We start from the raw sequence: 115,343 nt of genomic DNA, 5'->3' as shown, positions 1-115,343 counted from the left end.
GGACTGCGATAATAATTTGGGAGTCGCGTACAGAAACTGTGCCAGCGGCATTAAACTTTTCGTGCATGAACTTTTTGATTGCCGTAACTTCTGGCGGCTCGTCGTAATTACGTTGCTTTAGTAAATCGCCAATATTATCGGACATGTTGACCATTATATATTGTCTTTCGCATTTCACACTTGTGTACAGTTTGGATTTTATTCTTGAAGCACCGCAATTAGCGGTACAATAGGTACCGTGACTGAGTACTGGAGAGAAAAGATGCAAAATGTGTCAAGAACACCAACAGGACAGGCTACTGGTTCGGTTGTATGCTGGTGTGGTGTGAGGGGCGAGTATGCCAGAGTTGCCTGAAGTTGAGACCGTCAGGCGTGGGTTATCAGAGCTAATTGTTGGAAAACGAGTGGCTGCGGTTTGGCATGATTGGGCTAAGTCGTTTCCGAACGCCGAGTCAGATGTTGAGCAGTTTTTAATTGGCGCTTGCGTGACGGCTGTGAAGCGTCGGGCTAAGGTCTTATTGATTGAGCTGGATAGCCAGTATTCACTAGTATGTCACTTGAAAATGACCGGCCAGATGGTGTACGTCAAGCGTCAAGCGTCAAGCGTCAAGCGTCAAGAGGAACGGTTTGGTGCCGGACACCCTAACAGTAGCTTAGTTGATAGACTGCCGGATAAATCAACAAGGGTAATACTCTGTCTGCAAGGAAGAGATGATGCACTTGAGTCTAATGTAAGGAAACTGCGAAGCACGGAAGAAGTCGTACATGACGTACGGCGCCTGAGTACTGGAGCAGTTGACACCGCAGTAGGTCAAGAACACTGGCAAGATTTTTGGCTTGGCCAAAAAGCACAGCAGTGTGGTGCGCATCTTTTCTTTAATGACCAACGCAAGTTTGGGTGGGTCAAACTTATCCCAACAATTGAAGTTCCTAACATTGATTTTATGAAAAAAGTTGGGCCAGAACCGCTAGAAACTAGTTTTACTGCCGATCAATTTATAGAACGTTTGCAGCGGCGTAAGAACACCAACATAAAAGCAGCAATATTAGACCAGACGGTTCTTGCCGGAGTAGGCAATATTTACGCCGACGAGTCGCTTTGGGGGGCAAAAATTAATCCAAAAACGCTGGTCAAGAATGTGCCTGCAGCCAAGCTGAACACATTATTTCAAGAACTGCGCTATGTGCTGGAGCTGGCTATAGAAAAAGGCGGCAGCACTGATAAAGATTATGTCAGCGCCGAGGGAAAGCGCGGTAGTTATCTCAGTTTTGCGCGAGTATTTAGGCGCGAAGGGCAACAATGCCCACGTCATCCGGGTATATTCATTCAGAAAATAAGAGTTGCTGGAAGAGGAACGCACATATGTACAAAATGCCAAAAAGAGTAGTTGCTGGGCGCTTGCCTCGTAGTAACTCAGGAGGAGTTTACTACTGGGGTGGAACCCACGTATGCCTAAAATGCCAACAGGAGCTAGCTGCATGATTACTACGTTAACTGGGTCGAATACTTTTTTGCTACAGCAAGAGCTTAGCCGGCAAACCGACGCCTTTTTGGCTAAGTATGGCGACATTGCTTTGGAGCGAGTTGACGGAGAAGAGGCTAGTTATCAGCGCATTGTGGAAGCGGTTCAAGCGCTGCCTTTTTTGGCCGACAAGAGACTGATTGTGCTACATAAGCCCAGTGCTCAGAAAGAGTTTACCGAAAAACTTGAGCAGTTGCTAGATATTATTCCAGACAGCAACGACGTACTTATTATTGAGCCTAAACTTGATAAGCGATCGAGCTACTTTAAAAACTTAAAGAAATTGACGAGCTATCAGGAGTATAACGAACTAGACACTTACCAACTTGCAGACTGGTTGGTTAAAACAGCTAAAGAACGTAAAGCTACGCTTAAGTCTTCAGACGCTAGATACTTAATTGACCGCGTTGGTGCAAATCAGCAGCTTCTTGATGCTGAGCTACGCAAGCTTATTACTTATGATACTAATGTAACTCGCCAGTCAATTGAGCTTTTATGTGAGAGGATGCCACAAAGCACTATTTTCCAATTACTTGACGCCGCATTCTCGGGCGATAAAAAGCGTGTGCAGCAACTGTATGAAGACCAACGATCACAAGGCGTTGATCCGATGGCAATTGTGCCGATGATTGCCTGGCAATTACATGTCTTGTCGGTTATTAAGGCTGCTGGTCAGAAGTCTCAATCAGAAATTGTTAAAGAGGCGAAAATCAGCCCTTTTGTTCTACAAAAAACCACTACAATTGCAAAAAAAATACCGTTTTCTCGGATAAAACAACTCGTTCACGAATTGCACATACTCGATATTCGGCTTAAGTCAACATCGATTGATGCTGATGAAGCGATTCAATACTACTTACTACAGGTTAGTACATAAAAACCCGCTCCGGTGAGCGGGTAAGCTGTTAATTGTAGACTATAAATTATCTACTTTTTTGTGGTTTTCTTGGTTGTAGTCTTTTTTGAGGCTGGTTTTTTAGCAGTAGATGTTTTCTTCGTAGATGATTTTGCTGCGCTGGCTGTTTTCTTGGCGCCTTTAGCATTTTTCGCTTGAGCTGCGAGCTGGCGTTGTTTACGAGCAGCTTTGTTCTTGTGCATAATGCCTTTTTTGGCAGCAGTATCGATAGTGCTTTGGGCAGTTTTTCGTGCCTCCTCAACTTTCTTACCGCTGGATAGGGCACCTTGAAAGTCTTTTATTGCGCTACGCATTGTTCGTTTAGTTTTGAAGTTCCGCACGGTTGCTTTGCGGGCGACTCGCACGCGCTTCTTGGCTGACTGAATAATCGGCATCTGGTTCCTCAGTTACGTATTTTATAATTAAATGTCGGAATTGAATGTACCACTTTTACCTCTGATTGTAAAGAGAGGATTCAAGAGATTGATAGGAGTTTTACGATATATGGCTAAATGATATGGACAACCATAAGCAATTGTGGTAGGATAATAACAGAGGTCAAATAAAATAAAAAATGGAAAATACAAAAACCTCAATTATTGAACGTGTCAAGGAATCGAACAATGTCCTCGTGACCGTGAGTTCCGACCCGTCGGTTGATCAGCTAGCGAGTGCTATCGGTATAACTTTGGCGTTAAATAAGCTTGGCAAGCACGCGACGGCTGTTTTTAGTGGTTCAATACCTTCTACTATCGAGTTTTTGAAGCCAGAAGACACCATTGAGAAAAACACCGACAGTTTACGTGATTTTATTATTGCGCTCGATAAGTCCAAAGCCGACAAGCTACGCTATAAAGTTCAAGACACTCAGGTCAAAATTTTTATTACTCCATATCACACATCTATAAGCGAGAAAGACCTTGTGTTTAGTCAAGGCGACTTTAACGTTGATGCAGTTTTGGCGCTCGGGGTACATGAACAAAAAGATTTAGATCAGGCAATTGTTTCCCATGGGCGCATATTGCATGATGCGACGGTTATCACAATTAATACAAAAGATGCCGGCCAGTTAGGTTCGGTTGATTGGGTGGATCAAAATGCGAGTAGTTTAAGTGAAATGCTCACCGACATTATAATGAATCTGAAAAAAGATGTTATTGATGCACAGATGGCAACGGCACTACTTACTGGTATTGTTGCTGAGACCGATCGGTTTAGTAATGATAAAACTTCCTCGGCAACTATGAACATTAGTGCTCAACTTATGAATGCTGGTGCCAACCAACAACTGGTTGCTAGTAAGTTGCAAAAATCAGAACCAAAACCAGAGTCGACTGATACAAAAACAAATACTGACACTTATGATAAATCAGAGCAGACCAAGCCGGCTACTGATGGCTCGCTGAGTATTGCTCATGATAAAGAGCCTAAAGAACAACCAGTGCAAAATATCCATATTGACGAAGAAGGTACATTAAAACACCACGACGAGCCTGCTGGTACGACTGAGCAAACCGCTCAGGAAACTCAACAATCGGAATCAAAGCCAACAAAACCAACAGAACAATCAAACCGGTTTGCAAATGAGCCTCCGTCGAGAGGCGGCACATTGACGGGCAGTACACAGCATGAGGATAAAGAACAAACAGTCGATCCTCTTAGCTTGCCACCAGTCGATGCGCCAATTTTAAGTCACGATAATAATAAACCACAATCAAGTGGTGATAAGGCTGAATCACCGGCACCCGAGACCGACAAACAGTCAATTCATAAAAATGGGGTAAATCCTGCAAGTAGCACGGATACTCCAGCTAAAAAAGCTACAGATCAAAAGTCTGATAATACTCCAAAGTTAAATTCGCCACAGGAGCCAAAACAAACGCTCGAGGAAATTGAGCAGTCTGTACATAGTCCACATGTAAAAAATAATGCACCACACGATAGTCCCAGCACACAGGATGCTTCTTCGTCAGAAGCGCCGCCAGCGACACCGGATCTTGATTCAGCACGCCAGGCGGTTGAAGCAGCAACGTCGGCTGCACCAGAGGGACCGGTTGCAACACCAAAAGAGGATATTGGAGCAACTGGCGAGCTTAATCTATCTCACGAAAAACAGAGCCCCGACAATAAACCACAAAAACAAGAGTATTTTGACGTTTCTAGCATTGATGAGAGCACGGGTTTACCAAATTCTAGCCAGCAACCAAACGCTAACTCGCAAGGTTCCACACCTTCGCCGCAAAAGCCACAGGTAAATGATCCAACAGCTCCACCAGCCGTGCCGCCGCCTATGATGCCACCATCTTTTGGCCAGTCTAAAAACCAGCCTAACCATAATCAGGATAAGCCGAACACACAGTTTGATGCGCCGTTATAGGTTATACTGCGCCTGATGAATGGAATTCTATTGGTTGATAAGCCCAAAGGTTGGACTAGTTTTGATGTGGTCGCCAAAGTACGTGGCATGCTGAGACAGCATGCGCTCGTAGAAAGGTATAAAGTAGAAAGTGAAAAGAGCTCAGAGCCCTTAGACTTTCAAACTTTTAAACCCTCAACTCGTTTACCGAAGACAAAAGTTGGTCATACTGGGACACTTGACCCTTTGGCAACAGGATTGTTGGTTTTGACAATCGGCACCTATTGCAAACGAGCCAGCGAGTTTTCTAAGCTTGATAAAACCTATCAGGTCACTGTAGAGCTAGGCAAAACTAGTACAACTGGCGACAAAGAGGGTCAACTCACCACAATATCCTCTACGCAACCAACAGAACTCACAATAAAAAATGCCATCGCACAGTTTATTGAGAGGCAGGGTTATGAGTATTGGCAGGTGCCACCGGCGTACTCGGCAATTAAGGTGGATGGTCAGCGAGCGTATAAATTGGCTCGAGCTGGTAAAAAGGTAGAGCTAGAGCCAAGGCGAGCAAAAGTCTATAGCGCACAAGTTACGGGCTACGATTACCCAGAGCTTACGTTTACGGCTGACGTTTCCTCTGGTACATACATTAGAAGTTTGGTAGATGACATAGGCAAAGAGCTTGGCACGGGGGCGTACATGGCAGATTTACGCCGCACCGCAGTGGGCGACTTTAACATTGATGACGCCGTTTCCTTGGACAACATAAACGCTGATGTTATCGAGGAACATCTAAAAGGATTACCAGAGGCCAGCGTATGATTGCCAACATTAATATAGCTGAAAAATCCTTTGGAGGTAATGTCCTGTACCAAGGGCTTTCATTGCAGCTACAATCTAAGGAAAAGGTTGGGCTGATTGGTCGTAATGGTACGGGAAAAACCACGTTGTTTAACATGATGACTGGACTAGATAAAGACTTTGACGGCACGATTGAATATAGAAAAAACCTTATCACGATTTCTTCCCGGCAAGAGCATCAGGGTCTTGAAGACACCCCTGTATTGGGATACATATTAGATGACCTACCTAAGTACGCTGAACTGAAGCATATAATTGACACATTTCCCGATGCGATGAGTCCAAACAATAAAAAAATCAGTCAATATAGCGATGCATTAGAGCAGTTCTCTACACTTGGTTATTTTATGGTTGAGGAGGAGATTATTCAGAGCCTAGAAGCGTATGGTTTGGATGAATTACAAATTCGCGGTCAGATTGGTCAGCTTTCTGGAGGGCAAAAGCGGTTCGTGGAGCTCGTTAAAGTGCAGCACGCTAAGGCCGACTTGGCGTTAATTGATGAGCCAACCAACCACATGGATTTTATAGCAAAAGAACGTTTCTTGAGCTGGTTTGGCAAGACTCCAGAGGCAGTGGTAGTGATTACGCATGATCGCGATGTATTGAGCAAGGTTGATAGGATTGTAGAAGTCCGAGACGGCCGAGCCATTAGCTCGCCGGGCAATTACGACGCGTATCTAAAAATAAATACATCTAAAATTACTTCCGAAGTTAACGAATACGAAGTTACTCAGCGACGCATTGCCAACCTGCAAGACGATGTCCTGCGATTTAAAAGGCTTAAAGAGCGAGCTCGCGACCCAGGTACAATTGCTCGTTTTAAATCACTAGAAGCTCGAGCTAAAAAAGAACTTGCTCAGCTGCAACAGATTGATAAGCCGTCGTTTTGGATAGATAAAGAATCAGCGCAGGGGCTTAATACTAAAATGAGCGCCTCCTACGAGGAGCACAAAACTCGAAACATTAGAATCAGGGCTCGTACTGCTGAAACAAAATCCAACCGTTTGCTCGTTGAGGCTAGTAAATTATCACTAGGCTATAATAAGATACCGTTATTTAATGATATGAACTTCCAGCTACGGGAAGGTGATAGGCTACGTTTGCATGGTCGTAATGGCGCAGGCAAAACCACGCTAGTAAAGTCAATTTTGGCTCATGCAGGTGACGAAAAGACAGAGAGCCAGATGCTGGCGGGCGATATACTAACCGAGAAAGAGCTGACCTTAGGTAATTACGAGCAAGAAATTGCTCCAAAGTTACTTGAAAAAACGCTGGAACAGGCTATTGAACAAGTATATCTTCAAAAAGATGTGAAAATTGGTGGTCAAAAAATCAAACAGCTTTTAAGCGACTATTTATTTAACCCACAAACCGACGGCGCAATGCCTCTCAAACTGCTTAGCGGAGGTCAAAAAGCTCGGTTTCAACTGATCAGCATGCTTGCGAATGACCCCCAGGTACTCATTTTAGATGAACCGACTAACCACCTTGATTTACCCAGTATTGAAGAATTGGAGAGTGCCTTAAACCAGTATCATGGCGCCATTTTATATATCAGCCATGACACCTATTTTGTGAACAATATTGGTGGCGAAACAGTTTACGTGGGCAGTTGAACACATAATTCAGGTTACTAGGCTTGCGTAACAGGGACAGGTATGGTAGAATCCTGAGTAACGCCATCAGTTCTCTTTATTATTAGTCTAAGAGTTTAAGGAAGTGAATGATCTCAACCGAGAAGAAAAGCAAAGTAGTTGCTAGTCTGCAAAAAGACAAGAAAGACACTGGTTCTGCTGCAGTTCAGGCCGGTATTTTAACCGAAAGAGTCAAGGAGCTCACTGAGCACCTAAAGACACATAAACATGATTTTATGGCTCGTCGCGGTTTGCTACAGGCTGTCGGGAAGCGCAAACGATTGCTAAAATACATCGCTAAACATGATAGTCAAGAGTATCTAGATCTAATCAAGAAACTCGGTATTAGAAGGTAATTTGCATAGATTAGTCCCTCACCACTTAAGGTGAGGGATGAACTTGTGCACATTAAATACTAAACAGTAGACGTCAACAGATACCAGATATACAGCACCCAGTTACGCACAAGGGGTAGTCAGTGTATATTTGCACCTTGTTGATGGCTACTTCGAAGAAAGAGAGACAAATGGGACGAACTATAAACCCTTTTGGTAAAGACATTATTAAAGTAGAAACGGAATTCTGCGGCCGCCAGCTATCGCTCGAAGTTGGGCGTGTTGGTTTTCGCTCATCTGCGTCAGTTATTGTGCGCTATGGTGATACAGTTGTTCTTGGTACAGCTATGGTCGGGGAAAAGCCGGTTTCTATGGACTACTTTCCGTTAAGCATTGATTACGAAGAAAAGATGTACGCTGCAGGAAAGATTAGCGGTAGCCGCTTTATTAAACGGGAAGGGCGACCAAGTGATGATGCAGTTTTGATTAGCCGCATTATTGATCGTCCGATTCGACCGCTGTGGCCAAAAGGCTACAGAAATGAAGTTCAGGGCATTGCCACGGTTTTGAGTATGGATCCGGATTTCCGCCCTGATATGGTTGCTATGATAGCCGTTAGCGCAGCCCTTTCGTTGACAGGTGCGCCATTTGAAGGACCAATTGCCGGAGTACGAGTTGGTATGCCTGCCCGTTCTGGCGATCAGACAGGCGGGGTTGACGGTAAATACCAGGCGTTTGCGACATCTCAGCAACTTGATGAGGGTAAGCTAGATTTGGTAGTTGCCGGCAACAAAGACGGCGTCATGATGGTTGAAGCAGGAGCTAACGAAGCGACCGAAGACGAAGTGGCAGAAGGTTTAGAGTTTGGCTACCAGGCAATCCAACCTGCCATTAAACTGCAACAGGAACTTATAAAAAAACTCAAGGTTGAGAAACAGGAATATGACCTTGTTAAGCCTAACGATGATGTACAAAAAGCAGTTGATAAATGGCTTGATGGGAAGCTAACCGAAGACCTGCGCGTGCCATATCCAGAGCGAAACGTAATGTTACAGAATTTGCGCGACGAAATGCATGCTGATTTTGTAAAACAAATCGGTGAAGAAGAATACGACTCACTCCACCCAGAGTACGATGAAGCATTTTCGATGGCGCTCCATAAAGATGTTCGCAAAGGAATCGTAGAGGATAAAATTCGTCCTGATGGACGTAAACTCGACGAAGTGCGTCCGTTATCTAGCGAGGTAGGATTCTTGCCACGAGCCCACGGATCAAGTCTCTTTACTAGAGGCGTCACTCAAGCTTTAAACATAGTTACGCTAGCGCCGCTTTCTTTTGCACAATTAGTAGATACTATGGAGCGCGAAGGCGAGCGACGTTACTTGCATCACTATAATGCCCCCGGTTGGACAGTTGGAGAAGTTAAGCGGCTCATGGGTCCTGGGCGACGCGAAATCGGTCACGGATATCTTGCCGAACGCGCACTTTTGCCGGTTATCCCAAGTGAAGCAGAGTTTCCGTATACCATCCGTTCAGTAACCGAAATTATGAGTCAAAACGGCTCAACCTCAATGGCTGCAACGTGCTCTAGTTGTCTTGCGCTTATGGATGCCGGTGTACCGCTCAAACGTCCAGTTAGCGGGATTGCCATGGGGCTTATGATGGATGGCGGTAAACCGTATGTTTTAAGTGATATTGCCGATGCCGAAGATTTTGGTGGAGATATGGATTTCAAAGTAACTGGTACCACTGAAGGTATCACCGCTCTGCAGATGGACATGAAAGTCCATGGATTGCCGGTCGAGGTTTTGAAACAAGCATTGAAACAAGCTAAGCAAGGTCGAGCCTTCATCTTGGAGCATATGTTGAGTGTGTTAGCTGAACCTCGAAATGAGCTGAGCCAATACGCTCCACAAGTTGAATCGATGCAGATAAATCCTGATAAGATTCGTGACGTTATTGGCAAGGGCGGCGAGACTATAAATAAAATTATTGCCGAAACCGGTGCAGAAATTGACATCAAGGAAGATGGCGCAGTGTTTATAGCCAGCCCAAATAAAAAGTCTATCGAGGCTGCCAAGCAATTCGTAGAACACCTGACGGCCGAACCGGAAGTTGGCAAAATTTACAAGAATTGTAAGGTTGTCTCAGTATTAGATTTTGGAGCCTTCGTAGAAATTATGCCCGGTAAAGACGGGCTGGTGCACGTGTCTGAAATGAAAGAAGAACGGGTCGAAAAACCAAGTGATGTTGTGAGCGAAGGCGATACGGTGTCAGTTAAACTAGTCGCAATTGACGAAAAAGGCCGACTGAACTTAAGCATGCGAGCAGCTGAACGTGAAAGGAACGGGGAAAAATAGTATGCGAAGCTCCGCGTCTTTTCAGTATGGAGTGGTCTGCAATAAGATTATGGAATACATCGAAAAGCCGCGGGGGGAAGCCGCTTCCCGTGAACTGGATAAATAAGAGGTTACAATGAGCAGCCATAGATCAATCGTCGCGCGTCTACACAAATGGCACAAAACACCGCAAGGACTTACTATATTTGCGGTCATGGAGTTTGCGCTGGCTTATGTGTTTAGCAGTTGGGCGATTGATTCTGGCTCTTATTGGCACTATATTCCGGCGGTGATATTGTTGCTGGGAGGTATCCAAAACACAGCTCGTCTTATAGGTGTATACATAAAATACGGAAGTAAATGAGCAAAGATACTACAACCCAGCTTGATCGGATTGAGGCAGATATTCTCAAACAGAATGTTTGCCCGGAACTGGCCAAGCAAGCAACACAACTGGTTTTTGGCGATGGGAGTCCGGACGCTGACGTCGTTTTTATCGGTGAAGCGCCTGGCAAAAAAGAGGATGAACAAGGTAAACCATTTGTCGGTGCTGCCGGTAAATTTCTTGATGAAATGCTAGCGATGATACAGCTTGATCGCAGTGAAGTGTACATTACCAATATTGTGAAATACCGTCCGCCGAACAACCGGGACCCATTACCGGGAGAGAAGCAGGCATTCTTGCCGTATTTACAGGCTCAGCTGGAAGCAATTGCGCCTAAAGTTGTGGTGACACTAGGTCGCCACAGCATGAACTGCTTCTTGCCGGACCTGCAAATAAGCAAGGTTCACGGACAACCTAAGCGCATTAAGCTTGCCTTCACCGACCTGGTAGGGGATCAGCGCGCGGATGGAGTGCAAGGCGATGATGAGAAACGGACCGAGCCGTATAGCAATACGGCGAAGGGAGTATCGCAGTCATCCACACAGCAATCCGCCGCGAAGCGCAGCAGTGTTTCCGGCTTTGCCGGAAAGCAGGATGCGCTGACGTTGGTCATCCTACCGCTGTATCACCCGGCGGCGGCGTTATATAACGGAGGAATGCGTCAAACACTTATAGATGACTTTCAGACAATACCAGCAATTTTAAAGAAAATTACATAATTTATCACATTTATAAAATTTAGAAAGGAAAAATTATGAAACAATCAAATCAACAAAATAAGAATCAGAAACCAGCCGCCAAGAGTAGTAAAAAGTCGCAACGAAGCAGTTCGGCTAGCCGAGGTGCGGCAATTCGTGCGCAACGCCGAAACCATGACGATGCTAATCGTGTCATCAACCAGTATGCGAGTGTTTCCCCGGAAGCAAGTACCAAGTCGAAAGGACGAGCTAACAAGCTTGATGACTCGCCAAAATTAAAAATTATTGGCCTTGGTGGTATGGATAGCGGTGGATCTAAAAACATGATCGTCATTGAGTATATGAATGATGCGATAGTCATTGACTGTGGTAATGACTTAGGCGTCGACTTGCCAGGTATTAACTATGGGATTGCCGATACAACCTATCTTGAAACAATCAAACACAAGCTAAGAGCTTACGTCGTGACTCACGGACACCTTGATCACATAGGTGCTTTGCCACACATCGTGCCACGATTTCCAGCACCAATTTATGGTTCCAAATTCAGCATTGGTCGCGTAGAAGAAATTTTCGAAAACTTCGGGTTGCCAATGCCGGAAGGGTTCGAACTAAAAACCGTCATGATGAACGAGAGCACGCATGAACGGCTCAAAATTGGTAATTTCTTTGTGGAGCTGGTTGGGGTAACGCACTCTATACCGGGTAGCACTATGGTGGTACTCGACACGCCAGTCGGTCGGATTGTTAATACTGGGGATTTTCGACTTGATCCCAACCCACTTGATCATGAGCGAACCGATACACAGCGGCTTGAGGAGCTAGGCAAAGAGGGTATTCTGGCGCTTTTATCTGAAAGTACCACGACAGAACGCCCGGGACGTACTCCGTCCGAAAGCACAATTGAGCCAAGCTTTATTGAGATTATGGAGCAAGCCCCAGGACGGTGCTTTATGGCTATGTTCTCTACCAACATTAACCGTATTCAGATGATTATTAACGCTGCAGTCCACCACAATAAAAAGATTGCGCTTGATGGCCGCAGCATGATGAGTACGCTAGAAATGGCTGTGCGTCACGGTTTTGTTCGGGTGCCCAAAGGTACATTTGTGCCGATTGCCAGCGTACCACAACTGAAAGACACTGACGTTGTGGTGGTTTGTACCGGTAGTCAAGGTGAACCAAGTTCGGCCTTGCAGCGTATGGCCAGTGGCGAACACCGTCACGTCAAACTCAAAGAACAAGATACGGTGGTGTTAAGTTCTACCCCAATTCCAGAAAGCGGCAATGATGCCAAGATCGGTGTCATGGTTGATGATTTAATGCGTCGTGGTGTGCATGTGTTTCGGCACGAAACGCACGAGATTGACGGTTGTGGACCATTGCATGTAAGTGGGCATGCCAGTATAGATGAATATAAAGATATGATTCGGATGACACAACCAAAATTCTTCATTCCAATCTATGGATCTTATAGGTCAAAACGCCGTCATATAGAAATAGCAGTCGAAGAAGGCATACAACGTAAAAACACCGTTAATGCTGAAAACGGAGAAGTCATTGATCTAGGTAAGGACACCATGGAGCTACACGGTAGAGTTCCTTACGGAACAGTGTTAGTAGATCAAACCGGTGCCATTGTTAATAACGTGGTAATTAAAGATCGACTGCTACTTTCTGAAGAAGGTCTTGTAGCCGTAGTGCTAACTATAGATAAAAAGAACGGCAACTTGCTTACCAGCCCAGACATCATTAGCCGTGGATTTATATACATGCGCGACAGTGAAGAATTAATGAACACGTTTAGAACTGAACTGAAACGTGCGGTAGCACAACGATACAAGCGAGTTGATCTGGATCGGTTTAAGCAAGAAATCAAAGAACACGTTACGCACTTTTTGTATGAACACACCCAAAGAAGCCCGATTGTAATACCGGTGGTTAATGTGATTGGTGGCAGGCCAGGTAATGTCGATAAACCAAAGCAACAGAATGGGCAGCAAGCGCAATCGGCTCCAACTCCGGAAGAGATTGCTGCCGAGCAACAGAAACGATTTGAGGAGATGCGGGCAAAACTGCTCGGCCAAGACGCCCGCACCGACTGAGAACGTTGTGCCAGGCTGGCCTGCTTCTGGCAAAGCCAGAACCGCGCCAGCCTTCTTGGCATATCGCGTTGTCAGAAGTTCCAGTACTCGTTAGACGTACCATATGTACGGCGAACTGCGTGCTTCACTTCTTCCGTGCGCTATGCTCAAGCACAACGCTCTCAGCTCAGTACAGAGGAGTTTTTGGTAAGCGCGAGCTTATTGACAAAAAGCGAACAAGTTGCTATAATCTGCCCATGAGTGAACAAGTACCTTATAACCCCGAAGAATCTGAAACAAACTGGCTGCTCGACAGAGAAGCGGGTAGCTGGCGTTTTGAGGGGATAAACCAAGAACTACGCGAGAAAATTGCACGTCGCGAGGAGCTAGTTGATAGGATGCTTCATGATAAATATTTATACGGTGTTCCATCAGATGAATTACTTAGCGATTACCAAGCTGCCGTAACAGATGTTTTGGATCTAAAAAAAGAACTTGGTATTGATGATCCGCCGCCCCTTTCAACTAAGGACGACTAGATATATAATGGAAGTCTGACTATGGCTAAAAAGAAGAAAAAACAAACAAGAAATAAAAAAACCAATCCTGTACCAAAGCAGCGATCAGTTTTTTGGCCGCAAGCAGGCGCAGTAATCATGCTAGTGATAGCGGTGTTTCTGCTTATCGGCGGTTTTGGCACCGGCGGCATACTACCCGAGTCATTATTTGGTGGTGCGTATTGGTTGTTTGGCTGGGGAGCTTACATAACGCCGGTTGCTTTGATATACATCGGTGTTCATAAGTTTCGCAGCGACGATCATCGTACACCGCTAGACAAACTTATGAGTATAACGGCCTTGTTGGTGAGTAGCTCCGCGCTACTGCACGTCTCTTTTGCAACTCGTTCTACACCCGTTTCTGAGTACGTTAACGGACGAGGCGGAGAAGTAGGTATGGTTATCGGTGGGATGATGCTTTCTGTACTGGATAAAATTCCCGCCATTATACTTTGGGTTGTCCTGACGGTGCTGGCTTTTTGCCTGACGTTTGGTATATCACTCAAGGTCTTTTTAAAGATCGGCGATTTGTTTAAACGTAAAGAAACTGACACCGACCTAGCCGAGCTAAAATCTAAGGCAACGGAGGAAAACAGTTTCAAGCTTAATGAAGGTGTTCCAGTTGAACGACAGGCTGACCGTGAAAAAGCCAGGCTGAGTACATTTAGAAACACCGCTCAGAAGCTCTCACCAAACGAAAGTCACGAAGCTTTGACTACTGAGAGTGATCCGAACTGGAAGTTCCCGGGCATGAACTTACTCAATCAGAAACAAGACAAGGCTGATGCTGGTGATGTTGAGGGGAGCGCAGAGAATATCAAAGAGACATTCAATAATTTTAATATTAATGTCGAGATGGAAGGAGCTAACATTGGACCACGTGTCACGCAATATACTCTAAAGCCACCTACAGGAGTTAAGCTTACAAAAATTACGGCTCTTGAGAACAATCTGTCACTTGATTTAGCAGCTCATTCTATACGAATGGAGGCGCCTATTCCGGGTAAACGGTTAGTCGGCATAGAAGTACCAAATCTTAAGTCGGCTACAGTTCGTATCAGCTCTCTTCTTCAATCTCGCGAGTGGCAAGATATGCAGGGGCCACTTAGTTTTGTTATAGGCAAAGATATTTCTGGTACACCAATGGTGGCCGATTTGGCAAAAATGCCGCACGTACTGATAGCTGGTCAGACCGGGTCAGGTAAGTCAGTTATGATTAACGCTGTTCTCACCAGTCTTTTGTACCGAAATAGCCCGTCCGATCTAAAGCTTATACTGGTCGACCCAAAGCAAGTCGAACTGAAACCATATGACGACCTCCCGCACCTACTTGCGCCCCTGATTACAGAGCCAGAAAAGTGCATTAGCGCGCTTAAGTGGACGGTTGCTGAGATGGAGCGTCGATATAAAGCTTTGGCAGATGCCAACCGTCGTAATATCGCAGAGTATAATAGTCTTAAAAAAGAGGAAGGTATGCCGTATATAGTTGTAGTTATCGATGAGCTAGCCGACCTTATGATGATGGCCGCAAGGGATGTAGAAAGCCTTATTGTACGGATCGCTCAAAAAGCGCGAGCCGTTGGCATACATCTTGTATTGGCTACGCAACGACCAAGTGTCGACGTAATAACCGGTCTTATAAAAGCTAACATACCTGCTCGGATTGCCTTTACGACCGCCAGTCAGGTGGATAGTCGAACAATCATCGACCAGATAGGTGCTGAAAAATTGTTAGGCCAGGGTGACATGCTGCTCTTGACTGCCGATATGCCAAAACCAAAACGCGTACAAGGCGCCTTTATATCTGATGAAGAGACCATTAAGGTCACAGACTTTATTCGCATGCAGCGTCCACCGGATTATGACGACGAGATTATTAGCCAACCTGTACAACTCAACGGTAAAGGTGGTGTGGTCATGGATGCTAGCGCTCAAGATAGCGATGACGATATGTGGAAGGATGCCATCAAGGTGGTAGTAGACGGCGGCAAAGCTAGTACCAGCCTACTCCAGCGACGCTTAAGGATTGGCTACGGCCGAGCTGCTCGCTTAATTGAAACCATGGAAGAGCAGGGCATTGTAGGCCCAGCCGATGGTTCGCGACCAAGAGAAGTGTTGATTAGCTCAGTCGATGACGTATTTGGTGGAGCGGATAGTTCTGCAAACGTTGATGATGAAGTCTACGACGAAAACTTCCCCGAAGAATAAAAGTATCTTACATAGAGAATTAAATAGCAGCGTAGTTGACCCAGTAGTGAGCCCTCGCGACTATACTGGCTTTGTCAGGATAATGACTCGCTTTTAGCGAGTCTACACGAAGATCTACTACTGGGTTGACTAACAGGGGTAGTTAAGGTACAATACACGCACTATTAACTCAGTTCACAGCCTTCGCCATCTAGCGGAATGAGCGTGTGGGCTATAACCAAAGGAGGAATACCTTGAACCAATACGAAATTGCAGTATTGTATCACCCTGATCTGGAGGTCGATTTGACCAAGGCAGAGGAGCGGGTGAAAAAAATCATCACCAATAACGGCGGCACTATAAAGTCTACCGATAACTGGGGTAAGCGTAAGTTGGCATATCCAATTGCCAAGCAAGAGCACGCCGTCTACGTTTTTTACACCGTAGAAATGCCCGGTGAGGGTGTACAAAAAGTTGAGAGCAATCTTAACATAACGGACGAAGTTATTCGTTATTTGATTGTCCGTCCAGATCTCAAGGCAATTGCTAAGGCCGAAGCTGCCAAAGCAGATAAAGCCAAGAAAGCTGCTGAGCGCGGCGATAAAAGTGACGACACAGACAATCAAAACGACGAGGCATAGGAGTAAGCTTACAAGCTTGCAACTAGTGCGCTATAGTGTAAACAGCGAAAACTAAAAACACCCACAACCTAATTCCAGTAAGGAGTGATAACAAATGGCAAAAGGATTTAACAAAGTAATCTTAATGGGCAATCTTACCCGTGATCCTGAAACGCGGACAACGCCTAACGGGCAAAGTGTCACAAACTTTGGCTTGGCAGTTAATCGCACCTGGCGCGGCCAGGATGGCAGCCAGCAAGAGAATGTAAGTTTTATTGACTGTGTTGCTTGGGCAAAAGCAGGCGAAATCATTGCTCAGTATTTACATAAGGGTCGTCCAGTTCTCGTCAGTGGTCGCTTAGAGCAGCGTAGCTGGGAACAGGACGGGCAAAAGCGTAGCAAGGTAGAAGTAATCGTAGAGGACTTCAACTTTGTTGATGGTGGCGGTGGCAGCAACAACAGTGGTGATGACAGTGGTCAACCACAATCTAGTGCACCAAAGCAGAGCAAGAGCACGAAGAAAGACGATGTTGTTATTGAGGATATTGGTGATGAGCCAATTAATCTTGACGACATCCCGTTCTAGCACAGCTAGAACAAGTAAAAAGTAAAAAAGTTTATAAAGTAACAAGTTTCTCACAGGAGTACTACTTTATACTTTCAACTTTATAACCTTAAACTTAATTCCGGAGGAATTTACATGGCTAAGATTTTCAAGAACAGAACAGACGTACCGTATTTTGACTACAAGGACTTTAAGACCTTGCAGCGATACGTAAACCAGTATGGTCAGATCGAGACTCGTAAGAAAACCGGTCTCAAAGAGCATGAACAGCGCCGATTAGCGGTTGCTATTAAGCGCGCTCGGCATCTAGCATTGCTACCGTTTGTAGCATCTAATTAGAGGATAGATATAAGATTGTAGATTCTAGCAATAAGGCAATGAGTACGATTACGTCTTTTACAGACCTAAAAGCATGGCATACGGGTCTTTGCTAGAGCTCCAAAACCAACTGCTCATTGTTAAGGATCTCCACTACATTACCCAAGAAGACTTTAAAGAAGTAGCAGATCTTTCGGTGGAATGCGCTAAAGTGCTATCAGGATTAAGGAAAGCTAATAAAGAAAGGGGTCGCTAGAATCTTAGATCTAGAATCTAGTTACTACTATGTTGAGACCAACCGATCTAAAAAAAGGACAGATATTCCAGATGGACGGTACACCGTATCGGGTGGTGGAGTATGCTCAAAAAGTTATGGGTCGTGGTGGTTCCATCGTTAACGTTAAGATAAAAAGCTTGATTGACGGCAGGGTGCTGGATAGAACTCTAAAAGGTAACGAGTCGATTGAGCCGGCAGACGTTATCAATAAGAGTGTCCAGTATCTTTATAATGACGCTGCCAAGTTTTATTTTATGGACGAAGACACGTACGACCAGTTTGAATTATTTGCTGAAGATGTGGCAGATAAAACCGGCTTCTTAAAAGAGGGCGATAAAGTACAAGCTCAGCTGTTTGATGGGCAAGTTATAAATATAGAGTTGCCCAAAAATGTCCCGCTAAAAGTTACTTACGCTGAAGATGTGGTCAAAGGCGACACTACTAGCAGCGTACAAAAAGATGCGACGCTTGAGACAGACATTACCGTAAAAGTACCGGCTTTTGTTAAAGTTGGTGACATCATTAGTGTGGATACTTCCACTGGCACTTACCGCGAACGTGTAAAATAACAGCATGGGACAGTACTTAATTGTTTATATGGTCGATCCTGTTAAAGTCGGACAGCGATTTACGTTATGGCCGTTGCATGTAACCTTATTGCCCTGGTTTGAGGCACCGGACGGGAAAGCAGTTGAAGCTTGCGTTCGTGTCGCAACAAACAGTACTAGACCCTGTTCTGTTTCAACTACAGAGCGTGGTTATTACGGCCTAAAAGGTAACTTACCGGTTATGAAACTAGAAATCACATCCCAACTGCAGACACTGCACAAAACCTTGCTTAGTGCTGTTGAGGAGCAAGGATGGGAAGTGAAGGGCAGGTATATCGGTAATAACTATACCCCTCACATAACCCAAAAAGCAGGTCGTGGTTTTGAAGGTGAACTGAATATAGACACGATTCATATAGCAGAGGCTCAATCGCAAGGTTACCGTCAGATTATTGCCGAGGTTAAGTTATGAAGCGACAGAGGCTTGATCAGGCAATTGTAGCCAAAGGTCTTATTGCAACTAGAAGCCAGGCTGAAAGCTACATTAAGCTTGGGCACGTTAGCGTTGACAAGCAGGTTGTACGAAAGCCAGGGCAGTTTGTGACCGATGGTCAGAAGATCGACTTAAAAATTGATCAGCAATATGTTTCGCGCGCTGGGCTAAAGCTAGCAGCAGTGGCTGATAAATTTCAGCTTAATTTTCATGACAAGGTAGTGCTGGATGTCGGATCTAGCACTGGTGGATTTACCGATTATGCACTTAGACATGGCGCTAAAAAAGTCATTGCTGTAGATGTTGGCACAAATCAGCTACACCCTAATTTACGTACTAACCCGAACGTTGAGTTACACGAACAAACCGACATTAGGAATGTCCGGCTGCGCCAAGCTGAGAATGAAGCAGTGGGTGATGAGAAGGGTGTACACATTGACATACCAGACATTATAGTCATCGACGTCAGCTTTATCTCACTGCGTGATGTACTGCCTCATGTCTCAATGCTCATGTCTCCTAACTCAATCCTTGTCGCCATGGCAAAACCACAGTTCGAAGCTCAGGCTGCAGGGCTCAAGCATAGGGGTGTTATTAAGAACGATAAAATGCGCCGAGAGACGCTCCAACACCTTGAGAGTTGGATAAAAAAGTTGTTCATTATTGCCGAAAAGGCCGATTCTGAGATTGCCGGTGCTAAGGGCAACCAAGAGCGGTTTTATCTATTAAAAAAGACGCAATAACGGACTCTATAAGAACTCACGTAGCTTAGTCTTATCGTGTATGGTGATAAAAAGAGCTTTGGTGCTTATGAGTTTTTGTTTTTCCAGTAGGGTTAGTTCTTTGCCGGTAGATTCCCGTGATGCACTAATAGAACTAGCAATATCTTGACGGCGAAGAGGTACTCTGATGACTATACCGCCGTCTGTTTTTTCGCCGAAACGATTGGACATAGTGAGCATAAATGAAATTAGTCGTTCTCGTACGGAACGATACTCTAAGTTTAAGATCCGTTCGGAATGTATACGGTACATTTCCATAGTCATATCTAGAATTATCCGTAATCCCTCTGGATAAGTTTCGAGGTGCTCCAGAAATTGTTTTCGGCTTAAGCGTCTTAGTACGGTCGGCACCAGTGCTTCATAAATAATGCGTCTTTCTTGGCCGGTTATCGCCCAGATAAGTGGGAATATCTCTTTTTCTTTTCTGACAATAAGAAGGTTTTCTTCGCCGTATTTGGTTATATCGTAGGCTTTGACCAGACCTGATTCTATATAAAAAACGCCCGGCGGTGTATCACCTGGGCGTATAATAAATTCACCTTTTTGAAACTCTAGTTTCGTGCCACGACCAAAAGTTTCCACAAGATCTTCAAATTGATGAGGTGTAGCCATCATGACACGCTTATTTTGTCATAAATCAAAGTTTCAAGCTAGTCAGTGAGACAAAATTCACATGCTGCATGTGACAAAAATAACCGACAACAGCACCTCCTAACGTTATGCTGTAAGTACAAGTAAACGGAGGGATTGGCATGGTTACTATGGAATCGGTACTCAGACAATTTCGCCGTTTGGGTATTAAGCCAAGTTTTTGGACAAAAGGTGAGGTGAACGAACTTCATAATATATTGGTTCCTGGGGAGGAACTGGCTCACGTTGTAAAGGGTTGGTATGAAGGCGGGTTTGCCCTGCTTTGTGCGACTAACCACCGAGTGTTGTTGGTTGATAAAAAACCATTTTTCCTGACGGTTGAAGATTTGCGTTACGATATGATTGTCGAAGTAAAATACCAGTACCAATTAATGGATGCATCGGTTTGCTTTACATATGCTCGTAAAAGCCTTGATTTTAAGAGTTGGGATAAAGAGCGGTTGCAGGATTTGGTCGCTTATGTGCGACAGTGTACTTTGGAAGTAAAGCTGCGGAGCGATGAGGATTATGCGCAGCGCACGCATCTAACACCAGCAGAGGCGCCCAGTTTAGCTGAAAATTTACCGCAACAAGTTGAAAGCGATAAGCCTCAAACGGCCGGTATACCGCCTGAACTACTTGCACCACCGGTTGAAACACAGACGCCTCAGGTGCCACCAGAGCCAAAGCAGCCAATTCGAAGCTGGACAAGGAACCCCTATCAGACCAGCCAACAATTATTACGACGTAATAAGGCATCGCGTTTTGTGACGCAAAGCCAGGTAAACCAACCGTAGATTGTTCGAGTTAAGCAGCAAGATTAAACCCCTTGTGTTAAACTTTTGATATGTATTTCAGGAGTCGAGCTGATGCTGGCCGGCAGTTGGCGGTCAAGTTAGAACAGTATAAAAACCAAAATATTTCCGTCGTGGCACTATCTGAAGGGGCGGTTATTGTTGCTGCCCAAATAGCCATGAAGCTTCATGGCAATTTGATGTTGCTACTGACAGAAAACATCTACCTGCCTGGAGAAAAAGACGCCATTGCGAGTATGAGTTCTACAGGGACATTCTCTTACAACAATATGTTTACCGCTGGACAACTTGAGGAGCTAACTGCTGATTATCATCAATATATCGATCAAAAACGCCGCGAAAAAATGCATGAATTAAATGTACTTATTGGGCATGAGGGCGAGATACATCCGGAGTATCTGCGTCATCACACGGTTATTTTAGTGTCGGACGGCTTGCCTAGTGGAGCTTCACTCGACGTTGCCGAAGCGTTTCTAAAAACCATCGCAATAAAAAAGCTTATTATTGCAACCCCAAACGCCAGTGTGCCAGCGGTAGATAAGATGCATTTAATCGGTGATGAGATTTGTTGTTTGAACGTGGTTGCTAATTATCTAGACATTAATCACTATTATGACGACAATACTGTACCTAAAACTCACGATCTGTTTAAGATGATGCAAAACATTTCGCTTCATTGGTCGAAAGAGGAGCAGATGTTAGAGGCTGGAGATTAGATTTTCGATGGCTTCGCAAGAGGCCGTCAATAAGTTTATGAGCATGCTGTCAAGTGAGTAAATCTGTAAAGCTTTTAATCATAAACTAAATTGTCTATGATCTATCGTCCAAAGTCCGCTTTTTACACGTTAAACTTGAACTCAACGACATCCCCGGGTTGCATAACGTAGGTTTTGCCTTCAGTGCGGATTTTCCCTTGTTGTTTAGCTGCAGCTTCTGAACCGGCAGCCACAAGGTCATCATAATCAATAATTTGTGCCGCGATGAAGCCACGTTCAAAATCACCATGAATCACGCCGGCTGCTTGGGGAGCTGTCGAACCTTTTTTGATAGTCCAGGCACGAACCTCTTTTTCGCCCGCCGTCAGGTAACTCTGCAATCCCAGTACATCGTAGGCAGCGTGTATAACTTTGTGTAATCCTGGCTCAGTCTGGCCGTAACTTTCCAACATTTCTTGCCGGTCAGATCTATCAAGACCGCGCAGTTCATCTTCTAGCTTGGCGCTGACAAAAATTGCTTGAGCAGGGGACACTAATTTACTTAGTTCTTGTTTTTTGGTCTCATTATTAAGCTGGTCCTCATCCATATTAAACAAATAAATAATTGGCTTGGCTGTCATGAGCTGCAGATCCTTGAGCTCCGTACTTAGTACTGAGTACTCAGTACTGTGAAAAAGTGGCTGACCGGAGTCGAGTATATCGTGTGCAGTTTTTAATGCTTCAAATTCGGGTTTAAGTTTTGGATTCGCTCGAGCCGCTTTTTCAGTTTGGGGTAGGCGTTTTTCTATGGTTTGCAAGTCTGCCAATATCAGCTCTGTGTTAACCACTTCTATATCGTGCAGCGGATCCTTACTGGACTCGTTGCGCAAAACGTTTAAATCATCAAACGCCCTAACCACTTGACAGATGGCGTTGCAGCTGCGGATATGGCTCAAGAATTGGTTACCTAAACCCTCGCCTTTGCTGGCGCCTGCGACTAGCCCGGCTATATCGACAAAAGTAACCGTCGCAGGCAGTATCTTCTGAGTCTTGTACATGTCTGCCAGTTTTTGCAGACGCTCATCTGGCACAGGCACAATACCAGTGTTCGGTTCAATAGTGGCAAACGGATAGTTAGCAGCCAAAATACTGCTATCCGTCAGCGCATTAAACAGGGTGCTCTTGCCAACATTCGGCAGCCCCACGATAGCGATATTAAGACTCATGTTCGGCTCCCGCTATCTGTACCAAAAACTCGTAGCTCCGCAACCTGATTACTTGCTGCTGTGCACGGGTTTTGGTACGGGGCAAACCCCACGATTCCTATTGATAAACTCATTAGTGATTATTATATAGGATAGGCGTTATAACAAAAATGGTAGAAGTAATAAACACGCCACTCGACTGGCGCGTTTATTTTTAACTTAAAAAACTAGGCCAAGAAAGGATTCTGACTAAATGGAACATATGCTCAAAAGACTAGTAAACATATTTCAGTAAAATTGATTAGTGCGAGGTTTTTCTACATGGTGTTTTTGAGTTTAGTTGGGGTATAATAGGCTCATATGCCACGAACAAAAAATCGAGCTTGGAGCATACAACGCAGCTTGCCGTTCATTCTGCTTATTGGTGGAGCAATTGGGCTTTTGGCATCTTTTGTACTTACTATAGAGACAATAAATCTGCTTAAAGATCCGAGCTATCAACCGTCATGCAGTATAAACCCGTTGTTTGACTGCGGTTCGGCTATGACGAAGGGCAGAGCGAGCTCGCTTGGTTTACCAGATCCAGTGGTGGGTATTGCAGCATTTAGTGTTGTTATTACGGTGGGGGTTGCAATGCTTGCTGGTGCGCGGTTAAAAAGGTGGTTTTGGCAAGCCTTTAATTTGGGTGCGCTAGGTGGAGTTATTTTTATGCACTGGATGTTTTTCCAGAGCCTTTATGTATTGGGCACTCTATGTCCGTTTTGCATGGTGGTATGGGGCGTTACCATCCCAATATTTTGGTACGTCACTCTGTACAGCCTGCGTGAGGGCAACTTAGTTGTACCAAAATCGCTTATTGGTCTAAAAAACTTTGTGCTTTTATATCACAAAGAGATTTTGGTGAGTTGGTTTGTACTGTTAGCGGCATTAGTACTGCATGAGTTTTGGTATTACTGGCAGACACTTTTACCTTAGTTTTTAATGCGCGTTAGAAAAACTAAGCTCCTAGCGCATATTGACATATCATATTGTTTATAAACACGTGTAATCACTTGATTTTCATAGATGCGGAATAGGACGCTTGTTCACTTTAACGATACTCGTATTTCACATCCTTTCTCGTGATGGATTAGCGGACAACGACGGCTGGCATCCAGCCTGCTACCAATCAGCAGTACCGTGCTATAAGCTAGTGCATGCACTATATCCGTATCAATCTTTGGCAAGCCGCCTAGTATACAAGCTTGTGCTTATCTAGCAGTCTGTTACAATTATTAGTATGCAAACATAAGGGTATTCGCCACTTGACGAATCTTAGGATTGTAAAGCCGTGAATCCATAATGAATTTTAAAAAAAACACACCAAAGCTCGGTGAAGACGAAGCACAAGTCGGCACGATACCGCGTCATAAATACATATTTTCTTTGAGGCGTTTGGCTGTCTTTTTGGGTGTAGCTATACTTGTACCTGCTGTTTTTGGCACCGCGCATGTGTTCTTGGGGCAACCTGAAGTAAGTGAAACAGAAGAGCAGTTAGAAGTATCGCCATACATAGAAGTTGACGGACAGTTATTAGAGTTTCCTGAACATTTACGCTATATGGGCAATCATCAGGAACAGCAAGTTGATCCTGAGGTGCTGCAAGAAGCCCTTGAAGACCATAAGGCTACAAAAAATGAACAGGATGAGTACGGATATTACGTCTTTCTTGCGCAAATTTATTCACGTATGGATGATAAAAATAAACAACTTGAAGCTTACAAAGGAGCGCTAGCTGTGGTTGAGAGGCAACCCATCATTTCGCATGAACAAGAACAAATCCATCAGGGGTTGCTAAGAGAAATTGCGGAGCTGGAGGTTGAACTGAATGAGTAGAAAAGCGAAGATAGGACTAGGGCTATCGTTCGGCTTGGCAGTTGTGTCTGTGTTTACTATTGGATTACTGAAGATAAGTGCTATGCATGGTGAAAACGGTGATGCTACTGTGGGGTGTAACTATGTACAGCGGGCTGTTCGTGCAACTCCGGGACAAGACATCTATCGCACCGTTTCCGTCATTGCATATCACGACTATAACACCGATTGGCCAGGTATGGAGGCCATAGATTCTTGGCTCAAAGGGTGGGAAATAACCGCAAACTGTATGCTCGACGAATCAAATCTGCTTAGCTATAACAACATTCGGGCAGACAGGGTGTGGTTTGGATTTGGTGCCGACGACGGCTCTGGGTTTTTACCTACTGGGCCAACAGGGAGCGGCTATCCTTGTGCGCTCGGTGCAGCGCCCGACTATCCTGGGGTAGACTATTGCGCTGGTCTGGGGCGCAGGTATAGTGTTAAGCAAGATGACGGCGCATACATAGCATTGCCGGATGCTGGGCGGATTTTGCACTGCCGTGGCTATGGTGATATCTATCCTGGTTGTGGACCGAGTGTGTATGATCGGGGCGTTGGTACGGGCGTCGGTGGTAACTGCGGTGCGTGCAATCCAGCTTATCCGGTGAGTAGTAATGCGTATCTAGGCTCCGGCTTTGCAACCTATCCGCTCGAAGACATGACTTCTTATTTCGGATTAAATGCACAGGGCAGATTACAAGATACTCCTATATCATTTAAAGTTCGAAACACTTGGCAAGGAGGATATAGAGCAGAGGCAGTTTTCACACTACGTTACCCGAACACTCCCCCGCAATTAAGTTGTGGTGCACTGACTACAAATCCGCAAAACCCAGGAGTAGGCCAAAGTTTTAGCTTGCGCGCTCGCTTTAGCAATGGCTCAAGCGGAGAAGTATCAAACGCCACACACCCAATGACTATAACCATACCGCCAGGAATAACACCCACGGGCTCTGCCAACGTCAACTACTCGCCTAGTCCACTTACCAGTTCCTCCTCAGGGGGCGGCGTTGCCGAAAGTGTCCGCAGCGGGCTTGTTGCGACTACTACTGGCAGATATACAGTCAATTGGTCTGTTTCAGGGTCGAATGCAAGCATTAGTTGTTCTGGTGAAGTAGAAATTGCCGACAGCCCCTACTTCCGTGTCTACGGCGGTGATGTATTCGTAGGCTCTGGCTTCCGAGACCAAACCAACACGTGTACTCCTAACCCCGATGCTGCCATTCTAGCTCGCAATCGTGGTTCGGCAACATATGGTGGTTCCGCCACCCAAATAGCTGCTTACGCACTACGCCCCATTGAAGGTTTTGCTACCGCTTCATTACGCGGGTCACCACCCACACGCCCAATCGGACTCACGTTTGCCAACCAACCAGCTACTGGTTATGGTGGTAACTGGAGCTCAGACAACGTACGCCACTGCATACCGGACTACTTTGCCCAACACACTAATCTGGCCGCCTACCAGACCGGCGCCACCGACGGAGCCTACCACAGCGTCGGCAACACAACACTTGGCGGGCGAACCCTTAACACTGGAGACAAGCTTTCTATATATGTCTCTGGTGATGTTCACATTACTGGTAACATTACGTACAATCAAACAGGATCGCCAAGTGCCATTAACGACATCCCGTACTTCCAACTCGTTGCTCAAGGCAATATCTACATACACCCGAGTGTCACCCAGATCGACGGTGTTCTGATTGCCCAACCAGACCCTGACAATGCAAATACTGGCACACTATATACCTGCTCCAATGGGTTTACTCCTGCCAATCGTAGTCTGGTTTCTGGATCATGCAACGACAACAGCCTAGCCATTTACGGCGCCGTAGTCGCACGACAACTCAAATTCTTACGCTCTACCGGCAGCCTACACACTGCTGCTAGCAACGAGCCACACACCAGCGCAAACATAGCCGAACGAATTATCTTTACACCCGAAGTCTGGCTCAGTAATCCAGCCATCACGCAACCCCCACGTGAACCGTACGAAGCATTCACCACCTTACCGCCGGTGTTGTGAGGTGGCTCTTACGGGGGTTTAATAATTTCATACAAACTGCTATATTGTAAGCAATAGCATTTTGGCAAGGTTAAAAAAATAAATAACATGTGTAACACTAGTAAATTAAACATGAGCACCATGCTATAATTGAGGAAATATGAGCATATTGAGTGGGGTATCTGAATTTATCGGCTTAGACATTGGCACTACCGCTGTGCGAGCGGTCGAGCTGCAAGGTAATAAGGTGCCGAAGTCTCTAATAAAGTACGCTCAAATTTCGGTTGATAGCAAAGTTTCAATGAGCGACTCAAAAGCCGATCAGCAGAAACTCATGCAAACAATTCGAGATTTATTGGCACAGGCAAAGATATCAACTAAAAATGTTGCGGTCGGATTACCTTCACAACGAGTTTTTACCACGGTAGTAGATATTGACCGGCTTGATCCGTCTGAACTAGACAAATCTATACGATACCAAGCAGATTCTTTAATACCGACTCCGCTCTCTGAATCAAAACTTGACTGGGCATTGCTTGGAGATTCTCCAAAGGACAAGACAAAGGTAGAAGTGTTGATCTCAAGTGTTACTAATGAGTTTGTAGAGAATCGTTTGGACATGCTGGAATCGATCGGTCTTAATGTTATTGCCTTTGAGCCGGATAACCTAGCATTAACTCGAGCCATGCTTCCGTCTAATGCCACGACACCGCACATGGTGCTTGATATTGGTAATAAAAGTACCGATTTGGTCATTGCTATGAACGGTGCGCCACGTTTAACCAGATCTATACCGACGGGTGCTGAAGCAATTATTAAATCAGCTACACAAAATCTTGGGGTTGATGAAAAACAAGCCGAACAGTTTGTATTCAAGTTTGGACTAGGTAAAGAAAAACTAGAGGGGCAGGTGTATCAAGCAATTATTGGCACCGTTGATGTGTTAGTAAATGAGATTGATAAGTCAATAAAATTTTTCCAGACCAGATACCCCAACGTGCCTATAGAACGTATTGTTGTTACAGGGGGCGCTTCAGCTTTGCCGGAGTTCCCACTGTACGTGGCAAACAAATTTGGTATCAGTGTAGAGATAGGTAATGCTTGGCAAAATGTCGTATTCCCGTCTGAGCGGCAAAATGAACTGCTTGCTGTGTCTAACCACTTCGGTGTGGCAGCCGGTTTAGCGGAGAGGATTGGCTAATGATACAGTTTAATCTTCTACCTGATGTAAAAATTGAATACATTAAGACAAAACGCACCAAGCGGGTTGTCATACTGCTCTCTTCGTTGGTTGGATGTTCTGCGTTTGCTATTTTGGTGCTACTGTTTTTGTATGTAAATGTTGTCCAGAGAACACACATAAATAATCTTGATGAAGATATTGCTCAGTCAAGCCAAGAACTCCAAGATATACCGGAGCTTGATAAAATTCTAACCGTACAAAACCAGCTATTTAGCTTAACTGATTTACACGAAGAAAAACCGGCAGCAAACAGGCTGTTTGAATATATTTCTAAAGTAACCCCGGTAGAGGCGACAATATCAAAATTTGATATAGATTTTAATCTTCAAACGGCTTCTATCTCTGGCAGCACAGTGGCAATCGACGAAAACAGCGCACTTAGTATAGTTAATGAGTATGTAGATTCTTTAAAGTTCTCTACATATAGCATTGTTTCTGAGGAAGATGATAATGAACCTGAGCTAAACAACGAAACAGCCTTCAGTCAAGTGGTACTCAGTCAGTTTAGCGTCACAGAAGAAGGTGCCAATTATCAAATTACGTTTACGTATGACCCCATAATCTTTGATGACCGGAATGATGTAACACTTACGGTGCCCCAGACCGTTACAACACGATCACAAATTCAGCGGCCGGTAGATCTATTTCAACCAGAGAGCGAGGAGACACAGTAATGGCTTTATCGCCCATCATATCAGGTAAGAGGGTTCAGATTAGCAAGGCTAATGCGGCAATGTTAACAGTTGTAATTGTTGCTTCGATTGTTACGGTATTCTCTATCGTTGGATCGTTTGCTTTGTTTGATCAGCAATCTTATCAGTCAGAGATTATAACCGAAAAAACCAAGGCTAGAGATCAGTTATTAAAAAATATCGAAGAAGTTGAGGAGTTGCTCGCCTCATATAAGGTGTTTGTTGAATCTCCCGAGAATATAATATCCGGTAGTTCTACAAGCAATACTGCACGGGGTGGTGATAATGCAAAAATCATACTTGATGCACTACCTAGTACGTACGATTTTCCGGCATTAACCGCAAGTGTGGAGAAAATGTTAAGGAACGGAGGTGTCGCGATAAACAGTATTTCCGGTGTTGATGATGAGCTTGCACATCAGGACGTGGAAGGGCAAACCAACCCTAGTCCAATTGAGATGCCTTTTGAGTTCAGTGTTTCGGCTAACTACGAAACTGTAAAACAGCTAATTGATGATATTGATAGATCCATACGACCTTTCCATATAACGCAGCTTACCATTAGTGGGGAGCAGAACGATATAGAGTTACTGCTAAAGGCTAAAACATACTATCAGCCAGGTAAAAGTCTAACCATCGACACAAGGGTAATCCGATGAAGCAGAAAGACATAGCACTCGTTATTATAATAATTTTCATAACCGGTATATTTTCGTTTATATTGTCTAACTTATTGATATCAACACCAGAGAATAGGCAACAGGAAGTTGAAGTGGTGCATCCAATAGTTTCTGAATTTCCAACTCCAGATGAAAGGTTTTTTAACGAGGATTCAATTAACCCAACACAAGAAATAAGAATTGGTACCGATGATCCGAACACTAGTCCGTTTGATGATTCTGAGCAGTAGAGAGGAGTCATACAGATGAGTGTCTTATCTTCTGCAACCCAGAAACAAGTTGAAGATAATCTCGTTAAAGACGGAGATATAACCGCTGATGCGTTGAAAGCTGCCAAAGCAAAGGCTGAGACAGCTAAAAAACCTCTATTTGGTCTACTCGTTGAAGACGGTTTGGTGGATAACGAGGTGCTTACTAAGGCTATGGCTCAAGCCAGCAAAATACCATACGTGAATCTTACCAACGCCAGAATAAATCCAGACATATTAATGTTATTGCCGCAAGACATAGCCGAGCGCTATATGGCTGTTCCGCTTGGAGAGATGCAGAATCGTCTCGTTGTTGCCATGCTTGACGCCGATAACGTACAGGCGGTTGATTTCTTGGCTAACAAAATCGGACGACCCCTTAAAGTGTATGCAGCCAGCGAAGAAGGTATTCGGAGGGTTTTAAAGCAGTATGATGCTCGTTTAGATACGCAGGTAACCGATGTCTTGGAAGGGAATCAGGCGGGTAAGAAACAGGCGGATCAAGATACTGACGGTGGCAAATCTGATAAGACTCAAGACAAAATTAAAACCATTGTTCAAGATTCTCCAATAAGTAAGGCTTTGTCAGCCATTATGGAATACGCTGCCAAAAACAGAGCCAGCGATATACACATTGAACCAACCGAGCATGAGCTGAAAATACGCTGCCGAATTGACGGAGTTTTGCGTGAGATTATGAAGTTACCGAAAAATACAGAGGCAGCCTTGGTTTCTCGTATAAAGATCCTAGCAAGTCTAAAAATCGATGAACACAGAACACCGCAAGACGGACAGTTCACCATTATGGTTGAAGACCGACCGATTGATCTACGTATTGCAATTTCGCCAGTTGTCTGGGGTGAACAAGTGGTTATTCGTCTGCTTGATAAATCCGGTACCAGTTTTAAGTTAGAGGATATGGGTTATCACGGACGAGCACTGCGAACAATTCGAAAGGGCCTAGAGCGCTCCAATGGTATGGTGCTGACAAGCGGTCCAACCGGATCAGGTAAGTCAACTTCACTTTATGCGTTAATTCAAGAAATCAAAAACGATGCCGTTAACATCGTGACACTGGAAGACCCGGTTGAATATAAGATGGAAGGTATTAATCAGATTCAAGTTAATCCGGAAGTCGGCTTAAACTTTGCGTCTGGCTTACGATCGATATTGCGTCAAGATCCTGACATAGTTATGGTCGGGGAAATTCGTGATAGCGAGACAGCTACGCTTGCGGTACAGGCGGCCTTGACAGGGCATCTTGTGTTCTCGACACTGCATACCAACTCAGCGGCCGGTATTCTTCCTCGATTGCTTGATATGGAAATAGAACCGTTCTTGATAGCCAGTACCGTACATACGGTGATTGGTCAGCGTCTGGTTCGTCGCTTAACTGAAGAAAAAGAAGAACGTCAAGCCACCAAAGCAGAAGTTGAGGCAATTAACTCAACTGTCGGGCATTTGCTGCCAAAAACAGAAGCCGACGTAAAGCAAGTTGCAGAGGATTTAGGTTACGAAAGCTTGCCTCTAAGCGGGCAAAACGCTTATACTTTATTTGAGGGCAAAGAAAGTCCCGAGACACCAGGAGGGTACAAGGGGCGAATGGGTCTGTATGAAGTATTCGATGTTTCTGAAGAGATCCAAGAGCACATTTTAAAACGGTCAACTAGTTCGGATATTCAAAGAACTGCGCAAAAACAAGGCATGATTACCATGCGCGAAGATGGATATTTGAAAGCTCTGGCAGGATATACCTCTATAAACGAAGTAAATCGCGTAGCCGCAGCAGATAGCGCTTAACATATACAACAACGGAAGGGTGGATATGGCAGCACAACCAAGAATCGAAGTATTACTAGAAGAAGTTATTAAAAAGAAAGCATCCGATCTTCATATTCAGGTTGGTTTGCCGCCGATGTTGAGGGTTGACGGTGCGCTAGTTGCGGTACAGAGCGCTGATGCACTAACAGAAGAAGCCGTCGAAACACTTATTTTTGCAATCTTGGACGACGATCAAAAGCAAATACTACTAAAAGACAAAGAGTTTGATTTTAGTTTTGCCTTTGGGGATCTTGGCCGTTTTCGTGTTAACGCGTTTCATGAGCGAGGCAACTTGGCTGCAGCACTTCGTTTGATTCCAAACGAAATTTTAAGCGTGGAACAACTTGGTTTACCGCAAACAGTGAGTAAATTTGCAGACTATCCTCGAGGATTAGTACTGGTTACTGGTCCAACCGGCTCCGGTAAATCAACTACACTTGCCGCTATTTTAGATAAAATTAACAGCGAACGCTCAGCGCATATTGTTACTATTGAGGATCCTGTCGAGTTTACTCATAAACCCAAAAAGTCTGTAGTTGTGCAGCGCGAAGTTCATTACGATACTTACTCCTTTTCAGCAGCATTACGCAGTAGCTTACGTCAAGATCCTGACGTTGTTTTGATCGGTGAAATGCGTGACCTTGAGACGATTGCCGCAGCTATCACTATTGCTGAGACCGGCCACCTAGTGCTTGCAACGTTGCATACTAACTCCGCGTCGCAGAGTATCGACCGTATGGTTGATGTGTTTCCGCCGCACCAACAGCCACAAATTCGTACCCAGTTATCAAATATCCTAATGGCAATTTGCTCACAAAGACTTGTGCCGGGAATTGGGGGTGGGCGCGTGGTTGCTGCAGAGGTTCTTATTGCGACGTCAGCAGTGCGCAATATTATCCGTGAAGGTAAAACACACCAGCTAGAAGCAGTTATTCAAACCGGGTCAGATCATGGCATGCAATCTATGGATAAAACGCTGGTTAATTTGATCCATAACGGTACCATAACGTATGAAGAAGCAAGAATGGTTGCAGTTGATATTGAAGAGCTTGATCGACTAATGAGAGGATAATGGAAGTATAATGTTAAAAGTTTATAAGATTAATAAAGCAAAAAACAGAGTACTTTCAACTTTCAACTTTCAACTTTCAACTCGTAAAACCGGAGATTCTGTATGCTAACGTTTACTTATACAGCCCGCAATCCCGCCACTGGCGAAAAGGTTAAAGCCGAGGTTCAAGCTGATAGCGAACAGGCAGCCGCAAAACTTATTCACCAAGAAGGCCTCGCACCGATTGATATAAAAGCCAAAGAGAGCACCCAAAAAGGTTTTGGCAAGATAAAAAATAGAATCCGTGCCAAGGATAAGGTGCTTTTCTCGCGACAATTGTCAACCCTGATTAACGCAGGCTTGCCGTTGATTCAAGCATTACGAAATGTGGCGAAACAAACACAAAATTCAGCCCTGGAAACAGTAGTTAGCCAATTGATTAACGATGTTGAAGCCGGAATGACCTTATCCAAAGCAATGGACAAACACTCAAATGTGTTTGATCAAGTATATGTAAATATGATTGCTGCCGGTGAAACCTCGGGCACCCTTGATAAATCGCTAGAGCGACTTGCAGATCAACAAGAGAAAGATGCTGAGTTGATGAGTAAGGTGCGCGGCGCGATGGTTTATCCAGTTATTGTTATTTTGGTTATGCTTGGAGTTGTCATATTTATGATTGTGAGCGTATTACCACAGGTGGAACAACTATATGCTGGCCTGCCAGGCGCCCAACTTCCGCTTGTTACGCGTGTTTTGTTGGCCATTTCCTCGTTTGTTATTAATTTTTGGTGGGTCGTCTTACTTTGTATCGGCTTAATCGCATTCTTTACGAGTAGATGGGTTAAAACACTTGGCGGAAAAAGCTTAGTAGACAGGCTAAAAATGAAAATATGGCCAATATCCCCGCTTTTTATGAAGATGTACATGGCGCGATTCGCGCGCACAGGAACAACTCTAATTGCTAGTGGAGTGCCACTTATCCAAATGTTGGAGATTACGGCCAAGAGTATCAATAATGTACACGTAGAGAAGAGTCTCCGGAATGCCATTGAGAAGGTTAGGGGAGGGAAATCGCTGTCTGATTCTCTTAAAGATGATGGGAATTTCTTACCGCTTGTTCCAGATATGCTTAGTATAGGTGAACAATCTGGTTCTATAGAAGAGATGATGAGTAAAGTAGCAGACTATTATGAAAAAGAAGTTGATAACCAAGTGAAGGCTATATCCACAATAATTGAACCAGTCTTGATGGTAATTCTCGGTATTTTTGCTTTCATAATCGTTGCTGCAATATTACTACCCATCTATGGGCTAGCCGGACAAGGAGTCATACGTTGATTTATACAGGGTTGCATTTCAATAGCATTAGCGTTAAGCTTGCTTCATATAGTAGCGTAAATTATAAAGTGCAAAGGGGGCGTTTGCATTATGAAAACTAAAACAGATAAAAACAAGAAAGGGTCGGTCTTAGGCAGCTCTAACGGTTTTACGATCATTGAAGTTTTGATTGTACTAGCAATTGCCGGATTGATTATGCTGGTGGTGTTTTTGGCTGTTCCGGCACTTCAACGAAACAGTCGAAATACTCAACGTCGCAACGACGTCGCCTCTTATCTGGGTGCTGTAAATGAGTTCGTTGCCAATAATAATGGCCAACTGCCCTCCGATAACGACGATGTTACAACAATTAATGATTTAGCCAACTTGGGTTTTCTTGAACCGCCGACCAGTGTGGATTCCGGTGCTCAATCCAGCGAAGTTGATATTGATGCAATGCAATTGGTTTCAGGTGCCAGATGTGACGAGTCAGAAATAGGGGACACGTTAGCTGGTTCTAGCCGCCAAATAGCAGTTCGATTTTCTGTTGAAGATTCAACTGGCGGAGCTGTTCCTCAATGTCAAGAGGGCTAAAGTATTACTGCAAGTAATAAAAAGGATGCGATGTGCAAAAAGCGGCCACAGATTGGCCGCTTTTTATGTGATAAGATTAAGCGTAAATGATTTATGTAATACTGTTTATTTACGGCCTAGCGCTGGGTAGTTTTGTAAATGCTCTAGTGTTTCGAATACACCAAAGCATTAAACACGCAAAAACTCGCAAATCAAAAAAAATAAAAAGTAAAAATAGTCTTTGGCAAGGCGATTATGGCTTATTTGGCCGATCGATGTGCCCACATTGTAAACATGCGCTTAACCCAAAGGATTTAATCCCACTTGTTAGCTGGCTTACCTTGAAGGGAAGGTGCCGCTATTGTCATAAATCAATAAATTGGCAATATCCGGCTGTAGAGCTGACGACTGGGTTGCTTTTCGTTATGTCGTACCTTGCATGGCCGTATGGTTTTGAGCTAGCCGGCTGGGTGCTATTTGTTAGCTGGTTGGTGTTGTTGACGGGCTTGGTTGCTCTGACTGTTTACGACATTAAGTGGATGTTACTACCCAACAAGCTGGTTTACCCGCTAGGAATATTTTGGGTGGTCGTTAGTATTGTGTGGGTATTATTTCAAGGTAATCTTTCTGACATTTTTTCACTAGTTTTAGCTACAATTGTTGGTGGCGGGTTTTTCTGGATTCTGTTTCAGGTATCGGATGGCAGATGGATTGGTGGCGGGGATGTAAAGCTTGGTTTTTTACTTGGCTTACTCGCTGGCAGCGCACTAAAAGCTGCTGGAGTAATCTTTCTATCGTCTATAATTGGGACGATCACAGTTTTGCCGTTCCTGCTTACCAAGCGATTGCAAGTTGCCAACAAAATACCGTTTGGTCCATTTCTTATCATCGCAGGTATCATTATGTTTTTGTGGGGTGATCTGTTGGTTCAGTGGTACAGCACTAATATCTTACTCATATAATGCCTCTTGCCCAAGAAGTGCTTATGCTATACTGACGCTATGAAACGTGGCAGAAAGCCGCAAGGTTATACCATTATTGAAACTATGATTTTTTTGACGGTTTCGTCAGTACTGTTCGTGAGTGCTGCAGGGATGATGGCTGGTCGTCAAGCTCGGGCAGAATTTCAGTATGGAATACAGGAATTCAATGTTCAACTACGCGACATCATGAATGATGTGTCTACTGGTTATTACGAGTATCGTGAAGGCGCACGGTGCGTAGTCGCTTCTGGGAGTTTACCGACGATTACCCAAACAGCAGAAGGCAGACAAGGACAGAATCCCGACTGCATATTTATTGGCAGGGTAATACAGTTTCACCCGAACGATACAGATTGGCCAGCAGCAGAAATGTACAGAACGTTTTCTGTTGCTGGACGACGGCAGATAGATGGCCGGGATGTACAGAATTTGTCGGAGGCAAGCACTATTCCGTTAACCCCATACAATAATGCCACATTGGCAGCACCAGATCTCACATCAGACACCCTGATTCCGAGCGGGGTAAGCGTAGTTTGGGTGCGCAGTGGAGGTGCAGGTGGCGATCCTATTGGAGCCGTTGGTTTTTTCACTGATTTCGCACAGCAAGGACAGTCCGGCTCGGGGGGGGCTGAAGGTGGTGCACGTAATGTTGACTTGTTGCCGATTGAAGGCTCACAGCTTGGACAAGATAAAATGGCCATGGCAAATGCGATTGTGCAAGACAGTGCTACGTCATCTGTTAATCCCGAAGGCGGTGTAGCGGTTTGTTTAGAGAGTGGTGGCGGGAATAATCATGCAATTATTACAATTGGCAGCAAGGGTTCGCCGTATACCGAGCTATCAATCCAGGGAGGAGATTGTCCATCATGAGCAGACTTCGTATATCCGAGCGTGGCGACACCATTGTTGAAGTCCTAATAGCGATAGCTATTGTATCGCTTGTGCTCGGGGGTGCGTATGTGTCTGCTCGTCGGTCGCTACAGATGAACCAACGGGCTGCCGAGCGTGTTGAGGCATCAAAAGTGGTTGAACAGCAACTCGAGAAGCTTAAAACAGTCGCTGCACAACCGGACAACGATTTATTCGCTTCTGACACAACCGAGCCTTACTGTATCGACGGGAGTTTAGTCCGACAGGATAATCTAAATGAGTGTCGGTTCGGTCCCGACGATGGAGGCAGTGGGAGGTATCAAGTACAAATTTTTCGTGATTCCTCCAGTGATGGGAGATATGTTTTTAATGTTCGTGCCCAGTGGGATCGTCTAGGCGGAGGTGATCCACAGATGCTAAATGCGTACTACAGGGTGTATCCATGAGCATGCATCGCAGCAACGATGGGTTTACTATTATCGAATTACTCGTTGCCACGGCTGTTTTTTCTACCATTTTGTTGCTCATAAGTGTCGGTATTATTCAGGTGGGCAAAATGTTTTACAAGGGTGTCACCATAACAGCAACCAGCGAGACAGCACGCGTGATACTAGAAGATGTGTCACAAGCTATACAGTTTAATGCCGATAGTGTAGAACCTGTTATAGCCGAGAATGGGAACTCGCAGGGTTTTTGTGTAGGTTCACGTCGGTATAGTTATGTACTCCATCGTCAACTAGCGAACACACCTGTGGATGAGCAGGTTAGCAATGCGCTTGTGGTGGATTCGGTCGCATCATGTAATAGTCTTACGCCAGCCCAGGATGTCATCGCCGATCCAGAAGGGAGGGAGCTGCTGGGATTACATATGCGTCTTGCAAACCTCGAAGTTCAACCTCTATCTACCGAAGGGCTGTACAGCATCAGTCTGACAGTCATTTATGGAGATGATGACTTATTGGTAGACAGAACAGGGGATGGCAATTTAGATAGTTGTGAGACTATAACAGGTTCGGAGTTTTGTTCGGTGGCCGAATTGGATACAATTGTGCAAAAGCGTATACAATAAGAGAAGTGCAAAAGTATGGATATGAAGAAACTCAAAAAATTACATAATAAACAAGAAGGACTCGTTTCTATATTGGTAACAATGGTGATGATTTTTATCCTCACTTTAATTGTGCTCAGTTTCTCGCGAATCACACACCGTGAGCAGCAGCAGGCACTTGACCGGCAGCTTAGCTCACAAGCTTTTTACGCTGCTGAGTCTGGAGTCAATGATGCTGTCGAGGCCCTTCGGGTTGGCGACTGGCAACCATATGACCAAAAAACTGACTGTGACCCCGTAGAGGGCTACGATAATGTGCTCGACGGAGTTGACGGAGCGATTTCTTATAGTTGTTTGTTGATTGATCCGACACCACACTCTTTGGAGTATGGCAATATCGGGGTCGGCGAAGCTCGTGTTGTGCCTGTTAACCCAGAAGGCGTCGGTAACGTCGGAGAGGCAACAATTTACTGGGGCTCTGCTGACGGTGATAATGCATTAACGGGCTGTCCTTCTGGTACTGAAAATCAGTTCCCGCAGGAATGGTTCGCAGATTGCGCCCCTGCTGTACTGAGATTCGATATTGTTCCAACTGGTGCTGCCAACCTACAAAGAAGTTCACTTGTGACAAACACGGCCACAGTTTTTGCCCTACCAATGAGTAGTGGTGGGACGAATAGCATCAATGTTTCACAAGCTTCAGGGGGCAATCAGGGTGCCACTGTGGGCGTTAACTGTGACCCTGAAGGCACACCACAGCATTGTAGGCTTACCATAGAAGGGCTGAACCAAGGATCCGAGTATCATTTACGTATCACCGCGCTATATAAGGCAGCTTCAATGACAATATGTTCACCAGATTGCGGTAGCGGGGCGCATAGATTGCTTAATGCACAAGCTCTCGTTGATGCTACTGGGCGCGCGAATGATGTGCTCCGTCGGATACAAGTTCGAGTTAACTCAAGCACCATTGAGGGTCCGGTGCCCTCTTACGCGATTGAGTCGAATCAGACCATCTGTAAACAGTTCTCTGTTATTCCTGGCGATAGTGTACTGAATATTGGCAGTGATCCTGCCTGCAATATCGACTAGAGTTAGATTACCGAAATCAGATTGCTCTACTATTTGCGGTGGAATTTTTCGTGGACGGATTTTAGGTGCGGGTCAGTGACGTGAGTATATATTTGTGTGGTGGATATGTTGCTGTGGCCTAGCATAGCCTGAACAGAGCGCAAGTCCGCGCCGTTCATGAGTAAATCAGTTGCGAAGGAGTGCCTAAGTGTATGCGGGCTAACATGTTTAGTAATGCCGGCGAGCAGGGCGTAGCGGGCGACCATGCGCTGAATACTGCGAGCCGTAAGCCGGTGGAAATTGCCACTGGTATCAACTTGCTTGCTGCCACTATAGCGTATAAATAAGGGTCTGGTTGTATCGGTTCGTTTGTCTAAATATTGTTGCACCCAGTGCGCTGCAGCTTCACTGATAAAAATCGGGCGGTCTTTCTGGCCTTTACCGCGTACCATAAACTCACGCCGTTTGAGGTTAACGTGATCTTTATCGAGTCCGACCAGCTCAGAAACACGTAACCCAGATGAAAACAACAGCTCTAGGATAGCTCGATCGCGGAGTCCTGGCAGTGTTTCAATCTTAGGCATCATGAACATTTGTTCAATTTCTTCGGCAGTTAAGAACGTAACTTGTTTGCGTTTGGTGCGTGCCAGCTCAATTTTATCGGCGGTGAGCGCTGGAATATTTCGTTTGGCGCAGTATTTCAAAAAGCTGCGCAAGGCAATCAGGTGGTAATTTTGGGTAGTTTTTTGCAGCTCATCGCTCGTATTGGTACCTAGTCGATTGAGCCATAGCCGCCATTTGCGAACAAGCTCTGGGTTAATGTCACTGACATTTATATCACCGGCAAAATCAACTAGACGAGTCAAATAATGGTCATAATTAGCAATGGTTTTTTGTGAGCGATTTTGTTCAATCTCCAGATATTCTAAAAAATCAGTTTTGGCTTTTTCAAATCGCATACCTAGTTGTAGCCTTTCTGTTGGCTTGAGTTGCCAGACGATAATAGTTGTTTGCGTATCATCCTTCTGAGCGCTTGTTTGCCGGAGCTGGTCTTGAGATATTTTTCTCGTCGTCTGGCATCTTCTTCACTCCTATGTGCTTCATAATACAGGATCTCCCAAGGACGGTAAGGTTTAGTGGAAGGACTCAAGCCAGCGTTGTGTTCTGTTATGCAACCCCTTAGGTTATGAGTGAAGCCTACGTAGTAACTGGCGTTCGAAAGCGAACGCAGCACGTAGACGTAACAGAACACGACAGAAAGCTCACTACTAGGCATACGCTTATTATAGAACAGACAGCTATATTTTGCGACGCATGCTGGGGTCACCACTTCTTATCTGTTATAATACGTAAAACAAACCAAGAAAGGACAAGTAAATTGGAACGGACACTCATAATACTCAAGCCTGACGCACTACAGCGCGGGTTAATCGGTGAAATTACCAGCCGTTTTGAAGATAAAGGGTTAAGGCTTATTGGAATGAAAATGATGCGCCTGGATGCCGCACTACTAAGGGCGCATTATGCACATCTAACCGACAAACCTTTTTATAAGGGTATAGAAAATTTCATGACCAGCTCACCAGTGGTTGCCATGGCCTGGGAAGGGTTTGAATGCGTTAATTCTGTAAGAATCTTAGTTGGGGCGACCAATCCGCGCCAGGCCGATGCCGGTACAATCCGCGGAGATTATGCTATTGGCCAGGGGCGTAACCTAATTCATGCTTCGGATAGTAAAGAAAACGGTGAAGAAGAAATCGAACGGTTTTTTGATAGCTACGAATTGTTCGATTACGAAAAGTCTGAATATGACCATTTGTACGAAGACTACGAGCGAGAATAATATGCTATAGTTCGCGGGAGTCCGTTTGGGCTGCTTGTCCCTGTAGTTTAATGGATAGAACAAATCCCTCCTAAGGATTAGATCCTGGTTCGATTCCAGGTGGGGACACCAAAAGGAATATATGAAAGAAATATACCTTGTTACCGGAAATCCCAAAAAACTCAGCCAGCACACTCTTCACTAACCACTATCCACTAATCACTAACCACTACTTTTACCACCTCTAGCTAAAAACCTAGTACAATATCCTTATGTCTAAAAAAAGCAAAACCGAGTCTGAAAAATATTTCGACGATCAACTAGATGACGAAGAAGTGTTATTTGTGTTCCGTAAACACCCCGTAGTTATGCGTAAAGGACTTATACTCGGAATGCTTATGCTGCTTGTTGGAACAATCCCGGCTTTCATTGAGCCAACGTATACCTATCTGTTTGGCGGGCTGGCGGCTGGTTTTGTGCTTGGCATTGTAGTTTTTATGCCGGCATGGATAGCCTGGTATTACAGCGTGTTTATCGTAACTGATCAAAGGTTTATCCAGATTACTCAGCGCGGGCTGTTTCATCACAGTACCGTAGACCTTAGCCTTAACCAGATTCAGAGCATAAATTACGAGGTCAGCGGCTTTCAAGCGACAGTACTTGGTTATGGTACAATACTCGTACAAACGTATATGGGTGATTTGGTGATTCACGATATTCATCACCCCAGTGAGATTTATAAAAAAATGTTGGTTATCTTGCGCGATCAGGGTATTTCAGCAGCATCACCGGCTAACGCGGGAGCCTCAATAAACGACAATGAAGAAGCTTAAAAAAGTTCTCAGCAAGACTCCGTTCGTAAAAAGTGAGCCTACAGAGGATATGCCGGCTGAGAATCCGCCACGCATAACCAACGAGACTGTAGCAGAACATCGTGAGGCAGTGCTCGGGCGGGCGCGCAAATATATTTTGCCACTCCAGCATTCTAAACACCGTATTATTGTTATCTCTTTGAGCTTACTCATCGCGACTTTGGTGGCCTTTTTTGCATATTGCACTTTGGCGCTATACCGGTTCCAGGATAATTCGGTGTTTATGTACAGAGTTACGCAAGTTATTCCGTTTCCGATTGCTCGTAGTGGTAGCAATTTTGTAGCATACGAAAACTACCTGTTCGAGCTGCGCCATTACATGCATTACTACGAACACCATCAAGAGTTAGATTTTAGCAGTGACGCTGGGCAACGGCAGTTAGCTGAATTTAAGCGCCGCGCACTAGAGAAAGTTATTAACGATTCATATATCAAACAATTGGCGCGTGAGCATAGTATTGCTGTTAGCAGCCAGGAGGTAGATGACCAGATTGCAATTGTGCGTAGCCAAAATCGGCTGGGAGGTAATGAGCAGGTACTAGAAGATGTGCTGCGTGAATTTTGGGGTTGGTCTCTCGATGACTTTAAGCGGTCACTTCATCAGCAGCTCTTATCAGAAAAGCTAGTAGCAGAACTAGACACAGAAACCCAAGAACGAGCTCAAGCGGCGTATGCTCAGCTTGAATCCGGCGTAGATTTTGCTGATGTTGCACAAGAATTCTCAGACGATCCGGCCACTAGAGATAATGGTGGTGCGTTTGGGTTTGATATTAGCCGTTCGGATCGGAACCTGACGGCACATACCACGGACGCCTTATTTAGATTAGATGAGGGTGAGTATTCTGAAGTCATAAATATCGGCTATGCCTTGCAAATCGTTAAATTGTCCGAACGGGAAGGTGAGCAAGTTAAGGGGGCGCATATATTGTTTAACTTAAAAGACGTTGAAGAATTTATTAACGACAAAAAAGCCGAGCAACCCGCTCGCTCCTACATAACCTTACCAGAACCTCCAGAGCAAGACCCAACCGAATTGCCACCAGAGTTGCAGGAGTAATCTACACAAGCTAGCCGAATACATAATGAAAAAGCCGCCACCATAAGGTGACGACTCTTTCATTGGCGGGCTCGACCGGATTTGAACCGGCGATCTCCTCCGTGACAGGGAGGCGTGATAACCCCTTCACTACGAGCCCTCGTCAGAACCGACGGTCGGTTTGCGGTAAAGCAAGGTGTTGCTTTACCTTCATCCTCTGGTCGCTTCTTCCTCTCAGTTTTTCAAACAGTCGAGCCGGCAAAGCCGACTCCTTGGTTTGAAAAACTGGTTCAGACAAACGATCACCGAGGCTCTGCATCCAAACGCAACGGTTGTGAGCGCTTGGTGGTCACTAAACCAAAATGACAAAAATGATGATAGCAGTTACAGAGGTAAAAAGCAAACAGCCATTTGTACGACGCATCACTAACTTACGAGCAGCAGCGATATTGACGCAGGTCGTTTTATCAATATAATTGTCTTCATGCCAATGCCAAGAAAACCAAGACTAGCTTGTATTGCGTGTAAACGTGAGACTGCACGCCCAAACTATAAATATTGTAGTAATCAGTGTCAGGCAGACTACAGATACACCCTCTACATAAGCAGATGGCTTAAAGGAAAGGTTTCTGGCATGCAAGCACACGGAGTGGTGTCTAGGTATGTTAAGCGGTATCTACGGATTAAGTTTAATAACCAGTGTTGTCTATGTGGTTGGGCGGAGTTGAATGTTAAAACAGGACAAACTCCTTTAGTTGCTGATCACATTGACGGTAACTGGAGGAATAATACAGAGGGTAATTTGCGGTTAATCTGTCCAAACTGTGATGCTATCTCTGCAACCTACGCAGCGTTGAACATGGGCAATGGCAGAAAACATAGGAAATTGAGTAGGAGGGTGATAGAAGGTCGGTTATTATCTTCTAGTGCGCCGGAGTAACTCAGCTGGTAGAGTAGCTGTTTCGTAAATAGCAAGTCGTGGGTTCGAGCCCCATCTCCGGCTCCAAGCGAGATTAGTATAATGGTAGTATATCTGCTTCCCAAGCAGGAGACACGGGTTCGATTCCCGTATCTCGCACCATTCGACAAGCTCATGGTGAACCATTCGACTCGCTACGCACGCCATGGTAAACCGATTCGACAGGCTCATGGTAAACCAGCCGGCGCACTAGGCACTAGTCGCTAAGCACTCGCCACTCAATTACTTCTAAGATAACTTTTAACTTTTCAAGTTTAGCTTTACACTTATACGAAATGGCTGCAAAAAAATACTTTCACGATCGACTAATCTTATTATTGCTCAGCGTTAATATATTCTTAGCGCTTTTGACGATTGTGCTCGTATTGCTGAGGCTAGACTTTGCCAGCAGCGGACAGATTATTCAGTACCGCTCAAACCTTGGGTTAAACGCATTTAAAACAGGCTCTGTCATCGGCATAATGAGTTTTATGGTTTTTTCCACTTTTGTGGCGGCATTTCACAGTTATTTAAGCTACAGGGCGTATCATATCCGTCGACATTTTGCTTTGGTGGTGCTGGGGCTTGGTACGTTACTGCTAATTCTGTCTCTCATCGTGAGTAACGCACTGCTAATTGTTTAATAAAGGATAAAACCGTGAAACATTTTGAGATTCCATATGTGCATGAGCGAGGTAAACGTTATCGTTTGCTTGAAATGCTGCCAGGGATACTAACTTGGTCTGTGCTGGCTCTTCCGTTTGTTTTGAGTCTTATAAATCCAACGATTACAGTGTTTTTCGTATTGGCTTATTTGTTGATGTGGTTAGCTAAGGCAATAGGATTAAATGTACGTTCCATACAGGGTTATAAAGCGTTAAAACGTCATCAGATTTTGCCGTGGACTCAGATGTTACAGGATCTACGTGGAGGCAGCGTAGACCAGCCAGATAAACAGATCCCGGCGTGGCACTACGAGAATGTTAAGCGTATTCAGGAACGGCCAAACCCAATTGATCCCAACGAGATTGTTCACGCCATTATCATCGCCACTTATAACGAAAGCCGTGACGTGCTGGAGCCAACCATCCAATCTGTGCTGGCTTCAGATTATGATGTAAGCCAAGTTATCCTTGTGCTGGCATACGAAGAGCGCGGCGGTTCTGAAGTAGAAGAACAGGCAGAATCACTTATGCGAGAGTACAAAAAGTATTTCAGGCATGCTTTTGCCGTAAAACATCCCAAGGATATACCCGGTGAAGTTATCGGGAAGGGAGGTAATATCACTTTTGCTGGACGTGAATTAGAGAAGTATATACGGCAAGAGAAGCTAGACCCACTTAATGTAATTGTGACAACGTTAGATGCAGATAACAGACCACATCCAAAGTATCTAAGCACTCTTAGCTATGTATATGCTGTGACACCCGATCCGCTATATATTTCGTTTCAACCAATTCCGATGTTTACTAATAATATTTGGGATGCACCGGCACCAATGCGTATTATCGCAACCGGAAATACGTTTTGGAATGTTGTACTGAGCTTGCGGCCGCACATGTTACGAAACTTCTCTAGCCATGCGCAAAGTCTGCAAACACTTATTGATACTGACTACTGGAGTGTCCGTACAATCGTAGAGGATGGCCACCAATTTTGGCGCACTTACTTCCGTTATGACGGCAATCACGAGGTGTATCCGATCTATCTGCCGGTATACCAAGACGCTGTTATGGCAAAGACTTATGTCAAAACACTCAAGGCACAGTTTATACAATTACGACGCTGGGCGTGGGGAGCCTCAGACATTGCTTATGTGCTAGAGATGGGTTTCTTCCGCAAGAACAAAATACCGCGCTGGAACTTGATCCAGAAATTTTTGCGCCTGTTAGAAGGGCATCTTAGCTGGGCCACCGCACCATTAATTTTGGCGTTTGCCGCCTTTATTCCGTTACTGCTTAACCCTGATAATTTCGCTGCCAACCAGCTACCGATGATTACCAGGCAAATACACACTATTGCGATGGTCGGAATTTTTATAGCTATGTTACTCAGCCTCAAGATATTGCCGCCAAAGCCCGAACGCTATAAACGGCACCGCTCGATTTTTATGGTAGCCCAGTGGGTTTTACTGCCGCTAACAACTATCGTTTATCATTCCATGGCGGCATTGTATTCACAGACCAGGTTGATGTTTGGTTGGTATATCGGCAAGTTTGACGTCACTGAAAAAACCACAATACGCGACGACAAACAAAAAATCACCTAGGTGAGTGCGGAGTACAAAGTACCTAGTACAGATAGGCTAGGTGTTAGTGATAAGTAAGCTCCTAAATCTAGCCCCTACACCCTATACCCTGCACCCTTCACCCTACACCCTCTTCTCTGGGTGGAAGGCAGCATAATGCGTGGCGGCTATCTTATCAAACCTTTGTAAAACCTTAAGACTAACCTCGACAATCACGTAAGTATCAACACAAGCCTCATGAGTATGGTTGTGTATCTGGTTAATAATAGTGCGCGTAAGGCTCTGAGCATCCTTCAGGGCGGTTTTGCGGTGCTTTAGGCTGTCATAGATACTCAGCATTAGTTTATCTCGTGAGAACGGCTCTAAATCGTTTGTTTTAGCTTCTGGTTTGCGTACAACGATACTGGCAGACAGGTCGGCCTCTTCAATTGAGGTAAAAACCGTACCGCATTGCTGGCAGTGGCGTCGACGCCAGACTGTGTTAGGCCGTTTTTGATGTCGCGAGTTAACAACTCTAGTTTCTCCTAAGCAATAGATGCAAATCATTTAACCCCCAGAGCTTTATTTAACATTGGGCATTTGGCACTTAACATCGGTCATTTACCATTTACCAATTAATTTCCATTTACCCTTTTAAAGACCTGAAAGATGGAAATTTTTAAATAGTTTATAGATGAAAATTGGTAATTGAGAATTATGCATAACATCGTAAACCATGTCAACATATTGACATATGGCAGTAAAAAATACCAGTGGAAAACTATATATTACTGTGGGCAACTTATTTTTTGGCATAAAAAAGCCCCTGACTCTCTCATGTGCCAGGGGCTTTGACGTCCTACGCAGCTTACTTGTTAGCAAGAGCAGGTCGGACGCGTCGTATACGACTTGTTGATTTCGCTGAGGTCAGTTCTTCGTAGAACAACTTAAACCCCTCGAGCGAACTCGAATTGGTACTCAAAGTATGAGTGCCTCCCGTTTAACGAACGGTAATATATGGCACAATTCACAACTTGTCAAGCATCTAGCTAAGTGTGCCGGTTACCGAGGTGCTACAATAACAGGGATGAATAATTCCAAAGACGGTTTTTTTACGAGCTCAATGCTCGGCACTTATGCACGTCGTGGCACTCTGAAAACACGCGCTGGTGATATATATACCCCTGTTTTTATGCCGGTCGGAACCCGTGGTGCTGTAAAAGGTTTATCGCCACAGCAAGTTCGTGAAACAGGGGCTCAAATCATTTTGGGCAATGCGTATCATCTACACCTGCAACCAGGCGAAAAAACTGTTAAGAAGCTTGGTGGGTTGCATGAGTTTACGCGGTGGGACGGTCCGATTTTGACTGATTCTGGTGGGTTTCAGGTGTTTTCACTGGCTCATATTACCAAGACTACCGAAGATGGCGTATCGTTTAAGGATCCTAAGTCCGGTGATAATGTTTTCCTGTCTCCAGAGAAGGCGATTCAGATACAACTTGAGCTAGGGGCAGATATTATCATGGCTTTTGATGATGTGACTGGGCTGGATGATACGGCTAGGCTACGTACTAAAGAGGCTTTTGATAGGACTCATCGCTGGCTGGAGCGATCGCTTGCAGAGTTCCAGAGGCAAACAAAAGACTTAAAACCCGGTGAGCGACCTCTGTTGTTTGGAATAGCACAAGGAGGGCTAGATAAGCAATTGCGCCAAAAAAGCCTGGAGTTTGTACAGTCACTGCCTGTAGACGGCATCGCAATTGGCGGCTTATCGGTTGGCGAGTCGCGCAAGGATATGCACGAGATGCTAGAATTTTTGGCGCCACTGTATGACAAATCACGACCTCACTATCTGATGGGGGTTGGTGATCCGACAGATTTTAGGTTTGCTATTGAGTGTGGGATTGACATGGTTGACTGCGTATTGGCTACACGGAATGCTCGTCATGGCACTGCCTGGGTCCACAACGGCTGCACCCCGGCTTCCTGCCAGACGGCGGAGCCGCCTGCGCCGAAGCCGGTTGCGGTACATCGCGGTGTCGAAACCCCCAGTACTCCTTCACCGTACCCTAAGTACGGCTCAGTCTGTGCTTCGGTTTCTCCTAGCGCTGTACTCGCATGCAGTCGTTGTGGCAAGGTTTTTGGGGCGAGGGATGAGAAGATGCATTTAACTAACGCGCAATTTATTGATGATAATAGGCCGATTGAGGAGGGTTGTGATTGTGCGACGTGCGCTTATGGTTATAGTCGTGGGTTCTTACGCCACCAGTTTAAGGTTAAGGAAAGTTTGGCCGGCAGCCTGGTGTCTATCCATAATATTCGGTACTTAAACCGGATTACAGAAACCTACCTAGGATAATAATTAATTGATCGATTTACTATACGAGCACTACACATAACAAAAAACCGGTCGCAAAGACCGGATTTTAATCTGGTGGGCGATATAGGATAGCGGACAAACGTCCTTTTCCGTTTGTTCGAATAGAAAATACCTTCGGTGCTTTCTATTCTTCGCTGCACTCCACCGAACCTCGGCTACGCCGAACGGTTCTCAGCTAGATAGCACTTACCAAATCAAAAACCGGTCGCAAAGACCGGATTTTAATCTGGTGGGCGATATAGGATTCGAACCTATCACCTCCACAACGTCAATGTGGCGCTCTAGCCAAATGAGCTAATCGCCCTCACCAAAACAATACCTTAAATGTACGCTCAACCCGTCTTTGAAAATAAATTAGCTGCTATTTGGCTAAGACGTCTGGCGGCATTTCTTCTTTACAGCTTTGCTGTGAGCCAAATGAGCTAATCGTCCGAGCTACCGTCGTTATAGGGAGGGGGTAACTTATAGATCTATTCCCTGTATAACAGGGTAAATCATACAGAAAAACAGATAAAAAGTAAATCCACAGGGTAGGTGTAATAATAACAATATAAAAGTACTAGTATCATAATGCTAGTATGGTATGCTTATCTCACGGTATTTAAATGACCGATGCCAGCAGGCGAAGTTTTAAGTAGGTGTTTTGAAACATCCTTTTAGTAGGAGTGGGCAGGGTCGAATAGAGTTGCGAGGCTATTCGACCCTTTTTTATTTTCCTCTGTTAATCAGTGGTGGTATTATACATACAATGAGCGAGAATACAGGCGACCAGGATAAATTACATGCCATGCGGCATTCTTTAGCACATATTATGGCCAGTGCTGTTCAAAAACTTTGGCCAGAGGCTAAATTTGGTGTTGGCCCAGTGGTAGAACATGGCTTTTATTACGATATTGACCTTGGTGACATCACTATCTCAGAGGATGATTTTGAGCGCATCGAAGCCGAAATGCGCGCAACTATTAAGGATAACCAGGTATTTGAACAGTTCACAAAACCTATTGATGAGGCTGTTGCATGGGCAAAAGAGGCCAAGCAACCGTATAAAGAAGAACTGCTCAACGATCTTAAGAGGTCTGGAACGACCGTAGCGAAAGACCTAGAAGTCGAAGAACTCGGTACTATTACAGATAGTGATAGCAAAGTAGACGAGGTGGGATTCTACCGTAACGGTGACTTTACCGATCTTTGCCGTGGCCCGCATGTCGAATCAACCGGCAAGGTAGGGGCATTTAAACTCATGCGCGTAGCCGGTGCTTATTGGCGCGGTAAAGAAGGTAACCCGCAAATGCAGAGGCTGTACGGCGTGGCGTTTGCAACCGAAAAGGAGCTCCGTCAGCACCTCAACATGTTAGAAGAGGCTAAAAAGCGCGATCATCGTAAGCTTGGCCAAGAACTCGACTTGTTTTCCTTTTCTGAGCTTGTCGGGCCGGGTTTGCCACTTTATTCACCGCGCGGCACGGTGTTAATTGAGGAGCTCAAGAGTGCGCTTAAAGACATTAGCCGCCAGTATGATATGCAGCAGGTGTCTATACCGCACCTTGCTAAGCTAGACCTATATAAATTATCTGGACATGCCGAGAAGTTTGAGGAAGAGCTGTTTAGGGTAGAGAGTCATTATCAGCAAGAATTTGTACTCAAGCCGGTTAATTGTCCGCATCATACGCAGATTTATGCTGCACGACCACGAAGTTACCGTGATTTACCAATCCGCTACATAGAACAGACCATGCAATATCGGGACGAAAAGCCCGGCCAGCTCGGTGGTTTGCAGCGTACACGCGGTTTTACGGTAGACGACGGTCATACGTTCTGTACTGTAGATCAAATTGAAGAAGAGGCGACTACGCTGGCAAACATTATTCAAGAGTTTTATGAACGGCTTGGATTGTGGGGTAAACATTGGGTTTCACTGTCAGTTCGTGACGGCATCGCTCCAGAAAAATACATCGGTGAGCCTGCTGATTGGGATAAGGCGGAGGACATGCTAGAGGCAGTTTCTGAAAAACTTGGCTTAAAGGCTAAACGAATGGAAGGTGAAGCGGCTATTTACGGGCCAAAACTAGATTTTATGTTTACCGACGCTTTGGGGCGTGAAACGCAGTTGGCCACCGTACAGCTAGACTTTGCGATGCCAAAACGCTTTGAGCTAACTTACGCAGATGCCGATGGCAGCGAGAAGCCGCCCGTGCTGATTCATAGGGCTATCCTGGGATCATTCGAACGGTTTATTATGCTGCTTATAGAACACTTTGCCGGTAAGTTCCCGGTTTGGCTTTCCCCAGAACAAGTTCGGGTTATTACAGTTAATCAAGAAGATGCGACTGTGGCGTATGCCGCTAAGCTGGCGGATGAGGCGCGTGAACTCGGCCTGCGACTAACGGTAGATAACAGCAACGAATCAGTTGGCAAAAAAATAAGAGACGCTGAAATGTGGAAAGTGCCGTATACCATTGTGGTTGGCGAGAAAGAGATTGAGTCTGACGAAGTAACTCCTCGAATACGTAAAGACCTTGCAGTTCACGAGAATCATGGTTCACACGGTAGCAACGAGTTCCTCAAGACCGTAGCTAACGAAGCCAAATCCCGCGTCACTAAGACATCGTTATGAGAGAAATCATCGCAGTAGATGCTGACGAAGTTTTATGTTCGGAGGTGGACGCTATTATTGCTTTCTCAAAGGAGAGGATTGGCTTAAACCTTACCTACGACGACTTCAAAAAGCCCGGTGATTATTGGGGATACTATGAAAGGCTGTGGGGGGACACGGGCGAAGATCCGTACACTCTGTTTAAGGAATTTTTGACCAGTAGCCATAAGGCGAACCAGTCGATCCTACGAGAAGATGTAGCCATACTCGAGAAGCTAAAAAGTCGATATCAACTTGAGATTGTTACTTCACGTACTGCTGAGTTCGTGGATATTACCAATCAGATGCTTGGGAAGTACGCTGCAGACATCTTTGCCGATGTTCACTTTGTAAGTTTATGGAGCGATTCCGACCGAAAGGTTACAAAAGCTCATATTTGCAAGGAGATAGGTGCCGGCTACCTTATAGACGATAGCCCTGAGCACTGTAACTTGGCAGCAGAAGTCGGTGTGAAAGCCTTGTTATTTGGTGACTGGGGTTGGAGCAGGGGTAAAGAACTTCATCCTGGCGTAGAGCGTGTTGCCGATTGGAAGGAAGTGGCGGAGTATTTCGGTGTCTGACTTCAAGGAGCGGGTGGAGGCGCTTGTTGCGGAGATTCCTAAAGGGCGGGTGATGACATACGGGCAGATTGCGGCACTGGCTGGGAATGCCCGGGCAGCTAGGATTGTCGGCGGTATTGCGCACTTTGGCAATCCGGATTTGCCATGGCAGCGGGTGGTCAACAAGAGTGGCGGTCTGGCCAATGGTTATCCGGGTGGCAAATCTGGGCATAAGCAGGTGCTTGAAGCTGAGGGTATTGCAGTTGATGAAAATTACCGGGTGGATGTAGAAAGGCTTTTATGGAGACCTAAGCAACAAGATAGCAAAAATCCATCCTCCATCCTCCAACCTCCAACCTCCAAATTACCACTTGTTGTAATTGTCGGGCCTACTGCCAGCGGTAAGTCGGCGCTGGCTATTGAACTCGCCAAGAAGTTTGGTGGCGAAATCATCGCAGCAGATTCCTGGACTGTGAGGCGAGAAGTGAACATTGGTACCGCCAAGCCAAGCCAAGAAGAGCAGTCACAAGTCAAACATCACTTACTAGATATTGTGAATCCGTGCGATGACTTTACTGCAGCAGTGTTTAAAGATTTAGCACTCGAGGCTATTGAAGACATAGGATCCAGGGGTAAACTGCCAATTATGGTAGGCGGTACAGGGCTATATGTAGATGGCGTTCTTTTTGACTACGGCTTTTTACCAGAAGGCGACAGGGAGGCTCGGCAAGAGCTCAATGCTCTTAGCCTTAAGGAATTGCTAAGACGCATAGAATCCAAAGGCTTAGACACTGATGGAATCGACACCCAAAATAAACGTCGCTTGATACGTCTGCTAGAGACCGGCGGTGCAAAACCAACAAGACACGACATACGATCGAACACGCTGATACTTGGCGTAAAATTGCCCCATGAAATGCTCCGAAAAAGAATAACAGCCCGCGTTGATGCGATGATTGAAGCAGGGCTTGAGCCAGAGGTGAGGGAGTTGTCCAAAAAATACGGCTGGGAGTGCGAGGCTCTGAAGGGAATTGGGTACCAGGAGTGGCGTGAGTACTTTTGCGACAACCAAAGTTTGGCGGATACCAAGATGAGAATCGTAAAAGATACCCTCCAACTAGCCAAGCGGCAGAACACATGGTTCAAGCGTAACAAAAGTATTCACTGGATACACGACCCCAGTTCTGGTGTAGATATTGTCACAACGTTTTTGAACAAAACACCTGCATAAGCCAATCATTGTCTGTTACAATGAACACATGATTGAGCAATTGTTTGGGTCAAAGACACGGGTAAAGCTGTTGCAGCTTTTTTATAGTAATCCAAATCGGTCATTCTATGTACGGGAAATTACTCGCAAAATCGACGAACAAATAAACTCTGTACGCCGCGAGCTTTCTAATCTGTTAAGCATCGGCATCATATCTTCGGATACTAACAACAATCGGCTTTATTATGAGGTAAACCAAGATTTCGAGCACCATAAGTCGTTGTCTAAAATTTTTGGTGGCAGTAATGATGGTGTAGTCAATGAAGACAAGCCTGAAGAAAGCGATGAGGCTCAGGCATATAAGACACTTGGGAACGTTGATTTGGTAATATACACAGGGCAATTTACGCGTGATCAGTTGAGTGGTGTGGATTTGCTATTAGTTGGTGATGTAAATCAAACGAAACTCAACAAGTTTATAGCCGAACTTGAAAACAAAGAAGGCAAGGAACTGAACTATACCGTTATGCCAAAAAGTGAATTCCAATACCGTCGGCAAATAAATGATAGATTTTTAACAACCCTACTAGGGTCAAAGCACCAGGTTGTACTAGATAGACACAACATGCTTACACCTAAAGAACCTAAAAGCAAAAAAAGTAAGGAGTAAATTAACATGGATATTCAATATTATGGTGCAAACTGTGTTCGCTTATCAACTAAAAAATCATCGGTCATCGTTGATGATAATCTCGCAGAGCTGGGCTTAAAAAGCGTTACCAAATCAGATGATATTGCATTGTTCACTACTGTTCATGCACCTAGTAAAGTGGCGAAGTTAGAGATTGATACCCCCGGTGAATACGAAGCATCAGGTGTCTCTATTCGGGGCATTGCTGCGCGAGCGCACATTGACGAAGAAGGTCAACGCAATGCAACCATATACAAAATAATCATCGGCGATATAAGAATTGCGGTTGTTGGGCATGTACACCCTGATTTGAGTGAAGATCAATTAGAAACGCTGGGTACGGTAGATGTTGCTATTGTGCCGGTCGGGGGTGCTGGCTATACACTTGATCCTATTGGTGCTGTTAAAGTTATTAAAAAAATTAGCCCTAAGCTTGTAATACCTACCCATTATGCTGATAAAGCAATAGACTACCCAGTACCTCAAGTTGAGCTTGAAGAAGCTATTAAAGGCCTTTCTATGGAGCCTAATGAGCCAGTCGACACTCTAAAGCTGAAAACCAGTGAGTTTACAGATACTGTGCAGCTTGCTGTATTAAATCGACGATAGTTACTCTATACAGTAAGCAATAATTTAAAAAGCCCTAGGTTTCTAGGGCTTTTACTATTTTGCTATGACACCTTGTTTCTTTAGTGTTCTGATAGCTTGAGTACTAAGCTTCATTTTGACTTTTTTGCCATCAACTTCAACAGTCTTAGTTTGGAGATTTGGTTTCCAGACTTTCTTGGTATGACGTTGCGAAAAGCTAACGTTATGACCAAACTGCTTACCTTTACCGGTTAATTCACATCGTTGCATGGGTTTATCCTTCTGTTCCTTTGTTGCCCGTTCGTTTCAATAACGGAATATTCGATTGGCAATTGTATCTGTTTTTCTCTTATAAGTCAACGGTTGGTATACTGTCATGGTATGGTTGAATTTATTAGCAGTCCGGCTGGCATAGCCGTTATTATTGGCACAATACTGGTTTCATTGACATTGCATGAAGCAATGCACGCATTTACAGCACATTGGCTGGGTGATGACACGGCTTATTTACAGGGTAGATTAACCCTAAATCCGCTCAAGCATATAGATCCGTTTTTAACAATTGGCATGCCAGTACTTTTAGCGTTGATGGGTGCGCCGGTTTTAGGTGCGGCTAAGCCAGTTCCATTTAACCCGTTTCGAGTACGATTTGAAGAGTATGGCGCAGCACTGGTTGCTATAGCAGGACCATTGACGAATCTGGTGCTTGCTATAGCTGCGGCGTTTATCTTTCGTGCTGTTGGGCCGATGCTGCCAGAGATATTATTGATGGGACTTCTGACATTTATTATCGTAAACATCGGTTTCTTTGTATTTAATATGATTCCGTTTCCACCACTTGATGGGTCGAGAGCATTGTACGCCGTTGCGCCAGAACCAGTGCAAAAATTTATGACTCAGATTGAGTCATTCGGGCTATTCGGATTTTTTATATTCTTTTTCCTGGGCTTTCCGTATATCGCGCCGCTTTTGGGTACGTGGATCGATACGATTTATAGGCTTTTACTCGGCGCGTAGGTAATTTATAATGGAGCTTACGGCTGAGAACGCCAGCGAAATGATAATCTGATTACTTATCATTAGGGAACTCAATATTCGTGTGTCACCGTGGTGGCATCGTGCGGGTACCCACCTGGGGATTACTACCAGGTTGTCATACTGGCCTCAGCTCATAAGAAAAACGTCCAAACAGCAAGATTTGGACGTTTTTCTATTACAGGCTGTTTATATGGTTGAGTGACAGGACAGAGCGCCAGGGCTTCCGCGCCTGACTAACCTGGCGACGCAGGTTCAAATCAGTCACCAATAGAAAAAGCCCAGGAAAAACCTGGATATGGTTTCCGCCCCGATTCACGAGAGGATTCGTGAATCGGAAGAGGAAGAAAAACAAAAATCTCGCCAAATTTTGGTCACTTGATTGCCAAAATTTCAGGCGAGGTTGTAGTTATTTCTGACGTGGTCGGGGTGACAGGACTTGAACCTGCGACCTCACGGCCCCCAGCCGTACGCGCTACCAACTGCGCCACACCCCGACAACAAATGCTAGTATAACTTAAACTATAAAAGGCCGTGAAACCCTTACGGTCGCCTCCAGCGACCCCGAAACTTCGTCTTTGGAAATAAATTTCCAAGAGAAGATTTACTTGCACACTGCCACTGGCAGTGCTCACCCCAGCCGTACGCGCTACCAACTACCCAGCCCGTCTTGTCAGACAGACAGGCGGGGCCACACCCCGATATAGATTACCCCTGTATTTTAGCAGACAGTTGTAACTAAATCGTCTTAAACGTAAGGACATGCTGCTTGTTGCAGAACGTAGCTTCTGTCAGTCAGTAATCTGTTAGAATGTAGGTAGATGAAATGGCAAGAAACAAACAACCAGCTATATAAAGAGTTTAAGTTTAAAGATTTTAACGAAGCTTTTAGTTTTATGCAGGCGGTAGCAGAAGAGGCAGAAAAACAGCAACACCATCCAAGATGGGAGAATGAGTGGAATAAGGTGAAAATTTGGCTTAGTACCCACGAGGCCGAAGGTAAGGTGACAGATAAAGATAAAAGTCTAGCCAAAGCCATTGACTTGGTGGCTGATGGGGGCAAAAAAAGTTCCAGTAAACCCAAGACGCATAAGCACATAAAAATGTATTCTGATGGTGGTTCTCGCGGGAATCCTGGCCCATCAGCATCCGGTTATGTACTACTTGATTTAGACGATACGGTCATAAAGAAAAGTGGTGAATATCTTGGCATAACTACCAACAATCAAGCGGAATATCAGTCTCTTAAACTGGGGCTTGAAGAAGCGCTAAAACTTGGGGCTCAAGAAATTGACGCCTATATGGACAGCATGCTTGTTGTTAATCAGATGAAGGGTATTTTTAAGGTTAAAAACCGGGACTTATGGCCAATTCACGAAGCGATAAAAAAGCTGGTTGAACAGTTTAAAAGCGTTACTTTTACACATGTACCTCGTAAGCTAAATAAGTTAGCAGATTCTGAAGTGAATGAGGTTCTCGACGCTGAATCTAAGAAGTAGATGATATAATAAAAAGGTCAGACTATCGGCCGATCGCCCCCTCACCACTTTCCAGGCAGAAGCAAGCCAAGGCTTGTTCTCCTGAAAGCTGGTGAGGGGGAGGAAAGTCCGGGCAGCGAAGGGGAAGACAGTCGCTAACGGCGACCGGGGGCAACCCTAGGGAAAGTGCCACAGAAACGAAACTACCCCGCACCACTTCAGGGCGATACAGTTTGCAACCAGATTGTTTAGCACCTTGAAGTGGTGCGGGGTAAAGGTGAAACGAGTGGGGTAAGAGCCCACAGTTCCTGTCGGTGACGATGGAAAATGGTAAACCCTGTCTGCTGCAAGGAGGTGTGTCTTCATACGGTTCCCCGCCGAAGATGCATCATAAGATCCGCTCGATTCTAGGAACAATCCTAGAGCTAGATAGATGATTGGCTCCCCCGCACCTTTTCTGGGCGAAACAGTCTGCAACCAGATTGATAAGTCGCCACGAAAAGGTGCGGGGTGAACAGAACCCGGCTTATAGATAATCTGACCCAGTAGTGAGCTTTTGAGAAGGATTTCAGCAAAACTGAAATCTAATAGGTTTGCATCGAAAGCGCGCTAACTCAAAAGTCTACTACTGGGCTGACACTTAAAAAACCGCTCCCTGTTGAGCGGTTTTTTAAATATTTTAAGGGCGGAAGATTACTTCTGTGCCGTTTTGACGACTTCAGTGAAAGCTTTAGGCTCGTTTACAGCAAGCTCAGCTAACATCTTGCGGTCGATGTTCACGTCAGCCTTTTTCATACCGGCGATTAACCGGCTGTAGGTTGTGCTGTTCTCTCGTGCAGCTGCGTTAATGCGTATATTCCATAATTGACGGAAAGTACGTTTGCGATTACGGCGATCTCGGTAAGCGTTATGCAATGAGCGGGTAATAGCTTGTTTACCGCGACGAACACTTACGCGGTTTGTACGTGACATGCCCTTTGTTGCTTGGCGGATCTTTTTATGCTTACGGTTTGTAGTAACGCCTCTTTTAACGCGCATCTTCTAAACTCCCAGTCTTTTCTTAATATTCTTGGCTTGTGTGCCGATAAGTTGCTCTACGCCAGCAAAACGACGTTTTCTAGCGGCACTCTTCTTCTGTAGAAAGTGGTTTCCGGTTGAGTGGCGACGCATAACTTTGCCGTTCTTGGTTACACGTATTCTTGCTTTTGTACCACTATGCGTTTTCTGCTTTGGCATCTTGTCCTCCCGAACGTTCTAGTTTATCTAATCCCTTTATCGATGTTATGGACTTATTGTCAGTTTCCTCTTTTGGTTGAGGTTTCTTCATGGATTTGGCTGCCGGGTTGCCCCTTATAACAAAGTGTAACTGTTTGCCGGCTAGCTGGGGTTTTTGGTCAACGATTATCATATCACCGTAATCAGAGATTATTTTCTCGGCGAGTTTAAACCCCAGATCTTTGTGAGCCAACTCTCTTCCGCGATAAAACACAGTAAGTTTAACTTTGTGTCCAGACTCTAAGAAGTCAGTGACTTTTCTAAGTTTCACTCCTAGGTCGTGCTCGCCAATCTTTAGCCCAAAACGCATTTGCTTCATTTCTGGAGCTTTGGCGTTCTTCTTATTCTTTTGGAGTTGTTTAGTTCGTTGATAGTTAAACTTACCCCAGTCTACTATCTTGGCAACCGGCGGGTTTGCGTTAGGGGATATTTCGACAAGGTCAAGACTTCGTTCTTCTGCAGCTCGTAGCGCCTCCTCGCGTGACATGACGCCTAACTGCTGTCCTTCGTCGTCTACGACGCGCAGTTGTGGTGCCCGAATTGTTCCGTTCAGGCGGGTGAACTTGTCGATGGGTCTAACTCCTTAAGCATTAACTTTAGCCGATTGAATAGGATTTTAACAGATAAAAGAACAGAGGTCAACAAAAATGTACCTATAATTGAGTAGTTTGTCGTCTATATTGTAAGGCTTCGCTAATATGCGGTACGGTTACGTTGTTGCTATCGTCAAGGTCGGCAATGGTTCGAGCCACTTTTATAAGCCTCATATAGCTTCTAGGTGATATATCTAGTCGCTTGGCGGCGTCATTTAGTAGCTTTTCTGCCGTAGTGTCAAGTTGAGCGTGACGCTTAATTTCCTGATTTGTAAGGGTTGAGTTGGTTTTAGATGGGTTAGAGAATCGTTTTTGTTGCGCGCTACGAGCTTTTATGACACGTTGCCTAATAGTTTGGCTGTTTTCTTCTCGTCCATCTTTGAGTAGATGTTCGTGTTGCACCTCCTCAACATCTATATGCATGTCGATTCTGTCTATGATAGGCCCTGAGAGTTTTCGCTGGTATTTTACAATTTGGGAAGGCATGCAGCTACAAGTTTTATCGGTGCCGTAATAGCCGCAAGGACAAGGGTTGGCAGTAGCAACGAGTATAAAATCTGCCGGGAATGTAAAGCTGTCCTTAGCTCGAGTCACAGTTATTGTTTTGTCTTCTAATGGTTGACGCAAAGCTTCAATAACATTGCGATCAAACTCTGGAAATTCATCAAAAAACAGCACACCTCGGTGGCTGAGGCTAATTTCGCCTGGCCGTGGCTTCTGACCGCCGCCAATAATGGCTATTTCGCTGGCACTATGATGAGGTGATCGGAAGGGGCGGTTGGTAAGTATTTTATCGAACTGTTTGGTTGCAAGACTATGTAAATGAGTGATTTCTAAAATTTCGTCAAGCTCTAAGGGGGCAAGAATGCTAGGAATTGCTTTGGCAAGCATACTCTTACCGGTGCCGGGAGGGCCATTAAGAAGGATGTTATGTGCGCCGGCTGCAGCAATCTCTAGAGCGCGCTTTGCTCGGGCTTGTCCCACAACGTGGCAAAAATCAGTCGCGCTCTCCTGTTGTTTATGGATATAGTGCGAATCTTTCGGGATAAGAGGGCTAATCTGGACGGTTTTTGTAAGATCGAGATATATTTCGCGGAGGCTGTTAACAGGGATAACAGTGATGTCAGGTATGAGTGCGGCCTGCCGTTGGTTCTTTTTTGGTATATAAAAAGTGGTGAAGCCTTTTTTCTTCCCGCTTATTATAGCGCCAATAATTCCACGCACCGGACGTATGCTTCCATCCAGACCCAGCTCACCCATAATAAGTGTCTTTTGTGGAGGTCGCTGCTTGACTTGACCACTTGCCAGTAAAATTGAGGTGGCGATTGCTGCGTCAAAGCTGGGGCTTTCTTTTGGTAGATCGGCGGGCGCGAGATTGATAATTATTCGTTTTTTTGGCATGTCCAAGTCAGAGTTACTAAAAGCGCTGCGGACACGTTCACGGGCTTCTTCAACTGCCTTGTTGGCAAACCCGACGATAAGCAAATTGGGCAAGCCATTAGACATATTGCACTCAACATCAATAACCGGACAATCGTCACCCGCTATCGCAATGCTTTGAACCGTTGCGCTCATACACCCACCTCGTTTACTTAATTCTATTATATACAAAAAAGCAGTCCCGTTAAACCGGGACTGCTTTATGTTTTTGGTTTTAAGTTTTTTGTGGGTGGTCTTGGTTTTATATTGAACAACGGCTTGCGAGAAGCCGTTGTTACAGATTGCGTTTTTGTTTTTGAGCACTTTTTTTATTCAAGTGCTGACCTTATATTAGCCACCATAAACGAGCCTGTCAACACGTTTACGGTTTATTTTTTAGCTTGTGTATAACTTCCCGTCGTCGATGATTAAAAAATAAGATGTATTTGACCTATTTTGATTGGTCATTAGGGCTCAATCTAAATATAAATAGGGCAAGACGAATCGTTATGGCAGGTCAGTTCAAAGGCAGATTAAATTAAGTAATATAATAGATTTAAATTACCGTTTTGCGCTATCGAGGTTGTCTACGATAGGTTATCGGTTCCCGCATAACGTCCCACGGCTTTAATACGTAATGGCGACTATCGTTGGGGCTTTTTATATATGCTAGGTTTTGCGTGTTTAGCTATTAATATAGGGTACGGAAATTACGGTACTGTAGGGTATTTATGGTTCTAAGGTTGCTAGTTTGTTAATTAATACGTTTTATTACGGGCGGTACAGTCGAGTTTAGCTGCAATGTGCTCATAACAATAACTTCTTAATTCTAGGCAAGAGACCTAAATAGGCCGGAACAGATCGAGGGTTTGGTTGCTATACGTTGCCATACTTTGGGTAATTTGACAGGCAAAACTACTAATAATGTATACGCTACAGTGCATTGTTAAATGTATTTTTAAAAGCTGATATGTGCAGCCTAAGTAATGATAAATTCAATAACTTTAAAATTATATTACTTCATCAGAGTAACTAAAATCTATTCATATATAACGTAATTACAACAACAATATTATTATATAAATTTTTATATAATAACTAAGTTTATATCTGTATAGTTGTAAATACAACTACTAATAATGCTTGACTTTTTGTACATAAAATAGTAGATTCGATGCAGTAGGTTAAAACAAAAACTTACATTCCTACGGCTACAATGCCGATATCGCTCTCGTAATGGGAGCGGTCAGTCATGCTACGGACGGTAAGCGCTAAATAGTATTTTTAACGAGCGGTTTTACCGTCCTAGCTCCACGCTTATTTCCGGCACCAACAATACGTTGGTGCTATTTTATTTGTTCGACTTGGGCTACACTATTTCTATATGCGAAATTCTAAATTTCGAGTCGTAATCTTCGGCGGATCTGTAGTGATGCTACTTGGTATAATTACCCTTTCAAACCCAAATAACGTGCCACTACCATTGCTCATACTGCCGTTTTTGCTTGTGTTTTTCATCGTCTACCAGATATTTAGCAGTATTTTATATCGCTGGTTTCCAAATATTTCGCGCCAGTTCAGGGGGTGGCTGGCGATTGTGTCTGCAATTTTGCCGGTTTTGCTTTTGATTTTGCAATCTATCGGACAACTTTCTGTAAGAGATTTGTTAATAACACTCGGGTTACTCGGTGGTTTAACGTTTTATTTTAAAAAAACAGACCTTCTATCGTAACGAACTTTCAATTCCTTTGTTATAATTACAGAGATGAATGAGCAACAAGGGGAATCATACCCACAAACAGAGTTACCAAAGCCACAAACTGGGGAATTTGACAGTTCAGCTGAGCAGATTAATACCCCTAATGAGCAAAAAATGTCTCAATCAGTTGAGACTACCTCTACTCAAACCCCATCTTCTCAGCCTCAACAAGGCACGCAGGTTCAGCCCACGTCAGATCATACAAATCCTGCTAGCGATAATGATAATAGCGCAGCCAATGACCAACCAGATCCATCAACCCCTCCTATAGCTGACGATGTGGACTTAATAGAAAAAGAATGGGTTCATAAAGCAAAAGAGATTGTTGAACACACCAAAGACGATCCATATAAACAGAACCAACAGATGAATCAAGTGCGAGCAGATTACTTAAAGAAGCGCTACAACAAAGAGATAAAACCGGTTGACGACTAAACTATGACAACATTTATATTTCTACTAGTAACGTTATTTGTTCTTGGTCTGCTTGCAGCACCGTTTGTATATTGGCAGGTACGAAAGACGTTTCGGGAGCAAAAGAACTTTGAGAGGGGGCTCAAGATGGTTCCTCTGCTCATACAGTTGCCTCCTCAAAGTGACGATGAAGACTCTGGTGGTCGTGATGTGCGCGATATTGTGGACGAGAACATATCTAAAGCACAAGTACTCTACAACATTATTGCAAGCACGCTGCAAAAAGGTCTAAAAAGTAAATTTTATGGTCAGCGACACCTTGCTTTTGAGATAGTGGGGAGCCATGGTTTTGTGCATTTTTATGCAGCTGTACCGGTTGTGTTGGTAGATGTTGTTAAGCAAGCGGTAGTTAGTGCGTATCCGTCTGCGAGGCTAGAGGAGGTTGATGAACACAATATTTTTAGTCCTGTAGGCAAGATAACTGGCACTATAGGTGGTGAATTAACGCTCAAAGAGCATTTTGCGTATCCGATAGCTACTTATCAAGATCTGAAACGCGATGCAATGCAATCATTGCTGAATGCACTATCAACATTAGATAAAGATGATGGTGCCGGTATACAAATTCTGCTACGACCTGCGGATCCTGGTTGGCGTAAACAAGCCAGTGGTGTTTCTGGCAAGAAACGCAAAGGTAAAGATAACAAGAAGGGCTCCGATGGTGTATTTTGGTGGTTTCGACAGTTATTCATGGCGTTCGTTAAACCACCCGACGAAAAAGGGGATGAAAAGGGTTCGGATAAGCCAGATCTTTCTAGCTTAGATCAGAACGTGCTTGATTCAATAGATGACAAGACGCGTTATCCCGGATACGAGGTAATGATACGAGTTGTTGCTTCTTCTAATGTGTCTCACAGGGCGCAGTCAATTTTAAGTAATGTGGTTGCTGCTTTTTCACTGTTTGATGCTCAAGGTAAAAACGGCTTTAAATACACGCCCGCTAAAGATATAGAACGGTTTGTGACCGCGTATATTCTTAGGTTTTTCCCGCAGGAGAGTAATAAAAACATCCTCAACTCTGTTGAACTTGCTACCTTATTTCATTTCCCGGATCAGAAGAATATTCCGACCTCACAACTTCAGCGACAAGCATCTAAACAGGTGGATGGTCCGCGTAATATATCGGATGAAGGTTTCTTGCTTGGCTACAATATTTTCAGGGGTGTCAAAAAAGCCATAAGGCTTGCCCTCAATGATCGTCAAAGGCATATGTATGTTGTTGGTCAGACCGGAACAGGTAAGTCTACATTTCTGGAAAATTTAGCTTTCCAGGATATGTTGAGTGGTGAAGGATTTGCGTTTATTGATCCGCACGGTGATACCGCTGAAAGGTTACTGTCTATGGTTCCGAAGGAGCGCACTGAAGACGTCGTATATTTTTGCCCAGCTGATATGGATTATCCGATGGGACTTAATCTGTATGAATTTAATACTCCGGAGCAAAAAGACTTTCTTATCCAGGAGGCTATCAACATGCTGTACAAGCTATATGATCCATTGCACCAGGGTATTATTGGGCCGCGTTATGAACACTGGTTTCGTAATGCGTCGCTGACGCTTATGAGTGATCCTGACGGCTCCACCTTTATTGATATACCAAAAGTATTTACCGATAATCAGTACGTCAAACAAAAACTCAAGCATGTAAAAGATAAAACTGTGCTAGATTTTTGGAATAAAGAAATGGCTCAAACCAGTGATTATCATAAAAGCGAAATTCTGGGATGGTTTGTGAGTAAGTTTAGTGCGTTTTTAAGTAATGAAATGATGCGTAACATTATTGGCCAAACCAAAAGTGCGTTTGACTTGCGTGAAATTATGGATAACAAAAAAATCCTAATCGTTAACCTTACCAAAGGTAGGACTGGCGAGCTAAACTCCAAATTGCTTGGGATGGTGTTTGTTATGAAATTCCAAGCGGCAGCTATGAGTCGAGCAAATATACCGGAAGCCGACCGAAAGGACTTTTGTTTATATGTTGATGAGTTCCAGAATTTTTCGACTGATTCATTTGCCACAATCATGTCAGAAGCCAGAAAGTACCACCTTAACCTAGTAGTTGCGAACCAGTTCACGACTCAGTTAAGCGAGGAAATCAGGGACGCCGTTTTTGGGAACATGGGTACAATTGTTTCGTTCCGAGTTGGACAAAATGACGTCGATTTGCTCTCTAAGTATTTCCAGCCGGCATTTGATGCGGAGGATCTATTACGGGTTCCGAACTTCAACACCATAATCCGAACTTTGGTTGGTGGTGTGCCAACGCATCCGTTTAGTATGGCAACTTTGCCACCACTGGGGAAGCCAAACCCACAGCTAGGAGAAGCCTTAAAACAACTGTCTTCTGCTAAGTATGGCAAACCTAAAGCCAAGGCCGAAGAAGAGATATTTAAGCGACTTGCCACAACAGAAGAGCCTAAGCCGGCGTTTGGTTCTCAACCTGGAAGACAGCCAGCTGCTCAGTCGCCATTCGGTCAAAAACCACGTCGTCCGACACCACAGAAACCGCCAGCATCGGGATCTTCTTTCCTGGATGAGTGGTTGGCAAAACGTAAAGCGGCAACGCCGGCAGGTGCTTCTCAGGGTGCTAATAAACCTAACGCATCAACACCAGCACCGACACAAACCACTTCTCCGCCGAAGATACAGCCGGCAAAAAGTAGTCTACCTATGTCTAAGGAATCGTCCCAACAACAGCCTCAGCAGTCACCAGCGCAAGCACAGCCAAAACCTGCTAAGCCAAAACCCCAACCGCAAGCTGCAGATACTTCGACTCAGAACATTTCAAGTGATGAGATTGAAAAACAGGAAGTCTCTACAATTGCTAACGAAATCAGAAGCTCCATAAAAGACGAGTCTACTCCAAAAAAAGACGGTGGTGAAATTAAGCTATCAGGCGATTCTGCGCAACACGATCACGACAGCACGATATATATAGATAAGGAAGGCAACTTTCATAATCAGGACGAGGCTTAGGGTTACTGGTTGCGTTGTCTTGCAAGTAGCCTGACTATTAACTCAAATCCAATACCGATAATGAATCCGGCGGCAAACAAGAGAACGAACAACATATAGTTGTATTCAAAACCGTAACGTTTTGCCACAAAAAGTACAAAACCGGTACCCAGCAAAGATGCCACACCGCCACCCATGATGCCTGATGGTCGTGCGACAGTTTTGGAGCCTATCTCGCTTGCTTTTTCTATTGTCGGCCTATGAATAAACTTACTAAAGGTTTTTTCTGGCACAGAAAGCTGACTTTGTACTCGCGACAGAGTTCGCTTGTAGGCCATATATTTAATATCTTTTTGTTGACCTATTGGTGTATCGGACGACTCTTTATGCTCGCCGATAGTGCGCTCCTTGCCGCTAATCGCTTCGCTCTCAGCCTGTTTAGCTAGTTTTTCGGTCGAAGGTTGCTTTTCGTTATTTTTTTGCTCAGAAGCAGCCTCAAGCTGTTCCTTGAGTTTTTTTGTTTCGGCACTGGTATCAATGTGCTCACCGGAGTGCTCCTGTCTTTCGTGCAATTGTTCGCTCATGATGCACTCCCACTGCTTGCATAGTCAGTTCGTACTATGGCTACCTCTTTAGACATCAGTCTAGTGCGGGCAAAAAAGTAAGAGACGATAACAGTTATACCGAAAGCTACAGCTAGATTTGTACCAGGGCCGGTATTTGGCAGCGTTGTTGCAACCTGTTCAGTGGTTTTTACTACCCCTCCAGGGAGACGGATATTAATCGTTACACCGTGGAATACGTTCGTCATAACTAGATCATAGGAGTTTGGGTCGGACACAGAAACTGGAGTTTGAGGGATAGGATCCTTTATGCGTACACGAAAGACTTTTTCTTCGGTTGCACCCGGTTCGATGTCGGCTTCTGGCCAGCGTAGTGTCTGGTAGTTCTCGTCGAACTCCGCGTCACCTTGTTTAATAATATCGGCATACTCTAGAACATCATGAAGGGGTTCTTCAAAAACAAAGTCGCTTAGAGTTTTGGTGCTCTCGTTGGTGACGAGCAAGGTATATTCAATTACATCGCCAGCAGCGGCAGTTGTGTTGTTAGCGTCTGCGACGTTTTGGGTAATATTACTGGCAGTTTTTCCAAGTTCGAGGCAACTAGCGATATCATCTTGAGCGTCAGGTAGCTCTGGACATACGTCTTTTGGCTCCGGCTCTTGAGTTAGTTCTGGCTCGTCTGGTTCCTCCGGTTCCGGCTCGGGTGCGGTTACGACAATTGGCTTTGAGCAGGACTCACCAAACCAGCGCACACCTTCCTGAATCATTTTCCATGAAAATTGATGAGTGCCGGCCGAACTTGGTGCAGTGAACGACTCGGTAATATCAAGACTCGACCCTGGACTAACGCGTCTTGGTAAATCTATTCGGTTGGTTCCCCAGTTCCAGTTGTCTTGAGGGTTCTGTGAGCCGAGTCTATAGTTTTCCTCAGGATCCCACGTTGTATCCCCGCTATTACTAACCCGTACAGTTGCACTAAAACGCTCGCCTCTTTTAACAGAAGCAGGGTATGAAGTAACTTCGCAAACTCCTTTGTCGACAACCTCAGGAGGCGGAGGCGGGACTCCTATTAATACCGGATTACCACAATCCTTAATTATGTACATAACCTTACCCTGGCTGTTTTGTAGTCTAAGTGCGGGGTAGGTTGAGGATGCCCAGGTATCGAGTGAGGCCAAGCGCCTTATATAGAAAGTGTCGTTGTTGATGCGAACCGAACGCTCATCAGTGTTTTTATTACTACGTCCAATTGGGCCTCTGGCATGTCGACCCATTGAGTACAATTCTTTTCCATCTATTACTGAGGTAGATTTCAGTGACACTGTTTGGGCATTTCCTATATGATTACAGTTAAAACCAAAATGATTTAATATCGCCCCGAAATCTCGAGTCGAATCAAGACACATTAGCGTTGCTTCATGGGTGTTGCTGAATCCGCCACGAATGATATCGTTGCCAGATTGAGCAAGGGTTGGTTCTGGCGGAATAAAGACCGCAAACATTTGTATGACTACCGATAATGCGACAAGACTAATACCTACGCGGCGTAATTTTTCTTCAGAGCGTAGTCGCTTGGCATAGAAAGATACTTGACCGATGAGGCTAGGATTAAAAGGTAGGTTGCTGAGCAGTTTTTTAAACATTTTTGTTCTATCTGTTAATAACGCTACTGTTTATTGAACCATAAACCTAGGTGTTCGCACAAGTTAAGAAGTCATTATTCGCGGATACAAAAAATCGATAAATCATCTGAAGACAACTAATAGATATTGATTAGTGCTAGAGTTGTTTCGCAGGGGCAAATACTTTATACTGGACTGCAAGGGCATAACTACTAAGGGGACTGTAAGAGGGTTATTACTAGTGGCTAAACAAAAAAAATATGATTCAGCACAAATTCAAGTGCTCGAGGGGTTGGAACCGGTACGCAAGCGACCAGGAATGTATATTGGTGGCACCGGTCATGACGGACTTCACCATCTAATAAAAGAGATTGCCGATAACTCGGTTGACGAGGCTATCGCTGGTCACGCAACAGATTTATGGGTGACCATGCAGGCTGACGGTGGCTTAAACGTGAGAGATAACGGCCGTGGTATTCCTGTAGATAAAATGGCTAAGACTGGCAAGAGCGCGCTAGAAACGGTGCTGACGGTATTGCATGCCGGAGGTAAGTTTGGTGGCGGCGGATATAAGGTGTCGTCTGGTCTGCACGGTGTTGGTATTAGTGTTGTTAACGCATTGTCTACTAAATTAGTCGCTGAGGTTCGCCGTGGCGGAGCATCTTACAGACAGGAGTATGAGCGTGGCGTACCGTTGACTCCGGTCAAGAAAGTAGGCGAGGCTAGTGACACCGGCACAACCATTACGTTTTATCCAGACGATACGATATTTAAAGAATCAGTAGAGCTGGAGTATGAGTGGGTTGTTGACTATCTTAGACACCAGGCTTACCTAACTAAAGGACTTCGGACGCATATTCATGACGAGAGAACCGACGAAAGGTTTGGCTTTTACTTCGAAGGTGGCATCCAGTCATATGTTAAGCACCTTAATCTTGGTAAGGATATTATCGATGAAGATGTGTTTTATGTAGAAAAACAGACCAGTGACTCAATGGTGGAAATTGCACTTCAGTATGCCGATACCTACTCCGAGACAATAAAGGCTTTTGCTAACAACGTATTCAACCCAGACGGCGGGACGCACCTAACTGGTTTTCGCGCAGCGCTGACAAGAGTTATCAACGACTACGCACGCAAAAATGGTCTATTGAAAGAAAAAGAAGACAACCTGAGCGGAGAAGATACTCGCGAAGGTTTAACGGCAGTTATTCTCGTTAAATTACCTGATCCGCAATTTGAAGGACAGACCAAGAACAAGCTAGGCAACCCGGAGGTACGTGGTTACGTAGAACAAGTACTTGGCGAGTACCTCTCCTATTACCTCGAAGAACATCCGGCGATAGCCAAAAAAATTGTCGGTAAAGCAATTTTGTCAGCTCGTGCCCGTGCCGCTGCCCGTGCCGCTCGCGATAACGTAATTCGTAAAGGCGTCCTGGATAGTACATCATTACCGGGCAAGTTAGCTGATTGTTCTAGCAAAGATCCCGCTAACTCTGAGTTGTATGTAGTAGAGGGTGACTCAGCTGGTGGTTCGGCAAAAAGTGGGCGCGACAGTAAGACGCAGGCAATCTTGCCGTTACGAGGTAAGGTACTAAACGTAGAGCGAGCTCGGCTAGACAAAATGTATGCCAATAATGAGATTAAGAGCTTAATTACAGCAATAGGGGTGAACATAGGCGAGCAGCTTGATATGGATAGGCTACGCTATGGACGTATTATTATAATGACCGATGCCGACGTCGATGGTAGTCACATTTCTACTCTTCTAATGACATTTTTCTTCCGCTACATGAGAGAAATCATAGATGGAGGCCATCTATACTTGGCTAAACCACCACTGTTCCTAGTTAAAGCAGGTAAGCGTAAAGAGTATGCGTATTCTGATGAGGAGCGCGACAATATACTCAAAGATATGATTGCCAAAAAAGGTGAACGTGGTACTGCTATCGATATTACAGACGACGTCATTAAACAAGCAGGTGCCGAGGTAAGTCGCTATAAGGGTCTTGGTGAAATGGATGCTGATCAGCTATGGGATACCACGATGAATCCAGAGAACAGAGTACTTATACAGGTCAAGGTAGAGGATGCTGAGAAAGCCGATGCTATCTTTAGTAAACTTATGGGTACAGAGGTTGAAATGCGTAAGAACTTTATACAGGCACGCGCCAAATTTGCAAATACTGAGGAACTGGATATTTAGTCATGGATGAAGAAAACAACACACCACTAGAAGGCGATATCATGCCACAAGAACCATTGCAGACACACTCTAAGACACTCGAGAACCTCTCTGTTGAAAACGTCATGGAGGATAGCTACCTTCGTTACTCTATGAGCGTTATCATTGCTCGTGCATTGCCGGACGTTCGCGACGGCCTTAAGCCGGTGCATCGGCGAATCTTGTACTCGATGGGCAAGAATGGCTGGAGGCCTGGTTCGAAGTTTGTAAAAAGTGCACGTATCGTTGGTGATGTCATCGGTAAATATCACCCACATGGTGACACTGCAATATACGACTCAATGGTACGTATGGCGCAAAGCTGGGCGATGCGTTATATGTTGGTTAACGGTCAAGGTAACTTTGGCTCTATGGACGGAGACCCACCAGCTGCTATGCGCTATACCGAGGCTAAGATGGCTAAAGCAGCCGAAGAAATGTTGGCAGATATCGAAAAAGAAACCGTACCGTTTCGCGATAACTTCGATGGCAGTGAGCGTGAGCCATCGGTACTGCCGGCCAAGCTACCTAATCTGCTCTTGAACGGTCAAATGGGTATTGCTGTAGGTATGGCAACTAATATTCCGCCGCATAACTTGAACGAGCTTGTCGATGCCACGGTACACATGATAGACAACCCGGAAGCTACTGTTGACGACCTCTTGGAATATGTAAAAGGTCCAGATTTCCCTACAGGCGGCATAATTTACGGCAAAGAGTCGCTCAGGAATGCCTACACGTCAGGGCGTGGAGGCATTATGGTGCGTGCCGTCGCCGACATTGAAGAAAGCAAAAAAGGCCGTCACTCAATAATTGTGACCGAAATACCCTACTCACTTAATAAAGCCACGCTGATTGAAAAAATTGCTGATCTTGTGAAAGACAAGAAGCTAACTGGCATATCTGATTTACGTGATGAAAGTGCTCGAGGTAGCGTGCGGATTGTCATTGAGCTTAGAAAAGACGCCTATCCTAAAAAAGTGCTCAATCAGCTATATAAAATGACACCGCTACAAACCAGTTTCCACTTTAATATGCTCGCCCTGGTTGACGGTATCCAGCCTCGAGTGCTGGGCTTGCAGGACATTTTGCAAGAATACATTAAACATCGCGTATCGGTCATACGGAAGCGCACTGAGTTTGAGCTAAGAAAGGCTAAAGAGCGAGCTCATGTACTAGAGGGTCTAAAGATTGCACTTGACCACATCGATAAAGTTATTGCGACCATACGAGCGAGCCAGACGACCGAAGAAGCGCAAGAGAATTTAATCAAACAGTTCAAGCTATCTGAAATTCAGGCTAAAGCTATCCTGGCTATGCAGCTGCGCACACTAGCTGGCTTGGAAAGAAAGAAGATTGAAGACGAGTTAGTAGAACTGTTGAAATTGATTGAAAAGCTGGAAAGTATTTTAGCCAGTGAAGTAAAAATACTAAAGATTATTAAAAACGAGCTGCTTGAAGTTAAGAAAACGTTTGGCGATGAACGACGTACAAAAATTGTTCCACAAGAGCTTGGCAAACTCGGTGACGAAGATCTGATTCCTGACGAGCAAGTAGTTGTGACACTAACGTCCGCGAACTACATAAAACGATCACAGATTAATGATTACCGAAGACAAAATCGTGGCGGTAAAGGTAAGCGTGGCATGGCGACTCGAGAAGAAGATGTTATAGAGCATGTCGTATATGCTAGTACGCACGACTACCTCTTGTTTTTCACAAACAAGGGACGAGTGTTCCGGCTCAAAACTTATGAAGTTCCGGCTGTAGGCTTAAATGCCAAGGGTGTTGCTATTGTCAACTTGTTGCAACTGCAACCAGAGGAGACGGTGAGTGCCGTTATTAATGTAACCAAGCAAATGAACGGCGGTCACCTATTTATGTGTACGGTCAGGGGAGTCGTTAAAAAGACACCGTTTGAGCAGTATAAGAACGTGCGCAGTTCTGGCTTGATAGCTATAAACCTTGATGATGGTGATGAACTGAAGTGGATACGTATGACTGACGGCGACAATGAGATTGTTATTTCGACTTCCCAGGGTCAAGCGATTCGTTTTCATGAAAAGGATGTGCGGCCAATGGGCAGAGTGGCTCGTGGTGTGCGTGGTATTCGTTTGCGAGGTGGTGATTATGTAATCGGCATGGACATTGTTCAAGAGGGTTCAAATATCTTTGTGATTAGCGAAAATGGCTACGGCAAACGTACCAAGGTTTCGCAATTTACTCCACACGCAAGGGGTGGTGTAGGTATTCGCTCGGCAATTGTTAATAAAAAGACTGGTCAACTTATCGGCGTGAAGTCGTTGGTCGATGAGAACCAGGAGGTAATCATCATATCTTCTCAGGGTCAAACTATAAGGTTGGGTCTAAAAGATATTCCGGCATTAGGTCGAGCAACACAGGGCGTGAGGATTATGCGCCTTAATGATGACGATAAGGTTGTATCTTTGGCACTCGTTGACGTGACACCGCCTACCGACGAAACCGAAGAAAAAACAGAGTAATCTGACCACAAACGTTGTAAATTTGCTTACGCTAATAAAATTGCTTGACAGGGGAGCCGGCAACAGGTAGGATAGTACGAGTCTTTCGAGGCCTTTGTTAAAGTGTCTCTAAAGAATAGAACTTTACAGTTAAGGCTCAAATGCGATTTATTCTTATCGTAACGGACTGAAGCGTGCTTTTCGTACGATGAAGGAGTAACGAGAAGAAAAATCTAATATGAGACCAAAAGCATCGGCAGAGTTCTTGGCTTGGCCAAGAGATAGGCCGAGGCGATGTAAGGTTCTAGAACGTTAAAAACTTATGTAGTGCAAATCAACGTCAATTCAAATGAATTGTTTTTGAAAGACCTGTTTACAGGTCTACATTTTAGTCAGTAATTATCTCAATTCGTTGAGATGTTCGACTGAAGTCAAATTAAATTCTTTAGAGAGTTGTGAGTTTTTTGCCCTGTCATTCGACAGGGCTCCATAAAAATTCGCTTCGCTCTTTTTATGGAGAGTTCATGCCCTATCGCATGATAGGGTGATCCGTTTTTTTGGCCACGTCATACGACATGGCTCCAAAAAATGTATCGCAGTGAGCTCAACATTTTTTTGGAGAGTTTGATCCTGGCTCAGGATGAACGCTGGCGGCGTGCCTAATACATGCAAGTCGAGCGGCAACATGCTTCTCACTGAGGTTCGAAGCAGTAAAAAGTCTATAAAGTAAAAAGTATAAAGTCGAATGACTTTTAACTTTAAAACTTCTAACTTTCTACTACACTTCGCGCTTTAGTGAGAAGTGATGGCGAGCGGCGGACGGCTGAGTAACACGTAGGAACGTACCCCAAACTGAGGGATAAGCACCAGAAATGGTGTCTAATACCGCATGTGGTGCGTCTCGCATAGGCGAGACAATAGTTAATTAGAAATAGTTAATAGATAAAATTTAACCGATTATCATCTATTATCTGTCAATTATCATCTATTGCGCTCTCGCTTGTGCGAGGCGCATTAAAGCTTCGGCGGTTTGGGAACGGCCTGCGCATGATTAGCTTGTTGGTGAGGTAATAGCTCACCAAGGCGATGATCATTAGCTGGTCTGAGAGGATGATCAGCCAGACTGGGACTGAGAACGGCCCAGACTCCTACGGGAGGCAGCAGTAGGGAATTTTCCACAATGGACGAAAGTCTGATGGAGCAACGCCGCGTGCAGGATGAAGGCTTTCGGGTTGTAAACTGCTTTTCTTTGTGACGAATATGACGGTAGCAAAGGAATAAGGATCGGCTAACTCCGTGCCAGCAGCCGCGGTCATACGGAGGATCCAAGCGTTATCCGGAATTACTGGGCGTAAAGAGTTGTGTAGGTGGCATAGTAAGCAAATAGTGAAATCGTGGGGCTCAACCTCATATCCATTATTTGAACTGCTAAGCTAGAGGACGAGAGAGGTCGCTGGAATTCCTAGTGTAGGAGTGAAATCCGTAGATATTAGGAGGAACACCGATGGCGTAGGCAGGCGACTGGCTCGTTCCTGACACTGAGACACGAAAGCGTGGGTAGCAAACGGGATTAGATACCCCGGTAGTCCACGCCGTAAACTATGGATGCTAGCTGTTAGGAGTATCGACCCTTCTAGTAGCGAAGCTAACGCGTTAAGCATCCCGCCTGTGGAGTACGAGCGCAAGCTTAAAACATAAAGGAATTGACGGGGACCCGCACAAGCGGTGGAGCGTGTTCTTTAATTCGAAGGTAAGCGAAGAACCTTACCCAGGCTTGACATCCTTGGAAGGCTCCCGAAAGGGAACTGTGCCTTTTGGAACCAAGTGACAGGTGTTGCATGGCCGTCGTCAGCTCGTGTCGTGAGATGTTTGGTTAAGTCCATCAACGAGCGCAACCCTTATAGTTAGTTGGATTTTTCTAGCTAGACTGCCCTGGCAACAGGGAGGAAGGAGGGGATGATGTCAGGTCAGTATTACCCTTACGCCTGGGGCTAGAAACACGCTACAATGGCCGGTACAAAGGGCAGCCAAGTCGCGAGACGGAGCAAATCCCATCAAAGCCGGTCCCAGTTCGGATAGGAGGCTGAAACTCGCCTCCTTGAAGTCGGAATCGCTAGTAACGGTAAGTCAGCACATTACCGTGAATACGTTCCCGGGTCTTGTACACACCGCCCGTCAAACCATGAAAGTCGCCAATACCTGACGTCCTAGCTTGCCTAGGCCTAAGGTAGGGGAGATGATTGGGGTTAAGTCGTAACAAGGTATCCGTAGCGGAAGCTGCGGATGGATTACCTCCTTTCTAGGGAGAAAACCAAGCGAAGCTTGGTTAGTCTCTAGTCAAAAGTCTCTAGTCACTAGTTTTTCTAGCTACTAGCGACCGGCGACTAACGACTAGCCGATAGGCTTTAGCTAGGTCGATCTTGGTACATTGTAAACACAGTACTGGCAATGTACGTTTCCCCTCACCACTTCTAGTGAAAATCTTAAATGCTTGGAAGATATGTCCTTATGGCCATACTTTCAAAAGCGAAGGATTGTCAACGGAAGTGGTGAGGGGCAAGATAGCAGTTCTGTACCCGAATATGACGTTCGATTTGCACTACTTAGGTTTTTAACGGGTATGAGACACCCTTTCAGGGTTTCTCATCGCGTGGCGCGCGGAATAAATCCGACGCTCCGGCTGCTCTTCCCGAGGAAGAGACCAAATTCTCAGTAAAATGAGACGAGAAGCCGTTCGCTGTATAGCGAAAAGAAAAGAGCCCAACATTGCGAGATGGGCTCTTTTTAGTTCCGGTGTATACTTAGACGGACAGGCAATGGGGGCTTTATGGATTTTGTACTACTACTTACGTTGATCGCAGGGCACTACCTAGCGGACTTTGGTCTACAGAGTCAGCATATGGCAGCCAAAAAGCAACTCATATTCCTTGACCCTATGGGCATACATGCTTTGACCTCTCATGCGTTTATTCACGCGATAATTGCGGGACTATTATCAGGCAGTATTTTGGCAGCAGCTATCATTGGGTCGGCTCACTGGTTAATTGATTTTGGCAAAGCATCAAAGTGGCTGCACAAAAAATTAGGCAAGGAAGAGGGGCTATACGGTATTCATGTTGATCAAGCACTGCATATAGCAGTGATTTTTATAGTTGTAGTAACTGTTATCTAGCTGTAGTTAAAAAACACCCTATATAGGATGTTTTAATTTGTGGGCAAATGAGTTACTCGAACCATCGACCTCGTCATTAGGCGCTACGCTTGAAGTCAATATATTGAATATTTTTGGTGGGGCTAGGTGGACTCGAACCATCGACCTCGTCATTATCAGTGACGCGCTCTAACCAACTGAGCTATAGCCCCATCAGAAAAACTCAATGTTTGTAAAAGTATATCCTCGGTAACGCTCTCCGGCCAACTTAGCCGACCGGCCTTGTTTGAGTGTAATTTTTGGTGGAGCAACGGGGACTCGAACCCCGGACCCCCTGCTTGCAAAGCAGGTGCTCTAGCCAACTGAGCTATTGCCCCATGCAAAATTACTCCGGTAATTCTAGCGTAAACGGAGGAATAAGACAAGCCAACCGTCTTTGTGCGAGTAAACACACTGTTTTAGGAGTTAAGTTGTAGGAAGTTTTACAGCAGAATAGGGTTGACCGCCTCTGTTAATGGTGATAAGATGTTCTGGCTGCTTGAGTTTAGGTCATTTGTTTGACGTCTAAACCGCCAAGCCAGAAACGTAAACTCAAGTTCTATACGCAGCAAGATATATTCTTACAGTGGGGATGTCTTGAGTTTGTATCTTAACAATCTGATGTAAAGAAATGAGAAATAAGGCAAACGGCAACACAACTATTGCATTTGGATGCAGCACAAGGAAGTTATGAGAAACGGAGCGAGTCGTACTAATAGTACGGTGAGCGAGTATCGGAGTAACTGACGCAGTGATGCGCCAAAAGTGATGACAGATCGGCAGCTCTGCTGGCGAGCAGTCAGCGCGATGCGAAGTTGTGAGTAGTTGGTAATTACCAACAACTAGTCAACCGTTCGTCGCCTTTTAGGCTATGAACGGTCCTTCGTAGCTTCCTTTGGAAGCGAAGAAGGATTGCACTTAATGACCCATAACTTCGTACTTGAGTGCAGTGCACGGAAGAAACAAGCAACGGACTGTGCCGTATATTAATACGGTGAAGGAGTAGCACAGTTTCTGACAAAGCAATACCTCAAGAGCTTTAGCAGTGCGGCCAGCTTTGCTGGACGGTAGGCTAAAGTGTTACAAGTTGTGGAATCGTAAAAAGTTACACAAGCGCACACAAAGGATGCCTTGACGTAAGATACCGATGAAGGACGCGAGGAGCTGCGATAAGCTTCGGGGAGCTGCTGACTAAGCTTTGAACCGAAGATTTCCGAATGGGGAAACCCGGCTAGAGTCATGTCTAGTCACCTATAGTTGAATTCATAGGCTATATGGCGGTAAGCGGGGGAACTGAAACATCTTAGTACCTCGAGGAAGAGAAAGTAAACAACGATTCCGTTAGTAGTGGCGAGCGAACGCGGAAGAGCCCAAACCTTTTATGCTCCAGCTGTGTCTCACTTTGTTCGACAAGCTAGAGCAATAGTTAATAGGAAAATAGTTAATAGTTAATGACATTTGTTATCAACTATCATCTATCAACTATCATCTATTGCATTAGCTCGAGCGAAGCGAGATGCAGCCGGTAAGGCTGGTAGGCTAATGCATAATGGGGGTTGTGACACTACAAACAACCTTTTGCAGGAACTGAATTTATTCAGTCTTTGCATAAGGCTGCAGACGCTACCATTAGTCTGCATAAGGTCAGAAATTAGCGAGGCGAGCAGAAGGAATTGGAAAGTTCCGCCAGAGACGGTGAAAGCCCGGTATGCCAAGTCTCGCTAACCTTATATTTGTAGGGCTTGTGCGGAGCACAAGCGAGTGAAAAGTATATAAAGTTTTAAAGTATAAAGTCTTAGGGCTTTTAACTTTTAACTTTCGGCTTTTAACTTGCTCGTGCAAAGCGCGAGCCGTATGTCGAGTAGGTCGGGACACGTGAAACCCTGACTGAATCCGGGACGACCACGTCCCAAGGCTAAATATATCTTACGATCGATAGTGAACTAGTACCGTGAGGGAAAGGTTAAAAGAACCCCGGAAGGGGAGTGAAATAGAACCTGAAATTGTGTGCGTACAAGGAGTCGGAGCCCTGCAGTGAGCTTTCGATGCCATTCGCTTTGCGAATGGATACGGTTTTGCGTAGCAAAACTGATCGAAAGTCTACTGCAGGGTGACGGCGTGCTTTTTGTAGAACGATCCAACGAGTTACTCTGCATAGCAAGCCTAAGTCATTTGACGGAGGCGTAGTGAAAGCGAGGCTGAATAGGCCGATTTAGTTATGCGGAGTAGACCCGAAACCAGGTGACCTAACCATGGGCAGGTTGAAGCGTGGGTAAAACTACGTGGAGGACCGAACCGTCGCATATTGCAACATGCTCGGATGACCTGTGGTTAGCGGTGAAATGCCAATCGAACCTGGAGATAGCTGGTTCTCCTCGAAATAGCTTTAGGGCTAGCGTTGTACGGTAGCTGATGGGGGTAGAGCTCTGTTTCGGACTGGGGCGAGTGATCGTACCCACCCTTGACAAACTACGAATACCATCAGTGGAACTACAGCAGTCAGAACGCCGGGGCTAAGCTCGGCGCTCGAAAGGGAAACAGCCCAGACCATCATCTAAGGTCCCCAAGTCTATGCTAAGTGGGAAACGAGGTGAGATTTCTTAAACAACGAGGATGTTGGCTTAGAAGCAGCCATTCATTTAAAGAGTGCGTAACAGCTCACTCGTCAAGAGATCTCGCGCGGAAAATGTAACGGGGCTAAAGCATAGCACCGAAGATATGGGCTTGTGCGATGCGCAAGAAATTTCAAACCTCAAACTTCAAATTTCAGATAAGTCTCAACTTCAATTTTCAAATCTTTGATTTTTGGTCTTTCTCTGAATTTTGGTTTTTGGTTTCTGGAGTTTCTTGCGCATCGCGCGAGCGGTAGAGGAGCGTTGATATTGCGCTGAAGTTAGATCGTAAGGTCTGGTGGAGCGGTATCAAGTGAGAATGTTGGAATGAGTAACCATAAGGCAGGTGAGAATCCTGCCCGCCGAAAGAGCAAGGTTTCCTGGGCCACGGTAATCGTCCCAGGGTTAGTCGGTCCTAAGCCGAGGCGCGTAGCGTAGGCGATGGACAACGGGTTAATATTCCCGTACTAGTCTTGTATTGTTTGGAGTGCGCGGCATGTTAGCAGGAGCGGGTTCATGGTTATACCCGTCTAAGTGGCGTAACAACCACGAATGAGAGGCCTTAACAGGCTGATTCTTGTGAGAGTGCTGACCAGAAAAGCTTCCAAACTTATGTGCATGGCTATCCGTACCGCAAACCGACACAGGTGCTCAGGTCGAGAAGACCAAGGCGTACGAGTGAATCTTCGTCAAGGAACTCGGCAATACAGCGACCGTAACTTCGGGATAAGGTCTGCCCCGTCACAGTGTTTATCACGTGTGACATGTAAAGCCAGTTTTCTTTTGAAAACGAGATCAAAACAGTAGTTCATGCAAGTTTTTAACTTCTTGCAAGGACCTGTATAAACGAGTAATACTCGAGACAAACAAATCAGAAGGAAGCTGACCCCTACAAAAGGGCACTATCGTGGTAGATAGTGTGACGGGGCCGCAGCTAAGGAGCCCAAGCAACTGTTTACCAAAAACACAGGTCTCTGCTAACACGAAAGTGGATGTATAGGGGCTGACTCCTGCCCGGTGCTGGAAGGTTAAGGGGAGCGCTTCACGGTGCGAACTGAAGCCCCAGTGAACGGCGGCGGTAACTATAACCGTCCTAAGGTAGCGAAATTCCTTGTCAGGTAAGTTCTGACCCGCACGAATGGAGTAATGATTTGGGCACTGTCTCGACGAAGAGCTCGGTGAAAGTGCATTGACGGTAAAGATGCCGTCTGTCCGCAGCAGGACGAAAAGACCCCGTGGAGCTTTACTACAGCTTGACATTGTGCCGGGTCGTAACATGTGTAGGATAGGTGGGAGGCTTTGAAGCCTACGCGCTAGCGTAGGTGGAGCCACCGGTGAAATACCACCCTTGTTACGATCTTGTACTCACCTGAGCCGAAAATTGTTAACAATTTTCCGCAGGTTAACAGTAGATGGTTAACAGTAAACAGTTTAAAGACTGTTGTCTGTATACTGTCAGCCGTTAACTGAACCGGAAATTGTTGGTAATTTCCGGTTCGGGAACAGTGTCTGGTGGGTAGTTTAACTGGGGCGGTTGCCTCCTAAAGAGTAGCGGAGGCGTTCAAAGGTTGGCTAAGTTCGGATGGAAATCGAACTGATAGTGCAAGCGCATAAGCCAGCTTGACTGTGAGGCCTACGAGCCAAACAGACACGAAAGTGGGAGCTAGTGACCCGTCGTACGTACATTTGTACATGAACGTGGGATCGACGACGCACACGGATAAAAGTTACCCCGGGGATAACAGGCTTATAGCGCCCAATAGTTCACATAGACGGCGCTGTTTGGCACCTCGATGTCGGCTCATCACATCCTGGAGGTGGAGCATCTTCCAAGGGTTCGGCTGTTCGCCGATTAAAGTGGTACGTGAGCTGGGTTCAGAACGTAAATTACATTGCGTTCTACCACTGAAAAGTGGTAATGTGTTGATGTACATCGCATCTTCGCTTTATAGCGAAAAAAACACTAAATCTGACTAATATCGGTGAAACCCCACCTGGATAAACGAACGATCCAGAGGGCAATACCGAGGGAAGACAGTAATGACCATGCAAGATGAAGAAAAGGCCTACATAGCTGGATTCTTAGATGGAGATGGCTCAATTATGGCGCAATTGATAAGCCGCAAGGATTATCGATTGGGTTTTCAGATTAGAGTTAGTGTTGTTTTCTACCAGAAAACAAACCATCAAGATTTTCTCCTTTGGCTGAAGGAGCAGCTAGGCTACGGATATGTTCGCCGACGCCCTGACGGGATGAGCGAATACACCATAGTCGGCTTAAGAGAAGTAGAACATGTATTGTTGCTTCTGTATCCCTTTCTTCGACTCAAAAAAGTGCTCGCTAGAGATGTCTTGAGATTAATCAAACAACATCCCGAGCAACGAAAAATGACCGCCAGAAGGTTGGTGCGGTTAAGTGAGCTGGTCGATAAGACCGCTACATTTAACTATTCAAAGAAACGCACTAACGGATACGCACAAGTCATCACTTTTTTGCAGGAGCGTGGCTTACTTGTCCCCGTAGAGACTGATCTGTCACTAGACCAGACAGAGAGATAGGACTCACAACCAGTGACCTATAATACGTCAGCCCCTAACTTTAATACATAAAGAAGGGTGAAGATATAGTCCGTGCCTTCAGTAATGGAGGATAAGTCTTAAGACATGAACACCTTAAGATGTACACGCGTGAGACAGTTCGGTTTATATCCGCTGTGGACGATAGGAAATTTGAGGGGAGCTGTCCCTAGTACGAGAGGACCGGGATGGACGCACCGCTGGTGTACCAATTGTCATACCAATGGCATGGTTGGGTAGCTATGTGCGGAAAGGATAAGCGCTGAAAGCATATTAAGCGCGAAGCCTCACCCAAGATTAGATTTCCCTGGAGCCTGCCTGTAAGGCTTACTTATCAAGGTAAAACTTGGTAGATTTTGGAGCGAAAAAGTTAAAATGCGAGGATGCATACCTATAAGGTACGTTGACGAACATTTTATATTTTGCAGCCCAAAATATACTGGTTTTAGCCAGAGTAAGTTTTGCAGGCAGGCTCCTAGAGGACACTGAAAGACGATCAGTTTGATAGGCTTTAACTGAAAGTGCGGTGACGCATTGAGGTGAGAAGTACTAATAGTCCCATTGACTTTTTACGACCATAACAATCAGGTCGCAGTTTATCTGCATAAGCCTGATCGTTATGGAGGAAAGTGCATTTATCCCGCACAAAATCCTGTAGCGAAGCAGTCTGTAACCAGATTGTGTAGCATCAAGACTTTGGTGCGGGGATTGACTAGTTGTTGGTGTGTATCACACACCATGCCTGTCCAGTAGAAATTCCTGAGCGAAGTAGTCTGTAATCAGATTACGGAGTCTCAAGAATTTTAGCTGGGTTTGCCTGCCCTGAGCATTGTCGAAGGGCTTTAACATTTCACATCAGACGTGCGATACATCACGAATGATATACGGCTAAATTGCCGTATTATCACAAATGATATAAATGGACATCAACAAGCGCCTGTCGGCGCGAGTACAAAGTGTTAAAGTTTTAAGGTATAAAGACTTTTAACTTGTTACTTTTCACTTTTAACTCAACGACTGTCGTCGTTGGTGCCCATAGCGCGAGGGAGACACCTGTTCCCATGCCGAACACAGCAGTTAAGCCTCGCAGCGGTTACAATACTTGGGGTTCACCCCTGGGAAAATAGCACGGCGCCAAATTATAGAATAAGCCATCCGAATAGGATGGCTTTTCTCTTTTAAAGGCATATGCGCCGTGCTATTTTCCCAAGAAGAAAATAATCGAAAATAGCCGGTCAAGCCTAAAACTTTAGGCTTGACCTTGGGGCGCCAAATTATAAAAAAGACCTCCGAACAGGAGGTCTTTTTTCTTTGCGGACCGTGCTATTTTCCCGGAAGGAAAATGATCGTATCTACTGACAAGGTCAGACCTTGGCATACCAAAACCGAAGTTAGATACACCCTTAACAAAATGGAACACATGCTCCAAAAACTAATAAACTTAGTTAAGTAAAGTATTTTTTGTAGTAGGGATCGACAATATAACTTAACCCAGTGGGTTTAAATCCTGTCTGTTTTATTTGTTTCCTATGGTACAAAGCCCTTGTGAGGACTCATACAGTAGTGCGCAGAACCGCCCATATTTTTTAATGCAAAGTGGCTCATATGAAGCAACCGAGTAGGTTTGCTTGCGTACAGTAAACGCGCCAGTCGACTGGCGCGTTTAGATAAGACGTACTACACTTGGATATTAAACTTAAATGATAAACCCTAACCCGACTGACAAGGTTTGACCTTGTCAGTCGGGTTAGAGGGTGATGGCTTAAAACTGCTTTAAAAATGGATAGTTTGTCTTGTTGGCTTGTGGATAACCATTACAATAATTCTATGAAATTATAGTGTAGTAGTTATAAATACATCAATATTTTATATATAAAAACAATTATACGTACAGTATATTTTATACAAAAACAGGTAAGAAAGGTCGATGTAGTAGTACTAATAACAACATATAATTATATTAATTTGATAAAAATAATTGATTTATAATTGAGTTAATTATGTGTACATTCACCCTTGATACTATCTGTTAAGTGAAGGATAATGAAGTCACGGTTTTTAAACAAAAAACCAAAACAAACCAAAAAACAAAAACAAATGTTCCAAAAACAGCGGTCACACCGCCTACCTTTCAACACAGCCAAGCTCTGGCTCTCAGGGCTATTGTTTGTGCTGTTTTTGTTTGTTTGGTCAATCCTAATTCCACCCCTGCAATCCACCTCTGCCGCCACTAGTGAATACCTCAACTTCCAAGCCCGTCTGTACAACAGTGCCGGCAACATAGTCCCTGACGGCACCTACAACCTAGAATTCAAACTACACGATCATGCCACCAACACTGGTGGCGCCCAAGGCAGCTGTTCCGGCAGCTGTGCCTGGCGCGAAACCCGCACCAGCACTGACCAAGTCACGGTTAGAAACGGCTACTTCAGCGTCAACCTGGGTTCCGTCACCAGCCTGCCAGACATCAACTGGGACCAAGACCTATGGCTCAGTATGAACATCGGCGGTACTGGCTCTCCCACCTGGGATGGTGAGATGACCCCCAGAATCAAACTAACCGCCATACCCCACGCCCTAAGTGCCGGCCAGCTCAACCAAGACGACGGCACCAACCGCGGCAGCCTCAACTTCAGCTCCATCACCAACGACCCATCAATTCTGCTACCTGATGCCAGTGGGACGCTTGCTTTACTACAAGCCTCCACTCCAGGCACTCCCCAAACCGGCCACATCAACCTCACCGGCACCATCATTGCCGGCAGCTTTGAGGGCGACGGCTCCGGCCTGACCGACCTTCACGCGACAAACATCACCACCGGCACCCTGGCCGATGCCAGACTAAGCTCGAACGTGGCACTGTATGACGCCACCACGGCCAACTTTACCGGCACCTTGCAGCAAAGCGGTGACAATGTCTGTACGTTTGCCGGCAATTGTATAGGGGGCACCGCAGGCTACGGCGATATATTGCAAGGGGGCAATGATCTTGGCGGCAGCGTTGCCATGGTACTCGGTACCGTTAATGACGGTGATGTGAATATCAAGACGAACGACACCATCCGTATGACCGTCTCAAACACCGGGCAGGTAGGCATAAATAACGTTGCTCCGGCAAACACGCTCAGTGTAAACACGCTTTCCACTGCTGACAGCTCGGCTCAGACCGCGCTTGCCACAGGCGGAAGCACCAATACTGGCCTGCTTGTGCAGGGCACATCAGGACAAACCGCCGATTTATTACAGCTGCAAGATAGCGACGGCAATGTCAACGCGTCGTTTAATGAAACAGGTGCACGGTTGACACTAGGTAGAATTGCTAGTAGTGGCACAGTTACGCAAGGCCTGTTGACGCTGGGTGACGGGTTCAGTAATAACGGTGCGACCATACAATCGGCTACATTGACTGCAGATCAGGCATACTTACTACCCAATACGACAGGTACGTTTGTATTAACTCCGGGAGAGGCTGGTAGTCAAACTTTTGAGTCCGTGTCGGCTATGCAACAGTTTACCGTACCAGCTGGCGTTACCGAGATTTTTGTTGAATTACGAGGTGCTGAAGGGGGTGTATCAGCTGAAAGTGGTACTGGAGGCGGCGATGGTGCAATTGTATCTGGCACCATGGATGTTACGCCAGGAGAGACGTTGTATTTTTACGTAGGAGGCGCGGGAGGTACGCCTACAGGTGGCTGGAACGGTGGAGGAGATAGTTACAGCGATTTTCGTACTGGCGGTGGCGGTGGTGGTGCAACCGATATACGTCGCGGAGGTACGGGCTTAACCGATCGTATCGTGGTTGCTGGTGGCGGCGGCGGCGGTAGTGGCTGGTACGGTAATAAATACGGCGGACATGGCGGTGACCATAATGGACAAGCTGGCCAGAATGGTGGTTATCCTGGCGAGGGAGGTACGCAAACTGAAGGTGGTGCCGGCAACGGCGATGGCGAAGATGGTGTACTTGGTGTAGGTGGCGATGCTTGCCCAACATGTACTAGTTATACAGCCGGTGGCGGCGGTGGCGGCGGTTATTACGGTGGCGGTGCCGGTGACTCTGGTGGAAGCACTTATAGTGGCGGCGGCGGTGGCGGCGGGTCATCGCTTGTACCCGCCGGTATGGGTGTGGAGGTAGGAAATGAGGGCGATGGCAGTATTCATGTTTCTTGGGCAGTAGGCACAGGTACTGCCGGCACTATCCCAGTGTTTGATGATAACAACACCGTTATAGACTCATTGATAAGCCAATCAGGTTCAACCGTTGCTATAGATGCTGGCTTAGATGTCGCCGGCCAAGCTCTATTCCAGAACCAAACAGACTCTACAACTGCCTTCCAAATCCAAAACGCCGCAGGTACTACCAATCTCTTACCGCTAACACCACTAATAATCGTATATCGATTGTTTGGCACTGCCCTTGTGCTTGGTTCTGACTCTTCTCCCAACCGGCGTCAACGGCGCCACGTACTACGATACCACGTCCAACACCTTCCGTTGCTACGAAAACGGTGCCTGGCTAGATTGTGTCACAGATACCAGTGGCAACATCAGTCAAGGTGGTGACACATTCGGTGCAAACGAGTCACAGCGCCCAGGACAATTACGGCTAGAACTCCTCGCCACAGACCATACAGTCTTAAGCCGTTGAATACCGGCGAAGCCCTACTCGACACCCTCCAACTCCACCACCGCCTTCCAAATCCAAAACGCCGCAGGCGTGCAGGCTCGCCTGATGGCTGATGCTGCCGACTGCTACCATCATGGCACCAGCAGTCAGCTGTCCGCTATAACGATCCGGCTCCAACGACGCTCAAACGGCTCCATCTCCCCACCAATGCAGCTAAGTCGGCCCGGTACCACCAGTTGACGGCGCCTCACGCTGGTACTCCCCTGGTACACCACCAGTTCGGCACCAGCACGCCCCACAGTCTACGATGCGAGTCGGCACCACCAACGCCCACACCTCAGAGTCGACCATGGCTCCAGTCATCAGCCCACAATACACCCTGGATGTCGACGGAGATGTAAACACAACCGGCGTCTACCGGGTTAACGGCACACAAATAACTACGGGTGACTTCGAGTGACGGTGGTAGCCTAGTCACCGGCTCTTGGCACCGCCAACCGTCTAGCTATGTTCGACGCTGCTCAGAACGTGGTTGACTCCACACTCCTCCAAGGCACCGGCACACTTACCCTAGACACCAGCAACGATCTTATTCTAGCCGGCGGTGATCTTGATGTAACCGGCCGGAGGCAGCTTTACTACCAACGTAGACGTAGACGGTAATACGGTACTTGGCACCAACTCATCTAACACACTGACAGTAAACGCCGGTATTAACTCTAATCCTACGACCAAGCGCGGATGACACCTACGACCTTGGCTCCGAGCACCAACCGTCGGCAAGACGTCTACGTCCGTGCCAAACTCCATGCAACATTGGCACAGTCATGGCAACGACGCCTACCCTCGGCTACGACACCACCAAAGAAGAGGTGCAGAGTCACCACAACCGTTCACGCACCAAAGTTCACTGGTGGGGAAGTAGACGTCTCCCCAACCTCAGACGGCGAACATCACTACGTCTGGAGTGCTGCAACTGGCTGGATTAACCTAGAGCCTGGCACGATGTATGACGTCCGCGTCTACCCAGACCACCTAGAAGGCATGGCCTGGGGCGAAACCACCGGCTGGATTAGCTTTGGTACATACACAGGAGGCGGTGAGCACACCTACGCCAACACAGATGAAACAGACTACGGTGTCAACCGTAACCCAACCACCGGTGAACTATCCGGCTTTGCCTGGAACACCGCTACTGGTTGGATTAACCTGGACCCAACCGACGGTGGTGTCACTCACGACCCAGACACCGGTGAATACACCGGCTACGCCTGGAGCGAGAACTACGGCTGGGTCAGCTTTAACGGCATAGCCGATGACACGACTGAGTACACCCCACGAGCTGGCCTGGGTAGCCGCAGTGTTAAGACCGGTGTCCTCGAAGCCTCATCCACCATCAAGGTAGGCACAGACAGCACTAACTACGGCACCATGCACTTTGATAACCAGACCAACAACCTTGTATTAGGGAGTACAACCGGCGGTGTAGTGATTCAGAACGGCACTGATACCACAGAAGCTTTCCAGATTCAAAATACTTCTGGTTCCAGCCTGTTTACTGCCGATACTCAGAATATGAGTGTTGGGATTGGCAGCAATAATCCGATAGCACGATTAAACGTAGATGCAACAAGCTTTACGTATGGTACCGGTGGCGAAACGTGGGGACCACCGTACCGCCGCCGAAGCTAACAGCTGGCAATCCGTCACCTATGGCAACGGCATCTTCGTGGCCGTCGCAAGCAGTGGCACCAACCGCGTCATGACCTCCCCAGACGGCGAAACATGGACTGCCCGTACCGCCGCCGAAGCTAACAGCTGGCGCTCTGTCACCTACGGCAACGGCACCTTCGTCGCAGTTTCCTGGGAAGGCACCCCAGCACCGCGTCATGACCTCCCCAGACGGCATAACCTGGGCCACCCCCGTCACCGCCGCCGAAGCTGGCGCTGGCAATCCGTCACCTATGGCAACGGCCAGTTTGTGGCGGTGGCAAGCAGTGGCACCAACCACGTCATGACCTCCCAGACGGCGAAACGTCGGCCACCCGTACCGCCGCTGAAGCCAACTACTGGAGCTCAGTTACCTATGGCAATGGTGTTTATGTGGCTGTGACAGGCGATGGCACTAATCACGTTATGACCAGTTCTGACGGTGTTAGCTGGGTTACTCAGACTGCCGTGGTAGACAATGATTGGCAGTCGGTCACCTATGGCGATGGTCTCTTTGTTGCAGTAGCAGGGAATGGTGGCAGCAGTGAGTCAAGCGACCGTGTTATGACGAGTACCGACGGCGTAACCTGGTTTGCGAATACGCCAGATAGCAAACTTGATGCGTGGGATAATGTGGCGTATGGAAATGGTACATTTATAGCAATTGCCGCGAAAAGTATCGTTATGACCTCCCCAGACGGCCTTACTCTGGACTCCATATTCCGCTGTTGAGGCCAACTGGTGGAACTCATTTACGTACGGCAACGGTCGCTTCGTCGCTGTTGCAAGCAGTGGCACCAACCGCGTCATGACGAGTGACATTTCAGAAGGTTTAGCATTGAATGTCCAGGGCAGAACGAGCTTGAATGGCAGCGTTAATGTAAAAGCAGACTCTACGAGTAGCTTCACCGTGCAGAATGCCGCGGGGAACAGTACGCTACTTAACGCGAACACAAGCTCCATGAGTCTATCAGTAGGGTCGGCTGAGACCACAGACGCAAGATTGTATGTGGCTGCCGAAATGACAAGCACCGCGTGGGTACCATATACAGGCATCCCTGCGGATTGGAGTGACGTTGCTTATGGTAATAGTACATTTGTTGCGGTTGCTCACGATGGCACCAACCGCGTTATGACAAGCTCCGACGGCGAAACCTGGACCGCTCACGCCGCCGCCGAAGCTAACAGCTGGCGCTCTGTCACCTACGGCAACGGTACGTTTGTAGCCGTAGCTGATGACGGTACCAACCGTGTCATGACTTCCAGCGACGGCGAAACCTGGACCGCTCACGCCGCCGCCGAAGCTAACAGCTGGCGCTCTGTCACCTACGGCAACGGTACGTTTGTAGCCGTAGCGTGTAGGTGGCACCAACCGCGTTATGACAAGCTCCGACGGCGAAACCTGGACCGCTCACGCCGCCGCCGAAGCTGACAGCTGGCGCTCTGTCACCTACGGCAACGGTACGTTTGTAGCCGTAGCTGATGACGGTACCAACCGTGTCATGACTTCCAGCGACGGCGAAACCTGGCCGCTCACGCCGCCGCCGAAGCTAACAGCTGGCGCTCTGTCACCTACGGCAACGGTACGTTTGTAGCCGTAGCATATAGTGGCACCAACCGCGTTATGACAAGCTCCGACGGCGAAACCTGGACATCAGTCCAAGACACTTCACTTAACACGCTTTACTGGTTAACCATAACCCATGGGAATAATACTTTCGTTGCGATAGCTAGCGGTGATGCAATTGGTGGCACCCCTGCCCATGTTGCGACATCTGTTGATGGTATTACGTGGGAGACGGTGACAGCAGATGCCAGTACGTGGCTGGGTGTTGTATATGGAAATGGAAGATTTGTAGCAATCTCTGATAGCGACTTTGGCGACAACCGTAACCATGCTATGGTCAGCCAAGTCGCACCAGGGAACGCACTAAAGGTTGCCGGAGACAGCGAATTCATTGGCAATATGACTCTTACTGGCGACATGGGAATCGGCACAGATAACCCACAGGCTAAACTGCATGTAGCAGGCGATGTATTGTTCCAGAGCGAAAACAGACAGCGCCACCGCCTTCCAAATTCAAAACGCCGCCGGGGATAATCTATTCACGGCTGATACGCAGAATAATCGCGTTGGGGTTAACACCTCTAGCCCACAAGCGAGCCTTGATGTTGACGGTGATGTGTTATTCAAATCTAGTACCCCTAACGCCAACGCCCTGCGCGTACAAAACAGCACTAGTACAGACATTCTCCGTGTGGACACACAGGGTTCGGGGTACGATATGACCGAACTAGACAGCCACACCTCCGCCAACCTGGACGCCGCCTCCGACGTCCACATCGACGGCTCATACGCCTACGTGGCGAGCAGGGATGCCGACTCCCTGACCGCCATCGACATCTCCGACCCGAATAACCTGGTCGAGCTAGACAGCCACACCTCCGCCAACCTGGACGCCGCCTCCGACGTCCACAGTCGAGCGGCTCATACCGCCTACGTCGCGAGCAGGGATGCCGACTCCCTGACCGCCATCGACATCTCCGACCCGAATCCAACCTGGTCGAGCTCAGACAGCCACACCTCCGCCAACCTGAACCGCGCCAACAGCGTCCACATCGACGGCACCACCGCCTACGTCGCCAGCGAATACGCCGACTCCCTGACCACCATCGACATCTCCGACCCGTCCAACCTGGTAGAGCTGGACAGCTACACTTCCGCCAACCTGGAAGGCGCCAACAGCGTCTATATCGACGGCTCATACGCCTACGTGGTAAGCTTTTATGCCGACTCCCTGACCGCCATCGACATCTCCGACCCGTCCAACCTGGTAGAGCTGGATAGCATCAGCACCACCAACCTGAACGGTGCTAACAGCGTCTATATCGACGGCTCATACGCCTACGTCGCCAGCAGGAATGCCGACTCCCTGACCGTCATCGACATCTCCGACCCGAATAACCTGGTCGAACTAGACAGCCACACCTCCGCCAACCTGTACTATGCTCGCAGCGTCCCATCGACGGCACCACCGCCTACGTCGCCAGCGAATACGCCGACTCCCTGACCGCCATCGACATCTCCGACCCGAGTAACCTGACCGAACTCGGCAGCCACACCTCCGCCAACCTGGAAGACGCCCAAAGCGTCCACATCGACGGCTCATACGCCTACGTGGCCAGTGAAACTGCCGACTCCCTGACCGCCATCGACATCACGCGAGTCACCAGTAAACATACCCGGGGTCAAGTGACCGTTTCAGAACCGATTGAACGTCAACGGCTCGATCCGCCAGAACTCATTCGCACAACTAAACTCCCTCAGCACCGCCAACCTGAACCGCGCCAACAGCGTCCACATCGACGGCTCAGTACGCCTACGTGGCCAGCGAATACGCCGCCTCCCTGACCGCCATCGACATCTCCGACCCGAGTAACCTGGTGGAACTGGACAGCCACACCTCCGCCAACCTGGGCGGTGCCAACAGCGTCCACATCGACGGCTCATACGCCTACGTGGCAAGCTATTCTGCCGGCTCCCTGACCGCCATCGACATCTCCGACCCGAGTAACCTGGTGGAACTGGACAGCCACACCTCCGCCAACCTGAACGGCGCCCGCAGCGTCCACATCGACGGCTCATACGCCCTACGTGACCAGCAGGGATGCCGACTCCCTGACCGCCATCGACATCTCCGACCCGAATAACCTGGTAGAACTGGACAGCCACACCTCCGCCAACCTGGACGGCGCCCGCAGCGTCCACGTCGACCGCCTCGTACGCCTACGTGGCAAGCTGTTATGCCGACTCCCTGGCCGTCATCGAGCGTCTCCGACCCGAATCAACCTGGTCGAGCTGGACGGCCGCACTCTCCGCCAACCTGAACGGCGCCTACAGCGTCCACATCGACGGCTCATACGCCTACGTGGCCAGCTGGTATGCCGACTCCCTGACCGTCATCGACATCTCCGACCCGAATAACCTGGTGGAACTGGACAGCCACACCTCCGCCAACCTGAACGGCGCCCGCAGCGTCCACATCGACGGCTCATACGCCTACGTGGCCAGTGGAAATGCCGGCTCCCTGACCGCCATCGACATCTCCGACCCCGCCAATCTGACCGAACTGGGCAGCCACACCTCCACCAACCTGAACGGCGCCCGCAGCGTCCACATCGACGGTACCTATGCTTACGTGGCAAGTGACGACGCCGACTCTCACCGCCATCGACATGAAATTCCTCGACAACCAGACAGACCTGACTCGACTGCGAATGTTGTTACTAACGCTTCCATCCAAGGCATGCTAGAAGTTCCAAAGATCCAGTCCGGTCAAAACCTGCTACTACAACCAAATAGCGGCAACGTCGGCATCGGTGTGGCTAACCCGCAGTCTAAGCTTGATGTGTTAGGCGGATTAAACGTAGCTGACCGGCTTGTCGCAAGCACTATTAGCAACTCTACTTTTGAGGCCAGTTTTGATGATTGGGTGAACGCTGCCGGTGATGACCAGGACTGGACACGTAATAGTGGCACCACAACAAGCTCTGGTACCGGCCCGTCGAGTGGCGCGGACGGCACGAGCTGGTATGTTTACTACGAAACTTCAGATCCAGTTGCACAAGACGATCAAGCCATTCTTGACTACGCCAGTAATATTGATACCAGCTTGTATCCTGACGGCTTTGATATTAGCTTCTACTATCATATGTACGGGGCGAGTATGGGTGAACTCCGTCTAGAAACCTCGGAAGACGGCGGTCTGTGGGAAGAACAGTGGTCAATGAGTGGTGACCAGGGCGATGAGTGGTTTGAGGAGACAGTAGACCTATCCGAACTCTCTGGTGTTGTTGATATCCGCTTTGTAGGTATCCGAGGCTCTAGCTTTACAGGTGACATGGCCTTAGATGAGATAGAAATACACGAGCTAAATATGAGCTCACTACTGCATGTGAATAATTTAACCGGCTACGTCGGTATTGGTACTGCCAGTGCCGACACCACGCTAGAAGTGCAGGGCGGGCTCTGTGTCAGTGACGACAGTGCGGACGACTGCAGTACTGCGGCTGGTACAATCCGTGCAGACGGTTCAATTACCGCCAACGCCTTTGATATTGCAGAACTCTACGGCGCCACAGAAATGATTGAGCCAGGTACTATCGTATCAGCAGATACTAACCATAGCCGTTATACAACGGTTGCTGACGGCAGTGCACCACTTATGGGAGTTGTCTCTACAGACCCTGGATTTGTCCTGGGCTGGAAAGATAACCCGGATCTTGCTGACGCGCCTCATTCAGTAGAGGTGGCACTGGCTGGTCGTGTGCCAGTTAAAGTCACCACCGAGAACGGCAACATCAAGGCAGGCGATCCTATAACCATTAGCCTAGAGCACCCTGGTGTTGGCCGCAAAGCCACCAGCGCCACCCGTATCATCGGTTATGCTCTGGAAGATTACACCAACACTGACCCAACCGAGATTGGCACCATTGAACTGTTCATGCAACCAGAAACCTACCTACCAGGCATACAAGACACCGACGTAAGCGACCTACAAGGCAACGCCCTGAGCGTGCCGATGCTCAACGTATCTGGCCCAGCCGTCATCTCTAATCTAACCGTCACTGGCAACGCCACCGTCCAAGGCAACCTAACGGTAGAGAACAATCTTACCGTTAAAACCGCCACCGTTACCAGCAACCTAACCGTTGGCGGACGTATACTCAGCCACACAACCGAGACACCAGCTATAGAGCTTGGTGGGGTACTGCAGGGCGATAAGGGCTCTGTCGATCTAGAGGGTACTGACATGGCCGGAACAATTACCTTTACGACTAACGAGGGCGTTGAGATAGAGAAGGGAATACTTGCAAAAGTACTCTTTGCAGAATCGGTAGATGACGCCATACCACGGGTCAATCTTATGCCGGTAGGTGCCGGTAGTACCGGGCTAGATCTGTACATAGAACGCACAGCCGACGGCTTTAAAGTCGGTTCCAACACCCCTCTTGAACCTAACAAAACCTACCGTTTTGACTACATCACCATAACCACCACCAACTAACCCCTCACACTGTTGTTAACAGCAGTAAAAGCAAACAAAACCTACTACCGAGCAACCCTTACCCCTCTTGCAAAGGTCTGACCTTTGCAAGAGGGGTAGGAATCAAGTATATTACACGTATGCCATCGAAGAATGCTGTAAAGCAGTACGTAGAACAGTCTTTTTATCATGTTTACAACCGTGGCGTAGAGAAGCGGAATATTTTTATAGACGATCAAGATTACGCAGTATTTCTGAATTTGCTAAAGCGTTATCTTAGCCCAGAAGAGCACAAAGACGATCGCGGAAATATATACGAAAGCTACGCTGAAAGGGTTGAGCTGTTAGCGTTTTGCTTGATGCCAAATCATTTCCACCTGTTGTTTTACCTAAACTCCGATCCAAAAGCTATAGCTAAAATGATGCAAAAAGTGACGAGCTCATATACAACATACTTCAATAAGCGGCACGTTAGAGTAGGGCATTTGCTCCAAGGTGTTTATAAGGCTTCTCATATTCTTGAAGATGCATACCTTTTACACATCTCGCGATACATACACCTTAATCCTGAATCATATAAAAGTTGGGAATTCTCGAGTTTACCATATTACATTAACGGATGGCGTAGTGATTGGGTGAAGCCAGGACGTATCTTAGAACTTTTTGACGGCACTGAAAGTTACGAAAACTTTATTGAGGATTACGAAGACCACAAACATCAACTAGAAAGCATAAAAGTTTTACTAGCGGACACATAACACTCGCAAAGGTCAGACCTTTGCAAGAAATAATCGGGATAAGGCTATATCCCTCTGTGTAGTAAAAAAGGACATATCTGACTAAACGCGCCACTCGACTGGCGCGTTTAGTCGAGGGTACTCTATAGCACATTTTATAATTGACATTACCGCAATGAAGTGTTAGTATAAGCGCATTCGATAGGGATAAGAGGGTTCATCCACCATATGTTTGGCGGGCGGACTCTTTTTATTTCTCTCGGGAGCCTCACAAGTGAGGGAGACAATTATAAATCAACCATTAACCACTGTGAAGCGGTTTTGTGGGCGAGGGCAGCTTGGGATGGAGACTGAGGATCGGAGCAGAAGCGTACTTTTTGGTACGGTGGCGCCACGAACCGGAAGTTTACGCCCAAGATGTGCCGTCCACATAAGCGCGCACGAGAAGGAGCAAAAAATGGCAGGAACTAAAGCAGGTGGTCAAGCAGCCGCAACAACTAACAAGACTAAATACGGTGCAGATTTTTATGCAAAAATCGGTGCCGCAGGCGGTAAAAAAGGCAAAACTGGTGGCTTTTATGCCGACCGTGATCTAGCCCGATTGGCTGGCGCAAAGGGTGGTCGTATAAGCCGCCGAACCAAAAAAGCCGCCTAATTTTACTAGGCGCAAAAGAGAACCACTTGGGTAAACCAAGTGGTTTTTCTTTTTCTATTCACTGTATTGCCGAGTTGGCTTGCTGTGATACGTCCTCAGCGTACAACGAAAAGTACGCTTCCGGTCGCTTCTCGCACCCGCCCCGCCACTACAGTAAATCCTAGCAAAATTACTCCTACCTTTAAGCCGGTAAGTGCGATGAAGTTTGAGTACCTGGGGTCTGCTAGTTATCTACTGAAACATCACTTGTGGTTTAGCTGCAAGCGATGTTTTATTTTTAACCCTTTTCTTTTGCCTGTAGGGTCGGCAAAAACGTGAAGGCGACACTTCCCATGAAGCTACACAGTTAATGCACCTGTAAAGCCTGGGTGTATGCTGCAAACCGTTCATACCACACTCCGGGCAGGTGCTGCGTTGATTTAGCCAATCACGATATGTGTCAAGGCAGTCTTGTACGTGTTCGTCATCGATTTGCTGATTATAGATTGGCGCAATTTCTAAGGCTTTATCCCAGGCGTCTACTTCTTTGAGGACTAGCTCTACATCTGATCGGTAGGTGTCGTGCTCCAGTAACGCGTGACCGAGCTCATGTAACAATCCCCAGGCACCTATAGTCTGGTCACCTTTAATGGTGTAGCTAACTTCTTTCTTTGCTGGGGACCAACAAGAAGTTGAAGCTTGCCGAAAGCTTAAATGAGGAAAGTCTTTGCGCAGCGACTCAACTAACTGTTTCATAATTAGCGTCCTTAACGAGCTCATAACAGCCATAAACAACCGCTTCTTCGGGGTGTTTGGCTTGAAATATCGGTGGTACGTGCAAAAGATCGTTTTCATAAACTCTAAGCTCTGCTTCAAGGCGGTTCTGGAACTTTGGTAGATGGCTGCCAACACCGCCGCCAATTACAATCGCGTCAGGAGTGAGCATGGCAATCACGTCAATCAGGCCGATTGCAATATTGCGGGCTACAATATACCAGGTGGAATTATCATCGGCTGCAATGTCGCTGGCTCGCTTGCCAAACTTTGCCACAATAGCTTTGCCAGAGGCGAATTCTTCCCAGCGCATCAGTTCGCCATCGTGCTCCATAATAATTTGCCCGATTTCAGCATCTTTAAGTCCTTGGTCAATCTTACCTTTAGTTATGAGCGCGCCACCAATCCCGGTGCTGATGGTTATGTATAAAACTCGCTTAAAATCCGGCAGTAGCCGTGCTTCCGACAACCCGGCCACTTTGGCGTCGTTTTCAATTATAAGTTTGCAGCCAATAATACCTTCGATATCGTGTTTTAGGGGTACGTCCTTCCAGGCTAAGTTGCCAAACGCCTCAGCGACTCCGGTTTGGCGGTTTATCCGTCCAGGAATCGCCATCGCCGCGCCTTTGTATGTACGTTTCTTTAGTTTATTGAATGTTACCTCAAGCTCTGTTAAGAAGTCTTGATAGGCGGGTGGGGTGGGGAACTTTAAAGATTCAACCACCTTGCCATCAGCGGAAAATACCGCCAGAAGTGTCTTTGTCCCTCCAATATCAATCGCTAGATACATATACGTGAAGTATAAGGTTTTAGTCTTAATCTGCAAAGCTCAAGTAGGGTAAAGTCCATTTTACGTACAAAGCTTTGACTTCTAGGGGTGGAACAGATATACTGGTATCAATCTTTCAAGCACGATGTTGCGTCGTGCTTGGTGGAAATACTTATAAAGGAGGCATGGGATACATGTCAAAATCTAGCATTACAATGGACGAGTTGCTAGCGTCCATGGATATTCCCCAGCTAAAAACTGGAGATGTCGTAGAAGGAAAGGTGACCTCAGTGCGCAAGCACGAGGTATGGGTTGATTTGGGGCCCAATGGCGTCGGAGTTATTCTGCGACGCGAAATAAGCCACGGTCAACAACTAGAGGAAGGTCAGACGGTTACTACCAGTGTGATCGACCCAGAAATGGAAGAAGGTTTTGCGTTACTAAGCATGCGCCGAGCTGCAAAGGATCGCGGTTGGGATGAGCTGCAGAAGGTGTTCGATAATCAGGAGATTATTGAGGTGACAGCTTATGATGCTAACCGAGGCGGATTGCTTGTGGAGCTTGAAGGCTTACGAGGGTTCTTGCCGGTGTCACAACTGGCTGCCGGTCATTATCCGCGCGTATCAGGAGCAGATAAAGATGAGATACTCCAGAAGCTCAACCAATTGGTCAATAAACCAATCAGGGTACGTATACTTGACATAAGCCGTAAGGACAACAAGCTTATATTTTCTGAAAAAGAGGCAATCAAGGACGATATGCAAGACCGCTTTGCTAAACTGAAAGTCGGCGACAAAGTAGAAGGCGTTATAACTGGCGTGATTGACTTCGGAGCATTTGTGAACGTCGATGGCATTGAAGGGCTAATTCACATCTCAGAAATATCCTGGGAACGAGTAGAAGACCCAAGGGATTACCTTAAGGTAGGTGATACGGTAGAAGCCAAGATTATCTCTATTGATAAAGATCGCCTAAGTTTGAGTCTTAAGCAGATGCAAGAGGATCCATGGCTTAATGAAGTGAAAGCCTTCAAAAAGGGTGAGACGGTAGAAGGTAAAGTTACGCGCATAACACCATTTGGTGCGTTTGTGCAGCTAAGCCCATCAGTAGAAGCGTTGGTACATGTCTCAGAAATGAGCGATGACGACGGCGTTGATCCGGAAAAAATATTCCAGCTCAATGAAAAGAAGAAATTCAAGGTGCTGGATATTGATACCGAGGCTCGCAAAATAGCCTTGAGTCTCAAGGACACAAAATAAGGCAGAATAAATAACATGTAGCGGTGTAATAGTCAGAAAGGAGAGACGGGCATGGCAACAAAAATTGAAGTCGAAGACATGATTACCGTCGGCTCGCTGGCTGAACGGCTAAAGATACCGGTAACGCAGCTGATTACTGAGCTAATGAAAAACGGTATCATGGCGACTCTTAATGAGCGCATTGATTTTGATACCGCGCAGATTATCGTCGGTGAACTTGACCTTGATGTGGAGTTAACACATAAGGTAGCAGAGGAGTCACAAGGCCGAACCAAGCAAAAAATGAGCGATAAAGCTACTGGACGGCCACCGGTTGTGGCTGTTATGGGTCATGTTGATCACGGCAAAACTAGCTTACTGGACGCTATCCGTGAGAGCGATGAAGTTAAGGGTGAAGCCGGTGGTATCACTCAGCATATTTCTGCCTATCAGATACGGCACAGCGATCGCGACATCACGTTTTTGGATACACCGGGTCATGAAGCTTTTGCAGCGCTCAGGGAGCATGGAGCACAGCTAACCGACGTAGTTATATTGGTCGTGGCAGCAGATGATGGTATTAAGCCACAGACAATCGAGGCAATTCGCTATGCCCGCAAAGCCGGTGTAAAGATTGTTGTTGCCATAAATAAGATTGATAAGCCGGAAGCTGATGCTAATCGGATTAAGCAACAATTGTCTGAACATGACCTTCTGGTTGAGGAGTGGGGCGGCGAAACCATAACCGTTGAAGTGAGTGCTTTGCAGAAGACCGGCATTGATAAGTTACTTGATATGGTGCTACTTGTGGCAGATGTCGAGGATTTGCGTGCTGATGTTGATGTTCCAGCGCGCGGTCTGGTCATCGAATCTCATATGGAGCAGGGTCGCGGACCGGTAGCTATAGCGTTGGTGGAGGCCGGTGTTTTACATCCCGGGGACTACGTCACTGCCGGATCAGCTTATGCGCGCGTGCGTAATCTAGAGACCACCACTGGCAAGCCAATCAAAGAGGCAACTCCTTCAACTCCAGTTATAATTACCGGCTTTAAGTCGTTGCCAGAGTTTGGCGACGAATTTGAAGCTAAAAAAGATGAAAAAACAGCAAGGCAAGCTGCAGCCAATGAGGGTGCAAAACGACAATCATCTGGCGGTCTGCTAGATATCAATAGTTCAGAGATGATTCGTATGATTAACCGGGCCAATGAGCTCACTGAGCTAAATGTTATTGTTAAGGCTGATGTTCAGGGCTCTTTAACATCGGTACTAGACAGCCTAAGGGCGCTTGATACTAGTGAAGTGGCGGTGCGGATTGTCAGTTCCGGTGTCGGTGCTGTCAATAAGAATGATGTCCATGTTGCTCAGACGAGTGGTGCTATTATTTATGGTTTTAATGTGGCAGTACCTCCGGATGTTAAACGGTTGGCTAACAGGGACAAGTTGCCGATTCGTTTGTACAGTATAATTTATGAATTGATAGATGATGTAAAAGAAGAGCTCACAAAGCTACTTGCACCAAAAATTGTCGAAACCGACCTAGGCAGACTTCTCATAAAAGGTGTATTTAAAACAACAAAAACGGAAATTATCTGTGGCGGTGAGGTAACTAAAGGGAAGCTAACCGTTCCAGCTCTTGCTCGAATTATACGTGACGGTGAAGAGTTGACAGAAGTAGAGGTGACTAATCTTAAGCGTGGCCCTCAGGATGCCAAAGAGATTATTGAGGGTGAAATGTGCGGCATGAGTTTAGCAACCAAGTCAAAAATAGATTTACAAGAAGGCGACAGAGTAGAGTTGTTCACGCGTGAAGCGGTTGCCCGGACGTTATAAACAATGCTGCAGTTTGTAATTTGAATATCACGAGTAAAAATTGTATAATTGTACGCTGTTATGGAGAATTTTGAGCGTTCGCAATATTATGAAGATTCAACGGACGAAACTGATGAAGAAAAGCGGCTCGGTAAAAAGAAGACACGCAAGTGGCCAAGTTTTGTAGCATCCTGGCTTGCTCGATCTGAACAAAAAGAAGATCAGCCAGAGGAGCCTGACAATAAAAAAGGTGTTTTACGGCGTTTTTTTGGTAAGTTTGTCGGTTTGGACGTTGTAAGAAATGAAAACAGTGAGGCTATACCTAGCGATGAGCGTGAATCGTTGCCCGCCAAGAATTTAGACGATTATTATAGTGAAAGCGGACAATTTATCGGAAGTGAACAATATTTCGTCGGAAATAAATCTGCCGAGACTTCTCATGAAGACTTTCTGGACTCGCAAGAAGACAGTGTTGCGGCAAGTCATGAGCCGGGTAAGTATCCTAAACAGGAGTCTGTTGTTAACGCCGATGAAACGCATGAGTCGTCATTATCAGTTGACGACGAGGAGTTTACACCGTATCCGGCGTTTCCGGTAGAAGAGATGCAACGTCGATATGAGGATGAGAAAAACGATTTAGAGGTAGATACTACAGATACGGTCACAGAGCTGCAAGCAGAAGGGTACGAGACAGATGCGCCAGCAAAACGCGAAGTTTTTAGGGGTGCAACAGAAGCTGATCTACGTACCGAAAAAGTGGCCAGAAAGCGTGCCGATCGGCGTCTAAAGAAGCGCACGCACAAACAGGGTGATGAGCTTGAGCGTGTACATAAACAGAACCGGCAACAAGAAAAACAAGCACGTGAGGCTAAAGAACAGACCGATGCATTACGTCAACAAGTTGCTCGGTATGAATCCATGGCAGAACAGATGCAGACCGAGTATAAGGGTAAGCCGATAGAGAATAAAATTAGCGAGCGGCCGCATCCTAGTACAACCCCAGAATACAAGCAATATCATCCATCAGCGTTTGAGAAATCACCACCAAAAAGCCAAACGGTTGACACACCGGAGCGTCGTGTGCCGCAGTACCAAGAAGCTGAAAAAGCATCAAAGACAGAAACGGTTGCAAGGCGGTTTGCTGAAAAAGTCCGCGAGTACGAGAATAAGCATGAAAATCCGGAAAAAGTTCTTAAGGAAATGCTTGCCGCCGCTGAGGTGGATGCACCAGTAGAGCGTGTCTATGAACGTAGCCACGAAGTCCGTGACGAGGCTACCAATAAATCGCAACCTGGAGCGGTATCAGTAGGGTCAATATTACAACAAACACCGGGTTCTTTAAGTGTTAGACAGGATACTGTTAATAGTAGTAAATTAAACAATAAAACTCAGGACGAGCAGCAATCAGAACTATATAAACAAGCAGCTCAACAAGGTTTCATGGGCGCAATTTTTATACTCGTATTACTGCTTATTGCCTACGTGTTGGTTTAAAATGGTAGAATAGTACCATTAAGGAAGGAGATACATGTTTAAACTTGATAATAACTTACTTGTAGAACTTGGCTTAGGATCTCTGCCAAATGAAGAGAAGAATAAAATGCTGGCTCATATTTATGAAACATTAGAGATGCGTGTCGGTGTACGGCTAGCTGAACAGATGAGCAATGAGCAACTTGACGAGTTTGAAAGCTTTATTGACAGCAGTGACGAAACAGGCGCCTTAAAGTGGTTAGAAAGCAATTTCCCTGACTATAAAAAAGTTGTCGCCGAGGAGCTGGAAAAGCTAAAAGCTGAAGTCAAAGCCAGTGCTCCACAAATTGTAGCTGCTGCTGAAGATAGTGCTCAGCACGATCAACCGTCTCAATAGTCAATTATAACCCCTATTTTGTAAAAATTTGGTTTCCGTAACCTAGCAAGAATTCTTTTGCGGACATCTCGCGTTTACCGGCAGGTTTTAGGCGCTCTATACACAACGAGCCGTCTGATGTTTGTACAAGCAGAGCGTTGTCATCGGTTACTGAGACAGAACCAGGTGCGGATCCTGGTTTCTTTGGTTTGGTTTGTGCTTTTGTGATGATGACATCTTTTTCGGCAATTTCTGTACGGCTACCAGGCCAGGCGGAAAATGCTCGAATTTCTCTTTCAAGCTGAACTGCTGATTTATGCCAGTCAATAACCCCATCACTTTTTTGAATAAGGCTGTCGTAGGTTGCGCTATCTGCGTCTTGGGGCAGTGCGACTACACTGTCGTTTAATATGTCTGGTAATAATTCACGAAGCATTGATCCGCCAATACTGCCTAGAGAGTCTGCCAGCTCTTGCTTTGTCTCCGTGCCACTGAGCTCTACCTCAGACTGGCTGTACACAGGACCGGCATCCATAGCGCTAACCAGACTCATGAGTGATACACCGGTTTTCTCCTCTCCGGCTAAAATTACACTTTCAATTGGGGTTGATCCACGATGGAGCGGTAATAGTGAAGGGTGGATATTGACAATACCTTTAGGGAAAACATCTATGATGCTTTGGGGGATAATCTTGCCATAGGCTGCTAGTACCGCAATCTCGGCATGAAAATTAATCAGCTGATCTTTTATTCGGGTCGGCTTATCTGGGAATAAAATTGGGATATTGTGTTCTTCTGAGATTTTTTGAACTTCTAAAGTCTGAGTCTTGCGAGAACACCCCATCTCGTAATTGGCTACAATGGCAGTCACGTCATAACCTGCTTCTATTAGATCAGTTAAAACTGGTGCTTCGGTAGAGACTCCGGTTGCCAACCGTTCGTTTCCGAAGAAAACAATTTTACTGCCAGAGTTTAGGGTTGTCTTTGATGTCTTTATCATAATCAAGTTTGATTAATTTACCGTCAGATTCGAGTCTGAAAAAGGCGCTAGGATCGTCTTTTATGTGGTCGATGAACATTATGCCGTTATTGTGGTCGATTTCGTGCTGAAAGACGCGAGCCAAAAAGCCCTCAGCCGTTACTCTTATAGGTTGACCGGTTTCATCAAGTGCTTTGACTTTCACCTTTGTATGACGCGGCACTTTGCCATAAATATCTTTTACGCTTAAACAGCCCTCATAATCTTCCTCAATGATGCCTTCGTATTTACTGATTTGCGGATTGATAAATACGCTAAATTCACGATTGTTTTTATCGTCAAAATTATCACGCACAATTATGATGCGTAGAAGCTGCTCAACCTGTGCTGCTGCAAGTGCAACTCCGACCTCATGTTCTCGGCTGTCCTCCCAGTCGAGTGTTGCAGCCTTCATATCGTCAATTAGTTGTTTAACCTCAGAGCTTATGTAACCAACTCGCTTAGAGCGCTCACGTAGATGTCGATTCGGTAAGGCAATTATACTATTTTTATTCATCTTGCTATTTAGTATATCGCAAACAGGTTAACAGAGGAACTTTTACTATAATAAATTTGCTGGATCAATATCATACGACCAATTTGTCGGTAGTTCTCTAATAATCTCTGTTAGCACTTGGCGGCTGGATGATTTAACGATAAGCTGCCAACGAAATTTATTGTTCTGTTTGGCATGGAATGCTGGGGTTGGTCCAATAATTTCCAATTTTGGATGTTGCCGACCTAGGCTTTCCGCCAAGCTGTTACAAGCATTTTGAGCACTTGTGTTGTTCGCTCGCATACAAGCTAGCTTAAGGAGGAACACAAAGGGCGGGAAGTTGTATTGTTTCCGTTCGGCGATCTCTTGCTCATAAAACGCCTGGTAGTCTCGTTGGATGGCCGTTTTGATGGCAGGGTTGTCTGGGTGATAACTCTGAATAACGATATGTCCGTGGCGGTGCCCGCGTCCAACACGACCCATAATCTGAGTTAGTTGTTGATATGTGAGCTCGTTAGCCGTGAAATCGGGAATAAGCAAACCGGTATCTGCTAGAACAACACCAATAACACTCAATTGCGGCAAATCAAGACCTTTGCTAAGTAACTGCGTTCCAACCAGTATATCAATTTTGCCGGACTTAACCTGTTTGTATTGCTGTTCTAACCTTTCTGATTTCGTACTATCGGTATCAAATCGTTGAACGCGAGCTTTTGGGAATATGCGCATGAGTTCGTCTACAAGGTATTTCGTGCCAATACTTTTAAAACTAATGTCGTGGTTATTGCAGCTTGGGCAAACTGGAGGTGCAACCGTATTGTGACCGCATGTATGGCACAGAACTCGGTGCGAGTCCCCGTGGTATGTAAGGGTTATGTCACACCGAGGGCAAAGTGATTGCCACCCACACCGTTGGCACAGCACGACACGAGCTGTTCCGCGGCGGTTTAAGAATATGATTGATTGTTCGTTGTTTGCCAGTGCCGTTTCAACGTGTTTTATTAACTGATTGGAAAGGTGAGCCGATCTTGTAAAGTGCTCCCGATTTTCTAGTTTTACTGTTTCTATGTCTGCCGGACGGATTCTGCCTATAGCGGATTCTGACATGCGAACAATCGGAACGCCTTTTTTCTGGAGTAAATAATAATCAGCAGCAGGAGGAGTCGCGGAGCCCATTATGAGTTTAGATTGATGTAGTTTTGCTAGTTGCCCAGCAACACGGGTGGCTTGATAATATGGTGCGGATTCTTGTTTATATGCTTGGTCATGCATTTCGTCGATAACGATTAAGCCAACTTTTTTGATTGGGGCGAACAATGCCGAGCGCGTACCGACGACAATTAATGGTTCATCGCTTTCGAGTACACGGAGCCAAATATCTCGTCTTTGTGCTGCAGTGAGTCCGGAGTGCAGCACTACAACCCGGTCGCCAAACGTATCTAGAAAAGTCTGAGCAAGTTGTGGCGTAAGCCCGATCTCGGGGGTCAGGATAATTGATGACTGTTGTTTTGCAAAAGCTTTACGAACCAGTTCAATGTATACTCGTGTTTTACCGCTACCAGTGTCGCCATGTATAAGAGTAGTTGTTTGGTTCGAAGATTCTATGGTTGAGATTGCCGATTCTTGTTCGGCAGTAAGTTTAGGTAATTCGATTTTCGGCTGGAACGATTTGACTGCCCGGTCTGTGGTTTCTTTGAGTCGACTTGTTTTAAGTAGCGTACTTGGAAGGAAAGCCTGCAATAAGCCTCCAAGCGAAGCAGGATAGTATAGCCGCAGCCAATCGATAAGTTTAATCAATGGGTCAGGTAAAGAGTTTGATCCTATTTGTCGGGAAATTTCTTTAGTTTTAAAACTTGGCTCGTTACTTTGCTCAATGACAATACCGATAACTGGTTGTTGCTGTAATGGAACGACAACCAAAGTACCTCGAGCAAGATTCATCTTTGAAGCATAGGTTAACGGTTTGTCGCCGTGGAATCGCTGGCTTGCCACCCAGACTTCGTAATAATACATACACCCAGTATAGTTCATTATATTGGTCAGTCTGATGAAAAGCTGTTGAAATGTGAGAAAGTGGGAGGTATACTACAGTCACGTTGTTCTAATGACAATAAAAGCTTATGTTAGACGTATTCATTACATCCAGAGTTAGGCGAAAGATAATCGTGGTGTACGCCAAGTACCCCGACTTCAAAACGCACGTGAGAGGGCTTGCAAAACTTATTAAGGAAGATGCAGGTAATATACAACGTGAGCTCAAACGTCTTGAGAAAATAGGCTTTCTGATATCAGAAAAACAAGGCAATACCAAGATATATCACACCAATAAACACTTCACTATATTCAAAGAGTTACAAAGTATAGTGTTAAAATCGCAACGTCATAATCAAAAAAGGCAACAAAACACGCTGTAGGGTTGCAATTCTTCCTCTGTTAGACTACAATACATCACATGATTCAAGTAACACGTAAAGATTCTAAAGAGCCACTGGAAAATATGCTGCGACGTTTTACACGTAAAGTGCAGCAGTCCGGGATTATCCTCGTTGCGAAACAATCGCAATATTATGAGAAGCCTATGAGCAAACGAGATCGTCGCCAAAAAGCTATTGTTCGACGCGCTCGTAAAGCTGATAAAGTTAAAAAACTAAAACTTGGCCAGCGCTAAAACTAGGTAATCTATCAGCGTAATATGACATTTTCTCGGATATGCTAATTGGCCGCGTGATGTTTAGTTATTTTGTTGTTATTTAGGTATTGCTCATGCTTGCGTGCAAGCGACGCATCCGGGTAAGTGCTGTAAAATTAATTGAGTCCGTATTAAATACAGGGAATCTTTGATACACTTTCGGAGAAATATGAGCGTAAAAGAACAAATTAACCAAGACTTAAAAACTGCTATGCTGGCTGGTGATAAGACGCTGACAGTTACGCTTCAAGGCTTGAAGAGCGTTATTTTAGATGCTGAAATCGAAAAAGCGGCGCGCGATAAGGGTTTGCCGGATGAGGAAGTCATTCAAGTATTACAAAAAGAAGTGAAACGTCGCCAGGAAAGTGCAGACATGTATAAAGATGGCGGAAACACCCAAAATGCTGAAGCGGAGCTAGCCGAGAAATCCGCCATAGAAAAATATTTGCCTAAGCAAATCACAGATAGTGAACTACAAGCTATCGTCGACGAAGTGATTGCTTCTACTGAAGCAAAAGACGTCAAAGACATGGGTCGGGTGATAAAGGCTGTGAAAGACCGAGTTGGTGTTTCTGCTGATGGTGGACGTATAGCAAAAGTTGTGAAAGGAAAGCTCAACACATGATTATATTTATGGGAGTGGCCGGTTCAGGTAAGAGTATGCAGGGCAGGATGTTGGCTGATGAACTTGGGCTGCCATGGTTGTCTACCGGTGAATTCTTGAGAATGTTGATAGCGGGCGAAAGACGCAAAGAGATGTTAGCCGGCCAATTGTTAGCCGACAAAGAGATAATTGCACTGGTGAATAAAATTTTTAGCCTGATAGATATAAAACAAGAGTTTGTACTTGATGGGTTCCCGCGGACGATTAAGCAAGCCGATTGGCTGTTGAGCCAAGCCAAGCATGGTCAACTTAAAATAACCCACGTTGTACATCTGACTGCTACGGAAGAAGTGGTGAGGAGCAGGCTTATAGAGCGTGGTCGACAGGATGACCATCACGATGCTATAAGTGAGCGGTTTTCTGAATATAAGGAGTCAATTTTGCCGATACTCGAGGAATTTAAGGATGCAGGTGTAACGGTGCATACTATAAACGGAGAGCGTCCAATACAGACAGTACATAGTGAAATCGTGCAGACAATAAAACAGGGCTAGACTATTAGCATGTTTACGCAAGTCAAGACAGATACAGAAATCAAACATATGCGTGAGTCAGGTAAAATACTTGCAACCGTGCATCAGTTACTACGTAATAAAGTGGCTCCAGGTGTTTCGACTAAACAGCTTGCTGATATTGCTCGAGATGAACTAAAACGGCTTGGCGGTAAACCAAGCTTTCTTGGCTACCCCGGGGGATCTGATAGCTTTCCTGACGTTCTGTGTGTTTCGATTAATGAAGAGGTTGTTCACGGTATCCCGCGAGCAAACCGAGTAATTGAAGAAGGCGATATTGTAAGTATGGATTTCGGTGTGACGTATAAAGGCATGATCACTGATTCTGCCATCAGTGTTATCGCAGGGAACGCTAAAAAACCATCAGTTACCCGGCTCATAAAAGACACCGAAGCATCACTGCTGGCCGGTATTGATGTGGTGCGCGATGGCGTGAGAGTGGGTGATATCGGTTTCGCTGTACAACAAAGCCTAGAACGAGGAGGATACGGTATAGTGCGGGATTTGGTTGGCCACGGAGTCGGACACAAACTCCACGAAGAGCCGAATATTCCTAATTATGGGCTCCAAAACACCGGACCTACTCTACAGGCTGGCATGACTATTGCGATCGAGCCTATGGCGACTCTTGGCGCGCATCACGTTGTGATGGCAGAAGACGGTTGGACAGTTGTAACTGCGGACGGTTCGCTGGCTGCCCATTTTGAACACAGCGTATTAATCACGGACGATGGTTACGAAATTCTAACGACTCTTTCATAAAATCTGTACTCAGGTTGACACTAACCGCTAGAAGAATCGACAAGTGGTTGCTATACTGCCAGCATGCGCGAACAATCGCCCAATCATTTTATAGGTCTCGACATAGGAACACATACTGTTCGCTGTGTTGTTGGTATGGTGGATCAGCAAGATGCATCTAAACCTACGATCATCGGGCACGGCAGTGCAATAAATACCGGTATGCGTAAAGGAGTGACTGTTCATGTTGAGGAAGTCGCTGATGCTGTCACAAAAGCTGTTACAGAGGCAGAACGTGTATCTGGTGTACAGATACGTCACGCTACGGCTAATATTAACGGTGCCCATGTGGCTGGCATGAACTCCAGAGGTGTCGTGGCGATTAGTGCAGCTAATAAAGAAATTACAGCTGAAGACAGGCTTAGAGCAGAAGAAGCTGCAACAATTGTTCAATTACCGCCAAACAGAGAGATTATTCAAGTTTTTGCCAAAAACTACAGATTGGACGGGCAGGACAACATCAAAGATCCAGTGGGTATGCACGGAGTGCGGCTAGAGGTTGATACACATATTGTGACAGCGATAGCTCCAAATCTAAAAAGTTTGGACATGGTGTTAGAAAAAACTAACTTGACTGCTTCAAACTATACGGTTTCCAGTCTTGCAGCGGCAGAAGCTGTACTTAACAGGCAGCAAAAAGAGGCAGGCACCCTGGTTCTTGATATTGGTGCAGGAACGACTAATCTAGCAGTCATAGAAGACGGAGAAGTACACCATGTAGCGGTTATACCGGTTGGTGGTTTACATATCACTAACGATTTGGCGATAGGGCTAAAGACTGACCTAGAAATTGCAGAGCTCGTAAAGGTAAAACACGCCACACTAAACAAACCTTCCGGGGGTTTAAAAAACGTAAAAGTTGATTTTGAAAACAAACAACACTACTTTCCGGTCGAGGATGTGTACGACATTACAGAAGCACGAGTAGAGGAATTACTAGAGATGGTTGAAAAAGAGTTGAAAAAGATACAACGCTCCAGAAAGCTTCCTGGTGGAGTAGTTGTTGTAGGCGGAACATCAAATATGCCAGGAATCGCTGACTTTACCAAGGAAAAACTGCAACTATCGGCTAGAGTTGGTCGCTTGCAACCATTAAATGGTCTGGTTGATACAGTGGAAAGCCCAACATACGCCACTACGGTCGGTCTTATGTTGCTTGATATGTTTTTATTGCCCCATGATTCTAACGTATCCGGTGAACCGAACTCTCGGGTATTTGGTTTCGTTGAAGGCATTATCAAGAAGTTCCGTCGCAGTTAGATGGTTAAATATATCCCGATGTTCAAAAAAGGTCAGGTGGGTATTATTGAACACTTGGAGCTGTTCGGGTATACTCCTGATATAACATCTAGAGGAAGAGGTTAACCACGTATGCCACAAGTTGCTCCTGCTATCGAAACCTACGCCCGTATTAAAGTAGTCGGTGTTGGTGGTGCCGGTGGGGCTGCCATTAATCGGATGGTTGACGCCGGTATAGAGGGTGTCGAATTTATCGCAGTTAATACTGACGCGCAAGCACTTCATCACTCTAAAGCACAAACAAAAATTCATATTGGTAAAGATACGACACGCGGACTTGGAGCGGGAGCCGACCCCAAGGTTGGCGAAGAAGCTGCCCAAGAGTCAAAGGATGAGATTACCCAGGCGTTAAGTAACTCGGATATGGTATTTATAACCATAGGTGCTGGCGGCGGTACAGGTAGCGGTGCCGGTCACGTTGTGGCGCATGCTGCCCGTGATGCTGGAGCACTCGTTGTCGGGTTTGCTACTAAGCCGTTTGCTTTTGAAGGTGAGAAGCGACGCAGAAACGCAGAAACCGCAGTTGATAAGCTCAGAGAGGCGGTTGACACATTGATTGTTATACCGAATGATCGACTTCTGCAGACAATCGATCGACAAACACCGCTTCTAGAAGCCTTTAGAGTGGCTGATGACGTTCTGAGGCAAGGCGTCCAAGGAATATCCGACCTTATTACAGTACATGGTCTTATAAACTTGGATTTTGCTGACGTTAAAGCAGTCATGAGCAACGCAGGTTCTGCTCTCATGGGTATAGGACGTGCCAGTGGAGAGAACCGAGCACCGCAAGCTGCTCAGCAGGCAATTGAATCACCGTTACTGGAAGTCTCCATTGATGGGGCACGTGGCATTCTTTTCAACGTTATAGGTGGCAGCGATATGTCAATGCACGAGATTAATACTGCTGCCGAGACGATTACCGCAGCTGCCGATCCTGACGCAAACATTATTTTCGGAGCCACCATTAGTCCGGAGATTGAAGGTGAGATCATAATTACGGTGGTTGCAACTGGGTTTGACGCAACCTACTTTACCAACCGAACACACTTACGCCAAGGTTTAGCAGAAGAAGACAACGGGGATGAGGCAGAACGTGATGATTCCGTGCAACCTTCTTCAGCACAGACTGGAGACGTTAAGGCCGAAGACGGAGATATCAAAGATATCAATATGGATCTTAATAACGATGAAAATAAGCACGATGACTTTCACAAAGATTCTCCCATGCCGAATATCTGGGCACTTGATCAAGAGGCTAAACAAACCGACTCTGAAGAAAAAAGTAATTCAAAACCGGACACCTTTTCGGATTCTGGTGAAGACGATGAGGAGCTTGAAAAACCTTCTTTTTTGCGACGCCTCAAGAAAAAAGCCCAAAAATCCCAGGATAATGATTCTGGCAAAAAATCTAGTAAATAATACGACGTTATTTTCTTGCAAACCGCTATTCGTGGGGTTATGCTGGGGTGTATAGGCACTATATATAGCGATTAGAATATAGTGATAGTACGTTCAGTTTGAACAAAGGAGGTATGCAATATGAAATGCAGCCAGTGTCAACAAGTCGATACAAAAGTTATCGAATCTAGAGACGTGGCAGAAGGCGAATCAATTCGTCGCCGTCGTGCATGCATCAGCTGTCACTATCGTTTTACAACGTATGAACGGGTAGAGCGCCCACAGATTATCGTTGTAAAGAGTAACGGCACAAGAGAACTGTTTAGTCGTGATAAATTACTGGCCGGTCTTTATCGGGCATGTGAAAAAACATCGGTGAACAGTTTGCAGCTAGAGCGGCTTGTAGCAGACATAGAGCAGCAAATTTATGCCTGTGGTGATCCGGAGATATCAAGTCGAAAAATAGGTGACATGGTAATGGACGGACTGGCACGACTAAATGAGGTTGCGTATGTGCGATTCGCAAGTGTATATCGTCGGTTTAAAGATATAGCCGGTTTCGAAAAAGAGCTCCTACAAATCAAGGAGAAAAAAACAAACCGCACCGTTAAGTAACACAAGGGGTGACTTAACAGTTGCCCGCGCGCCTTGTAGTTTTGGCACAAGTCAACTAAAAAGGCTCGAGGGGAGCTGGTATCGTCTTGAGAGCGACGATCAACTCTAAATAAAAATTTAAAATAACATTAATAAGAGCGTTAGAGTGATATACGGCACTCTGACATAAAAAAGTGAGGGTATTATGGGACAAACAACAATCCTGGGGCACAGGCGACTTTTTACACCCCAAAACAGCAAAGCTTACGATCAATTAAACTGGGTTAAACGTGATTCTGTAATCATGAACCCGATGACCAATAAGCCGGTTTTCGAGCAAAAGGGCGTGGCGTTCCCGGAGGGCTGGTCGCTAAACGCAATAAACATTGTTGCTCAAAAATATTTTACAGGTACTCCGGGTACTCAAGACCGTGAAGCTTCTTTGCGTGACTTAATCGATCGAGTTGTCGATACGATAACCCGGCATGGTATCCAAGAGGGCTACTTTACCGATGATGCAGAAGCCGAAGATTTCCAAGAGGAGTTAAAGTATGTCCTCGCTACACAAAGAGCGGCGTTTAACTCACCGGTCTGGTTTAATATTGGTGCGCCGGAGCGTTCGCAGCAGGCTAGTGCTTGTTTCATTTTGGCAGTCGAAGACACAATGCCTTCGATTCTTAACTGGTACAAAGAAGAAGGAATGATCTTCAAGGGCGGGTCAGGTTCAGGTATTAATATTAGTACTTTGCGTTCCTCTGCCGAAGCCTTGGGTAAGAGTGCTGGTTCTGCATCTGGACCGCTTAGTTTCATGCGGGGGGCTGATGCTTCAGCCGGTGCAATTAAAAGTGGCGGCAAGACCCGTCGTGCTGCCAAAATGGTTATTTTGAATGTTGATCATCCAGACGTAGAAGAATTTGTCTGGTGTAAAGCACTTGAAGAGCGTAAAGCGCGTGATCTCGAAGCTGCCGGCTGGGACATGAGTCTAGATGGTAAAGATATTCACTCGGTGCAATACCAAAACGCCAACAACTCAGTTCGTGTAACTGATGAGTTTATGCAGGCAGTTGAAAATGATGATGACTGGAATCTTAAGGCTGTCACCACCGGAAAGACAGTAAAAACTGTAAAGGCTCGCACGCTATTTAGGCAAATGTCTAAGGCTGCTTGGGAATGCGCAGATCCAGGAATGCAGTTTGATACGACGGTCAACAAGTGGCACACAGCTCCAAATGCGGGTCGGATTAATGGAAGTAACCCGTGTAGTGAATACATGCATCTTGACAACTCAGCCTGTAATCTAGCGAGCATCAATCTGTTGAAGTACTTAAACGAAGACAGTACCTTTGATATTAAGTCATTTATTCACACGGTAGAGCTTGTGTTTACCGCCCAAGAAATTTTAGTCGGTTACAGTGAGTACCCGACTGATAGCATCGCTAAAAACGCTCGAGCGTATCGTGAGCTTGGCCTTGGCTATGCTAACCTAGGAGCTTTATTGATGGCTCAAGGGCTTCCGTATGACTCAGATGATGGTCGTGCTCAAGCAGCTGCGATTACAGCTCTTATGACTGGTCAGGCGTATGCTACAAGCGCGAAGATAGCTAATCGTGTTGGACCGTTTGCAGGCTTTCATAAGGATCGCGAAGCAATGCTCAATGTTCTTAAGATGCACCGTGAAGAGGTTTCAAAAATTGACGCCGGACTAGTTAGAGAAGAACTATTGAGCGCTGCGGCTGGCGCTTGGGATGAAGCAGTGGAACTCGGTCAACTGTATGGAGTACGTAACTCTCAGGCTAGTGTTTTGGCACCGACTGGGACAATTGGTCTCATGATGGACTGTGATACTACGGGTGTTGAGCCAGACCTTGGTCTAGTGAAACTCAAAAAGCTGGTTGGTGGCGGTACCATGAGTATCGTGAACCACACAGTGCCACGAGCACTCAAAACGATGGGTTATAGCAAGAAGCAGATTGACGACATTGTCGACTATATTGATGTCGAAAAAACAATAATAGGTGCTCCGCATCTAAAGGAAGAACACAAAAACGTCTTTGCTTGTTCCATGGGAGATAACGCTATTCACTATTCCGGACATGTGAGGATGATGGGTGCAGTGCAGCCGTTCATATCTGGTGCTATCAGTAAGACAGTCAACATGCCGGAGGATGTCTCGGTTGAGGACGTTGAGCAATTGCACATTGATGCATGGAAACTAGGACTTAAAGCGGTAGCTATTTACCGTGATAACTGTAAAGTTGCTCAGCCACTTTCTATGGCCAAGAAAGAAAGTGCCAAGACTGATGAGAATATTACAACTACAGAAGGTGTAAACGACAAGTTTATACTAAAAGGCGCTGTTCGCCGCGAAATGCCAAAAGTTCGGAACTCTAAGACGTTTTCCTTTAAGGTTGCGGACTCCAAAGGATATGTCACAATTGGAGAATACGAAGATGGGACGCCGGGCGAGGTCTTCATTAATTTTGCCAAACACGGCTCTACGTTGCGCGGCATCATGGATGCGTTTGCTATATCGGTGAGCCATGGTCTTCAGTATGGAGTTCCGCTTAAGACTTACGTAAAGACATTCATGAGCACCAGTTTTGCACCAGCCGGTATAACCGATGATCCAGAAATCCGGACAGCTTCGTCACTGGTAGACTACATTTTTAGGCGAATGGCACTTAGCTATATGTCATTTGATGATCGTCTAGAGCTTGGCTTAGCGTCAATCGACGATATGCCAAGCGATGAGCAGACCAGTTTGCTCAGTGAAGATTCAGAGACGACCGACTTGCCAGACGCTAAATCATCAGAGTCTACTCCTAGACAGATGACACCAACAGAAGAAATATCTAGAACCCCGAGTTCATCGGTAAGCGCGGGCAGCGATCAAGAAACCTCCCTCAAACAAGACGATGCAGCCCCTATGTGCTATAACTGCGGTAATCAGACACAAAGATCCGGCAGTTGCTATGTTTGCACATCTTGCGGATCGACAACCGGTTGTTCGTAATACCTATTGCTCACAGGTCATCAAAACCCTAAAAAAGTAAGTGTCGTTAAAAACATTGCTTCGCCGCACCCCACAGTGACTGTGGCGAAGTATGTGTTCCAAAAATCAAGACAATCTACTGGAACCAAAAACCAAAAACCTATACACTAAGCAACATGAAACTTTTGGTTATTTACCGACCGGTATCAGAATATGCCCGCAAAGTTGATGAGTTTGTGGGGATGTTTAAACGACTTCATCCACAGACAAAGATAGAGATGGTAAGTCTTGATACTCGTGAGGGTAGCGCAACAGCGAGCATATACGATATAGTTCAATATCCAGCACTTCTGGCACTTCGAGATGACGGATCAACGCTGAAGGTCTGGCAAGGTGAAGATTTGCCCCTCATGGATGAGGTGGCGTCGTATCTGTAGACTTGTCCACTTTGGTTATTTAGGCTAAACTGAAATAGCAGTACTGGAGCAAATCCCTCCGCCAACTGGTGGATAGTGGTTATCACCCACAATTTCGCTATCGTAGCGAAGGGGAGCGAGAAGAACCCTACTTCGCCCAAGGCTACGAAGGGCAAGCAGCTAGTAGAACTCGACGGCACGTAGCCCGTTATAGCTGGTAATAAAGTCCCAAGCAGGATGGAACCGACGGCACGCATGCCGGCTCCTGCAGCAGTAGGGGCTTTTTGTTTTATAAAGAGGTAAAGATATGAAATTCAAGCATGGAACACGGCGCAAAGCAGCAGAATACGAAAAAGCTCTCATTAGGCAATGGAAGCACAATAAGACATTTGAAAAATCGGTAGAGCAACGTCCGGCCGACAATGCTTTTGTGTTTTATGACGGCCCGCCGTTTTTGACAGGTAGTCCGCATCATGGGCACCTGCTTGTTTCTACTATTAAAGATACGGTCGCTCGGTACCAAGCCATGAACGGTTATCGCGTAGAGCGGGTGTGGGGCTGGGATTGTCATGGGCTTCCTGCCGAAGTTTTTGTCGAGGATCAACTAGGTATAAAAAATAAAAAAGAAATTGGCGATAAAATCAGTATTCACGATTATGTCCAAGCTTGCCGAGCAGCTATGGTAAAAACTGGCACAGAGTGGGAGGATACAATCGATCGCATTGGTCGGTGGGTGGAATTCGAAGGCGCTTACAAAACCATGGACAATGAGTTTATGGAATCGGTCTGGTGGGCATTTAAAAAACTCCATCAAGAGGGGAAAATCTACGAAGGTGAAAAAATCCTTATATACTGCACGAAAGACGCGACACCTATATCTAAATCAGAAGTAGCTATGGAGAACAGCTATCAGCTTGATACCGATCCGAGCGTTTACGTTTACTTTCAGTTGGAGGATGACGATGAGTACTTGCTTACATGGACGACTACTCCATGGACGCTACCGGCAAATATTGCCATTGCGCTTAATCCCGGTATTGAATACTCGCTTATCGAGCACCAAGGAAAGAAATTTTATATTGCCAGCGATACTATTGCAAAAGTCATGACGGACGAAAAGCATCAACCGTTAACATATAAGACACTCAAAACTCTACAAGGCAGAGAACTTATCGGACGTAAGTATAGTCCATTGTTCGAAAATCGTGGACCGGATGCTCATAGGGTGCTGGCGGCAGACTTTGTTACCACAGAAGAAGGAACTGGTATTGTTCACGAAGCGCCAGCTTACGGTGAAGAGGATTACGAACTGTGCAAGCAAGAAAATGTGCCGATGGTTTCTATAGTAGATGAAAATGGAAATTATACCGAAGGCCGTTGGCTTGCTCAGAATATTTGGGAGGTAAATAAAGAGATTGCCAAGACACTGGTTCGAGAAGGCAAAGCGTTAAAGGTGGATTACATACAGCATGAGTATCCACACTGTCATCGCTGCGGCAGTAAACTGATGTACCGGGCGCATCCAAGTTGGTTTATGGATATTCAGGCGCAAAAACATGAAATGCAGGAGGCGACCGATAAGACAAGATGGGTTCCGCGCCATCTTCAAGAAGGGCGTTTTAAAAACATTATAGAATCTGCCCCTGATTGGAATATATCCAGAGATCGTTATTGGGCAACCCCTATACCGGTTTGGAAAGGTATCCGGAATGATGGAACAGAGGTTGTTAAAATAATCGGCAGCTATGAGGAATTCGAGCAGTTAACAGGTAAAAAGCTTGATGACTATCACTTGCCCATGGTTATGGATATCACGTTTGAATGTGACGGGGTTAAGATGCATCACATCGGTAAAGTGCTGGATTGTTGGTTTGAAAGCGGTTCTATGCCCTTTGCTCAATTTCATTATCCGTTTGAGAACAAAGAAAAATTTGAGAAAGGTTATCCAGCAGACTTTATTACCGAAGCAATTGATCAAACTCGTGGCTGGTTTTACAGCTTAACTGCTGTGAATGTGGCACTTTTTGGCAAGTCTCCATATAGAAATCTTATCTGTACCGGATTTATTAATGCTGCCGACGGAAAAAAGATGAGCAAAAAGCTTAAAAACTACACTGATCCAGTAGAGTTAATGGATAAATTTTCCGCGGACGCGTTTAGGATGCTTATGCTTTCCAGTCCGCTCACCAACGGTGAGGATTTTGCGTTAAGCGATAAAGATGTTGGTAACATGGCTCGTAAACTTGGCATGATCTGGAACATGTATGATTTCTTTACGCTGTATGCTGAGGTTGATGGATGGGAGTTTAACGGAGAGCTAAAAGATCCGTTAGGTGACTTAAAGAACCCGCTTGATGTGTGGGTTATTAGTCGGGTGCATCAATTAACCCAAGAAATAGCGACCAATTTGCAGCGCTACGAGCTTGCTGATGCGGTAAAACCAATATTGCCGTTTATTGATGACGCTAGTAACTGGTATGTTCGCCGTAGTCGTAAGCGATTTTGGAAAAGCGAAGACGATACCGATAAGTCTGACGCCTACAGGACGCTGCATTATATTCTAGTGCGTTTAAGCATAGTGTTGGCTCCATTCACACCGTTTTTAGCAGAAGAGTTGTATCAGAAGCTTACCGAAGGTGAATCTGTACATCTGCTTGACTGGCCACAAATTGGTAAAGTAGATGAGGTAATCATTGATCAGATGGCGTATACCAGAAGGGTTATCAATGAAGGGC

The 115,343-nt window shown here is 45.9% G+C and carries 104 protein-coding genes, 8 tRNA genes, 3 rRNA genes and 1 other RNA gene (2 of these 116 only partly in view); 91 read left to right on the top strand and 25 right to left on the bottom strand.

Annotated elements, in window-relative coordinates; translation table 11 throughout:
• Nucleotides 1–145: the 5' portion of a hypothetical protein gene (locus U5K77_01420; protein ID MDZ7744400.1), read on the bottom strand. 92 nt of this gene lie to the left of the window's left edge; 145 of the gene's 237 nt are visible here — the first part of the coding sequence; it begins with the start codon at nucleotides 143–145; the stop codon falls past the left edge of the window.
• A gap of 193 nt (nucleotides 146–338) precedes the next feature.
• Here U5K77_01420 and U5K77_01415 point away from each other — a divergent pair, with 193 nt between their 5' ends.
• Together U5K77_01415 and holA are read left to right on the top strand one after the other, a co-directional pair.
• Nucleotides 339–1,388 carry a DNA-formamidopyrimidine glycosylase family protein gene (locus tag U5K77_01415; protein ID MDZ7744399.1) on the top strand — a complete coding sequence of 350 codons (1,050 nt, stop codon included), beginning with the start codon at nucleotides 339–341 and terminating at the stop codon, nucleotides 1,386–1,388.
• 91 nt (nucleotides 1,389–1,479) lie between these two features.
• Nucleotides 1,480–2,400, top strand: a complete 921-nt coding sequence (gene holA, locus U5K77_01410; protein MDZ7744398.1) for a DNA polymerase III subunit delta — start codon at nucleotides 1,480–1,482, stop codon at nucleotides 2,398–2,400.
• A gap of 50 nt (nucleotides 2,401–2,450) precedes the next feature.
• On the opposite strand, the gene rpsT is transcribed toward holA, so the two are convergent.
• Nucleotides 2,451–2,813, bottom strand: a complete 363-nt coding sequence (rpsT, locus tag U5K77_01405; GenBank protein MDZ7744397.1) for a 30S ribosomal protein S20 — start codon at nucleotides 2,811–2,813, stop codon at nucleotides 2,451–2,453.
• Between the two features lie 179 nt (nucleotides 2,814–2,992).
• Here rpsT and U5K77_01400 point away from each other — a divergent pair, with 179 nt between their 5' ends.
• From U5K77_01400 to U5K77_01325, 16 genes are all read left to right on the top strand, one after another.
• Entirely contained in the window at nucleotides 2,993–4,795 is a 1,803-nt protein-coding gene (locus tag U5K77_01400; protein MDZ7744396.1) for a hypothetical protein, read from the top strand.
• Nucleotides 4,796–4,810: 15 nt separating this feature from the next.
• A complete protein-coding gene (gene truB, locus U5K77_01395) occupies nucleotides 4,811–5,596 on the top strand; it encodes a tRNA pseudouridine(55) synthase TruB (protein MDZ7744395.1) in 786 nt (261 codons plus the stop codon).
• A complete protein-coding gene (locus tag U5K77_01390) occupies nucleotides 5,593–7,251 on the top strand; it encodes an ATP-binding cassette domain-containing protein (GenBank protein MDZ7744394.1) in 1,659 nt (552 codons plus the stop codon). The genes truB and U5K77_01390 overlap by 4 nt, the downstream gene beginning before the upstream one ends.
• 107 nt (nucleotides 7,252–7,358) lie before the next feature.
• Complete coding sequence (rpsO, locus tag U5K77_01385) at nucleotides 7,359–7,625, top strand: 30S ribosomal protein S15 (protein ID MDZ7744393.1); 267 nt, start codon at nucleotides 7,359–7,361, stop codon at nucleotides 7,623–7,625.
• 170 nt (nucleotides 7,626–7,795) lie between these two features.
• Nucleotides 7,796–9,964 (top strand): polyribonucleotide nucleotidyltransferase, encoded by a 2,169-nt coding sequence (gene pnp, locus U5K77_01380; protein ID MDZ7744392.1) that lies wholly within the window; start codon nucleotides 7,796–7,798, stop codon nucleotides 9,962–9,964.
• Between the two features lie 115 nt (nucleotides 9,965–10,079).
• Entirely contained in the window at nucleotides 10,080–10,307 is a 228-nt protein-coding gene (locus U5K77_01375) for a hypothetical protein (GenBank protein MDZ7744391.1), read from the top strand.
• The gene (locus tag U5K77_01370; protein MDZ7744390.1) at nucleotides 10,304–11,047 is read left to right on the top strand and encodes a uracil-DNA glycosylase; all 744 of its coding nucleotides are present in this window, start codon (nucleotides 10,304–10,306) and stop codon (nucleotides 11,045–11,047) included. The genes U5K77_01375 and U5K77_01370 overlap by 4 nt, the downstream gene beginning before the upstream one ends.
• A 35-nt stretch (nucleotides 11,048–11,082) precedes the next feature.
• Complete coding sequence (locus U5K77_01365) at nucleotides 11,083–13,131, top strand: ribonuclease J (GenBank protein MDZ7744389.1); 2,049 nt, start codon at nucleotides 11,083–11,085, stop codon at nucleotides 13,129–13,131.
• A gap of 236 nt (nucleotides 13,132–13,367) precedes the next feature.
• Complete coding sequence (locus U5K77_01360; GenBank protein ID MDZ7744388.1) at nucleotides 13,368–13,649, top strand: hypothetical protein; 282 nt, start codon at nucleotides 13,368–13,370, stop codon at nucleotides 13,647–13,649.
• Between the two features lie 21 nt (nucleotides 13,650–13,670).
• The gene (locus U5K77_01355) at nucleotides 13,671–15,875 is read left to right on the top strand and encodes a DNA translocase FtsK 4TM domain-containing protein (protein MDZ7744387.1); all 2,205 of its coding nucleotides are present in this window, start codon (nucleotides 13,671–13,673) and stop codon (nucleotides 15,873–15,875) included.
• Nucleotides 15,876–16,108: 233 nt separating this feature from the next.
• Complete coding sequence (gene rpsF / locus U5K77_01350; protein ID MDZ7744386.1) at nucleotides 16,109–16,495, top strand: 30S ribosomal protein S6; 387 nt, start codon at nucleotides 16,109–16,111, stop codon at nucleotides 16,493–16,495.
• A gap of 94 nt (nucleotides 16,496–16,589) precedes the next feature.
• Nucleotides 16,590–17,060 carry a single-stranded DNA-binding protein gene (gene ssb, locus U5K77_01345; GenBank protein ID MDZ7744385.1) on the top strand — a complete coding sequence of 157 codons (471 nt, stop codon included), beginning with the start codon at nucleotides 16,590–16,592 and terminating at the stop codon, nucleotides 17,058–17,060.
• A 114-nt stretch (nucleotides 17,061–17,174) separates the two neighbouring features.
• Nucleotides 17,175–17,378, top strand: coding sequence for a 30S ribosomal protein S18 (gene rpsR / locus U5K77_01340; protein MDZ7744384.1), 204 nt, complete (start codon nucleotides 17,175–17,177; stop codon nucleotides 17,376–17,378).
• Between the two features lie 264 nt (nucleotides 17,379–17,642).
• Nucleotides 17,643–18,203: an elongation factor P gene (efp, locus tag U5K77_01335; protein ID MDZ7744383.1), complete on the top strand. Its 561-nt coding sequence runs from the start codon at nucleotides 17,643–17,645 to the stop codon at nucleotides 18,201–18,203.
• 4 nt (nucleotides 18,204–18,207) lie between these two features.
• Entirely contained in the window at nucleotides 18,208–18,654 is a 447-nt protein-coding gene (locus tag U5K77_01330; GenBank protein MDZ7744382.1) for a 2'-5' RNA ligase family protein, read from the top strand.
• Nucleotides 18,651–19,418, top strand: a complete 768-nt coding sequence (locus U5K77_01325; protein ID MDZ7744381.1) for a TlyA family RNA methyltransferase — start codon at nucleotides 18,651–18,653, stop codon at nucleotides 19,416–19,418. The genes U5K77_01330 and U5K77_01325 overlap by 4 nt, the downstream gene beginning before the upstream one ends.
• 6 nt (nucleotides 19,419–19,424) lie before the next feature.
• On the opposite strand, the gene U5K77_01320 is transcribed toward U5K77_01325, so the two are convergent.
• Entirely contained in the window at nucleotides 19,425–20,072 is a 648-nt protein-coding gene (locus tag U5K77_01320) for a Crp/Fnr family transcriptional regulator (GenBank protein ID MDZ7744380.1), read from the bottom strand.
• A 137-nt stretch (nucleotides 20,073–20,209) separates the two neighbouring features.
• Between U5K77_01320 and U5K77_01315 the strand changes: the two genes are divergently transcribed.
• On the top strand, nucleotides 20,210–20,884 hold the full coding sequence (locus U5K77_01315; GenBank protein ID MDZ7744379.1) for a PH domain-containing protein: 675 nt from the start codon (nucleotides 20,210–20,212) through the stop codon (nucleotides 20,882–20,884).
• A 50-nt stretch (nucleotides 20,885–20,934) separates the two neighbouring features.
• Nucleotides 20,935–21,618 carry a phosphoribosyltransferase family protein gene (locus U5K77_01310; protein MDZ7744378.1) on the top strand — a complete coding sequence of 228 codons (684 nt, stop codon included), beginning with the start codon at nucleotides 20,935–20,937 and terminating at the stop codon, nucleotides 21,616–21,618.
• A 122-nt stretch (nucleotides 21,619–21,740) separates the two neighbouring features.
• Here U5K77_01310 and ychF read toward each other — a convergent pair whose 3' ends face one another.
• A complete protein-coding gene (gene ychF / locus U5K77_01305) occupies nucleotides 21,741–22,823 on the bottom strand; it encodes a redox-regulated ATPase YchF (GenBank protein ID MDZ7744377.1) in 1,083 nt (360 codons plus the stop codon).
• Between the two features lie 339 nt (nucleotides 22,824–23,162).
• Here ychF and U5K77_01300 point away from each other — a divergent pair, with 339 nt between their 5' ends.
• On the top strand, nucleotides 23,163–23,777 hold the full coding sequence (locus U5K77_01300) for a vitamin K epoxide reductase family protein (GenBank protein ID MDZ7744376.1): 615 nt from the start codon (nucleotides 23,163–23,165) through the stop codon (nucleotides 23,775–23,777).
• A 110-nt stretch (nucleotides 23,778–23,887) separates the two neighbouring features.
• Here the strand turns inward: U5K77_01300 and U5K77_01295 are convergent, their stop codons facing one another.
• Nucleotides 23,888–24,028 (bottom strand): hypothetical protein, encoded by a 141-nt coding sequence (locus U5K77_01295; GenBank protein MDZ7744375.1) that lies wholly within the window; start codon nucleotides 24,026–24,028, stop codon nucleotides 23,888–23,890.
• Nucleotides 24,029–24,143: 115 nt separating this feature from the next.
• On the opposite strand from U5K77_01295, the gene U5K77_01290 reads away from it, so the two are divergent.
• The 15 genes from U5K77_01290 (at nucleotide 24,144) to U5K77_01220 (ending at nucleotide 38,327) form a co-directional block, all read left to right on the top strand.
• The gene (locus U5K77_01290) at nucleotides 24,144–24,677 is read left to right on the top strand and encodes a hypothetical protein (GenBank protein ID MDZ7744374.1); all 534 of its coding nucleotides are present in this window, start codon (nucleotides 24,144–24,146) and stop codon (nucleotides 24,675–24,677) included.
• On the top strand, nucleotides 24,670–26,727 hold the full coding sequence (locus U5K77_01285; protein ID MDZ7744373.1) for a hypothetical protein: 2,058 nt from the start codon (nucleotides 24,670–24,672) through the stop codon (nucleotides 26,725–26,727). Before U5K77_01290 ends, U5K77_01285 begins: the two co-directional genes overlap by 8 nt.
• Before the next feature lie 139 nt (nucleotides 26,728–26,866).
• Nucleotides 26,867–27,907 carry a type IV pilus assembly protein PilM gene (pilM, locus tag U5K77_01280; GenBank protein ID MDZ7744372.1) on the top strand — a complete coding sequence of 347 codons (1,041 nt, stop codon included), beginning with the start codon at nucleotides 26,867–26,869 and terminating at the stop codon, nucleotides 27,905–27,907.
• The gene (locus tag U5K77_01275) at nucleotides 27,907–28,623 is read left to right on the top strand and encodes a hypothetical protein (GenBank protein ID MDZ7744371.1); all 717 of its coding nucleotides are present in this window, start codon (nucleotides 27,907–27,909) and stop codon (nucleotides 28,621–28,623) included. The genes pilM and U5K77_01275 overlap by 1 nt, the downstream gene beginning before the upstream one ends.
• Nucleotides 28,623–29,300 carry a hypothetical protein gene (locus U5K77_01270; protein ID MDZ7744370.1) on the top strand — a complete coding sequence of 226 codons (678 nt, stop codon included), beginning with the start codon at nucleotides 28,623–28,625 and terminating at the stop codon, nucleotides 29,298–29,300. The genes U5K77_01275 and U5K77_01270 overlap by 1 nt, the downstream gene beginning before the upstream one ends.
• Nucleotides 29,297–29,551, top strand: coding sequence for a hypothetical protein (locus tag U5K77_01265; GenBank protein MDZ7744369.1), 255 nt, complete (start codon nucleotides 29,297–29,299; stop codon nucleotides 29,549–29,551). Before U5K77_01270 ends, U5K77_01265 begins: the two co-directional genes overlap by 4 nt.
• 15 nt (nucleotides 29,552–29,566) lie before the next feature.
• Nucleotides 29,567–31,369: a GspE/PulE family protein gene (locus tag U5K77_01260; protein ID MDZ7744368.1), complete on the top strand. Its 1,803-nt coding sequence runs from the start codon at nucleotides 29,567–29,569 to the stop codon at nucleotides 31,367–31,369.
• Nucleotides 31,370–31,394: 25 nt separating this feature from the next.
• Entirely contained in the window at nucleotides 31,395–32,462 is a 1,068-nt protein-coding gene (locus U5K77_01255; protein ID MDZ7744367.1) for a type IV pilus twitching motility protein PilT, read from the top strand.
• Between the two features lie 102 nt (nucleotides 32,463–32,564).
• On the top strand, nucleotides 32,565–33,782 hold the full coding sequence (locus tag U5K77_01250; protein MDZ7744366.1) for a type II secretion system F family protein: 1,218 nt from the start codon (nucleotides 32,565–32,567) through the stop codon (nucleotides 33,780–33,782).
• A gap of 90 nt (nucleotides 33,783–33,872) precedes the next feature.
• Nucleotides 33,873–34,355: a type II secretion system protein gene (locus U5K77_01245; GenBank protein ID MDZ7744365.1), complete on the top strand. Its 483-nt coding sequence runs from the start codon at nucleotides 33,873–33,875 to the stop codon at nucleotides 34,353–34,355.
• An 86-nt stretch (nucleotides 34,356–34,441) separates the two neighbouring features.
• The gene (locus tag U5K77_01240; GenBank protein ID MDZ7744364.1) at nucleotides 34,442–35,296 is read left to right on the top strand and encodes a prepilin peptidase; all 855 of its coding nucleotides are present in this window, start codon (nucleotides 34,442–34,444) and stop codon (nucleotides 35,294–35,296) included.
• A 39-nt stretch (nucleotides 35,297–35,335) separates the two neighbouring features.
• Nucleotides 35,336–36,187, top strand: a complete 852-nt coding sequence (locus U5K77_01235; protein MDZ7744363.1) for a hypothetical protein — start codon at nucleotides 35,336–35,338, stop codon at nucleotides 36,185–36,187.
• The gene (locus U5K77_01230; protein MDZ7744362.1) at nucleotides 36,184–36,633 is read left to right on the top strand and encodes a prepilin-type N-terminal cleavage/methylation domain-containing protein; all 450 of its coding nucleotides are present in this window, start codon (nucleotides 36,184–36,186) and stop codon (nucleotides 36,631–36,633) included. Before U5K77_01235 ends, U5K77_01230 begins: the two co-directional genes overlap by 4 nt.
• Complete coding sequence (locus U5K77_01225; GenBank protein MDZ7744361.1) at nucleotides 36,630–37,256, top strand: prepilin-type N-terminal cleavage/methylation domain-containing protein; 627 nt, start codon at nucleotides 36,630–36,632, stop codon at nucleotides 37,254–37,256. Before U5K77_01230 ends, U5K77_01225 begins: the two co-directional genes overlap by 4 nt.
• Before the next feature lie 21 nt (nucleotides 37,257–37,277).
• Nucleotides 37,278–38,327 (top strand): pilus assembly PilX N-terminal domain-containing protein, encoded by a 1,050-nt coding sequence (locus tag U5K77_01220; GenBank protein MDZ7744360.1) that lies wholly within the window; start codon nucleotides 37,278–37,280, stop codon nucleotides 38,325–38,327.
• A 29-nt stretch (nucleotides 38,328–38,356) separates the two neighbouring features.
• Here the strand turns inward: U5K77_01220 and xerA are convergent, their stop codons facing one another.
• A complete protein-coding gene (gene xerA, locus U5K77_01215; protein ID MDZ7744359.1) occupies nucleotides 38,357–39,265 on the bottom strand; it encodes a site-specific tyrosine recombinase/integron integrase in 909 nt (302 codons plus the stop codon).
• 2 nt (nucleotides 39,266–39,267) lie between these two features.
• The gene (locus tag U5K77_01210; GenBank protein MDZ7744358.1) at nucleotides 39,268–39,582 is read right to left on the bottom strand and encodes a GIY-YIG nuclease family protein; all 315 of its coding nucleotides are present in this window, start codon (nucleotides 39,580–39,582) and stop codon (nucleotides 39,268–39,270) included.
• Between U5K77_01210 and ndk the strand changes: the two genes are divergently transcribed.
• The 4 genes from ndk to U5K77_01190 all read left to right on the top strand — a co-directional run bounded on the left by ndk (nucleotide 39,493) and on the right by U5K77_01190 (nucleotide 42,057).
• Complete coding sequence (gene ndk, locus U5K77_01205) at nucleotides 39,493–40,149, top strand: nucleoside-diphosphate kinase (GenBank protein ID MDZ7744357.1); 657 nt, start codon at nucleotides 39,493–39,495, stop codon at nucleotides 40,147–40,149. The two genes, U5K77_01210 and ndk, sit on opposite strands and share 90 nt — an antisense overlap.
• 36 nt (nucleotides 40,150–40,185) lie before the next feature.
• Nucleotides 40,186–40,260 (top strand) — tRNA-Arg (locus U5K77_01200).
• A gap of 140 nt (nucleotides 40,261–40,400) precedes the next feature.
• Complete coding sequence (locus U5K77_01195; GenBank protein ID MDZ7744356.1) at nucleotides 40,401–40,961, top strand: PH domain-containing protein; 561 nt, start codon at nucleotides 40,401–40,403, stop codon at nucleotides 40,959–40,961.
• Nucleotides 40,948–42,057 carry a peptidylprolyl isomerase gene (locus U5K77_01190; GenBank protein MDZ7744355.1) on the top strand — a complete coding sequence of 370 codons (1,110 nt, stop codon included), beginning with the start codon at nucleotides 40,948–40,950 and terminating at the stop codon, nucleotides 42,055–42,057. Before U5K77_01195 ends, U5K77_01190 begins: the two co-directional genes overlap by 14 nt.
• A 63-nt stretch (nucleotides 42,058–42,120) precedes the next feature.
• On the opposite strand, the gene U5K77_01185 is transcribed toward U5K77_01190, so the two are convergent.
• A tRNA-Asp gene (locus U5K77_01185) sits at nucleotides 42,121–42,196 on the bottom strand.
• Between the two features lie 770 nt (nucleotides 42,197–42,966).
• Between U5K77_01185 and U5K77_01180 the strand changes: the two genes are divergently transcribed.
• The 4 genes from U5K77_01180 (at nucleotide 42,967) to U5K77_01165 (ending at nucleotide 45,263) form a co-directional block, all read left to right on the top strand.
• Nucleotides 42,967–43,042: transfer RNA gene (locus tag U5K77_01180), tRNA-Thr, on the top strand.
• 1 nt (nucleotide 43,043) lies between these two features.
• Nucleotides 43,044–43,117 (top strand) — tRNA-Gly (locus U5K77_01175).
• 173 nt (nucleotides 43,118–43,290) lie between these two features.
• Nucleotides 43,291–43,638, top strand: coding sequence for a hypothetical protein (locus tag U5K77_01170; GenBank protein ID MDZ7744354.1), 348 nt, complete (start codon nucleotides 43,291–43,293; stop codon nucleotides 43,636–43,638).
• Nucleotides 43,639–43,652: 14 nt separating this feature from the next.
• Nucleotides 43,653–45,263: a glycosyltransferase family 2 protein gene (locus tag U5K77_01165; GenBank protein MDZ7744353.1), complete on the top strand. Its 1,611-nt coding sequence runs from the start codon at nucleotides 43,653–43,655 to the stop codon at nucleotides 45,261–45,263.
• 102 nt (nucleotides 45,264–45,365) lie between these two features.
• On the opposite strand, the gene U5K77_01160 is transcribed toward U5K77_01165, so the two are convergent.
• Nucleotides 45,366–45,788: a hypothetical protein gene (locus tag U5K77_01160; protein ID MDZ7744352.1), complete on the bottom strand. Its 423-nt coding sequence runs from the start codon at nucleotides 45,786–45,788 to the stop codon at nucleotides 45,366–45,368.
• 520 nt (nucleotides 45,789–46,308) lie between these two features.
• Between U5K77_01160 and tgt the strand changes: the two genes are divergently transcribed.
• A complete protein-coding gene (tgt, locus tag U5K77_01155; protein ID MDZ7744351.1) occupies nucleotides 46,309–47,580 on the top strand; it encodes a tRNA guanosine(34) transglycosylase Tgt in 1,272 nt (423 codons plus the stop codon).
• 248 nt (nucleotides 47,581–47,828) lie between these two features.
• On the opposite strand, the gene U5K77_01150 is transcribed toward tgt, so the two are convergent.
• Nucleotides 47,829–47,905: transfer RNA gene (locus U5K77_01150), tRNA-Val, on the bottom strand.
• A 444-nt stretch (nucleotides 47,906–48,349) separates the two neighbouring features.
• On the opposite strand from U5K77_01150, the gene thrS reads away from it, so the two are divergent.
• From thrS to U5K77_01125, 5 genes are read left to right on the top strand one after another with little or no spacing between them, the layout of a single operon-like run.
• The gene (thrS, locus tag U5K77_01145; GenBank protein ID MDZ7744350.1) at nucleotides 48,350–50,212 is read left to right on the top strand and encodes a threonine--tRNA ligase; all 1,863 of its coding nucleotides are present in this window, start codon (nucleotides 48,350–48,352) and stop codon (nucleotides 50,210–50,212) included.
• Complete coding sequence (locus U5K77_01140) at nucleotides 50,209–50,811, top strand: hypothetical protein (protein MDZ7744349.1); 603 nt, start codon at nucleotides 50,209–50,211, stop codon at nucleotides 50,809–50,811. The genes thrS and U5K77_01140 overlap by 4 nt, the downstream gene beginning before the upstream one ends.
• Nucleotides 50,804–52,021: a tRNA (adenosine(37)-N6)-dimethylallyltransferase MiaA gene (gene miaA, locus U5K77_01135; protein MDZ7744348.1), complete on the top strand. Its 1,218-nt coding sequence runs from the start codon at nucleotides 50,804–50,806 to the stop codon at nucleotides 52,019–52,021. The genes U5K77_01140 and miaA overlap by 8 nt, the downstream gene beginning before the upstream one ends.
• A 28-nt stretch (nucleotides 52,022–52,049) precedes the next feature.
• Nucleotides 52,050–52,670 carry a transcriptional regulator gene (locus U5K77_01130; GenBank protein ID MDZ7744347.1) on the top strand — a complete coding sequence of 207 codons (621 nt, stop codon included), beginning with the start codon at nucleotides 52,050–52,052 and terminating at the stop codon, nucleotides 52,668–52,670.
• A gap of 6 nt (nucleotides 52,671–52,676) precedes the next feature.
• Nucleotides 52,677–53,300 (top strand): MBL fold metallo-hydrolase, encoded by a 624-nt coding sequence (locus tag U5K77_01125; GenBank protein MDZ7744346.1) that lies wholly within the window; start codon nucleotides 52,677–52,679, stop codon nucleotides 53,298–53,300.
• Nucleotides 53,301–53,354: 54 nt separating this feature from the next.
• On the opposite strand, the gene rpmB is transcribed toward U5K77_01125, so the two are convergent.
• The gene (gene rpmB, locus U5K77_01120) at nucleotides 53,355–53,549 is read right to left on the bottom strand and encodes a 50S ribosomal protein L28 (protein ID MDZ7744345.1); all 195 of its coding nucleotides are present in this window, start codon (nucleotides 53,547–53,549) and stop codon (nucleotides 53,355–53,357) included.
• 111 nt (nucleotides 53,550–53,660) lie between these two features.
• Between rpmB and U5K77_01115 the strand changes: the two genes are divergently transcribed.
• Nucleotides 53,661–54,296, top strand: coding sequence for a site-2 protease family protein (locus U5K77_01115; GenBank protein ID MDZ7744344.1), 636 nt, complete (start codon nucleotides 53,661–53,663; stop codon nucleotides 54,294–54,296).
• Between the two features lie 439 nt (nucleotides 54,297–54,735).
• On the opposite strand, the gene U5K77_01110 is transcribed toward U5K77_01115, so the two are convergent.
• Nucleotides 54,736–54,811 (bottom strand) — tRNA-Pro (locus U5K77_01110).
• A 324-nt stretch (nucleotides 54,812–55,135) separates the two neighbouring features.
• Here U5K77_01110 and U5K77_01105 point away from each other — a divergent pair.
• Nucleotides 55,136–55,813, top strand: coding sequence for a 4a-hydroxytetrahydrobiopterin dehydratase (locus U5K77_01105; protein ID MDZ7744343.1), 678 nt, complete (start codon nucleotides 55,136–55,138; stop codon nucleotides 55,811–55,813).
• 17 nt (nucleotides 55,814–55,830) lie between these two features.
• Nucleotides 55,831–56,337, top strand: an RNA gene (gene rnpB, locus U5K77_01100) — RNase P RNA component class A.
• Between the two features lie 148 nt (nucleotides 56,338–56,485).
• Here the strand turns inward: rnpB and rplT are convergent.
• The 4 genes from rplT to U5K77_01080 all read right to left on the bottom strand — a co-directional run bounded on the left by rplT (nucleotide 56,486) and on the right by U5K77_01080 (nucleotide 59,235).
• Nucleotides 56,486–56,830: a 50S ribosomal protein L20 gene (gene rplT, locus U5K77_01095; GenBank protein MDZ7744342.1), complete on the bottom strand. Its 345-nt coding sequence runs from the start codon at nucleotides 56,828–56,830 to the stop codon at nucleotides 56,486–56,488.
• Nucleotides 56,831–56,833: 3 nt separating this feature from the next.
• The gene (rpmI, locus tag U5K77_01090; GenBank protein ID MDZ7744341.1) at nucleotides 56,834–57,028 is read right to left on the bottom strand and encodes a 50S ribosomal protein L35; all 195 of its coding nucleotides are present in this window, start codon (nucleotides 57,026–57,028) and stop codon (nucleotides 56,834–56,836) included.
• Nucleotides 57,006–57,620, bottom strand: coding sequence for a translation initiation factor IF-3 (gene infC / locus U5K77_01085; protein MDZ7744340.1), 615 nt, complete (start codon nucleotides 57,618–57,620; stop codon nucleotides 57,006–57,008). Before infC ends, rpmI begins: the two co-directional genes overlap by 23 nt.
• 100 nt (nucleotides 57,621–57,720) lie before the next feature.
• On the bottom strand, nucleotides 57,721–59,235 hold the full coding sequence (locus U5K77_01080; protein ID MDZ7744339.1) for a YifB family Mg chelatase-like AAA ATPase: 1,515 nt from the start codon (nucleotides 59,233–59,235) through the stop codon (nucleotides 57,721–57,723).
• A gap of 1,228 nt (nucleotides 59,236–60,463) precedes the next feature.
• Between U5K77_01080 and U5K77_01075 the strand changes: the two genes are divergently transcribed.
• From U5K77_01075 to U5K77_01065, 3 genes are read left to right on the top strand one after another with little or no spacing between them, the layout of a single operon-like run.
• Nucleotides 60,464–60,811 carry a hypothetical protein gene (locus U5K77_01075; protein ID MDZ7744338.1) on the top strand — a complete coding sequence of 116 codons (348 nt, stop codon included), beginning with the start codon at nucleotides 60,464–60,466 and terminating at the stop codon, nucleotides 60,809–60,811.
• 33 nt (nucleotides 60,812–60,844) lie between these two features.
• The gene (locus U5K77_01070) at nucleotides 60,845–61,273 is read left to right on the top strand and encodes a hypothetical protein (protein MDZ7744337.1); all 429 of its coding nucleotides are present in this window, start codon (nucleotides 60,845–60,847) and stop codon (nucleotides 61,271–61,273) included.
• A gap of 3 nt (nucleotides 61,274–61,276) precedes the next feature.
• A complete protein-coding gene (locus U5K77_01065; protein MDZ7744336.1) occupies nucleotides 61,277–64,288 on the top strand; it encodes a DUF87 domain-containing protein in 3,012 nt (1,003 codons plus the stop codon).
• A 2-nt stretch (nucleotides 64,289–64,290) separates the two neighbouring features.
• Here the strand turns inward: U5K77_01065 and U5K77_01060 are convergent, their stop codons facing one another.
• Together U5K77_01060 and U5K77_01055 are read right to left on the bottom strand one after the other, a co-directional pair.
• Complete coding sequence (locus U5K77_01060; GenBank protein ID MDZ7744335.1) at nucleotides 64,291–64,851, bottom strand: hypothetical protein; 561 nt, start codon at nucleotides 64,849–64,851, stop codon at nucleotides 64,291–64,293.
• Nucleotides 64,848–66,473 (bottom strand): NBR1-Ig-like domain-containing protein, encoded by a 1,626-nt coding sequence (locus U5K77_01055; GenBank protein ID MDZ7744334.1) that lies wholly within the window; start codon nucleotides 66,471–66,473, stop codon nucleotides 64,848–64,850. Before U5K77_01055 ends, U5K77_01060 begins: the two co-directional genes overlap by 4 nt.
• Before the next feature lie 220 nt (nucleotides 66,474–66,693).
• On the opposite strand from U5K77_01055, the gene gyrB reads away from it, so the two are divergent.
• The 4 genes from gyrB (at nucleotide 66,694) to U5K77_01035 (ending at nucleotide 74,331) form a co-directional block, all read left to right on the top strand.
• Nucleotides 66,694–68,658 (top strand): DNA topoisomerase (ATP-hydrolyzing) subunit B, encoded by a 1,965-nt coding sequence (gyrB, locus tag U5K77_01050; GenBank protein ID MDZ7744333.1) that lies wholly within the window; start codon nucleotides 66,694–66,696, stop codon nucleotides 68,656–68,658.
• A 2-nt stretch (nucleotides 68,659–68,660) separates the two neighbouring features.
• Complete coding sequence (gene gyrA / locus U5K77_01045) at nucleotides 68,661–71,180, top strand: DNA gyrase subunit A (GenBank protein ID MDZ7744332.1); 2,520 nt, start codon at nucleotides 68,661–68,663, stop codon at nucleotides 71,178–71,180.
• Nucleotides 71,181–71,771: 591 nt separating this feature from the next.
• A 16S ribosomal RNA gene (locus U5K77_01040) occupies nucleotides 71,772–73,458 on the top strand.
• A 528-nt stretch (nucleotides 73,459–73,986) separates the two neighbouring features.
• Complete coding sequence (locus U5K77_01035) at nucleotides 73,987–74,331, top strand: DUF3307 domain-containing protein (GenBank protein MDZ7744331.1); 345 nt, start codon at nucleotides 73,987–73,989, stop codon at nucleotides 74,329–74,331.
• Between the two features lie 114 nt (nucleotides 74,332–74,445).
• Here the strand turns inward: U5K77_01035 and U5K77_01030 are convergent.
• Together U5K77_01030 and U5K77_01025 are read right to left on the bottom strand one after the other, a co-directional pair.
• Nucleotides 74,446–74,522, bottom strand: a tRNA-Ile gene (locus U5K77_01030).
• 88 nt (nucleotides 74,523–74,610) lie between these two features.
• Nucleotides 74,611–74,687 (bottom strand) — tRNA-Ala (locus U5K77_01025).
• A 760-nt stretch (nucleotides 74,688–75,447) separates the two neighbouring features.
• Here U5K77_01025 and U5K77_01020 point away from each other — a divergent pair.
• The 16 genes from U5K77_01020 to U5K77_00945 all read left to right on the top strand — a co-directional run bounded on the left by U5K77_01020 (nucleotide 75,448) and on the right by U5K77_00945 (nucleotide 93,311).
• Nucleotides 75,448–80,112, top strand: a 23S ribosomal RNA gene (locus U5K77_01020).
• A 451-nt stretch (nucleotides 80,113–80,563) separates the two neighbouring features.
• Nucleotides 80,564–80,678 (top strand): 5S ribosomal RNA (gene rrf / locus U5K77_01015).
• Together the 16S, 23S and 5S rRNA genes with 2 tRNA genes alongside form the textbook arrangement of a ribosomal RNA operon.
• Before the next feature lie 903 nt (nucleotides 80,679–81,581).
• A complete protein-coding gene (locus U5K77_01010; protein MDZ7744330.1) occupies nucleotides 81,582–84,098 on the top strand; it encodes a glycine rich domain-containing protein in 2,517 nt (838 codons plus the stop codon).
• A 371-nt stretch (nucleotides 84,099–84,469) separates the two neighbouring features.
• Entirely contained in the window at nucleotides 84,470–84,622 is a 153-nt protein-coding gene (locus U5K77_01005) for a hypothetical protein (protein MDZ7744329.1), read from the top strand.
• Nucleotides 84,623–84,903: 281 nt separating this feature from the next.
• The gene (locus U5K77_01000) at nucleotides 84,904–85,854 is read left to right on the top strand and encodes a hypothetical protein (protein MDZ7744328.1); all 951 of its coding nucleotides are present in this window, start codon (nucleotides 84,904–84,906) and stop codon (nucleotides 85,852–85,854) included.
• 37 nt (nucleotides 85,855–85,891) lie between these two features.
• On the top strand, nucleotides 85,892–86,275 hold the full coding sequence (locus tag U5K77_00995) for a hypothetical protein (GenBank protein MDZ7744327.1): 384 nt from the start codon (nucleotides 85,892–85,894) through the stop codon (nucleotides 86,273–86,275).
• Entirely contained in the window at nucleotides 86,266–86,604 is a 339-nt protein-coding gene (locus U5K77_00990; protein ID MDZ7744326.1) for a hypothetical protein, read from the top strand. The genes U5K77_00995 and U5K77_00990 overlap by 10 nt, the downstream gene beginning before the upstream one ends.
• A 76-nt stretch (nucleotides 86,605–86,680) precedes the next feature.
• Nucleotides 86,681–87,304, top strand: coding sequence for a hypothetical protein (locus tag U5K77_00985; protein MDZ7744325.1), 624 nt, complete (start codon nucleotides 86,681–86,683; stop codon nucleotides 87,302–87,304).
• Entirely contained in the window at nucleotides 87,252–87,467 is a 216-nt protein-coding gene (locus tag U5K77_00980) for a hypothetical protein (protein MDZ7744324.1), read from the top strand. The genes U5K77_00985 and U5K77_00980 overlap by 53 nt, the downstream gene beginning before the upstream one ends.
• A 29-nt stretch (nucleotides 87,468–87,496) precedes the next feature.
• A complete protein-coding gene (locus tag U5K77_00975) occupies nucleotides 87,497–87,973 on the top strand; it encodes a hypothetical protein (protein ID MDZ7744323.1) in 477 nt (158 codons plus the stop codon).
• Nucleotides 87,906–88,943 (top strand): hypothetical protein, encoded by a 1,038-nt coding sequence (locus U5K77_00970; protein ID MDZ7744322.1) that lies wholly within the window; start codon nucleotides 87,906–87,908, stop codon nucleotides 88,941–88,943. Before U5K77_00975 ends, U5K77_00970 begins: the two co-directional genes overlap by 68 nt.
• Nucleotides 88,944–89,050: 107 nt before the next feature.
• Nucleotides 89,051–89,284, top strand: coding sequence for a hypothetical protein (locus U5K77_00965; protein MDZ7744321.1), 234 nt, complete (start codon nucleotides 89,051–89,053; stop codon nucleotides 89,282–89,284).
• On the top strand, nucleotides 89,257–89,583 hold the full coding sequence (locus U5K77_00960) for a hypothetical protein (GenBank protein ID MDZ7744320.1): 327 nt from the start codon (nucleotides 89,257–89,259) through the stop codon (nucleotides 89,581–89,583). The genes U5K77_00965 and U5K77_00960 overlap by 28 nt, the downstream gene beginning before the upstream one ends.
• Nucleotides 89,584–89,663: 80 nt before the next feature.
• Nucleotides 89,664–91,940, top strand: a complete 2,277-nt coding sequence (locus tag U5K77_00955) for a hypothetical protein (GenBank protein ID MDZ7744319.1) — start codon at nucleotides 89,664–89,666, stop codon at nucleotides 91,938–91,940.
• Between the two features lie 119 nt (nucleotides 91,941–92,059).
• The gene (locus U5K77_00950) at nucleotides 92,060–92,677 is read left to right on the top strand and encodes a transposase (GenBank protein MDZ7744318.1); all 618 of its coding nucleotides are present in this window, start codon (nucleotides 92,060–92,062) and stop codon (nucleotides 92,675–92,677) included.
• 253 nt (nucleotides 92,678–92,930) lie between these two features.
• Nucleotides 92,931–93,311: a hypothetical protein gene (locus tag U5K77_00945; GenBank protein ID MDZ7744317.1), complete on the top strand. Its 381-nt coding sequence runs from the start codon at nucleotides 92,931–92,933 to the stop codon at nucleotides 93,309–93,311.
• Between the two features lie 231 nt (nucleotides 93,312–93,542).
• Here U5K77_00945 and U5K77_00940 read toward each other — a convergent pair whose 3' ends face one another.
• Nucleotides 93,543–94,046, bottom strand: coding sequence for a hypothetical protein (locus tag U5K77_00940; GenBank protein MDZ7744316.1), 504 nt, complete (start codon nucleotides 94,044–94,046; stop codon nucleotides 93,543–93,545).
• Complete coding sequence (locus U5K77_00935; protein MDZ7744315.1) at nucleotides 94,030–94,854, bottom strand: ROK family protein; 825 nt, start codon at nucleotides 94,852–94,854, stop codon at nucleotides 94,030–94,032. The genes U5K77_00940 and U5K77_00935 overlap by 17 nt, the downstream gene beginning before the upstream one ends.
• Before the next feature lie 173 nt (nucleotides 94,855–95,027).
• Here U5K77_00935 and U5K77_00930 point away from each other — a divergent pair, with 173 nt between their 5' ends.
• From U5K77_00930 to U5K77_00915, 4 genes are read left to right on the top strand one after another with little or no spacing between them, the layout of a single operon-like run.
• Nucleotides 95,028–96,092: a S1 RNA-binding domain-containing protein gene (locus U5K77_00930; protein ID MDZ7744314.1), complete on the top strand. Its 1,065-nt coding sequence runs from the start codon at nucleotides 95,028–95,030 to the stop codon at nucleotides 96,090–96,092.
• 51 nt (nucleotides 96,093–96,143) lie between these two features.
• Nucleotides 96,144–97,901 (top strand): translation initiation factor IF-2, encoded by a 1,758-nt coding sequence (gene infB, locus U5K77_00925; protein ID MDZ7744313.1) that lies wholly within the window; start codon nucleotides 96,144–96,146, stop codon nucleotides 97,899–97,901.
• Nucleotides 97,902–97,961: 60 nt separating this feature from the next.
• Nucleotides 97,962–99,374 carry a hypothetical protein gene (locus U5K77_00920; protein ID MDZ7744312.1) on the top strand — a complete coding sequence of 471 codons (1,413 nt, stop codon included), beginning with the start codon at nucleotides 97,962–97,964 and terminating at the stop codon, nucleotides 99,372–99,374.
• A gap of 34 nt (nucleotides 99,375–99,408) precedes the next feature.
• Nucleotides 99,409–99,750, top strand: coding sequence for a DUF5663 domain-containing protein (locus tag U5K77_00915; GenBank protein ID MDZ7744311.1), 342 nt, complete (start codon nucleotides 99,409–99,411; stop codon nucleotides 99,748–99,750).
• A 13-nt stretch (nucleotides 99,751–99,763) separates the two neighbouring features.
• On the opposite strand, the gene fmt is transcribed toward U5K77_00915, so the two are convergent.
• The 3 genes from fmt to priA are packed head-to-tail and all read right to left on the bottom strand — an operon-like array spanning nucleotide 99,764 to nucleotide 103,256.
• Nucleotides 99,764–100,729, bottom strand: coding sequence for a methionyl-tRNA formyltransferase (gene fmt, locus U5K77_00910; protein MDZ7744310.1), 966 nt, complete (start codon nucleotides 100,727–100,729; stop codon nucleotides 99,764–99,766).
• Nucleotides 100,689–101,264 (bottom strand): peptide deformylase, encoded by a 576-nt coding sequence (gene def, locus U5K77_00905; GenBank protein ID MDZ7744309.1) that lies wholly within the window; start codon nucleotides 101,262–101,264, stop codon nucleotides 100,689–100,691. The genes fmt and def overlap by 41 nt, the downstream gene beginning before the upstream one ends.
• Nucleotides 101,265–101,309: 45 nt before the next feature.
• Nucleotides 101,310–103,256 (bottom strand): primosomal protein N', encoded by a 1,947-nt coding sequence (gene priA / locus U5K77_00900; GenBank protein ID MDZ7744308.1) that lies wholly within the window; start codon nucleotides 103,254–103,256, stop codon nucleotides 101,310–101,312.
• A 107-nt stretch (nucleotides 103,257–103,363) separates the two neighbouring features.
• Between priA and U5K77_00895 the strand changes: the two genes are divergently transcribed.
• The 11 genes from U5K77_00895 to ileS form a co-directional block, all read left to right on the top strand.
• Nucleotides 103,364–103,657 carry an ArsR family transcriptional regulator gene (locus tag U5K77_00895; GenBank protein MDZ7744307.1) on the top strand — a complete coding sequence of 98 codons (294 nt, stop codon included), beginning with the start codon at nucleotides 103,364–103,366 and terminating at the stop codon, nucleotides 103,655–103,657.
• 38 nt (nucleotides 103,658–103,695) lie between these two features.
• Nucleotides 103,696–103,911, top strand: coding sequence for a 30S ribosomal protein S21 (gene rpsU, locus U5K77_00890; GenBank protein ID MDZ7744306.1), 216 nt, complete (start codon nucleotides 103,696–103,698; stop codon nucleotides 103,909–103,911).
• A 190-nt stretch (nucleotides 103,912–104,101) separates the two neighbouring features.
• Entirely contained in the window at nucleotides 104,102–104,557 is a 456-nt protein-coding gene (locus tag U5K77_00885) for a GatB/YqeY domain-containing protein (GenBank protein ID MDZ7744305.1), read from the top strand.
• Nucleotides 104,554–105,090 (top strand): nucleoside monophosphate kinase, encoded by a 537-nt coding sequence (locus tag U5K77_00880; GenBank protein MDZ7744304.1) that lies wholly within the window; start codon nucleotides 104,554–104,556, stop codon nucleotides 105,088–105,090. Before U5K77_00885 ends, U5K77_00880 begins: the two co-directional genes overlap by 4 nt.
• 9 nt (nucleotides 105,091–105,099) lie before the next feature.
• On the top strand, nucleotides 105,100–105,870 hold the full coding sequence (map, locus tag U5K77_00875; protein ID MDZ7744303.1) for a type I methionyl aminopeptidase: 771 nt from the start codon (nucleotides 105,100–105,102) through the stop codon (nucleotides 105,868–105,870).
• 63 nt (nucleotides 105,871–105,933) lie between these two features.
• Nucleotides 105,934–107,169, top strand: a complete 1,236-nt coding sequence (gene ftsA / locus U5K77_00870; protein ID MDZ7744302.1) for a cell division protein FtsA — start codon at nucleotides 105,934–105,936, stop codon at nucleotides 107,167–107,169.
• 111 nt (nucleotides 107,170–107,280) lie between these two features.
• Nucleotides 107,281–108,627, top strand: a complete 1,347-nt coding sequence (gene ftsZ, locus U5K77_00865) for a cell division protein FtsZ (GenBank protein ID MDZ7744301.1) — start codon at nucleotides 107,281–107,283, stop codon at nucleotides 108,625–108,627.
• Nucleotides 108,628–108,747: 120 nt separating this feature from the next.
• Nucleotides 108,748–109,221: a transcriptional regulator NrdR gene (nrdR, locus tag U5K77_00860; protein ID MDZ7744300.1), complete on the top strand. Its 474-nt coding sequence runs from the start codon at nucleotides 108,748–108,750 to the stop codon at nucleotides 109,219–109,221.
• 184 nt (nucleotides 109,222–109,405) lie between these two features.
• The gene (locus U5K77_00855) at nucleotides 109,406–112,213 is read left to right on the top strand and encodes a vitamin B12-dependent ribonucleotide reductase (protein MDZ7744299.1); all 2,808 of its coding nucleotides are present in this window, start codon (nucleotides 109,406–109,408) and stop codon (nucleotides 112,211–112,213) included.
• 155 nt (nucleotides 112,214–112,368) lie between these two features.
• The gene (locus tag U5K77_00850) at nucleotides 112,369–112,629 is read left to right on the top strand and encodes a hypothetical protein (protein MDZ7744298.1); all 261 of its coding nucleotides are present in this window, start codon (nucleotides 112,369–112,371) and stop codon (nucleotides 112,627–112,629) included.
• A 286-nt stretch (nucleotides 112,630–112,915) separates the two neighbouring features.
• Nucleotides 112,916–115,343: the 5' portion of an isoleucine--tRNA ligase gene (gene ileS / locus U5K77_00845; GenBank protein ID MDZ7744297.1), read on the top strand. The gene runs 464 nt beyond the window's last position; 2,428 of the gene's 2,892 nt are visible here — the first part of the coding sequence; it begins with the start codon at nucleotides 112,916–112,918; the stop codon falls past the right edge of the window.

It is taken from the genome of Candidatus Saccharibacteria bacterium, from assembly GCA_034521515.1.
Classification (GTDB): domain Bacteria; phylum Patescibacteriota; class Saccharimonadia; order Saccharimonadales; family JAXHMH01; genus JAXHMH01.
The sequence above is the reverse complement of the archived record's forward strand: the minus strand, read 5'-3'. Positions and strand labels throughout refer to the sequence as shown.

Coding starts and splice junctions, on each gene's coding strand:
- U5K77_01070 (MDZ7744337.1), top strand. CDS start 60,845: ATGAATGAGCAACAAGGGGAATCATACCCACAAACAGAGTTACCAAAG.
- infB (MDZ7744313.1), top strand. CDS start 96,144: ATGGCAACAAAAATTGAAGTCGAAGACATGATTACCGTCGGCTCGCTG.
- priA (MDZ7744308.1), bottom strand. CDS start 103,256: ATGTATTATTACGAAGTCTGGGTGGCAAGCCAGCGATTCCACGGCGAC.
- rpsO (MDZ7744393.1), top strand. CDS start 7,359: ATGATCTCAACCGAGAAGAAAAGCAAAGTAGTTGCTAGTCTGCAAAAA.
- U5K77_01055 (MDZ7744334.1), bottom strand. CDS start 66,473: ATGTTTAAAAAACTGCTCAGCAACCTACCTTTTAATCCTAGCCTCATC.
- U5K77_01310 (MDZ7744378.1), top strand. CDS start 20,935: ATGTATTTCAGGAGTCGAGCTGATGCTGGCCGGCAGTTGGCGGTCAAG.
- U5K77_01080 (MDZ7744339.1), bottom strand. CDS start 59,235: ATGAGCGCAACGGTTCAAAGCATTGCGATAGCGGGTGACGATTGTCCG.
- rplT (MDZ7744342.1), bottom strand. CDS start 56,830: ATGCGCGTTAAAAGAGGCGTTACTACAAACCGTAAGCATAAAAAGATC.
- U5K77_00970 (MDZ7744322.1), top strand. CDS start 87,906: ATGTATTGTTCCAGAGCGAAAACAGACAGCGCCACCGCCTTCCAAATT.
- U5K77_00855 (MDZ7744299.1), top strand. CDS start 109,406: ATGGGACAAACAACAATCCTGGGGCACAGGCGACTTTTTACACCCCAA.
- U5K77_00885 (MDZ7744305.1), top strand. CDS start 104,102: ATGAGCGTAAAAGAACAAATTAACCAAGACTTAAAAACTGCTATGCTG.
- truB (MDZ7744395.1), top strand. CDS start 4,811: ATGAATGGAATTCTATTGGTTGATAAGCCCAAAGGTTGGACTAGTTTT.
- U5K77_00895 (MDZ7744307.1), top strand. CDS start 103,364: ATGTTAGACGTATTCATTACATCCAGAGTTAGGCGAAAGATAATCGTG.
- ychF (MDZ7744377.1), bottom strand. CDS start 22,823: ATGAGTCTTAATATCGCTATCGTGGGGCTGCCGAATGTTGGCAAGAGC.
- U5K77_00915 (MDZ7744311.1), top strand. CDS start 99,409: ATGTTTAAACTTGATAATAACTTACTTGTAGAACTTGGCTTAGGATCT.
- U5K77_01375 (MDZ7744391.1), top strand. CDS start 10,080: ATGAGCAGCCATAGATCAATCGTCGCGCGTCTACACAAATGGCACAAA.
- U5K77_01265 (MDZ7744369.1), top strand. CDS start 29,297: ATGAAGCAGAAAGACATAGCACTCGTTATTATAATAATTTTCATAACC.
- rpmB (MDZ7744345.1), bottom strand. CDS start 53,549: ATGCAACGATGTGAATTAACCGGTAAAGGTAAGCAGTTTGGTCATAAC.
- U5K77_01000 (MDZ7744328.1), top strand. CDS start 84,904: ATGACACCTACGACCTTGGCTCCGAGCACCAACCGTCGGCAAGACGTC.
- U5K77_00980 (MDZ7744324.1), top strand. CDS start 87,252: ATGACAAGCTCCGACGGCGAAACCTGGACCGCTCACGCCGCCGCCGAA.
- U5K77_01270 (MDZ7744370.1), top strand. CDS start 28,623: ATGGCTTTATCGCCCATCATATCAGGTAAGAGGGTTCAGATTAGCAAG.
- tgt (MDZ7744351.1), top strand. CDS start 46,309: ATGAATAATTCCAAAGACGGTTTTTTTACGAGCTCAATGCTCGGCACT.
- U5K77_00930 (MDZ7744314.1), top strand. CDS start 95,028: ATGTCAAAATCTAGCATTACAATGGACGAGTTGCTAGCGTCCATGGAT.
- U5K77_00850 (MDZ7744298.1), top strand. CDS start 112,369: ATGAAACTTTTGGTTATTTACCGACCGGTATCAGAATATGCCCGCAAA.
- U5K77_01170 (MDZ7744354.1), top strand. CDS start 43,291: ATGGCTGCAAAAAAATACTTTCACGATCGACTAATCTTATTATTGCTC.
- U5K77_00985 (MDZ7744325.1), top strand. CDS start 86,681: ATGACGAGTGACATTTCAGAAGGTTTAGCATTGAATGTCCAGGGCAGA.
- U5K77_01290 (MDZ7744374.1), top strand. CDS start 24,144: ATGAATTTTAAAAAAAACACACCAAAGCTCGGTGAAGACGAAGCACAA.
- U5K77_01275 (MDZ7744371.1), top strand. CDS start 27,907: ATGATACAGTTTAATCTTCTACCTGATGTAAAAATTGAATACATTAAG.
- U5K77_01245 (MDZ7744365.1), top strand. CDS start 33,873: ATGAAAACTAAAACAGATAAAAACAAGAAAGGGTCGGTCTTAGGCAGC.
- nrdR (MDZ7744300.1), top strand. CDS start 108,748: ATGAAATGCAGCCAGTGTCAACAAGTCGATACAAAAGTTATCGAATCT.
- def (MDZ7744309.1), bottom strand. CDS start 101,264: ATGAATAAAAATAGTATAATTGCCTTACCGAATCGACATCTACGTGAG.
- U5K77_01250 (MDZ7744366.1), top strand. CDS start 32,565: ATGCTAACGTTTACTTATACAGCCCGCAATCCCGCCACTGGCGAAAAG.
- U5K77_01065 (MDZ7744336.1), top strand. CDS start 61,277: ATGACAACATTTATATTTCTACTAGTAACGTTATTTGTTCTTGGTCTG.
- U5K77_01330 (MDZ7744382.1), top strand. CDS start 18,208: ATGGGACAGTACTTAATTGTTTATATGGTCGATCCTGTTAAAGTCGGA.
- U5K77_00935 (MDZ7744315.1), bottom strand. CDS start 94,854: ATGTATCTAGCGATTGATATTGGAGGGACAAAGACACTTCTGGCGGTA.
- U5K77_00920 (MDZ7744312.1), top strand. CDS start 97,962: ATGGAGAATTTTGAGCGTTCGCAATATTATGAAGATTCAACGGACGAA.
- thrS (MDZ7744350.1), top strand. CDS start 48,350: ATGAGCGAGAATACAGGCGACCAGGATAAATTACATGCCATGCGGCAT.
- U5K77_01260 (MDZ7744368.1), top strand. CDS start 29,567: ATGAGTGTCTTATCTTCTGCAACCCAGAAACAAGTTGAAGATAATCTC.
- U5K77_01390 (MDZ7744394.1), top strand. CDS start 5,593: ATGATTGCCAACATTAATATAGCTGAAAAATCCTTTGGAGGTAATGTC.
- ssb (MDZ7744385.1), top strand. CDS start 16,590: ATGGCAAAAGGATTTAACAAAGTAATCTTAATGGGCAATCTTACCCGT.
- U5K77_01235 (MDZ7744363.1), top strand. CDS start 35,336: ATGAAACGTGGCAGAAAGCCGCAAGGTTATACCATTATTGAAACTATG.
- rpmI (MDZ7744341.1), bottom strand. CDS start 57,028: ATGCCAAAGCAGAAAACGCATAGTGGTACAAAAGCAAGAATACGTGTA.
- U5K77_01285 (MDZ7744373.1), top strand. CDS start 24,670: ATGAGTAGAAAAGCGAAGATAGGACTAGGGCTATCGTTCGGCTTGGCA.
- U5K77_01010 (MDZ7744330.1), top strand. CDS start 81,582: ATGAAGTCACGGTTTTTAAACAAAAAACCAAAACAAACCAAAAAACAA.
- U5K77_01255 (MDZ7744367.1), top strand. CDS start 31,395: ATGGCAGCACAACCAAGAATCGAAGTATTACTAGAAGAAGTTATTAAA.
- pilM (MDZ7744372.1), top strand. CDS start 26,867: ATGAGCATATTGAGTGGGGTATCTGAATTTATCGGCTTAGACATTGGC.
- U5K77_00950 (MDZ7744318.1), top strand. CDS start 92,060: ATGCCATCGAAGAATGCTGTAAAGCAGTACGTAGAACAGTCTTTTTAT.
- U5K77_01320 (MDZ7744380.1), bottom strand. CDS start 20,072: ATGATGGCTACACCTCATCAATTTGAAGATCTTGTGGAAACTTTTGGT.
- U5K77_01230 (MDZ7744362.1), top strand. CDS start 36,184: ATGAGCAGACTTCGTATATCCGAGCGTGGCGACACCATTGTTGAAGTC.
- U5K77_01195 (MDZ7744356.1), top strand. CDS start 40,401: ATGTCTAAAAAAAGCAAAACCGAGTCTGAAAAATATTTCGACGATCAA.
- ftsA (MDZ7744302.1), top strand. CDS start 105,934: ATGCGCGAACAATCGCCCAATCATTTTATAGGTCTCGACATAGGAACA.
- U5K77_01225 (MDZ7744361.1), top strand. CDS start 36,630: ATGAGCATGCATCGCAGCAACGATGGGTTTACTATTATCGAATTACTC.
- U5K77_01060 (MDZ7744335.1), bottom strand. CDS start 64,851: ATGAGCGAACAATTGCACGAAAGACAGGAGCACTCCGGTGAGCACATT.
- U5K77_00940 (MDZ7744316.1), bottom strand. CDS start 94,046: ATGAAACAGTTAGTTGAGTCGCTGCGCAAAGACTTTCCTCATTTAAGC.
- U5K77_01300 (MDZ7744376.1), top strand. CDS start 23,163: ATGCCACGAACAAAAAATCGAGCTTGGAGCATACAACGCAGCTTGCCG.
- U5K77_01360 (MDZ7744388.1), top strand. CDS start 13,368: ATGAGTGAACAAGTACCTTATAACCCCGAAGAATCTGAAACAAACTGG.
- gyrA (MDZ7744332.1), top strand. CDS start 68,661: ATGGATGAAGAAAACAACACACCACTAGAAGGCGATATCATGCCACAA.
- U5K77_01075 (MDZ7744338.1), top strand. CDS start 60,464: ATGCGAAATTCTAAATTTCGAGTCGTAATCTTCGGCGGATCTGTAGTG.
- U5K77_01105 (MDZ7744343.1), top strand. CDS start 55,136: ATGAAATGGCAAGAAACAAACAACCAGCTATATAAAGAGTTTAAGTTT.
- U5K77_01240 (MDZ7744364.1), top strand. CDS start 34,442: ATGATTTATGTAATACTGTTTATTTACGGCCTAGCGCTGGGTAGTTTT.
- ndk (MDZ7744357.1), top strand. CDS start 39,493: ATGAGTGAAGCCTACGTAGTAACTGGCGTTCGAAAGCGAACGCAGCAC.
- U5K77_01125 (MDZ7744346.1), top strand. CDS start 52,677: ATGGATATTCAATATTATGGTGCAAACTGTGTTCGCTTATCAACTAAA.
- rpsU (MDZ7744306.1), top strand. CDS start 103,696: ATGATTCAAGTAACACGTAAAGATTCTAAAGAGCCACTGGAAAATATG.
- ftsZ (MDZ7744301.1), top strand. CDS start 107,281: ATGCCACAAGTTGCTCCTGCTATCGAAACCTACGCCCGTATTAAAGTA.
- U5K77_01370 (MDZ7744390.1), top strand. CDS start 10,304: ATGAGCAAAGATACTACAACCCAGCTTGATCGGATTGAGGCAGATATT.
- efp (MDZ7744383.1), top strand. CDS start 17,643: ATGTTGAGACCAACCGATCTAAAAAAAGGACAGATATTCCAGATGGAC.
- U5K77_01210 (MDZ7744358.1), bottom strand. CDS start 39,582: ATGCCTAGTAGTGAGCTTTCTGTCGTGTTCTGTTACGTCTACGTGCTG.
- U5K77_01400 (MDZ7744396.1), top strand. CDS start 2,993: ATGGAAAATACAAAAACCTCAATTATTGAACGTGTCAAGGAATCGAAC.
- U5K77_01355 (MDZ7744387.1), top strand. CDS start 13,671: ATGGCTAAAAAGAAGAAAAAACAAACAAGAAATAAAAAAACCAATCCT.
- xerA (MDZ7744359.1), bottom strand. CDS start 39,265: ATGCGATTTGAAAAAGCCAAAACTGATTTTTTAGAATATCTGGAGATT.
- U5K77_01115 (MDZ7744344.1), top strand. CDS start 53,661: ATGGTTGAATTTATTAGCAGTCCGGCTGGCATAGCCGTTATTATTGGC.
- U5K77_01005 (MDZ7744329.1), top strand. CDS start 84,470: ATGCGAGTCGGCACCACCAACGCCCACACCTCAGAGTCGACCATGGCT.
- U5K77_01365 (MDZ7744389.1), top strand. CDS start 11,083: ATGAAACAATCAAATCAACAAAATAAGAATCAGAAACCAGCCGCCAAG.
- U5K77_01315 (MDZ7744379.1), top strand. CDS start 20,210: ATGGTTACTATGGAATCGGTACTCAGACAATTTCGCCGTTTGGGTATT.
- U5K77_01160 (MDZ7744352.1), bottom strand. CDS start 45,788: ATGATTTGCATCTATTGCTTAGGAGAAACTAGAGTTGTTAACTCGCGA.
- holA (MDZ7744398.1), top strand. CDS start 1,480: ATGATTACTACGTTAACTGGGTCGAATACTTTTTTGCTACAGCAAGAG.
- U5K77_01415 (MDZ7744399.1), top strand. CDS start 339: ATGCCAGAGTTGCCTGAAGTTGAGACCGTCAGGCGTGGGTTATCAGAG.
- U5K77_00975 (MDZ7744323.1), top strand. CDS start 87,497: ATGACAAGCTCCGACGGCGAAACCTGGACATCAGTCCAAGACACTTCA.
- U5K77_01220 (MDZ7744360.1), top strand. CDS start 37,278: ATGAAGAAACTCAAAAAATTACATAATAAACAAGAAGGACTCGTTTCT.
- U5K77_01325 (MDZ7744381.1), top strand. CDS start 18,651: ATGAAGCGACAGAGGCTTGATCAGGCAATTGTAGCCAAAGGTCTTATT.
- U5K77_01140 (MDZ7744349.1), top strand. CDS start 50,209: ATGAGAGAAATCATCGCAGTAGATGCTGACGAAGTTTTATGTTCGGAG.
- pnp (MDZ7744392.1), top strand. CDS start 7,796: ATGGGACGAACTATAAACCCTTTTGGTAAAGACATTATTAAAGTAGAA.
- U5K77_01130 (MDZ7744347.1), top strand. CDS start 52,050: ATGATTGAGCAATTGTTTGGGTCAAAGACACGGGTAAAGCTGTTGCAG.
- U5K77_01035 (MDZ7744331.1), top strand. CDS start 73,987: ATGGATTTTGTACTACTACTTACGTTGATCGCAGGGCACTACCTAGCG.
- rpsT (MDZ7744397.1), bottom strand. CDS start 2,813: ATGCCGATTATTCAGTCAGCCAAGAAGCGCGTGCGAGTCGCCCGCAAA.
- U5K77_00880 (MDZ7744304.1), top strand. CDS start 104,554: ATGATTATATTTATGGGAGTGGCCGGTTCAGGTAAGAGTATGCAGGGC.
- U5K77_01190 (MDZ7744355.1), top strand. CDS start 40,948: ATGAAGAAGCTTAAAAAAGTTCTCAGCAAGACTCCGTTCGTAAAAAGT.
- rpsR (MDZ7744384.1), top strand. CDS start 17,175: ATGGCTAAGATTTTCAAGAACAGAACAGACGTACCGTATTTTGACTAC.
- map (MDZ7744303.1), top strand. CDS start 105,100: ATGTTTACGCAAGTCAAGACAGATACAGAAATCAAACATATGCGTGAG.
- fmt (MDZ7744310.1), bottom strand. CDS start 100,729: ATGATAAAGACATCAAAGACAACCCTAAACTCTGGCAGTAAAATTGTT.